At 71.6% G+C, this 110,261-nt stretch carries 91 protein-coding genes, 1 tRNA gene and 1 pseudogene; 67 read left to right on the plus strand and 26 right to left on the minus strand.

The annotated features are described in order from the left end of the window. Positions 1–106 precede the first annotated feature (106 nt). From ACZ6S4_RS12700 to ACZ6S4_RS12710, 3 genes are all read right to left on the minus strand, one after another. Positions 107–2,542, minus strand: a complete 2,436-nt coding sequence (locus tag ACZ6S4_RS12700; protein ID WP_465475080.1) for a bifunctional polysaccharide deacetylase/glycosyltransferase family 2 protein — start codon at positions 2,540–2,542, stop codon at positions 107–109. Then, a complete protein-coding gene (locus tag ACZ6S4_RS12705; RefSeq protein WP_465475081.1) occupies positions 2,539–3,549 on the minus strand; it encodes a hypothetical protein in 1,011 nt (336 codons plus the stop codon). Before ACZ6S4_RS12705 ends, ACZ6S4_RS12700 begins: the two co-directional genes overlap by 4 nt. Positions 3,550–4,127: 578 nt before the next feature. Then, positions 4,128–5,774 carry a dolichyl-phosphate-mannose--protein mannosyltransferase gene (locus ACZ6S4_RS12710; protein ID WP_465475082.1) on the minus strand — a complete coding sequence of 549 codons (1,647 nt, stop codon included), beginning with the start codon at positions 5,772–5,774 and terminating at the stop codon, positions 4,128–4,130. Positions 5,775–5,799: 25 nt separating this feature from the next. Between ACZ6S4_RS12710 and rsmI the strand changes: the two genes are divergently transcribed. Then, positions 5,800–6,645, plus strand: coding sequence for a 16S rRNA (cytidine(1402)-2'-O)-methyltransferase (gene rsmI / locus ACZ6S4_RS12715; RefSeq protein ID WP_465475083.1), 846 nt, complete (start codon positions 5,800–5,802; stop codon positions 6,643–6,645). Positions 6,646–6,653: 8 nt separating this feature from the next. Here rsmI and ACZ6S4_RS12720 read toward each other — a convergent pair whose 3' ends face one another. Beyond that, a complete protein-coding gene (locus ACZ6S4_RS12720) occupies positions 6,654–8,054 on the minus strand; it encodes a hypothetical protein (protein ID WP_465475084.1) in 1,401 nt (466 codons plus the stop codon). Positions 8,055–8,163: 109 nt separating this feature from the next. Between ACZ6S4_RS12720 and metG the strand changes: the two genes are divergently transcribed. Then, positions 8,164–9,960: a methionine--tRNA ligase gene (gene metG / locus ACZ6S4_RS12725; protein WP_465475085.1), complete on the plus strand. Its 1,797-nt coding sequence runs from the start codon at positions 8,164–8,166 to the stop codon at positions 9,958–9,960. A gap of 153 nt (positions 9,961–10,113) precedes the next feature. Further along, on the plus strand, positions 10,114–11,295 hold the full coding sequence (locus tag ACZ6S4_RS12730; RefSeq protein ID WP_465475086.1) for a PKD domain-containing protein: 1,182 nt from the start codon (positions 10,114–10,116) through the stop codon (positions 11,293–11,295). A gap of 43 nt (positions 11,296–11,338) precedes the next feature. On the opposite strand, the gene ACZ6S4_RS12735 is transcribed toward ACZ6S4_RS12730, so the two are convergent. After that, positions 11,339–12,373: a hypothetical protein gene (locus ACZ6S4_RS12735; RefSeq protein ID WP_465475087.1), complete on the minus strand. Its 1,035-nt coding sequence runs from the start codon at positions 12,371–12,373 to the stop codon at positions 11,339–11,341. 77 nt (positions 12,374–12,450) lie between these two features. Between ACZ6S4_RS12735 and ACZ6S4_RS12740 the strand changes: the two genes are divergently transcribed. Then, positions 12,451–13,362 (plus strand): TatD family hydrolase, encoded by a 912-nt coding sequence (locus ACZ6S4_RS12740; protein ID WP_465475088.1) that lies wholly within the window; start codon positions 12,451–12,453, stop codon positions 13,360–13,362. On the opposite strand, the gene ACZ6S4_RS12745 is transcribed toward ACZ6S4_RS12740, so the two are convergent. Continuing rightward, complete coding sequence (locus ACZ6S4_RS12745) at positions 13,363–13,782, minus strand: hypothetical protein (protein ID WP_451909793.1); 420 nt, start codon at positions 13,780–13,782, stop codon at positions 13,363–13,365. An 82-nt stretch (positions 13,783–13,864) separates the two neighbouring features. Between ACZ6S4_RS12745 and rsmA the strand changes: the two genes are divergently transcribed. The 5 genes from rsmA (at position 13,865) to ACZ6S4_RS12770 (ending at position 18,660) form a co-directional block, all read left to right on the plus strand. Next, complete coding sequence (gene rsmA, locus ACZ6S4_RS12750; RefSeq protein WP_465475089.1) at positions 13,865–14,764, plus strand: 16S rRNA (adenine(1518)-N(6)/adenine(1519)-N(6))-dimethyltransferase RsmA; 900 nt, start codon at positions 13,865–13,867, stop codon at positions 14,762–14,764. Continuing rightward, positions 14,761–15,336, plus strand: coding sequence for a Uma2 family endonuclease (locus ACZ6S4_RS12755; protein ID WP_465475090.1), 576 nt, complete (start codon positions 14,761–14,763; stop codon positions 15,334–15,336). The genes rsmA and ACZ6S4_RS12755 overlap by 4 nt, the downstream gene beginning before the upstream one ends. After that, the gene (locus tag ACZ6S4_RS12760; RefSeq protein WP_465475091.1) at positions 15,333–16,280 is read left to right on the plus strand and encodes a 4-(cytidine 5'-diphospho)-2-C-methyl-D-erythritol kinase; all 948 of its coding nucleotides are present in this window, start codon (positions 15,333–15,335) and stop codon (positions 16,278–16,280) included. Before ACZ6S4_RS12755 ends, ACZ6S4_RS12760 begins: the two co-directional genes overlap by 4 nt. A 7-nt stretch (positions 16,281–16,287) precedes the next feature. Beyond that, positions 16,288–18,090 (plus strand): ABC-F family ATP-binding cassette domain-containing protein, encoded by a 1,803-nt coding sequence (locus ACZ6S4_RS12765; RefSeq protein WP_465475092.1) that lies wholly within the window; start codon positions 16,288–16,290, stop codon positions 18,088–18,090. 102 nt (positions 18,091–18,192) lie between these two features. Then, complete coding sequence (locus ACZ6S4_RS12770) at positions 18,193–18,660, plus strand: DUF4383 domain-containing protein (RefSeq protein WP_465475388.1); 468 nt, start codon at positions 18,193–18,195, stop codon at positions 18,658–18,660. A 4-nt stretch (positions 18,661–18,664) separates the two neighbouring features. Here the strand turns inward: ACZ6S4_RS12770 and ACZ6S4_RS12775 are convergent, their stop codons facing one another. Beyond that, positions 18,665–19,264, minus strand: a complete 600-nt coding sequence (locus ACZ6S4_RS12775) for a TetR family transcriptional regulator (RefSeq protein ID WP_465475389.1) — start codon at positions 19,262–19,264, stop codon at positions 18,665–18,667. A gap of 199 nt (positions 19,265–19,463) precedes the next feature. Between ACZ6S4_RS12775 and ACZ6S4_RS12780 the strand changes: the two genes are divergently transcribed. The 17 genes and pseudogenes from ACZ6S4_RS12780 (at position 19,464) to ACZ6S4_RS12860 (ending at position 38,826) form a co-directional block, all read left to right on the plus strand. Next, positions 19,464–20,306: a helix-turn-helix domain-containing protein gene (locus ACZ6S4_RS12780; RefSeq protein WP_465475093.1), complete on the plus strand. Its 843-nt coding sequence runs from the start codon at positions 19,464–19,466 to the stop codon at positions 20,304–20,306. Between the two features lie 47 nt (positions 20,307–20,353). Next, positions 20,354–20,425: transfer RNA gene (locus ACZ6S4_RS12785), tRNA-Gln, on the plus strand. Between the two features lie 144 nt (positions 20,426–20,569). After that, positions 20,570–22,044 (plus strand): annotated as a pseudogene (gene glmU, locus ACZ6S4_RS12790) (bifunctional UDP-N-acetylglucosamine diphosphorylase/glucosamine-1-phosphate N-acetyltransferase GlmU); the annotation flags it as partial. A 33-nt stretch (positions 22,045–22,077) separates the two neighbouring features. Further along, positions 22,078–23,058 carry a ribose-phosphate diphosphokinase gene (locus tag ACZ6S4_RS12795; protein ID WP_360545503.1) on the plus strand — a complete coding sequence of 327 codons (981 nt, stop codon included), beginning with the start codon at positions 22,078–22,080 and terminating at the stop codon, positions 23,056–23,058. Between the two features lie 343 nt (positions 23,059–23,401). Then, positions 23,402–24,040: a 50S ribosomal protein L25/general stress protein Ctc gene (locus tag ACZ6S4_RS12800; protein ID WP_465475094.1), complete on the plus strand. Its 639-nt coding sequence runs from the start codon at positions 23,402–23,404 to the stop codon at positions 24,038–24,040. 75 nt (positions 24,041–24,115) lie between these two features. Beyond that, positions 24,116–24,703, plus strand: coding sequence for an aminoacyl-tRNA hydrolase (gene pth / locus ACZ6S4_RS12805; RefSeq protein WP_465475095.1), 588 nt, complete (start codon positions 24,116–24,118; stop codon positions 24,701–24,703). 539 nt (positions 24,704–25,242) lie between these two features. Then, positions 25,243–26,643 carry a sugar transferase gene (locus ACZ6S4_RS12810; protein ID WP_465475390.1) on the plus strand — a complete coding sequence of 467 codons (1,401 nt, stop codon included), beginning with the start codon at positions 25,243–25,245 and terminating at the stop codon, positions 26,641–26,643. A 19-nt stretch (positions 26,644–26,662) separates the two neighbouring features. Beyond that, positions 26,663–27,550 carry a 3'(2'),5'-bisphosphate nucleotidase CysQ gene (locus tag ACZ6S4_RS12815; protein ID WP_465475096.1) on the plus strand — a complete coding sequence of 296 codons (888 nt, stop codon included), beginning with the start codon at positions 26,663–26,665 and terminating at the stop codon, positions 27,548–27,550. 45 nt (positions 27,551–27,595) lie between these two features. Next, positions 27,596–28,507 (plus strand): sulfate adenylyltransferase subunit CysD, encoded by a 912-nt coding sequence (gene cysD / locus ACZ6S4_RS12820; protein ID WP_360545491.1) that lies wholly within the window; start codon positions 27,596–27,598, stop codon positions 28,505–28,507. After that, on the plus strand, positions 28,507–29,805 hold the full coding sequence (cysN, locus tag ACZ6S4_RS12825; RefSeq protein WP_465475097.1) for a sulfate adenylyltransferase subunit CysN: 1,299 nt from the start codon (positions 28,507–28,509) through the stop codon (positions 29,803–29,805). The genes cysD and cysN overlap by 1 nt, the downstream gene beginning before the upstream one ends. 125 nt (positions 29,806–29,930) lie before the next feature. Then, positions 29,931–30,935 carry a LacI family DNA-binding transcriptional regulator gene (locus ACZ6S4_RS12830; protein ID WP_465475098.1) on the plus strand — a complete coding sequence of 335 codons (1,005 nt, stop codon included), beginning with the start codon at positions 29,931–29,933 and terminating at the stop codon, positions 30,933–30,935. Between the two features lie 115 nt (positions 30,936–31,050). Then, positions 31,051–32,562: an arabinosylfuranosidase ArfA gene (gene arfA / locus ACZ6S4_RS12835; RefSeq protein ID WP_465475099.1), complete on the plus strand. Its 1,512-nt coding sequence runs from the start codon at positions 31,051–31,053 to the stop codon at positions 32,560–32,562. Next, positions 32,559–33,893: an ABC transporter substrate-binding protein gene (locus tag ACZ6S4_RS12840; protein ID WP_465475100.1), complete on the plus strand. Its 1,335-nt coding sequence runs from the start codon at positions 32,559–32,561 to the stop codon at positions 33,891–33,893. Before arfA ends, ACZ6S4_RS12840 begins: the two co-directional genes overlap by 4 nt. 5 nt (positions 33,894–33,898) lie before the next feature. Next, positions 33,899–34,837, plus strand: coding sequence for a carbohydrate ABC transporter permease (locus ACZ6S4_RS12845; protein WP_465475101.1), 939 nt, complete (start codon positions 33,899–33,901; stop codon positions 34,835–34,837). A 2-nt stretch (positions 34,838–34,839) separates the two neighbouring features. Continuing rightward, positions 34,840–35,667, plus strand: coding sequence for a carbohydrate ABC transporter permease (locus tag ACZ6S4_RS12850; RefSeq protein WP_465475102.1), 828 nt, complete (start codon positions 34,840–34,842; stop codon positions 35,665–35,667). Between the two features lie 4 nt (positions 35,668–35,671). After that, on the plus strand, positions 35,672–37,822 hold the full coding sequence (locus ACZ6S4_RS12855; RefSeq protein WP_465475103.1) for a family 43 glycosylhydrolase: 2,151 nt from the start codon (positions 35,672–35,674) through the stop codon (positions 37,820–37,822). Next, entirely contained in the window at positions 37,816–38,826 is a 1,011-nt protein-coding gene (locus ACZ6S4_RS12860; protein WP_465475104.1) for a glycoside hydrolase family 43 protein, read from the plus strand. Before ACZ6S4_RS12855 ends, ACZ6S4_RS12860 begins: the two co-directional genes overlap by 7 nt. 42 nt (positions 38,827–38,868) lie before the next feature. Here ACZ6S4_RS12860 and ACZ6S4_RS12865 read toward each other — a convergent pair whose 3' ends face one another. From ACZ6S4_RS12865 to galE, 3 genes are read right to left on the minus strand one after another with little or no spacing between them, the layout of a single operon-like run. After that, the gene (locus tag ACZ6S4_RS12865) at positions 38,869–39,066 is read right to left on the minus strand and encodes a hypothetical protein (RefSeq protein ID WP_465475105.1); all 198 of its coding nucleotides are present in this window, start codon (positions 39,064–39,066) and stop codon (positions 38,869–38,871) included. Between the two features lie 43 nt (positions 39,067–39,109). Further along, positions 39,110–40,255, minus strand: coding sequence for a galactokinase (galK, locus tag ACZ6S4_RS12870; protein ID WP_465475106.1), 1,146 nt, complete (start codon positions 40,253–40,255; stop codon positions 39,110–39,112). 13 nt (positions 40,256–40,268) lie between these two features. Then, entirely contained in the window at positions 40,269–41,246 is a 978-nt protein-coding gene (gene galE / locus ACZ6S4_RS12875; protein WP_465475107.1) for a UDP-glucose 4-epimerase GalE, read from the minus strand. A 152-nt stretch (positions 41,247–41,398) separates the two neighbouring features. Between galE and trpS the strand changes: the two genes are divergently transcribed. From trpS to ACZ6S4_RS12935, 12 genes are all read left to right on the plus strand, one after another. Next, the gene (gene trpS / locus ACZ6S4_RS12880; RefSeq protein WP_465475108.1) at positions 41,399–42,424 is read left to right on the plus strand and encodes a tryptophan--tRNA ligase; all 1,026 of its coding nucleotides are present in this window, start codon (positions 41,399–41,401) and stop codon (positions 42,422–42,424) included. Next, entirely contained in the window at positions 42,421–42,963 is a 543-nt protein-coding gene (locus tag ACZ6S4_RS12885; protein ID WP_465475391.1) for a 2'-5' RNA ligase family protein, read from the plus strand. The genes trpS and ACZ6S4_RS12885 overlap by 4 nt, the downstream gene beginning before the upstream one ends. A gap of 73 nt (positions 42,964–43,036) precedes the next feature. Further along, complete coding sequence (locus tag ACZ6S4_RS12890) at positions 43,037–43,957, plus strand: YihY/virulence factor BrkB family protein (protein ID WP_465475109.1); 921 nt, start codon at positions 43,037–43,039, stop codon at positions 43,955–43,957. Between the two features lie 7 nt (positions 43,958–43,964). Continuing rightward, on the plus strand, positions 43,965–44,354 hold the full coding sequence (locus ACZ6S4_RS12895; protein ID WP_465475110.1) for a hypothetical protein: 390 nt from the start codon (positions 43,965–43,967) through the stop codon (positions 44,352–44,354). 36 nt (positions 44,355–44,390) lie between these two features. Further along, positions 44,391–44,672, plus strand: a complete 282-nt coding sequence (locus tag ACZ6S4_RS12900; protein ID WP_465475111.1) for an SCO4848 family membrane protein — start codon at positions 44,391–44,393, stop codon at positions 44,670–44,672. 195 nt (positions 44,673–44,867) lie between these two features. After that, positions 44,868–45,962, plus strand: coding sequence for a BMP family lipoprotein (locus tag ACZ6S4_RS12905; RefSeq protein ID WP_465475112.1), 1,095 nt, complete (start codon positions 44,868–44,870; stop codon positions 45,960–45,962). 191 nt (positions 45,963–46,153) lie between these two features. Next, the gene (locus tag ACZ6S4_RS12910) at positions 46,154–47,695 is read left to right on the plus strand and encodes an ABC transporter ATP-binding protein (protein ID WP_465475113.1); all 1,542 of its coding nucleotides are present in this window, start codon (positions 46,154–46,156) and stop codon (positions 47,693–47,695) included. A gap of 131 nt (positions 47,696–47,826) precedes the next feature. Beyond that, positions 47,827–49,029: an ABC transporter permease gene (locus ACZ6S4_RS12915; RefSeq protein WP_465475392.1), complete on the plus strand. Its 1,203-nt coding sequence runs from the start codon at positions 47,827–47,829 to the stop codon at positions 49,027–49,029. 5 nt (positions 49,030–49,034) lie between these two features. Further along, entirely contained in the window at positions 49,035–50,303 is a 1,269-nt protein-coding gene (locus tag ACZ6S4_RS12920) for an ABC transporter permease (RefSeq protein ID WP_465475114.1), read from the plus strand. 57 nt (positions 50,304–50,360) lie between these two features. Next, complete coding sequence (locus tag ACZ6S4_RS12925; RefSeq protein WP_465475115.1) at positions 50,361–51,074, plus strand: cytidine deaminase; 714 nt, start codon at positions 50,361–50,363, stop codon at positions 51,072–51,074. Further along, a complete protein-coding gene (locus ACZ6S4_RS12930; RefSeq protein ID WP_465475116.1) occupies positions 51,071–52,348 on the plus strand; it encodes a thymidine phosphorylase in 1,278 nt (425 codons plus the stop codon). The genes ACZ6S4_RS12925 and ACZ6S4_RS12930 overlap by 4 nt, the downstream gene beginning before the upstream one ends. A 6-nt stretch (positions 52,349–52,354) precedes the next feature. After that, complete coding sequence (locus ACZ6S4_RS12935) at positions 52,355–53,032, plus strand: DUF4272 domain-containing protein (RefSeq protein ID WP_465475117.1); 678 nt, start codon at positions 52,355–52,357, stop codon at positions 53,030–53,032. Between the two features lie 6 nt (positions 53,033–53,038). Here ACZ6S4_RS12935 and ACZ6S4_RS12940 read toward each other — a convergent pair whose 3' ends face one another. Next, a complete protein-coding gene (locus ACZ6S4_RS12940; RefSeq protein WP_465475118.1) occupies positions 53,039–53,848 on the minus strand; it encodes a putative RNA methyltransferase in 810 nt (269 codons plus the stop codon). A gap of 26 nt (positions 53,849–53,874) precedes the next feature. Here ACZ6S4_RS12940 and ACZ6S4_RS12945 point away from each other — a divergent pair, with 26 nt between their 5' ends. From ACZ6S4_RS12945 to ACZ6S4_RS12965, 5 genes are all read left to right on the plus strand, one after another. Next, complete coding sequence (locus ACZ6S4_RS12945; RefSeq protein ID WP_465475119.1) at positions 53,875–54,942, plus strand: adenosine deaminase; 1,068 nt, start codon at positions 53,875–53,877, stop codon at positions 54,940–54,942. 447 nt (positions 54,943–55,389) lie between these two features. After that, entirely contained in the window at positions 55,390–59,064 is a 3,675-nt protein-coding gene (locus tag ACZ6S4_RS12950; protein WP_465475120.1) for a sensor histidine kinase, read from the plus strand. Further along, the gene (locus ACZ6S4_RS12955) at positions 59,061–59,465 is read left to right on the plus strand and encodes a roadblock/LC7 domain-containing protein (protein ID WP_014447580.1); all 405 of its coding nucleotides are present in this window, start codon (positions 59,061–59,063) and stop codon (positions 59,463–59,465) included. Before ACZ6S4_RS12950 ends, ACZ6S4_RS12955 begins: the two co-directional genes overlap by 4 nt. Positions 59,466–59,557: 92 nt before the next feature. Next, positions 59,558–59,932: a DUF742 domain-containing protein gene (locus ACZ6S4_RS12960; RefSeq protein ID WP_184998576.1), complete on the plus strand. Its 375-nt coding sequence runs from the start codon at positions 59,558–59,560 to the stop codon at positions 59,930–59,932. Between the two features lies 1 nt (position 59,933). Next, complete coding sequence (locus tag ACZ6S4_RS12965) at positions 59,934–60,521, plus strand: GTP-binding protein (RefSeq protein ID WP_184998575.1); 588 nt, start codon at positions 59,934–59,936, stop codon at positions 60,519–60,521. Between the two features lie 1,065 nt (positions 60,522–61,586). Here ACZ6S4_RS12965 and ACZ6S4_RS12970 read toward each other — a convergent pair. The 5 genes from ACZ6S4_RS12970 to deoC form a co-directional block, all read right to left on the minus strand. Then, positions 61,587–63,938: a transposase gene (locus ACZ6S4_RS12970; protein ID WP_465475121.1), complete on the minus strand. Its 2,352-nt coding sequence runs from the start codon at positions 63,936–63,938 to the stop codon at positions 61,587–61,589. Between the two features lie 24 nt (positions 63,939–63,962). Continuing rightward, entirely contained in the window at positions 63,963–64,883 is a 921-nt protein-coding gene (locus ACZ6S4_RS12975; protein WP_465475122.1) for a DNA primase, read from the minus strand. Between the two features lie 92 nt (positions 64,884–64,975). Beyond that, positions 64,976–65,770, minus strand: a complete 795-nt coding sequence (locus tag ACZ6S4_RS12980) for an aldehyde dehydrogenase family protein (RefSeq protein WP_451909958.1) — start codon at positions 65,768–65,770, stop codon at positions 64,976–64,978. A 301-nt stretch (positions 65,771–66,071) separates the two neighbouring features. Beyond that, positions 66,072–67,499 (minus strand): aldehyde dehydrogenase family protein, encoded by a 1,428-nt coding sequence (locus ACZ6S4_RS12985; protein ID WP_465475393.1) that lies wholly within the window; start codon positions 67,497–67,499, stop codon positions 66,072–66,074. An 11-nt stretch (positions 67,500–67,510) separates the two neighbouring features. Further along, complete coding sequence (gene deoC / locus ACZ6S4_RS12990; RefSeq protein WP_465475123.1) at positions 67,511–68,476, minus strand: deoxyribose-phosphate aldolase; 966 nt, start codon at positions 68,474–68,476, stop codon at positions 67,511–67,513. A gap of 94 nt (positions 68,477–68,570) precedes the next feature. Between deoC and upp the strand changes: the two genes are divergently transcribed. The 7 genes from upp to ACZ6S4_RS13025 all read left to right on the plus strand — a co-directional run bounded on the left by upp (position 68,571) and on the right by ACZ6S4_RS13025 (position 75,356). Next, complete coding sequence (gene upp, locus ACZ6S4_RS12995; protein ID WP_465475124.1) at positions 68,571–69,203, plus strand: uracil phosphoribosyltransferase; 633 nt, start codon at positions 68,571–68,573, stop codon at positions 69,201–69,203. A gap of 302 nt (positions 69,204–69,505) precedes the next feature. Beyond that, complete coding sequence (locus ACZ6S4_RS13000; RefSeq protein WP_465475125.1) at positions 69,506–70,612, plus strand: DegT/DnrJ/EryC1/StrS family aminotransferase; 1,107 nt, start codon at positions 69,506–69,508, stop codon at positions 70,610–70,612. Next, entirely contained in the window at positions 70,609–71,616 is a 1,008-nt protein-coding gene (locus ACZ6S4_RS13005) for a Gfo/Idh/MocA family protein (protein WP_465475126.1), read from the plus strand. The genes ACZ6S4_RS13000 and ACZ6S4_RS13005 overlap by 4 nt, the downstream gene beginning before the upstream one ends. After that, a complete protein-coding gene (locus ACZ6S4_RS13010; protein WP_465475127.1) occupies positions 71,616–72,812 on the plus strand; it encodes a glycosyltransferase family 4 protein in 1,197 nt (398 codons plus the stop codon). The genes ACZ6S4_RS13005 and ACZ6S4_RS13010 overlap by 1 nt, the downstream gene beginning before the upstream one ends. Before the next feature lie 32 nt (positions 72,813–72,844). After that, positions 72,845–73,396 carry a hypothetical protein gene (locus tag ACZ6S4_RS13015; RefSeq protein ID WP_465475128.1) on the plus strand — a complete coding sequence of 184 codons (552 nt, stop codon included), beginning with the start codon at positions 72,845–72,847 and terminating at the stop codon, positions 73,394–73,396. After that, the gene (locus tag ACZ6S4_RS13020; protein ID WP_465475129.1) at positions 73,393–74,769 is read left to right on the plus strand and encodes a glycosyltransferase; all 1,377 of its coding nucleotides are present in this window, start codon (positions 73,393–73,395) and stop codon (positions 74,767–74,769) included. The genes ACZ6S4_RS13015 and ACZ6S4_RS13020 overlap by 4 nt, the downstream gene beginning before the upstream one ends. After that, positions 74,766–75,356, plus strand: a complete 591-nt coding sequence (locus ACZ6S4_RS13025; RefSeq protein ID WP_465475130.1) for a hypothetical protein — start codon at positions 74,766–74,768, stop codon at positions 75,354–75,356. The genes ACZ6S4_RS13020 and ACZ6S4_RS13025 overlap by 4 nt, the downstream gene beginning before the upstream one ends. A 49-nt stretch (positions 75,357–75,405) precedes the next feature. Here ACZ6S4_RS13025 and wecB read toward each other — a convergent pair whose 3' ends face one another. The 3 genes from wecB to ACZ6S4_RS13040 all read right to left on the minus strand — a co-directional run bounded on the left by wecB (position 75,406) and on the right by ACZ6S4_RS13040 (position 78,087). Further along, positions 75,406–76,497, minus strand: coding sequence for a non-hydrolyzing UDP-N-acetylglucosamine 2-epimerase (gene wecB / locus ACZ6S4_RS13030; RefSeq protein WP_465475131.1), 1,092 nt, complete (start codon positions 76,495–76,497; stop codon positions 75,406–75,408). Positions 76,498–76,606: 109 nt separating this feature from the next. Then, on the minus strand, positions 76,607–77,431 hold the full coding sequence (locus ACZ6S4_RS13035; RefSeq protein WP_465475132.1) for a hypothetical protein: 825 nt from the start codon (positions 77,429–77,431) through the stop codon (positions 76,607–76,609). A gap of 14 nt (positions 77,432–77,445) precedes the next feature. Next, complete coding sequence (locus ACZ6S4_RS13040; protein ID WP_360545414.1) at positions 77,446–78,087, minus strand: class I SAM-dependent methyltransferase; 642 nt, start codon at positions 78,085–78,087, stop codon at positions 77,446–77,448. Between the two features lie 100 nt (positions 78,088–78,187). Here ACZ6S4_RS13040 and ACZ6S4_RS13045 point away from each other — a divergent pair, with 100 nt between their 5' ends. The 3 genes from ACZ6S4_RS13045 (at position 78,188) to ACZ6S4_RS13055 (ending at position 83,308) form a co-directional block, all read left to right on the plus strand. Further along, entirely contained in the window at positions 78,188–80,305 is a 2,118-nt protein-coding gene (locus ACZ6S4_RS13045) for a glycosyltransferase family 4 protein (RefSeq protein ID WP_465475133.1), read from the plus strand. Positions 80,306–80,422: 117 nt separating this feature from the next. Continuing rightward, positions 80,423–81,997, plus strand: coding sequence for a glycosyltransferase family 2 protein (locus ACZ6S4_RS13050; RefSeq protein ID WP_465475134.1), 1,575 nt, complete (start codon positions 80,423–80,425; stop codon positions 81,995–81,997). Between the two features lie 27 nt (positions 81,998–82,024). Then, on the plus strand, positions 82,025–83,308 hold the full coding sequence (locus ACZ6S4_RS13055; protein ID WP_465475135.1) for a nucleotide sugar dehydrogenase: 1,284 nt from the start codon (positions 82,025–82,027) through the stop codon (positions 83,306–83,308). A 48-nt stretch (positions 83,309–83,356) separates the two neighbouring features. On the opposite strand, the gene ACZ6S4_RS13060 is transcribed toward ACZ6S4_RS13055, so the two are convergent. Further along, positions 83,357–83,902, minus strand: a complete 546-nt coding sequence (locus ACZ6S4_RS13060; RefSeq protein WP_360817296.1) for an acyltransferase — start codon at positions 83,900–83,902, stop codon at positions 83,357–83,359. 121 nt (positions 83,903–84,023) lie between these two features. Between ACZ6S4_RS13060 and ACZ6S4_RS13065 the strand changes: the two genes are divergently transcribed. From ACZ6S4_RS13065 to ACZ6S4_RS13075, 3 genes are read left to right on the plus strand one after another with little or no spacing between them, the layout of a single operon-like run. After that, entirely contained in the window at positions 84,024–86,129 is a 2,106-nt protein-coding gene (locus ACZ6S4_RS13065; protein ID WP_465475136.1) for a bifunctional glycosyltransferase/CDP-glycerol:glycerophosphate glycerophosphotransferase, read from the plus strand. After that, entirely contained in the window at positions 86,122–89,553 is a 3,432-nt protein-coding gene (locus ACZ6S4_RS13070) for a bifunctional glycosyltransferase/CDP-glycerol:glycerophosphate glycerophosphotransferase (RefSeq protein ID WP_465475137.1), read from the plus strand. The genes ACZ6S4_RS13065 and ACZ6S4_RS13070 overlap by 8 nt, the downstream gene beginning before the upstream one ends. Next, the gene (locus ACZ6S4_RS13075; protein ID WP_465475138.1) at positions 89,550–90,230 is read left to right on the plus strand and encodes a GOLPH3/VPS74 family protein; all 681 of its coding nucleotides are present in this window, start codon (positions 89,550–89,552) and stop codon (positions 90,228–90,230) included. Before ACZ6S4_RS13070 ends, ACZ6S4_RS13075 begins: the two co-directional genes overlap by 4 nt. 36 nt (positions 90,231–90,266) lie before the next feature. On the opposite strand, the gene ACZ6S4_RS13080 is transcribed toward ACZ6S4_RS13075, so the two are convergent. Next, positions 90,267–91,916 (minus strand): phospho-sugar mutase, encoded by a 1,650-nt coding sequence (locus tag ACZ6S4_RS13080; RefSeq protein WP_465475139.1) that lies wholly within the window; start codon positions 91,914–91,916, stop codon positions 90,267–90,269. A gap of 27 nt (positions 91,917–91,943) precedes the next feature. Beyond that, entirely contained in the window at positions 91,944–93,896 is a 1,953-nt protein-coding gene (locus ACZ6S4_RS13085) for a serine/threonine-protein kinase (protein ID WP_465475140.1), read from the minus strand. Positions 93,897–94,124: 228 nt separating this feature from the next. Between ACZ6S4_RS13085 and ACZ6S4_RS13090 the strand changes: the two genes are divergently transcribed. Together ACZ6S4_RS13090 and ACZ6S4_RS13095 are read left to right on the plus strand one after the other, a co-directional pair. Then, positions 94,125–95,696: an acyl-CoA mutase large subunit family protein gene (locus ACZ6S4_RS13090; RefSeq protein WP_465475141.1), complete on the plus strand. Its 1,572-nt coding sequence runs from the start codon at positions 94,125–94,127 to the stop codon at positions 95,694–95,696. 190 nt (positions 95,697–95,886) lie between these two features. Beyond that, complete coding sequence (locus ACZ6S4_RS13095; protein ID WP_465475142.1) at positions 95,887–97,146, plus strand: amidohydrolase; 1,260 nt, start codon at positions 95,887–95,889, stop codon at positions 97,144–97,146. 141 nt (positions 97,147–97,287) lie between these two features. Here the strand turns inward: ACZ6S4_RS13095 and ACZ6S4_RS13100 are convergent, their stop codons facing one another. After that, positions 97,288–98,436: a DUF4349 domain-containing protein gene (locus ACZ6S4_RS13100; RefSeq protein ID WP_465475143.1), complete on the minus strand. Its 1,149-nt coding sequence runs from the start codon at positions 98,434–98,436 to the stop codon at positions 97,288–97,290. Between the two features lie 109 nt (positions 98,437–98,545). Between ACZ6S4_RS13100 and ACZ6S4_RS13105 the strand changes: the two genes are divergently transcribed. The 4 genes from ACZ6S4_RS13105 to ACZ6S4_RS13120 are packed head-to-tail and all read left to right on the plus strand — an operon-like array spanning position 98,546 to position 101,920. Beyond that, the gene (locus tag ACZ6S4_RS13105) at positions 98,546–99,181 is read left to right on the plus strand and encodes an MBL fold metallo-hydrolase (protein ID WP_465475144.1); all 636 of its coding nucleotides are present in this window, start codon (positions 98,546–98,548) and stop codon (positions 99,179–99,181) included. A 1-nt stretch (position 99,182) separates the two neighbouring features. Beyond that, positions 99,183–100,148: a hypothetical protein gene (locus ACZ6S4_RS13110; protein ID WP_465475145.1), complete on the plus strand. Its 966-nt coding sequence runs from the start codon at positions 99,183–99,185 to the stop codon at positions 100,146–100,148. A gap of 41 nt (positions 100,149–100,189) precedes the next feature. Next, positions 100,190–100,927, plus strand: a complete 738-nt coding sequence (locus ACZ6S4_RS13115) for an SCO6745 family protein (RefSeq protein ID WP_360814917.1) — start codon at positions 100,190–100,192, stop codon at positions 100,925–100,927. A 42-nt stretch (positions 100,928–100,969) separates the two neighbouring features. Continuing rightward, positions 100,970–101,920, plus strand: coding sequence for a GNAT family N-acetyltransferase (locus ACZ6S4_RS13120; RefSeq protein ID WP_465475146.1), 951 nt, complete (start codon positions 100,970–100,972; stop codon positions 101,918–101,920). Between the two features lie 3 nt (positions 101,921–101,923). On the opposite strand, the gene ACZ6S4_RS13125 is transcribed toward ACZ6S4_RS13120, so the two are convergent. Beyond that, positions 101,924–102,385 carry a gamma-glutamylcyclotransferase gene (locus ACZ6S4_RS13125; RefSeq protein WP_465475147.1) on the minus strand — a complete coding sequence of 154 codons (462 nt, stop codon included), beginning with the start codon at positions 102,383–102,385 and terminating at the stop codon, positions 101,924–101,926. A 107-nt stretch (positions 102,386–102,492) separates the two neighbouring features. Between ACZ6S4_RS13125 and ACZ6S4_RS13130 the strand changes: the two genes are divergently transcribed. Further along, the gene (locus ACZ6S4_RS13130; protein WP_465475148.1) at positions 102,493–103,893 is read left to right on the plus strand and encodes an NAD(P)H-quinone dehydrogenase; all 1,401 of its coding nucleotides are present in this window, start codon (positions 102,493–102,495) and stop codon (positions 103,891–103,893) included. Positions 103,894–104,280: 387 nt separating this feature from the next. On the opposite strand, the gene ACZ6S4_RS13135 is transcribed toward ACZ6S4_RS13130, so the two are convergent. Then, positions 104,281–105,060, minus strand: a complete 780-nt coding sequence (locus tag ACZ6S4_RS13135) for a DedA family protein (protein WP_465475149.1) — start codon at positions 105,058–105,060, stop codon at positions 104,281–104,283. Between the two features lie 430 nt (positions 105,061–105,490). Here ACZ6S4_RS13135 and ACZ6S4_RS13140 point away from each other — a divergent pair, with 430 nt between their 5' ends. From ACZ6S4_RS13140 to ACZ6S4_RS13150, 3 genes are read left to right on the plus strand one after another with little or no spacing between them, the layout of a single operon-like run. Continuing rightward, positions 105,491–107,089, plus strand: a complete 1,599-nt coding sequence (locus ACZ6S4_RS13140) for a circularly permuted type 2 ATP-grasp protein (protein WP_465475150.1) — start codon at positions 105,491–105,493, stop codon at positions 107,087–107,089. Beyond that, complete coding sequence (locus ACZ6S4_RS13145) at positions 107,083–108,024, plus strand: alpha-E domain-containing protein (protein ID WP_360545372.1); 942 nt, start codon at positions 107,083–107,085, stop codon at positions 108,022–108,024. Before ACZ6S4_RS13140 ends, ACZ6S4_RS13145 begins: the two co-directional genes overlap by 7 nt. Beyond that, complete coding sequence (locus ACZ6S4_RS13150; RefSeq protein ID WP_465475151.1) at positions 108,021–108,893, plus strand: transglutaminase family protein; 873 nt, start codon at positions 108,021–108,023, stop codon at positions 108,891–108,893. Before ACZ6S4_RS13145 ends, ACZ6S4_RS13150 begins: the two co-directional genes overlap by 4 nt. A 199-nt stretch (positions 108,894–109,092) precedes the next feature. Here the strand turns inward: ACZ6S4_RS13150 and ACZ6S4_RS13155 are convergent, their stop codons facing one another. Beyond that, a complete protein-coding gene (locus tag ACZ6S4_RS13155) occupies positions 109,093–109,536 on the minus strand; it encodes a DoxX family protein (RefSeq protein WP_465475152.1) in 444 nt (147 codons plus the stop codon). A gap of 56 nt (positions 109,537–109,592) precedes the next feature. On the opposite strand from ACZ6S4_RS13155, the gene ACZ6S4_RS13160 reads away from it, so the two are divergent. Next, positions 109,593–110,174, plus strand: coding sequence for a TetR/AcrR family transcriptional regulator (locus ACZ6S4_RS13160; RefSeq protein WP_465475153.1), 582 nt, complete (start codon positions 109,593–109,595; stop codon positions 110,172–110,174). Positions 110,175–110,261 lie beyond the last annotated feature (87 nt).

Raw genomic sequence — 110,261 nt, forward strand, 5'->3', positions numbered from 1 at the left:
CCTATTTATAACAGAGCACGGGCTGCCACACGCCCCCCCCCCCCCCCCCCCCCAACCCCCCCCCCCCCCCCCCCCCCCCCCCCCCCCCCCCCCCCGGGACCCTTTCTCATGCCCCGCGGGTAACCACAGGGCCGGAACCGCCGCCCGGGGGCGAGCCGGCTGACGGCAGGTCTTCGGGTTCCCAGGGCCCCGGTGCCTGACTCGGCACCGGCGGTCGCGCGGTGGCGCGGCCCGTCGCCGGGTGGGCCGGCTCGCTCACCCGGCCCAGCACCGGCGGCCAGGTGTCGACGGCCGGTGCGATGCCCTGGCTGGGCCCGGCGGGCGGGATCGAGGGGATCATCGGGGCCTCCGCGGCGAGGTCGCGCGCACCGGTGAGTCCGGCGCGGTGCAGCTTGTGCCAGCGCAGCCGGCCGCCGGTCATGGCGGTCACCGCGGACTGGATCAACACCAGGTACATCAGCTGCCGGTACGCGAACTGTTGCAGCGGCAGGCGCCACAGCGGACGCAGCGACTCGTTGTCGAAGCGGAACGCCACGGCCGCGGTGAACAGCTGCAGGGCCAGCATCAGCCCCCAGGCGGTCATCGTCGCGCCGAGCTCCCAGAACACCAGGCCGTACAGCAGCATGATGTCGATGACCGGCGCCAGCAGCGGCAGGGCCACCCCGAACAGGGCGAGGAACGGCAGGCCGACCCGGCCGAAGCGCCCCGAGTCGCCGGAGTCGGTCAGCGCCCGGCGGTGCTTCCACATCGCCTGCATGGTCCCGTAGCTCCACCGGTAACGCTGCCGGTAGAGCTGCTCCAGCGTCGCCGGCGCCTCGGTCCAGGCCTTGGCCCGCTCCTCGTAGACGACCCGCCAGCCGGCCCGGCACAGCGCCATCGTCACGTCGGTGTCCTCGGCCAGCGTCTCGTCGCTGATCCCGCCGACCTGGGCCAGCGCCGCGCGGCGGAACGCGCCGATCGCGCCGGGCACGGTCGGCATGCAGTTGAGCACCTCGTACAGGCGGCGGTCGAGGTTGAAGCCGATCACGTACTCGATGTGCTGCCAGGCCGCGACCAGCGTCTCGCGATTGCCGACCTTGACGTTGCCGGCCACCGCGCCGACCGCCGGGCTGGCGAACGGCTGCACCAGCATCCGGATCGAGTCCGGCTCAAAGATGGTGTCGCCGTCGACGGTGACGATGATGTCGTGCCGGGCCAGCGCGATCCCGGTGTTGAGGGCGTTGGCCTTGCCGCCGTTCGGCACCCGGATGACCCGCACGTTGGGCAGGCCGAGCCGTTCGACGATCGCGGCCGTGCCGTCGGTCGAACCGTCGTCGACGACCACCACCTCGATGTCCGGGTAATCACCGCCGGCCAGGGACCGGACGGCGGCCTCGATGCCCTCCTTCTCGTTGTAGGCGGGCACGATGACCGAGACCGGTTCGGTGACCGGCGGGCCCCAGGACCAGCCCGGCCTACGGCGCTGCCGGGCGTGCCGGGTGGCCAGGGCGAGCAGCAATGCCGTACGGCCGATGGTCAGCAGCCCGACCACCAGGAACAGTCCGGCCAGGGCCCACACCAGGCCGTCGGCCAGCCGTACGGTCCACAGCAGTCCCGTCCCGCGCAGCTTGTCCGTGCCGCTGGCCTCGGGATTCACCGGCAGCAGCGGCACCGCCGCGGCCGCGTCCTTGCGCTGGTCCGCGATGGACAGGTTCAGACCCTCGGTGACCGTGGTGAACCGGTAGCCGCGCGCCTTCATCATCGGGATGAAGACCCGCAGCGCCGCCAGCGTCTGGGACCGCTCGCCGCCCGCGTCGTGGAACAGGATGACCGCGGAGTCGTTGCCCTTGGGGGTCGCGTTGCGGACGATCTGCGCGATGCCGGGGCGCTGCCAGTCCTCGCTGTCCAGGTCGTTGACCACGACCAGATACCCCTGCTTGCCGGCCTCCTTGGCGATCCGCCAGTTCACCTCGTCGATGGCCTGCGGCTTCGAGGAGTACGGGAACCGCACGAGGTTGGTGTGCACGTTCGCCGCGCGGGCGATGGCAACCTGGGTCTGCGACAGCTCGAACGTGCGCCGCCACGGGGCCAGCCGCTGCATGTTCGGATGGGTGAACGTGTGCAGGCCCAGCTCGTTGCCGTCGGCGGTGATCTTCCGGGTCAGCTCGGGGTTGCGGGCCACCTCGGAACCGACCACGAAGAACGTGCCGTGCGCGTCGTTCTCCTTGAGCACCTGCAGGACCTTCGGCGTCCACTCCGGGTCGGGGCCGTCGTCGAAGGTCAGCGCGATGGTGCGTTCCGGCAGCCGGTTGGAGCTCTGCTGGCCGCCGGTGGTGTTGATGATGGGTCCACCGTTGCGGATGGCGGCGGGGACGCCGGCCTGGTCGCCGACCTCGGACTCGACGTGGTCGCCGGTGAACTCGGCGTTGATGTAGGCCTGCACCACCAGCACGCCGACGAAGATGCTGATCAGCAGCGTGCCGAGCAGGACCCGGGGGCGGGGCAGCAGCCGGCGGCGGGAGCGGCCGCGGTTGCGGTTGCGGCGGGCCGGTGGGCGGGTCACGGCGTGTCCTGGTCGCTGGGCTCCGGCTCCTCGGCGGGCTCGGCGTCGCGGGTGACGGCCACCTCGGCCCGGACCTCGGCCACGGGCGCGATCTTGACGGCGACCTTGACCGCGGGCGGGACCGGCGGGACGGGCTCCTGCTGGGCGGGCACCCTCGTTCCGGACTGCTCATCCGCTGAGCCGCCGCTGCCACCGCCTTGGCCACCGCTGCTGCCACTGCCGCTGCTGCCACTGCCGCTGCTGCCACTGCTCTGGCTGCCGTCGCTGCTGCCGTCGCTGCCGCTGCTGCCGCTGCTGCCGCTGCTGCCGCCGCTGCCGCTGCTGCCGCTGCCATTGCCGCTGCCGCTGCTGCCGCTGCTGCCGCCGCCCTGGCCGCCGCTGCCGCTGCCGGTCTGCGGGATGGCCGGCGGGGCCGGCGGCTTCGGGGGCACCGGCGCGACCGGCGGCGGAGGCGGCGGCGTCGGTTCGGTGGTGGTCGGCGTCGTCTCGGGCGTTGTCGGCTTGGTCGTCGTCGACTCGACCGGCTTGGGCGTGGTCGTGGTCGCCGTGGGCTTCTTCGTCGTCGTCCTGGGCGCCGGCGTCCGGGCCGGCCGGGAGCTCGCGGTGCCGCGCGGCGTGACCGCCCGCGCCTGCCGTGGCCCGCTGACCGGCAGTCCGCGCCGGGGCAGGACCTCCAGGATCGGCTGGGCGCTGGTCGCGGTGGCGACCGGTTCGGGCGTCGGGCTCGGCCGGGCCACGACGAGGTCCTCCTCGTCCTGGCCGTCCGCGAGGTCGGGCAGGGGCAGGACGGCGCTCGAGCTGACCGGTCCGCCGGCCAGGCTGACGGAGACGAGGCCCCCGTAGACCATGCAGAGGGCACCGAAGCCGTACGCGACCCGGCGCAGCAGGCGGCTGCGGCGGCCGGTCGAGTCCACGAACACCGGCGAGGGATGCGCGACGACGATCACCTCGGTGTCAGGCATGTCGACGTCGGCGATTGGCGGGTTTTGGGGCTCCTGCAATGTCACGCGGCGAGCTTAGGAACATCTACGGCGATCTTGACGGCAGTCACCGGTTCTGATGACCGCCGAACGTGGGACCGGAATCAGCCGAAACGGTGAGCCTTCACGTTTGACCTGCTGAAGATGGTGTGCGTGGCATTTCCGGAGGTCTCGCTGACCTGCGGGCAATGGTGCCGGGAGCAAAGGTTACGCCGTTTTCGCCGACGATTTCCTGTCGCATTCCCGACTGTCAACCGCGCCATTATCCGAATGGTTTTCACCAGTGGATAAGTGCCATTAAAACCAATATAGCGCTATGTCCCTTTTGTCTTGGGCGGACGCGACGTACGGGCCTGGTCACAGTCCGATGACGACCCGCGCCAAGTTTCCCGGCAACTGAGTAAGTCCACCCGTTGTGTCCGCCATCGGCTGTCGTTAAGCTTCTTCATGCGCGCCTCTATCGCCCGCTTCCCCCGTGGCAGGCGATCGGGGCGCGCGCCTTGTCTTTGGAGAAGCACCGTCTCTGGACAAGCACCGTCTCTGGAGAAGCACCCACGAGAAACGCCCGCCGCTGATCGCGACGGGCGTTCCGCGTTTCCGGCTTGCTAGATCCAGCGTCCGCCCAGCCACATCCGGGCCGACCAGTCGGCGTAGGGGATCAGCTGCCCCACGAAGATCGGATAGAAGTACGCGAAGCAGAGCGCGACCAGCAGCACATAGACGCCTGCCACCACCGTGCCGACCAGCTGTCTGTCCGTGCGTCCCGCGCCCGTGGCTGTCCCTTCCGGTGGCGTCATGATCGCGCCGAGCACGTAGACGACGGCCAGGATCAGGAACGGCAGCGCCGGCAGCACGTAGAAGGCGAACATGGTGCGTCCGTCGGCCACCGCGAAGTAGAACCACGGGAGCAGGCCGGCCACTACGCCCGTACCGATGGCGAAGGCCCGCCAGTCCCGCCGGGCGATGCCGAACCAGACCAGCGCGCCCAGCGCGGGCAGGAACGACCACCACAGGATCGGCGTGCCCAGCAGCAGGATCTCCGCGGCGCAGCTCGGCGCCCCGCAGCTGCCGTTGCCGTTCCAGTAGAACGCCACCGGGCGGCCCAGCAGCAGCCACTGCCACGGCCAGGACTGGTACACGTGCCGGTCGGTCAGTCCGCTGTGGAAGTTGTACGCCTCGGAGTGGTAGTGCAGCAGGTTCAGCAGCGGGCCCAGGATCGGCGGCTCGCTGAGCCCGTTCGCCTCGCGGTAGTGCCGGAAGTAGCCGGTGTCGGTGACGAACCAGCCGGTCCACGAGGCCAGGTAGAAGATGATCGTCAGCACGAAGCTCAGCACCAGGTAACCGAGGTCGCCGAGCAGGCCGCGCCGCACCGGGCGGCGTACGCCCGCCGAGCGCCGCGCCTGGGCCCGCCACACGATCACCAGCAGCCCGTAGAAGGGCGCGAAGAACAGCGCACTCCACTTGACGCCGCAGGCCAGCCCGAAGAGCACCCCGGCGGCGAGCAGCCACCACGGGAAGACGCGGGGCAGGCCACGGGCGGGCGCGGGGTCGTAGCCGTCCTCCAGGGCCCGTAGCCAGCGCCGGCGGTAGTGATCGCGGTCCAGCACCAGCGCCCCGAAGGTCGCCAGGATGAACAGCCCCAGGAAGATGTCGAGCAGCGACGTGCGCGACAGCACCAGCTGGAAGCCGTCGAGCGTCATCAGCAGGCCCGCGATGCCGGCCAGCACGATCGAGTGGAACAGCCGGTACGCGATCCGGATCAGGATCAGGATCATCAGGGTGCCGGCGATCGCCCCCGAGATCCGCCAGCCCAGCTCGTTGTTGCCGAACGCCTTCTCGCCGAGCGCGATCAGCCACTTGCCCAGCGGGGGGTGCACCACGTACGCGGGGCCGTTGGTCTTCTCGTCCCACTCCACGCCGTGCTGCAGCATGTCCCAGGCGTCGGTCGGGTAGTAGACCTCGTCGAAGATGTAGCCCTTCGGCCGGGTCAGCCCGACCAGCCGCAGGATCGCCGCGATCGCCACGATCACCCCGGTGACCAGCCACGAGTACGGGTTCCACCACCGGTCCAGGGTCGCCAGCCGGCGGCGTACCGCGTCGGGCACACCTCCGGCGCCCGTGGCCGCGGTGGCGTCCGGTGGCTGGTCCGCAGGGATGTCTGCGCTGATCTCTGTTTCAGCTGTCGCCGAAGTCACCCCGCGATCGTAGGCCGCGGGACAAGTCCACGGCGCTCGGCGCCCGCGCGTCTTCATGTGATGGACTTCCCGGGTGGCGGACATGGGTACGGGCCGAGTCGTGCTGGTCGGCGCGCCGCTGGGCAATGTCGGCGACGCGTCCACCAGGCTGCGCGAGGTGCTGGCGAGCGCGGACGTGGTCGCCGCGGAGGACACCCGCCGGCTGCTGCGCCTGGCCAGGGACCTGGACGTCACCGTGGCCGGGCGGATCGTGTCGTATTTCGAGGGCAACGAGGAGCGCCGTACCCCCGATCTGGTCACCGCCCTGCGCGACGGCGCGGTCGTCGCCGTCGTCACCGACGGCGGCATGCCCAGCGTCTCCGACCCGGGCTACCGCCTGGTCCGGGCCGCGCTCGACGCCGGTTTCCCGGTGACCGCCGCCCCAGGCCCCAGCGCCGTGACCACCGCCCTGGCGCTCTCCGGGCTGCCCAGCGACCGGTTCTGCTTCGAGGGTTTCCTGCCGCGCAGCGGCTCGGGCCGCCGGTCCCGGCTGCGCGAGCTCGCCGCCGAGCCGCGCACGCTGGTCTTCTTCGAGGCGCCGCACCGGATCTCGGCGGCGCTGACCGACCTGGCGGGCGCGTTCGGCGCCGAGCGGGAGGCGGCGGTCTGCCGCGAGCTCACCAAGACCTACGAGGAGATCCGCCGGGGCCCGCTGGGCGCGCTGGCGGCCTGGTCGGCCGAGGCCGAACCGCGCGGGGAGATCACCGTGGTGGTGGCGGGGGCGCCGGCCGGGCCGGCCGAGCGGCCGGCCGACGAGGATCTGCGCGCGGCGGTCGTCGAGCGCGAGGCCGCGGGCGAGTCACGGCGCGACGCGATCCAGGCCGTGGCCGACATGTACGGCCTGCGCAAGCGCGACGTGTACGCGCTCGTGCACACCGTCAACAAGTGACGTAACCGTCAATAAGTGACGTAGAGGAAACCGGCGAGCAGGACCAGCGGACCGGCCAAGCTGACCAGCAGAGCCCCGCGTCGCGCCCGGGCTGTCTCCAGCCGCCGGGCCCCGGTCAGCGCGGCGATGCCCAGGCCGCAGAGCAGCACCAGCACGAAGCTCAGCGCCCAGCGCAGGTGCACGAGCACGCCGGTGTCACCCACGTAGGCCTGCCGGCTGTCGCTGCTCACCATCCGGGCCGGCGCGCTCGTCCCGGGCGCCCGCTGGGCCGGCTCGATGCCGAACAGCGCCAGCCGATCCACCCGGTAGGTGCCGTTCGCGGCGGTGAACTGCCCGGTGCAGCGCTGGCTCACCCCCGAGCCGGTGCACCGGGTGACGGTCGCGGAACCCCGGTCGCCGTGCCCGACGGCCAGCCAGAACGGCTCGGCGCTGACCCAGGCGAAGAAGGCGGCGATCAGCCCGAGGGCGAGCAGCCCGAACAGGCCGGCGGCGGGACGGCGAGGCTCCGGCGCGCGGCGGCGGGCCCGCTGCCGGACCTCGGTGACCTTCTCGTGGGCCTCGGCCGGCGGTGCGGACAGCGCGCGGCGTTCCTCCTCGGCCTTCCAGAACGGGGACGTCTCGAGCAGCGCGGCGGTGCGCTCCTGGCGTACCCGGTCCTGCAGGGCCCGGTCGGCCCGGGCCGGATCGTGCCGGGTGCGGCCGAGCCGGGACAGCCCGGAGGGCGGCTGCCCGGGCACCGCGTTGCGGTCCAGGGCCACGGTGGGCCGGTTGCGGTCCGGCTCGGGCAGGACCATCACCTCGGGGGCTTCGGCCTGCGGCGGCTCCACCGGTACGGCGGCGAGCGCGTCGACGATCGTGGTCTCCCGCTCGGGCTCGGCGGGGCGGATCCGGTTGCGGGTGGCGTAGACGGTGCCCTCGCCGGCGGAGTTGAAGCGCTCGGCGTCCACCCGGTCGTGGTGCTGCTCGGTGGCCTTGTCACTCTCCGGGCGGGCGTCACCCGGCTTGGCCGGGGCGGCCTGCTTCTGTTCGAGCGGCTTCTGCGGGGCCGGCTGTTGCGGGGCCAGCGGGGGCTGGGCGTGGCGCGGTGCTGCCGGCTCGCGGGTCCCGGGCTCGGCTTTCGCCTGGCGGGGTGCTTCGCCGGTGAGGGCCGCGCGTACGTCTTCGGCGCCGGCCCGGTGGGCCTCGGCGGCCTCGCCGGTGTGCTGGGCCGCCTGCGGCGGGTCCAGAGTCGGCGTCGCGGACGACACCGCCGCGGGGGCAGTCGCCGGGGTGGCCCGCCGTCGCTGGGCGCGGGGACCGCCGGCCTCCTGCTCGTCAGCGCGCCACCAGGGGGAGGCGGGGTCCGCGTGCGACCACGGGCTGCCGTCGTCGCGGGATGTTTCCCCAGGCTGTGGCGCGTCACCCGTCATGGCTCCCATTGGACTACGGCTTCCGGCGGCGATCAGGGAGATGTAGGGCGTGTCGGGACAAAAAGGGCGGCCCGCAGGCCGGCAGCCGAGGTCACTACGCTTGGTACCCATGAGTCACGTTCTCGCCGCGGTCGCCTGGCCCTACGCCAACGGTCCGCGCCACATCGGTCATGTCTCCGGCTTCGGGGTGCCCTCCGACGTTTTCAGCCGGTACATGCGGATGTCCGGGCACGACGTGCTCATGGTCTCGGGGACCGACGAGCACGGCACGCCGATCCAGGTCCAGGCCGACGCGGACGGGGTGACGCCCCGTGAGCTCGCCGACCGCTACAACCGGGTGATCGTCGAGGACCTGCACGGCCTCGGCCTGTCGTACGACCTGTTCACCCGGACCACCACCGGCAACCACTACGCCGTCGTGCAGGAGCTGTTCACCGGCCTGCACGCCAACGGCTACATCGTCGCCAAGACCACGCTGGGCGCGATCTCGCCGTCCACCGGCCGCACCCTGCCGGACCGCTACATCGAGGGCACCTGCCCGATCTGCGGTTACGAGAGCGCCCGCGGCGACCAGTGCGACAACTGCGGCAACCAGCTCGACCCGGAGCAGCTGATCAACCCCCGTTCCCGGATCAACGGCGAGACGCCGCAGTTCGTCGAGACCGAGCACTTCTTCCTCGACCTGCCGGCGTTCGCGCAGTCGCTGGGCAAGTGGCTGGACGCGCGCGAGGGCTGGCGCCCCAACGTGCTGAAGTTCTCCCGCAACCTGCTCGACGACCTCCAGCCGCGGGCGATCACCCGGGACCTCGAGTGGGGCATCCCGATCCCGCTGGACGGCTGGCGGGACCGCCCGGACAAGCGCATCTACGTGTGGTTCGACGCGGTCATCGGCTACCTGTCGGCGTCGATCGAGTGGGCCCGCCGGTCCGGTGACCCGGAGGCGTGGCGGCAGTGGTGGTCCGCCGACGCGCAGGGCAAGGATGCGCTCGGCTACTACTTCATGGGCAAGGACAACATCGTCTTCCACTCGGTGATCTGGCCGTCGCTGCTGCTCGGCTACTCGGGTGCGGGCGACAAGGGCGGCCAGCCCGGCTCGCTGGGCACGCTCAACCTGCCCACCGAGGTCGTCTCCAGCGAATATCTGACCATGGAGGGCCGCAAGTTCTCCTCGTCGCGCAAGGTCGTCATCTACGTCCGCGACTTCCTGGAGCGCTACGACGCCGACGCCCTGCGCTACTTCATCGCGGCCGCCGGCCCGGAGTCCAACGACACCGACTTCACCTGGGCCGAGTTCGTCCGGCGCAACAACGACGAACTGGTCGCCGGCTGGGGCAACCTGGTCAACCGGTCGATCTCGATGGCGGCGAAGAACTTCGGCGCGATCCCGCCGCTCGCCGACCCGCAGGAGGAGGACCTCGCGCTGCTCGCTTCGGTGCGTGCGGGCTTCACCAGCGTCGGCGAGCTGATCGGCAAGCACCGGCAGAAGGCCGCGATCGGCGAGGCCATGCGGCTGGTCGCCGAGGCCAACAAGTACCTCTCCGACCAGGCGCCGTGGAAGCTCAAGGACGAGGCGTCCAAGCCGCGGATGGGTACCGTCCTGGCGACCGCGTTGCAGGCGATCAGCGACCTGAACACGCTGCTGACCCCGTTCCTGCCGCACTCCGCGCAGAAGGTGCACGAGCTGCTCGGCGGCACCGGGGTGCACGCGCCCATGCCGTCCATCGTGGAGGTCGACGACCTCGACGGCGGCCCGGGCTATCCGGTGCTCACCGGCGACTACACGGTCGGTGCCCGGTGGGAGTCGGTGCCGCTGGTGGCCGGCACGCCGCTGGCCGCGCCCAAGCCGGTCTTCCGCAAGCTGGACCCCTCGGTGGTCGAGGAGGAGCTCGAGCGCCTGGGTTCCTGACCCCTTATCGGATTGATCAGCCTTGTGGTCGTCGGGTACCTTCAGCGCGCACGGGGGATACGCAAGCGTTTCATCGGTACGGCGGCGTTCTGACGCTGCCGCCGTACCGATGACGCTTCTTCTTCGTGCGGTCTTTCCCCTCGAAGGAGCTTGATGAACTCACGACTTACGCGGCCGCTGCTGGCGTTCGCGATCAGCGGTGCCCTGGTGGCCGGCGGCAGCCTGGTCGGCGGGCCCGCCTCGGCCGAACCCGTTGCCCCGCAGCCGGGCTCGACGGACGCCGCGTCGGTGCAGGACGAGCCGACGCCGGACCCCACGGACCCGACCGCTCCGGCGCCGGACCCGACCGACACCGAGGAGCCCGCGCCGGACCCGACGGACACTGTCGAGCCAGTACCGGACCCGGCCGACACGGCCGCCCCGGTCGGCAAGTTCTCGCTCAACTCGCGGGCGCTGTGGATCGGCCAGTCGGTCAGCCTCACCCAGGGTGCGGTCACCGACGACACCACCCCGGCGGAGCAGGTCACCCGCACCGCGACCTGGGGTGACGGCACGTCGACCACGCTGGCGGCGGACACGGCGCAGTACACCCACAAGTACACCGCCAACGGCAAGTTCACGGTCACGGTGACCTACCAGGACGCCGCCGGCAACAGCAGCAAGGCCACCTCGACCGTCACCATCACGACGCCGGGCAAGTTCAAGTTCAGCAAGACCACCGTCTGGGCGCACGAGCCGTTCTCGGTCACCTTCTCCAACGTGCCGAACGGCACCACGAAGATCGTCTTCGACCAGGGCGACGGCTGGGTGGCGACGCTCAAGGGCAAGAACCAGAGCGCCTGGCTCTACTACTACACCCGCAAGAACGGCAGCTACATCAAGGGATCCGTCACGTCGCGGGCGACCTTCTACAACAAGTACGGCGCCTCCTCGGCCATCGTGGTCGGCAAGGTCACGGTCAAGCAGGACGGCTGGAAGCCCACCACCACCGTCAAGAAGCCGAAGAACAGCAACCGGATCAAGAGCTGGAAGTACGCCACCGGTACGGCCAAGGACAAGGGCTCCGGCGTGTACCGCGTCGCGGTGTTCGCCTCCCGCCTGACCGGCAGCAAGTTCTACTGCTACAGCTCGAACAACACGTGGAAGCTGGTCAAGACCGACGCGCAGGCCGAGAAGTACTGCGTGGCGCACTACGTGAAGGCCAAGAAGGGCAAGTGGAGCCTGCGGCTCAAGGGCGTCGCCAAGGGCACCCTGTGGGTCGACGCGTCGACCCAGGACGTGTCCAGCAACTGGGGCAAGTTCGCCACGGTCAAGGCGAAGATCACCCGCAGCTGATCACCTGTGCACGGTGGAACGGGGCCGGCTTCTGCCGGCCCCGTTACAGCTGGTACGGCAGCTCGGCGATGTGGTGATCGGCGAGCTCCCGCATCGGCGCCCACACCTCGTAGACGCCGCGCTCGTAACAGCGCGCACCCATCGCGGCCACCGCGTCGGCGTCGGGGCGCACCAGCCGCAGCCGGGCCCAGCTGTCGTCGCGCTGCAACACCCAGCACGGGACATCGCGCCACAGCGCCTTCTCGGCCCGGCGGCTCAGCGTCGTCACCGGATAGCGGGCCGCGCGGGTCAGCGCCCGGGCCCGGAAGTCATCCGGCGGGTCGGCGATGGCCTGGTACTCGTGATCGTTGATCCGCCCGATCAGCCGGGCCGAGCCCGCGTCGGTGCACGGCACGTACTCGCGGTCCGGGCTGACCCCGGGCAGGCCCTCCAGCAGGTGCCGCCAGCGCGGGCCGGCCAGCCGCAGCCAGCCGTGCTGCTCCGGCTGGTACGTGTAGAGCACCACCTCGTCGCCGGTGCCCGGGTAGGCCAGCAGCTGCGCGTTGGCCGGCAGCGGCAGGTCGGCGAAGTCCGCGGTGACGAACTCCGGGATCAGGTCGTCGGTGCTCGGCGTGAAACCGGTGCCCAGCACCATCGGGCCGATCCGCGAGTGGGCCGGCAGGGCGGACAGCCCCGGCTGGGCGGCGCCCATCGGGATCTCGTAGTCGCTCGGGTCGACCGCGCGCCAGCGCAGCGCGTACGCCACCTGCGCGTCGCCGGCCCCGTCCGTGCGCAGCAACGCCAGCTCGTCGGGCCGGCGCAGGTGGGCGATGTCGCAAGCGCGGTAGCAGAAGCCGTACGGCATCCAGCCGGCCAGGTGACCGGCGAACTGGGCGGCGGACAGCACCTTGGTCATCCGGGTGCCGCGGCGTACGGCGGCCGTGGCGCGGATCCGCTGCAGCACCACGTCGTCGCGGTGGCCGGCGGACTGGGCCATCGACTGCACCCGTTCCCAGGTCAGGTCGCGGCGCAGCGGAGCCGTCAGGGGCGGCTCGAGAGGGTCGGTACCGACGTCGGCGGCCTCACCGGTCACGGTCACCAGAGCAAACTAGGCCCGGCGGGTGTACTGAGGATGAACGCCGGGTTACCCGTGGTGCTGTGTGATCCTGGACAGCGATGAACAGTTCTCAGCCTTCCGAATCGCGCAAAGCCCGTGCCGCCCGGCGCGCGGGTGAGTTCCCGCCCGCACCCGAGCCGCTGGTGGTTCCGGTCTTCGACAGCCACACCCATCTCGACATCACCGTGCACGAGGCCGGCGTGCCCGGCGGCTCAGGACCGGGCGGCGCCGGCACCGACGACCCGGTGCAGGCCCTGATCGACGCCGCCGCCAAGTCCGGTGTGGACCGGCTGCTGCAGGTCGGCGTCGACGTGGCGTCCTCGGTGTGGAGCGCCGAGCTGGCCGAACGCAACCCGTCGGTGCTGGCCGCCGTCGCCCTGCACCCGAACGAGGCGCCACGGCTGGCCGACCTCGACGAGGCACTGCGCGAGATCGAGGCCCTCGCCGCCCAGCCCCGGGTCCGCGGCCTCGGCGAGACCGGCCTGGACACGTTCCGAACCGGCGACGACGGCCGGGCCGCCCAGGAGCTCAGCTTCCGGGCCCACATCGCGATCGCCAAGCGGTACGCCAAACCGCTGATCATCCACGACCGCGAGGCCCACGCCGACGTGCTGCGCGTGCTGGACGAGGAAGGCGCCCCGGAGGTCGTGGTGCTGCACTGCTTCTCCGGTGACGCCGACTTCGCCGCCGAGTGCGTGCGCCGCGGTTACCTGCTCAGCTTCGCCGGGACGGTCACCTTCGCCAGCGCCGGCCACCTGCGCGAGGCGGCGGTGCTCACCCCGCCCGAGCAGCTGCTGGTGGAGACGGATGCGCCGTACCTGACGCCGGTGCCGTACCGGGGGCGGCCCAACGCCTCGTACCTGATCCCGCTCACCATGCGGGCCCTGGCCGGGACCACCGGCACCGACCTGGACGCGCTCTGCGCGGCCGTCTCGGCCAACGGGGAGCGCGCCTTCGGGCCGTGGCGCTGATCAGGCCAGCGGATAGGCGGCGCAGTCGAGCTGCTCGCCGAGCCCGCCGAGCAACTTCGCGAACGCCGTGGGCGCCGCCGCCAGCGGCCCCCGGGAGACGAACCGGACCGCCCAGCGGTGCCCCGGCGCCACGTTGAAGATGCGGTAGAGCACCAGCGAGCCGCGCTCGTCCGGCTCGACGCTGGTGACGCCGCGATACCACCACTCACCCTGCTGGGCGATCGAACGGGCGGCGCGGTCGAGGGTCACCGTGATGGTGCTGCCCTCCAGCGTGACGGTGAACTCGTCACCGCGCGCGGGGGTCGCGGAGCCGGTCGCGGCCAGCGGCGAACGCCCACCGGGCCGGGCGTCGAGCAGCACACCGGCGACGTCGTCCGGGGCGGCTTCCACCACGCCGCGCAGCTCGAGCAGCTCCGTCATGACCTCGTTCTACCGTGTCGGGGCCGGTCACCGCTGCCCCGTGCCGTCCCGTCACTCCCCGGCGGCCGTAGGCTCTGACCTCATGGCTGACGCACTGCTCGGCCCGGCGGAGATCCGGGAGCTCGCCGCGCGCCTCGGCGTCGCGCCGACCAAGAAGCTCGGCCAGAACTTCGTGCACGACCCCAACACGGTCCGCCGGATCGTCGCCGCGGCCGCGCTGAACAGCGACGACGTGGTTCTGGAGGTGGGACCCGGGCTGGGCTCACTGACGCTGGGACTGCTCGGGACGGCCGCGCACGTGCACGCCGTCGAGCTGGACCCGGTGCTCGCCGCCGCGCTGCCGGAGACGGTGGCGGAACGGGCCGATGTCGCGAAACTGACCGTGCACCACGCCGACGCGTTGCGGATCCGCGCGGCGGAGCTGCTCCCGGCGCCGACGATGCTGGTGGCGAACCTGCCGTACAACGTGGCGGTGCCGGTCGTGCTGCACCTGCTCGCCGAGCTGCCGACGCTGCGCGGCGGCCTGGTGATGGTGCAGAAGGAGGTCGCGGACCGGCTGGTGGCCGGCCCCGGCTCGAAGGTGTACGGCGTCCCGTCGGTCAAACTCGCCTGGTACGCCGAGGCGCGCGCGGCCGGCAAGGTCCCGCCCGCGGTGTTCTGGCCGGTGCCGAACGTGGATTCCGGACTGGTCGCGTTCGCGGCCCGCACCCCGCCCGCCGGCGTCGACCGCCGGACGGTCTTCCAGGTGGTCGACGCGGCCTTCGCCCAGCGCCGCAAGACACTGCGCGCCGCGCTGGCCGGCTGGGCCGGTGGTGCCGCCGAGGCGGAGAAGGTCCTGGTCACCGCCGGGGTCAGCCCGCAGGCCCGCGGCGAGTCACTCTCGGTGCAACAGTTCGCCGCGATCGCGGCTGCCGCCACCGGCCCGGGGTACGGCGGTAAGCTCAGCGCGTCCGGCAGGCGGCACGAGGAGGTGGACTCATGACGGCGCAACCCGCAGGTCGCGTCATGTGGACCCTTGATCCGGTCAAGCAGCGGATGGCGGCCTTCACACTCGAGGACGTCTTGTCCCTGCCCGAAGACGCTCCCCGCGTCGAGCTCCGCGACGGAGTCATGATTGTGGTCCCCTCGCCATCAATCGGTCATCAGCAAATCGGCAACTTGCTGTGGATGTGGTTGCGACAGCACGCGCCCGACAACTTCGAGCCGGCGACCGCCGTAGGCGTGGCAGTCGGCCTGAGAGACAGCCTCGAACCGGATGTGTTGCTCCTGCGCCGTCCGCTCTCGCTCACGCATCACTTCCTGCTGCCGGACCAGACCGCTCTCGTGGTGGAGGTTGTCTCACCCGGCACGAGGCGCCGCGACCGGATGGAGAAACCCGTCATCTACGCCGCGGCCGGCATTCCGCACTACTGGCGCATCGAGCAGGACCCGGTGCACGTCTTCGCCTACGACCTGGTCAACGGCAGCTACGAGCTGGTCGCGGATTCCGCTGAGGAGTTGGTGCTGTCGGCGCCGTTCGAGATCCGGCTGCCGATCGCGGACATCACTCCGTGACGGAGGCGTGGGGGCCGGACGACGACAAGCCCCGCCGGTTCGCCGGCCCGGTGAAGGTCCGCGTGCCCTCGAAGATCAACTTGCATCTCGGGGTCGGCCCGCTGCGCGCCGACGGGTTCCACGAGCTGAACACGGTCTACCACGCGATCAGCCTGTTCGACGAGCTGACCGCGCGTCGTGGCGACACTCTCGCGCTGACCATGGAGGGCGAGGGCGCCGGTGAGCTCGCCCTCGACGACAGCAACCTGATCATGCGGGCCGCCCGGGCGCTGGCCGCCAAGGCGCGCGTACCCGCGCATGCCCGGCTGCACCTGCGCAAGTCGATCCCGCTCGCCGGCGGCCTGGCCGGCGGCAGCGCCGACGCGGCCGCCACGCTGCTCGCCTGCGACCTGCTCTGGGGGACCGGCTACAGCAAGGACGAGCTGGCCGAGATCGGCGCCGAGCTCGGCTCGGACGTGCCGTTCCTGCTGCACGGCGGCACGGCCCTGGGCACCGGGCACGGTGAGACCGTCAGCCCGATCCTGGCCCGGCCGACCACCTGGCACTGGGTGGTCGCCATCGCCGACGGCGGCCTGTCCACCCCCGAGGTCTACCGCGAGCTCGACCGGCTGCGCGACAGCCCGTGGCCTCCGGCGGCCCTGGAGAGCGCGGACGAGCTGATGGGCGCCCTGCGCCAGCGCAGACCCGAGGTGCTCGGCGCCGCACTCGCCAACGACCTCCAGCCGGCGGCGTTGTCGCTGCGCCCGGCCCTGGCCGACGTGCTCAAAGCCGGCTACGACGCGGGCGCGGTCGCCGGCATCGTGTCCGGCTCCGGACCCACCTGTGTGTTCCTGGCCACCGACGGCACGCACGCCGAACAGGTCGCGGCCCGCCTCAACGAGGCCGGGGTGTGCCGTACCGCCCTCACCGCGCGGGGACCGATGCCGGGGGCCCGGGTAACCTAGAGGCATCGTGGCCAACATCATCAATCTGGACCGGGTGAACAAGGGCTACGGAGCCGCCGGTCAGCTGCTTACCGACGTTTCCCTGGGGCTGGACGACGACGCCCGGGTGGGCATCGTCGGCCTCAACGGGGCCGGCAAGTCCACCCTGCTGCGCATGCTCGCCAAGCTCGAGGAGCCGGACTCCGGCCGGGTCACGCACCGCCGTGACCTGCGCGTCGCCGCACTTCCGCAGACGCTGACGCTCGCCCCCGAGGCGACCGTCCGCGATGTCGTGCTGGGCACCGCCTGGCTCAGCGAGGGCATGGGCGCCGAGCACGAGTGGGCCGGCGACGCCGGTGTCCGGGAGATCCTCACCGGCCTCGGCATGGGCCACCTCGGCCTGGAGAGCCCGGTCGGGCCGATGTCCGGTGGCGAACGCCGCCGGGTCGCGCTGGCCGCCCTGCTGGTGCGCGAGTCCGACCTGCTCATCCTCGACGAGCCCACCAACCACCTGGACGTGGCCGGCGTCGACTGGCTGGCCCGCTACCTGCTGGGCCGGCGCGGCTCGCTCGTCGTGGTCACCCACGACCGCTGGTTCCTCGACGCCGTCTGCACCGCGACCTGGGAGGTCGTCGACGAGCAGGTCTACGCGTACGAGGGTGGCTACGCGGCCTGGACCCTGTCCCGGGCCGAGCGCCTGCGCGTCGCCGCCGCGGTGGAGTCCCGCCGGCAGAACCTGCTCCGCAAGGAGATCGCCTGGCTGCGCCGCGGCCCGCCGGCCCGCACCTCGAAGCCGCAGTTCCGGATCGACGCCGCGAACGCGCTGATCGCCGACGTGCCGCCGGTCCGTGACCAGGTGAGCCTGCAGCGGCTGGCCACCACCCGGCTCGGCAAGCAGGTCTACGACCTGGAAGACGTCACCCTGCACGCCGGCCCCAAGCCGATCTTCCAGAACCTGACCTGGCAGGTCGGTCCGGGCGACCGGATCGCCATCCTGGGCGCCAACGGCGCCGGCAAGACCACCCTGCTGCGCCTGCTCGCCGGCATCACCAAGCCCGACGGCGGGCGGCTGGTCACCGGCTCGACGGTGAAGGCGGCCTTCCTCTCCCAGGAGCTCCGGGAGCTGCCCGGGCACCTGCGGCTGCTCGAAGCGGTCGAGGAGGTCGCCCGGCGCGTGCAGCTCGGCGACCGGGAGCTCTCCGCGGGCCAGCTCGCCGAGGTCTTCGGCTTCACCGACAAGCGGATCTGGACCCCGGTCAGCGACCTGTCCGGCGGCGAGCGGCGGCGCCTGCAACTGCTGCGCCTGCTGGCCACCGAGCCCAACGTGCTGCTGCTCGACGAGCCCACCAACGACCTCGACACCGACACGCTGGCATCGCTGGAGGACCTGCTCGACTCCTGGCCGGGCACGATGATCGTCGCCAGCCACGACCGCTACCTGGTCGAACGCGTGACTGACACGGCGTACGGGATGTTCGGCGACGGCCGGCTGGTGCACCTGCCCGGCGGCATCGACGAATACCTGGCCCGGGCCGGCAACCCCGCGGCCCCGCCCGGCGAGCTGCTGACCGCCGGGGGCAAGGCCCCGGCGGCCACGTCCGGCATGTCGGCGGCCGAGCTGCGCGCCGCCCGCAAGGACCTGTCCCGGCTCGAACGCCAGGTGGCCAAGCTCGACGAGCGCATTCTCAAGATCAACGAAAGCCTCGCCGCGAACGGCAGTGACTACGACAAGATCATGGAGCTGGACGCCCAGCTCAAAGCCGTGCAGGAGGAACGCGGCCAGGTCGAGGAAGCCTGGCTCGAGCTCGCCGAACGCGTGCCCGAGAGCTGACCTCCACCCCCGGGGCGACCATGATCCGGGGGTGCCCCTGCGCCGACTCCGGCGATGCGCGAGAATCTCCTACGACACCACCCGACGTTGGAGACGGACACCATGGGACACAATCCGGTCAACCACCCGCTGCGGCCGATCTACCGCGCTCTGGGCGCGCTGACCGGGGCCTACCTGGTGCTGTTCGGCGTTCTCGGCGCCATCGTCACCGCCGACGAGGGCCTGTTCGGCAACGGCGAGGACCGCGTGCTCGGCCAGGAGACCAACCTCTTCTGGTCGCTGATCTGCGTGCTGGTCGGCGCCATCGTGCTCATCGCCACCGTGATCGGCCGCAACTCCGACACCGTGATCGACAAGTACTTCGGCTGGGGCCTGCTGGTCGTCGGCAGCTACGAGCTCGGCGCGATCCGCACCGACGCCAACTTCCTGAACTTCAGCGTCTCCACGGTCGTCGTCACCTACCTGCTCGGCCTGGTGCTCATCATGGCGGCGTACTACAGCAAGGTCGCCCCGCCGGAGCAGGCCAGCCCGCCGCGCCAGGCCCGCGAACGCCAGTCGCAGTCCGCCTGACCGGTCACCGGGACCGCGTCGTCAGAGCCGGCTTCGCCTCCAGGTGGGAGAGCCCGTTCCAGGCCAGATTGACCAGATGGGCAGCCACCATCTCCTTCTTCGGCTTGCGGGCCTCCCGCCACCACTGACCCACCAGCGCCACCATGCCGACCAGCGCCTGCGAATACAGCTCGGCGAACTTCGGATCCAGCTCCCGCGCCTTGAACTCGGCCGCCAGAATGTGCTCCACCTGATGCGCCACATCGTTCATGACGCTGGAGAAGTTGCCGCCCGGCGACAACACGGGTGACTCCCGCACCAGCACCTGGAAACCGTGCGGCTCCTGGTCGATGTAATCCAGCAACGCCAGCGCCGCCTGCTCCAGCAACTCCCGGGCATCCCCGGCGGTCAACGCCCCCGTGATCCGGTCCAGCAGCGCCCGCACCTCCCGGTCCACGACCACGGCGTACAGGCCCTCCTTGCCGCCGAAGTGCTCGTAGACGACCGGCTTGGACACCTTCGCGCGGGCCGCGACCTCCTCGATCGACGTGGCGTCGAAACCGCGCTCGGCGAACAACTGGCGGCCGATCGCGATCAACTGCTCACGCCGCTGCGCGGCCGGCATGCGAACCCGGGCAGTGCCCTTGGCGGACGCGGCGGCGGCCCGAGGCGCCCGCCGGGCGTGCCGCTCGTGGCCTGGCTCGCTCTGGTCTGTCACCCGGCCATCCTGCCAGCTTGTCCGGGGTGTCCATTGTCCCGCGCGGCCGGCCGGCCATCGATGCGACGCACGCGACAACTAGTCGGACGACTAGTAAGATATCGACATGCGCACACCTCTTGAGGAAGACCCGCGCGCCGAGGCTCGACGCCTCCGGGTCGATCCGGGAATGTCCCTGTCCCAGTTGATGAAGCACTTCGGAGTCGGGAGCGCCACGCTGACCGACTGGCTCCGGGGCATCGAGCCGCCGGGCTGGACCCGTCGGCCGAACGCGAAGGACGACCTGCGGGCGCGAGCACTCGAACTGCGCGCGCAGGGCTGGTCGGTCAACGACCTCGCGAGCGAGATCGGGGTCGCGAAGTCGACAGCGCACGCGTGGGTGAAACACATCCCGCTGGATCGCGACAGCGAGCGTGCGCGCCGCAAGCAGGAGCACGCCGCGGTGATGGCGGCGGGCCGCTGGGACGCCAAGCGGGAGGAGCGGGATCAGCGGCAGGGTGACGTGCACGCCGAGGCGGCGCGCGCCGTGGGTGAGCTCTCGGACCGCGACCTGCTGATGATCGGCGCGGCGGTGTACTGGTGCGAGGGTGCGAAATCCAAGCCCTGGCGCCGGCTCGACCGGCTGACCTTCATCAACAGCGATCCCGGGCTGATCTCGCTGTTCCTGCGTTTCCTCGCCGTGTGCGGCCGGGACGCCGAGTCCGTGGACTACCGGGTGCACATCCATGAGACGGCTGACGCGGAGGCGGCCGTCACGTGGTGGGCCGAGGAGCTGAAGGTGCCGCGCCGGCTCTTCCAGCGTCCGACGATCAAGCGCCACACGCCGGCCACCAGGCGGGCCAATACCGGCAGCGATTACCACGGCTGCCTGGTCGTGTCGGTTCCCCGATCGCGTGAGCTGTACTGGCGGATGGAGGGAGTGATGGCCACGTTGACGCGGCTGACATAGTAGATTTCGGCAATCGGTCGCAGACGATAGTGTGGCGACCGAACCAATCGGCCGTGGTGAAATAGGCATCACCTTCGGTTTTGGTCCGAAAGTTCCGGGTTCGAACCCTGGCGGCCGAGCTTGTTTTATGGTAGGGGACTCAGGTCTTGAGTCCGTGCGGCTGAGTAAGCGCCGCTTGCACCGCCACTGCGATCAATGGAGTCCGCGTGAGCCAGGCCCGGAGCCGTACCGTTGTCGTTCTTGCCGCCGGCGAGGGCAAGCGGATGAAGTCCGCCACGCCGAAGATGTTGCATCCGCTGCTCGGGCGCACCCTGCTCGGCCACGTCCTGCACGCCGCCGACGCCGCGCGCGCCTCCCGCACCGTTGTGGTCGTCGGGCACAAGGCCGACCAGGTCCGCGCGCACCTCACCGAGATCGCCCCCGGTGCCACCCCGGTCCTGCAGGCCGAGCAGAACGGCACCGGGCACGCCGTCCGGATCGCCCTGGATGCCATTCCCGAGGCCACCGGCACCGTGGTCGTGCTCAACGCCGATGTGCCGTTGCTGCGGCCCGGCACCGTCGAGGCGCTGGTCGCCGCGCATGAGTCGACGAGCCGGGGCGCCACCGTGCTTGCCGCCGAGGTTCCCGATCCGACCGGGCTGGGCCGGATCGTGCGGGACGATGCCGGCAACCTGGAGCGCATCGTGGAGGAGCGGGACGCTTCCGCCGAGGTGCGGGCCGTGCGCGAGGTGAACGCCGGCATCTACGCGTTCGACGCCGCGTTGCTGCGGGAGGCGCTGGGCAAGCTCTCCACCGACAACGACCAGGGTGAGGAGTATCTGACCGACGTGTTCGGGCTGCTCGCCGCCGTCGGGCACGCCGTGGGGGTGCATGTGGCCGCCGACGCGCTGGAGACCCTGGGGTGCAACGACCGGGCCGAGCTGGCGCGGCTGCGGGGTCTGCTGCGGGACCGGATCAACACCGAGTGGATGCGGGCCGGGGTGTCGATCCTCGATCCGGCGACGACCTGGATCGACGTGACCGTGACCCTCGAGCCCGATGCCGTGGTGGATCAGAATTCGCAGTTGCAGGGTTCGACGACGGTGGCCACCGGCGCGGTGATCGGGCCGGACACGACGTTGATCGACACGGTGGTCGCGGCCGGTGCCACGGTGCTGCGGACGCATTCCATCGGCGCGCAGATCGGGCCGGATGCCACGGTGGGTCCGTTCTCGTTCCTGCGGCCGGGGACCCGGCTGGGCCGCAAGTCCAAGGTCGGCGGTTTCGTCGAGACGAAGAACGCCGAGCTGGGCGCGGGGGCCAAGGTGCCGCACCTGACGTACGTGGGTGACGCGACGATCGGCCCGAAGGCGAACATCGGGGCGGGCACGATCTTCGCCAACTACGACGGCGTCAACAAGCATCACACCACCGTGGGCGAGGCCGCTTTTGTCGGCAGTGACACCGTGCTGATCGCTCCCGTGGAGATCGGGCCGGGTGCTTATGTGGCCGCCGGCAGTGCGGTCGCCAAGGAGGTGCCGGCGGGCAATCTGGGGGTCACCCGGGCCCCGCAGCGCAACATCGAGGGGTGGGTCGCGCGCAAGCGGCCGGGCACCGTTTCGGCCGACGCTGCGGATCGGGCCGGGAAGCCGGAGACTGAGGACACCGGGGCGTAACCGGCGCAAGCTGGGGTGAGGCATCCCACGACCGGGCCGCGGTTCGTGGCACCGGTACGGCCGCGGGTAATACTTCAGGTGACAACCCCCTCGATTGCACGGGAGCGGACGAGCCGATGGGCAGCATCGTCGCGGAGAACCGTAAGAGTTTGATGCTTTTCTCCGGCCGGGGCTTCCCGGAGCTGGCGGAGGAGATCGGGCAGGTGCTCGGCGTCGCGCCGACCCGTTCCGACTCGTACGAGTTCGCCAACGGGGAGATCTTCGTCCGGTTCAAGGACTCGGTGCGCGGCTCGGACGCGTTCGTGGTGCAGTCGATGACCGAGGGCATCAACACCTGGGTCATGGAAACGCTGATCATGGTCGACGCGTTGAAGCGTGGCTCGGCCAAGCGGATCACGGTCGTGCTGCCGTTCTATCCGTATTCGCGGCAGGACAAGAAGCACCGCGGCCGGGAGCCGATCTCCGCGCGGCTGATCGCCGACCTGCTGAAGACCGCGGGGGCCAACCGGATCCTCACCGTCGACCTGCACACCGCGCAGATCCAGGGCTTCTTCGACGGCCCGGTGGATCACCTGTTCGCGATGGACATCCTCGCCGAGCACATCATCAAGAAGTTCGAGGGCCGGCCGATGACGGTCGTGGCGCCGGACTCGGGCCGGGTGCGGGTGGCGGAGCGGTGGACGGACCGGCTGGGCGGCTGCCCGCTGGCGTTCATCCACAAGACGCGGGACCCGTTGAAGCCGAACCAGGTCGTGGCCAACCGGGTGGTCGGTGAGGTCGAGGGCCGGGTGTGCCTGATCGTCGACGACATGATCGACACCGGTGGCACGATCACGAAGGCCGCGGACATCCTGTTCGACTCGGGGGCCGCCGATGTGATCGTGGCCTCGACGCACGCGTTGCTGTCGGATCCCGCGACCGAGCGGCTGAAAAACAGCCAGATCAGTGAGCTCGTGGTGACCAACACGCTGCCGTTGCCGGCCGAGAAGCAGCTCGACAAGATCACCGTGCTGTCGATCGCGCCGCTGCTGGCCCGGGCGATCCGCGAGGTCTTCGATGACGGCTCCGTCACCACTTTGTTCGGTGGGCTGAGCTGACCGCCGCTGAGGCGGCGAAGCTGACCGTGAAGGCCGGGCGTCCGGTTTGTGGCGGGAAGTGGCTTGATCGGCGATGCAAGTTGCATTCGTGCGGGTGAAATTTCCGCAGGGAGAGTGATCCGGCGGGACCCGCCGGTCTGCCCGTAGCAGTGGCAGGTAAGCTGGTGCGGTTGCCACGGCGAGGGTGCCACGCGGTCTGCTGCAGTTTGCAGAGTTCGCTTGAGGCACCGTGATCGACGCGGTGCTCCGGGCCTGTGCCCGCGCGCCCCTTCGCCGAGCGCCGATTGCCCGCAGCCCGCCGACTTCTCACGCCGCCCGTTCCAACGTTTTCAGGAGTATCCCCGTGTCCGAGGTAAAGATCAGCGCCGAGCCCCGTACCGAGTTCGGCAAGGGTGGTGCCCGCCGCACGCGCCGGGCCGGCCTGGTGCCCGCCGTGCTGTACGGACACGGCGAAGCCCCCGTCCACATCGCGCTTCCCGCCCGTGAGTTCGCCGCCGCGATCCGCCACGGCGGCCTCAACCAGGTCTTCACCATCGACGTCGTCGGTGGCACGGGCGCGACGCTGGCCCTGCCGAAGGCGATCCAGCGTGACCCGATCAAGGAGACGTACGAGCACGTCGACCTGATCATCGTCAAGCGTGGCGAGAAGGTCCAGGTCGACGTCCCGGTGACGCTGGTCGGCGAGGCCGCCCGCAACACGCTGGTCGTCAACGAGTCCAACACCCTGGCGGTCACCGCCGAGGCGATGCACCTGCCCAGCGGCTTCGAGGTCTCGATCGAGGGCCTGGAGGCCGGTTCGCAGGTCACCGCCGGCGACGTGACGCTGCCCGAGGGCACCGAGCTGGCCGTCGACGCCGACTTCGTGCTGGCCATGGTCACCGCGGCGCAGACCGCCGAGCAGCTCGAGGGTGACTCCGCCGACGCCGGTGAGGCCGCGGCCGCCGCCGAGTCCGAGGCGTCCTCCGAGGAAGCCGCTTCCTGACCCAGCACCACCCGAGAACCGCGATCTGCAGGGAAAGTGCCGACGGCACTTTCCCTGCTGTCGTAAGGAGACTTGATGACCGAGGACGCACCCTGGCTGGTGGTCGGCCTGGGCAATCCCGGCCGGGAGTACGCGGGCAACCGGCACAACGTCGGTTTCATGGTGGCCGACCTGCTGGCCTCGCGGGTGGGCGGCAAGTTCGGCCGGCACAAGCGCGCGGTGGCCGAGGTGGCGGAGGGCCGGCTGGGTTTCGGCGGCCCGAAGCTGATCCTGGCCAAGCCGCTGACCTTCATGAATCTGTCGGGTGCGCCGGTGGTGGCGCTGGCCCAGTTCTTCAAGGTGCCGGTGGACAACATCGTGGCCGTGCACGACGAGCTGGACGTGCCGTACGGGCAGGTGCGGGTGAAGCGCGGCGGCGGTGAGGGTGGTCACAACGGGCTGCGTTCCATGTCCAAGTCGCTGGGCAGCAAGGAGTACGCCCGGGTCCGGTTCGGCATCGGCCGGCCGCCGGGACGCCAGGATCCCGCGGACTACGTGCTGTCGGATTTCGCCGGTGCGGAGCGCAAGGAGCTGGAGTTCCTGGTCGATCGGGCGGCCGACGTGGTGGAGGCTGTGGTGCTCGAGGGTGTCGAGTGGGCGCAGAACAAATACCACGGAAGCTGAAGGGATGCTGCCAGAACGGACAGATCGATTAACCTGTTTTGTCCGTCTATCGGTCCCGTGACGCCTCCCCCGGTTAGCGCGTTGGTCACGTAGCGCACCCAAACGGTGCGCGGACACCACGCGGTACGGGGGAGGTTCGGGTGCGGCAGGAACTCTCCGAGAGCCACGAGGCGACATTGGGCGAGCCGACGGTGGTACTGCCGACGGTGCAGCGCCGTGACGTGGTCCCGTCGGAGCCGCCGGAGCACCACGGTCCGGCCAACCATCCGCCCGGCAACCACGGCCCCCGTCCGCACCGGCCGTCGCCGTACCGGGCCCGCAACAGCAAGATTCCGTCGCCGGCCCGATCGACCGGTGACGACGCCATCGAGGACCTGGTCGACAACGCGCCGCCGCTGGCCGGTGCCGGTGGCCGGGTTCCCGCCGGCCGGGCCCGCAACCGGGCCGTCGAGCGGCACTGGTCGGCCGAGCCGAACCGCTCGGCCGCGGCCCGCCCCGCGAACCGGCCGTTCGTGCGGGTCCGGGGGCGGCACGCGGCGATGTCGCGGCGCCAGCGCTGGGAACGGCAGTACGTACGCGCCCTGGTCCTGTGTGACCTGCTGGCCGGCATCGCCGCGGGCGCGGTGACCTTCGGGCTGCGCTTCGGTGACGAGGTGACCACCTACAACCGGTCTTACCTGTGGCTGTCGGCGTTGCTGCCGCTGGCCCTGCTGGCGGTGCTGGTGGTGAGCCGGGCGTACGAGCGCCGCTTCCTGTTCGTCGGCACGGACGAGTACCAGCGGGTGTTCCGGGGCGGGATTGGCCTGATCGCGGGTGTGGCCGTCGTGTCGTACGCGCTCGATCTTGATCTGGCCCGGTCCTACGTCCTGGCCGCGCTGCCCACCGCGATGGTCTCCGCCGTGGTCCTGCGCTTCGCCCTGCGCAAGCGGCTGCACATCGCCCGGTCGCGCGGCGAGCGGCTGCGCCGGGTGATCGTGGTCGGTCACGAGCTGTCGGTCATCGGCATCACCCGGCAGTTGCGCCGGGAGCGGTACCACGGGCTGGAGGTGGTCGGCGCGTGTCTGCCGCCGAACCACGACGGGGTCATCGACCTGCCCGTCTTCGGCACGTTCGACGACGTCGCGACCGCGGTCGATGCCGCCGACGCGGACACCGTGGTGGTGCTGAGCTGCCCGGAGCTGGACGGCGCCGCGCTGCGCCGGCTGGCCTGGCGCCTGGAGCGCGACGAGGTCGACCTGGTGGTGGCGAGCGCGCTCATCGACGTGGCCGGCGCGCGCACCACCATCCGGCCGTTCGACGGGCTGCCGATGCTGCACGTCGAGCACCCGCGGCTGCACGGCGGCGCGCGGGTCGTGAAGGACCTCGTGGACCGGGTCGGGGCCCTGGCCCTGCTCATTCTCTTCGGTCCGCTGCTGCTGGCCGTCGCACTCTGCGTCCGGGTGACCTCACGCGGCCCGGTACTCTTTCGTCAGGTACGGGTCGGGCGTGACGGGTCCGAGTTCCGCATCTTCAAGTTCCGCAGCATGTACGTCGACGCCGAGGCCCGGCTGGCCGAGCTCCGGCATCTCAACGAGCACGACGGTGTGCTCTTCAAAATGCGCGACGACCCGCGCGTGACCCCGGTCGGCCGGTGGTTGCGGAGGCTGTCCCTGGACGAGCTGCCGCAGCTGCTGAACGTGATCGCCGGGCAGATGTCGCTGGTCGGGCCGCGACCGCCGCTGCCGTCCGAGGTTGCCGTCTACGCCGACGACGTGCGCCGCCGTCTTGCCGTCAAGCCCGGCATGACGGGCCTATGGCAGGTTTCCGGACGATCGGACCTGTCGTGGGAGGAGACGGTACGGCTGGACCTTCGCTATGTGGAGAACTGGTCTCTCAGTTTGGACCTGGTGATCCTTTTGCGCACCATGACGGCCGTGGTCCGGTCGTCAGGGGCCTACTGAACGGACAGGGAGCGGTTGGATGAGCGAGCAGACAGGGACGTCGGCGCGCATTGCCGGTCAGCGGGAGTCCACCGGTGACGGTGGCACGCCGCCGGTCATCGACGCCGCGTTCGCGCGCTGGCTGGCCGACCGGGCCGGCCAGGTGCTGCTCCAGGTCCGCGAGGAAGTCGGGTACGCGGACGGCAAGCTGCTCAAGGCCGCCGGTGACAAGGCCGCGCACGACCTGCTGCGGGCCGAGCTCGCCCGGTGGCGCCCGGCGGATGCCGTGCTCTCGGAGGAGGACGACCACTCGCGCGTGGCGTGGGCGGACGACCGGCACGACGCCGTACGCCCGGACCGCCTGGACGCCTCCCGGGTCTGGATCATCGACCCGCTGGACGGCACCCGCGAGTTCTCCGAGGAGGGCCGCACCGACTGGGCTGTGCACGTGGCGCTCTGGACCGCCGACTGCTCCAGCCCCAACTGCCTGTCCGCCGGTGCCGTGGCGATGCCGGCCCGGCACCGTACGCTCGCCACCGACCAGCCGCCCGCGTACCCGCCGCTGCCGCTGGCCGCCGCGACCGGGGGACCGATCCGGATCGCCGCCAGCCGCACGCGCCCGCCGGCGTTCGTCACCGCCCTGGCCGAGGACATCGGCGCCGAGCTGGTCCCGATGGGATCGGCCGGGGTCAAGATCGCCGCGGTCATCAACGGGGACGCCGATGCCTACGTGCACGCCGGCGGCCAGTACGAGTGGGACAGTGCCGCCCCGGTGGCTGTGGCGTCGGCCACTGGACTGCATGCTTCCCGTATCGACGGAACTGCGCTGAAATACAACCAGGCCGATCCGAAGTTGCCGGATCTGGTGGTCTGTCGCAAGGACCTTGCGCCCCGTCTGCTCGCAGCGTTGCAGCGACACCTCCCATAAATCCCCCCGGATGAATTCGGCCGACACCGGAAAGGTCTGGAACCCATGAGCCAGACGAAGCCCTATCGCGTCTCGCATCTCGACGCTCTCGAGGCCGAGAGCATCTTCGTCATGCGTGAGGTCATGGCCGAGTTCGAGCGGCCCGTGCTGCTCTTCTCCGGCGGCAAGGACTCGATCGTGATGCTGCGCCTCGCGGAGAAGGCGTTCGCGCCCGCGCGCATCCCGTTCCCGGTCATGCACGTCGACACCGGTCACAACTTCCCCGAGGTGCTGGAGTACCGCGACACCCGGGTCGCCGAGCTGGGTCTCAACCTGGTGATCGCCAGTGTGCAGGAGGCCATCGACTCCGGCCTGGTGCGCGAGCTGCCGGACGGCACCCGCAACCGGATCCAGACCCCGGTGCTGCTGGCCGCGGTGGAGAAGTACCGCTTCGACGCGCTCTTCGGCGGCGCCCGCCGCGACGAGGAGAAGGCCCGGGCCAAGGAGCGGATGTTCAGCTTCCGCGACGAGTTCGGTCAGTGGGACCCGAAGAACCAGCGCCCCGAGCTGTGGTCGCTCTACAACGGCCGGCACCACCCCGGCGAGTCGATCCGGGTGTTCCCGCTGTCCAACTGGACCGAGCTGGACGTCTGGCACTACATCGCCAAGGAGCGCATCGCGCTGCCGAGCATCTACTACGCCCACGACCGTGAGGTCGTCGAGCGCGCGGGGATGTTCTACGCGGTCAACGAGTTCATCGTGCCCCGGGACGGCGAGACGGTCGAGACCCGCCGGGTGCGCTACCGCACCGTCGGCGACGCGTCGCAGACCGCCGCCGTGCTGTCCGAGGCCGACACGGTCGACAAGGTCATCGACGAGGTCGCGGCGACCCGGATCACCGAACGCGGTGCCACCCGGGGCGACGACAAGGTCAGCGAGGCCGCGATGGAAGACCGCAAGCGGGAAGGCTACTTCTGATGAGTCAGGCAGTTCTGGAGCCCGACGAGGCGACGGCCCGTCCGATGGACCTGCTGCGGTTCGCCACCGCGGGCAGCGTGGACGACGGCAAGTCGACGCTGATCGGCCGGCTGCTCTACGACACCAAGACCATCTTCGCCGACCAGCTGGAGGCGGTCGAGGCGGTCAGCGCCGCGCGCGGTGACGAATACACCAACCTGGCGCTGCTCACCGACGGCCTGCGCGCCGAGCGGGAGCAGGGCATCACCATCGACGTGGCGTACCGCTACTTCGCGACGCCGCGGCGCAAGTTCATCATCGCCGACACCCCCGGGCACATCCAGTACACCCGCAACATGGTCACCGGCGCCTCGACCGCCGACCTCGCGCTGATCCTGGTGGACGCGCGCAAGGGCCTGGTCGAGCAGTCCCGCCGGCACGCGTTCCTGACCAGCCTGCTGCGGGTGCCGCATCTGGTGCTCTGCGTCAACAAGATGGACCTGGTCGACTGGGACCGTGGCGTCTACGAGAAGATCGCCGACGAGTTCACCTCGTTCGCGGCCAAGCTCGACGCGCCCGACCTGACGGTCATCCCGATCTCGGCGCTGGAGGGCGACAACATCGCCTCGCGCTCCGAGAAGAGCCCCTGGTACGAGGGCCCGTCGCTGCTGCACCACCTGGAGCACGTGCACATCGCCTCGGACCGCAACCTGGTCGACGTGCGGTTCCCGGTGCAGTACGTGATCCGCCCGCAGTCCAAGGACATCACCGACTACCGCGGGTACGCCGGCCAGGTCGCCTCGGGCGTGCTCAAGCCCGGCGACGAGGTGATGGTGCTGCCGTCCGGCATGACCAGCACGATCGCCGCCATCGACACCGCGGACGGCCCGGTCGACGAGGCGTTCCCGCCGATGTCGGTGACGGTCCGGCTGACCGACGAGATCGACATCTCCCGGGGCGACATGATCTGCCGGCCGCACAACGCGCCGGCGGTCGCCCAGGACGTCGAGGCGATGATCTGCTGGATGGACGAGACGGCGCCGCTGCGGGTCGGTGCGAAATACACGATCAAGCACACCACCCGTACGGCTCGCGCGGTGGTCCGTGGCCTGCAGTACCGCCTCGACGTGAACACGTTGCACCGCGACGAGAACGCGCCGCAGCTGGGCCTGAACGAGATCGGCCGGGTCAAGCTGCGCACCACGGTGCCGCTGCTCGCCGACGAGTACCGCCGTAACCGCACCACCGGTGGCTTCATCCTGATCGACGAGTCGACCAACCGTACGGTGGGCGCCGGCATGATCATCGAGGCCCAGTAGGGGGCCGCCGCACGCCCCGGACCGCGCCGGGAAAGGGCGGGACGGGGCGGTTTGCATCGTTGTATAGTCCGGGCGCAGCCGGGCGATGAGAGTGGGCGAGGCCGGTGCCTCCTGGTCTGAAGGACGTGGCCGCACAAGCAGGCGTGTCGATCAAGACCGTCTCCAATGTGGTCAACGGTTACGTGCACGTCGCCCCGGAGACCCGCGCCCGGGTGCAGCAGGCCATCGACGCCCTGGGCTACAAGCCGAACATGGCGGCCCGGCAGTTGCGCAGCGGCCGGTCCGGGGTGATCGCGCTGGCCGTGCCGGAGCTGCAGTCGCCGTACTTCGCCGAACTGGCCGGCCGGATCGTGCACGCGGCGGAGCGCCGGTCCTGGACCGTGCTGATCGACCAGACGGACGGGCACGCCGAGCGTGAGCGCAACCTGGTCGCCGGGCTGCGCCGGCACGCGATCGACGGCCTGATCTTCAGCCCGCTGGCGCTGGCCGGTGAGGAACTGGCGCGCGGCGGCGACGAGACCCCGATGGTGCTGCTCGGTGAGCGGGTGTGGCATGGCCCGGCCGACCACGTCGCCATCGACAACACCGCCGCGGCGGCCGACGCGACGCGTCACCTGGCCGGGTCGGGGCGCCGGCGCATCGCGGCGATCGGCGCGCAGGACTTCCCGTCGGCGGTGACCGCCCAGCAGCGGCTCGCCGGCTACCGTGCGGCGCTGGAGCAGGCCGGGCTGCCCGCCGATCCGGCGCTGGTCGCCGAGGTGGAGAGCTTCCATCGCGCCGACGGCGCCGCCGCGATGGCCCGGCTGCTGGACGGCCCGCGACCGCCCGACGCGGTGTTCTGCTTCAACGACCTGCTCGCCCTCGGGGCCATCCGCACGCTGCTGGAGCGGGGTTGCTCGGTGCCCGGCGACGTGGCGGTGATCGGCTTCGACGACATCGAGGACGGCCGGTTCAGCACGCCGACCCTGAGCACCATCGCCCCGGACCTCGGCCGGATCGCCGAACTCGCCGTGGACCTGCTCGCCGAGCGCCTCGGCGAGGGTGCGGCCGCCGCGGGCCCGCCGCGCGAGCTCAGGGTGAGCCACCGGCTGGTCGCCCGGGAAAGCACCGTAGGGCGAGACTCCCGCTAAGCACCACAAATCGCATCGTCCCAGGTAACGAGCGTGTGTCGACCTCTTTACAACGTTGGTTCCAACGTTGTAAACAGTGTGAGGCGGCACACAGACCTGCGGACAGGAGCACTACGTGGACAAGGCTCGGCTGACCCTCGACCCCGCCTTCGCCATCGGTGCGGTGGACCGGCGGCTCTTCGGCTCGTTCGTCGAGCACATGGGTCGCTGCGTCTACACCGGCATCTTCGAGCCCGGCCACCCCGCGGCGGACGCTGACGGCCTGCGCACCGATGTGCTCGAGCTGGTCCGCGAGCTCGGCGTCACGCTGGTGCGCTACCCGGGCGGCAACTTCGTCTCGAACTACCGCTGGGAGGACGGGGTCGGCCCGGTCGGCGACCGGCCGCGGCGCCTCGACCTGGCCTGGCGGTCGCTGGAGAGCAACGCGTTCGGGCTCAACGAGTTCATGCGCTGGGCCGAGCTGGCCGGGGTCGAGCCGATGATGGCGGTCAACCTGGGCACCCGCGGCATCGTCGAGGCCGCCGAGCTGGTCGAGTACTGCAACCTCCCGGACGGCACCGCGGCCGCCGACCTGCGCCGCAAGCACGGCGTGGCCCGCCCGCACGACATCCGGCTCTGGTGCCTGGGCAACGAGATGGACGGGCCCTGGCAGATCGGCCACCTGACCGCGCTGGAGTACGGCCGGCTCGCCGCCCGGGCCGGGCATGCCATGAAGCGGGTCGACCCCACCATCCAGCTCGTGGCCGCCGGCAGCTCCAAGGCGGACATGCCGACCTTCGCCGCGTGGGAAGCCACCGTGCTGGAGCAGACCTACGACCACGTCGACTATTTGTCCCTGCACAGCTACTACGACCCGGAGAGCCAGGACGAGGCGAGCTTCCGGGCCGCCGCCGTCAACCTCGACGGCTTCATCGACGACATCGTCGCCACGGCCGACCACGTACGGGCCAAGCTGCGCCGGCAGAAGCGGATCAACCTGGCGCTGGACGAGTGGAACGTCTGGTACCAGTCCCGCTTCACCGAGCCGGAGGACCGGCCGATCGAGGACACCCCGGCGCTCATCGAGGACGACTACACCGTCACCGACGCGATGGTCGTGGGCAACCTGTTGATCAGCATGCTGCGCCACGCCGACCGGGTCACCGTCGGCGCGCAGGCCCAGCTGGTCAACATCATCGCGCCGATCCGGACCACGCCCGGCGGTCCCGCCTGGCGGCAGACCATCTACCACCCGTTCGCCCACACTGCCCGGCTCGCCCACGGCACCGTGCTGCGGGCGGGCGTGCAGTCACCGACCATGTCCACCGGCCGCTACGGCGAGGTGCCGGTGGTGGACGCGGTCGCCACCCTCGACGAGCGCACCGGCCGGCTCGCCGTCTTCGCCGTCAACCGCGGCACCGAAGCTGTCCCGCTGGAGATCGACCTGCGGGCTTTTCCCGGACTGCGCTCCGGACAGTGGATCCGGCTCGCCGAGGACGACCCGTCCATCGGCAACACCGCCGCTGCTCCTGATCGCGTCCGTCCCCGTACCGAAGAAATGCCTGCCCTCGACGGTGGCCGCGCCACCGTCCTGCTTCCCCCTGTCTCCTGGCACGCCCTGAGCTTCACCCCCGAGGAGAAACCGTGAAACCACATCTCACCCGCCGCGGCCTGCTCGGGCTCGGCGTAGGCGCCGGTGGCGCCGTCCTGCTCGGCGCCTGCGGTGACGACGGCCCCAATCCCGTCGTCGGCGGTGGTGGCGAGAACGCCCAGCCCGCGGCCACCAACTACACCGGTCCCAACGTCGCGCTGACCTTCTGGAACGGCTTCACCGGCGGCGACGGCCCGGTGATGAAGTCGCTGGTGGACAAGTTCAACAGCGCGAACCCCAACATCAAGGTCACGATGAACGTGTACGAGTGGGCCGACTACTACCAGAAGGTCCCCGCCGCCGTGTCCACCGGCAACGGCCCGGACCTGGGCATCATGCACGTCGACCAGGTGGCCACCAACGCCGCCCGGGGCGTCATCCTGGCGCTGGACGACCTGGCCAAGTCGCTCCAGCTCAACGAGAGCGACTTCTCGCCGCCGGTGTGGCAGGCCGCGGTCTACAACGGCAAGCGCTACGCCATCCCGCTGGACGTGCACCCGCTCGGCATGTTCTGGAACAAGAAGGTCCTGCAGGCCGCCGGGCTGGACCCGGAGAAGCCGCCGACCAACAACGAGGAGTACATGGCGGCCCTGGACAAGCTCAAGTCCAAGGGCGTCCAGGGGCACTGGGCCACCCCGTTCCCGTTCACCGGCACGCTCCAGTTCGAGGCGCTGACCTGGCAGTTCGGCGGCCAGCTGTTCGACGAGAAGGCGACCAAGCCGCTGTTCGCCGAGCAGCCCGGCGTGCAGGCGCTGACCTGGCTCACCGACCTGGTCAAGAACGGCTACAGCCCGAAGAACGTGGCCCAGGATGCCGACCTGATCGCCCTGCAGAACGGCAAGGCCGCGTTCAACTGGAACGGCATCTGGACGATCAACACGCTGCGCGGGGTCAAGGGCATGGAGTGGGGCGTCTCGGCGCTGCCGCAGATCGGCACCCAGCCCGCCGCGTGGGCCGGCTCGCACCAGTTCGTGCAGTTCAAGCAGCGCACCCAGGACGCCAACAAGCTGCAGGCCGGCAAGGTCTTCATCAACTTCATCAGCCAGCAGTCGCTGGAGTGGGCCAAGGGCGGCCAGGTGCCGGCCCGCAAGGAGATCCGCGACAGCCCCGACTTCGCGGCGCTCAAGGAGCAGGCGGCAATCGGCACGCAGATCGACAACCTGCACTTCCCGCCGTCGGTGCCGGGCATCCCGGACGCCCTGGCCACCGTGGACACCGCGGTCAACGAGGCGATCCTGCTGCGCAAGGAGCCCGGCAAGGCGCTGGCCGACGCGGCCGCCAAGGCCAACCAGATCCTCGAGCAGAACCGCAAGAAGTACGGCGGCTGACCACCATGGTGGACGTGCTGGAGACGGCCACCACCTCGACCTCGGCGCCCGCGACCCGGGCGCCGAGGCGGGGGTCGGGCGTCACCCCATACCTGTACCTGCTGCCCTACGCGCTGCTGTTCACGACCTTCACGCTCGTGCCGGCCGGCTACGGGCTCTGGATCAGCCTGCACGAGTGGGACTACCTGCTGCCCGGCAAGCCCTTCGTCGGGCTGGACAACTACCAGGCGCTGTTCGACAGTGCGTCGCCGGTGTTCGACTTCTTCTGGCAGAGCATGCAGGCCACCGCGATCTTCACGGTGTTCAGCGTGCCGCTGCTGGTCACCGTGCCCCTGGCGATCGCACTGCTGCTGAACCGCTCGTTCAAGGGCCGCACCTTCTTCCGGGCGGTGTACTTCGCGCCGTACGTGCTGGGTGTGGCGGTCATCGGCGTGCTGTGGCGCTTCCTGCTCGACCCGAACCTGGGCGCGATCAACGCCATGCTGGGCGCGATCGGGCTGCCCGACGACACCGCCTGGACCACGGGTCTGCCGTGGGCGTGGATCTCGCTGGTCGGCGTCACCGTCTGGTGGACGCTGGGGTTCAACGCTGTCATCTACCTGGCCGGGTTGCAGGACATCCCGCGGGAGCTCTACGACGCGGCCAAGGTGGACGGGGCCGGCCGGTGGGCCGAGTTCCGCCACGTGACCCTGCCCGGGCTGCGGCCGGTGCTGCTGTTCATCGTGATCAACACGATCCTGGCCTCCAGCAACATGTTCGGCCAGGCGTACCTGATCACCCAGGGTGCGCCGGGTGTCGAGACCCGTACGGCGATCATGTACATCGCCGAGGAGGGCCTGCGCAACTACCGGATGGGCAGCGCGGCCGCGATGAGCTACCTGCTCACCCTCGGCCTGCTGCTGGTCAGCATGATTACTTTCCGCCTGTTCCGGGAGAAGGACTAGCCATGGGCAGATTCCGCGGTATCGCCTGGTACTCCCTGCTGGGCCTGCTCAGCCTGGTCTTCATCGCCCCGATCGTGTGGATGCTGACCACCTCGTTCAAGAGCGCCGACGAGGCCACCCGGGTGCCGCCCTCGATCCTGCCGGCGGACCCGACGACCAGCGCCTACGACACGTTGTTCACCGGCGACTCGCAGACGCCCGTGCTGCGCTGGTTTCTCAACAGCCTGATCGCCGCGAGCGGGCAGGCTCTGCTGGTGCTCATCGTCGCCTCGATGGCCGCCTATGCGCTGGCCCGGATGGAGTTCCGCGGCAAGAAGATCGTCTTCGCCCTGATCATCGGGACGCTCTTCGTGCCGATCTTCACGCTGATCATCCCCAACTTCCTGATCATCGACCGGCTCGGCTGGCTGGACACCCTCATGGCGCTGATCGTGCCCGGTGCCGCCAGCGCCTTCGGCGTCTTCTTCCTGCGGCAGTTCTTCCTCGGGTTGCCCCGGGAACTGGAGGAGGCCGCGCTGCTGGAGGGGGCCAACTCGTGGCAGATCTTCACCAAGGTGATCCTGCCGCTGTCCAAGCCGGCCCTGGCCACCCTGGCCGTGATCAGCTTCCTGACCAACTGGAACGACTTCATCTGGCCGGTCTACACGCTGTTCAGCCCGGAGAACTTCACGCTGCCGCCCGGCCTGGGCACGCTGCAGGGCGCCTACAACATCAACTACCCGGTGATCATGGCGGGCGCCGCGCTGGCCAGCATCCCGGCGCTGATCCTGTTCATGGTCAGCCAGCGCTACATCATCGAGGGTGTCTCCCGGTCCGGCCTGAAGGGCTGATCTCATGCGACGGTGCACGGCCGCGCTTGCCGCGGCGATTCTGCTGCTCACTCCCGCTGCGGCGCAGGCCGCGCCGCAGCGGCAGACCTACACCAACCCGGTCTCCGCGGCCTTCGCGGACACGTTCGCCGACCCGATGGTCGTGCGGGGCGACGACGGTTTCTGGTACGCGTACGGCACCACCGACCCGCTGCGCGAGGGCGAGAAGGTCTTCCACCGGATCCCGACCGCGCGCTCGACCGACCTGGTGTCGTGGACGTACGTGGGCGACGCGTTCGCCGAGGGCCAGCGCCCGGCGTTCGCCGCTGACAACGCCGCCTTCTGGGCTCCCGACGTCCGCCGCATCGGCGGTAAGTGGGTCATGTACGTCACCGTCACCGAGACCACGGGCGGCCCGGGACGGTCGGCGATCGGAGCGGCCACCGCACCGACCCCGACCGGTCCCTGGACCTTCTCCGACGAGCCCGTGGTCGCACCCCGGCCCAGCGGGGACGGCGGCTGGCTGTGGACCTTCGACCCGGCCCGGCTCACCACCCCGGACGGCCGCAGCTACCTCTACTACGGCAGCTACTTCGGCGGCATCTGGGTCAGCGAGCTGTCCGCGGACGGCCTGCACATCACCGGTACGGCGACCCGGGTCGCGATCGACAACAAGTTCGAGGGCGCGTACGTCGTCCGCCGCGACGGCTGGTACTACCTGTTCGCCTCCTCGGCCAACTGCTGCGCCGGCCCGACCACGGGCTACTCGGTGTCGGTGGGACGCTCCCGTGACCCGCGCGGACCGTTCACCGACCGCGACGGCCTGCGGCTGGACGTGTCCCGGGCCGGCGGCACCCCGGTCGTCGCCCCCAACGGCAACAAGTGGGTCGGCACCGGCCACAACGGGCTGATCACCGACCTGGCCGGCCAGGACTGGCTCGCCTACCACGCGATCGACCGGGCCGACCCGTACCTGGACGAGCCGTTCGGGATCAACGAGCGGCCGATGCTGCTGGACCGCCTGGACTGGATCGGCGGCTGGCCGACCGTGCGGGCCGGCCGGTGGGCCTCCGACAAGCCGGTCGCCGCGCCCGTCACCAAGACGCCGGTGCAGGACACCTTCGACACCCTGTCCCCTCGGCAGTGGCGGGTGGCCGACGGCAAGTGGGCGGCAGTGAACGGCCGGCTCCGCGGATCCGGCACGCTGCTCGCCCGCTCGCCGCAGCGGGGAGACCTGCGCGCGGAGGCCGACGTCCGTGGCCCCGCCGGCCTGATGATCGGATCCACCGCGGTCCGTATCTCGGGCAACGCCCTGGTCGTCGGCTCGCGCCGGACCGCGCTGCCGGCCGGCTTCGACGCGACGGCCTGGCACCACCTGGCCGTGGACGTCCGCGACGGCCGGATCACCGCCACGCTCGACGACACCACCGTGGCGACCGGGCGGGACGGCGGCCGGACCGTCGTCGGCGTCACGGCCACCAGCACCGCCGAACTGGACAACGTCAGCGTGGGCCCGCTGGCCGAACCGGTCCGCCGGGCGGCCGCAGTGCCCGAGCCCGGGCGCGTGCTGGCCGGGTACTCCGACGAGTTCACCGGCTCGGCGCTGAGCCCGGCCTGGACCTTCGTGCGCCCCGACCCGGCGGCGACCGTCGGCGGCGGCGCGCTGCGCTGGCCGGTGCAGAACGCCGACCTCACCGGCACCTCGAACAACGCCGGCGTGCTGCTGCGCGACGCACCGGACGGCAGCTGGATCGCCGAGACGAAGCTGACCCTGGACCTGGGCGAGGACTCGGTGCGCAACTACCAGCAGGCCGGGCTCATCGCGTACGCCGGGGACGACGAGTTCGCGCGGCTGTCCGCCGTGGCGATCTGGAACACCCGGCAGGTCGAGTTCGGTCACGAGATCCCGTACGCGGGCACCACCTCGTACGGCGGCACCATCGCCGGCACCCCCGGCCTGACCACCACCTGGCTGCGGCTGGCCCACCACGTCGACGAGGTCAACGGGGAGCACGAGTACCGGGCCGGGGTGAGCCGGGACGGCCGCACCTGGACCTGGGGCGGCGTGTGGACCCTGCCCGCGGACTCGAACCCGCGGATCGGGCTGATCGCCCACGGCGGGGCCCAGCCGGCCGTCACCGCGTCCTTCGACTACCTGCGGTTCCGCCGGTGGTGAGACGCCTGATCGGCATGCTGTCCGTATGTGCGCTCGCCGCCGGTTGCGGCGGCGGGGAGGAGCCGGCCACGCCGGCGGGAACGGAGTCCAAAGTGGCCACCTTCACCAACCCGGTGTACCAGGAGAACTTCCCGGACCCGGGCGCGATCCTGGCCGACGGCACCTGGTACGCCTACGGCACCAACAACACCAGCCAGAACGTGCCGGTCATGACCTCGCCGGACCTGGTCACCTGGACCCCGGCCGGGGACGCGCTGCCCGAGGTGGGCAAGTGGGCCGAGCGGGGCAACACGTGGGCGCCCGAGGTCATCGCCGCGGACGGCGGTTACCTGCTCTACTACACGGCCCGGTCCACGGCGGCGAACCTGCAGTGCATCGGCGTCGCCCGGGCCGAGTCCCCGCAGGGCCCGTTCGTCGACGACGCGGCCAAGCCGCTGATCTGCCAGGCCGACGAGGGTGGCTCGATCGACGCCAGCCCGTACGCCGACGCCGACGGCGCTCTCTGGCTGCACTGGAAGAACGACGGCAACCACATCGGCGAGCCGACCCACCTCTACGGCAGCCGGCTCAGCCCGGACGGCCGTTCGCTGGTGGGTGAGCCGGTCCGGCTGCTGACCAACGACGCCGGCTGGGAGGACCACGTCATCGAGGCGCCGCAGCTGGTCCGCCACGACGGCAAGCTGTTCCTGTTCTACTCGGCGAACGCCTTCGACAAGGACGTCTACGCCGTGGGCTACGCCGAGTGCGACAGCCCGCTCGGGCCGTGCCGAAAGGCGGCGGAGAACCCGATCCTGCGCTCGACACCGGCCGCGGCCGGCCCTGGGCACAGTTTCCTGGTCACCACGCCGGCCGGGGAGACCTGGCTGCTCTACCACGCGTGGCCGCCGGAGGCGATCGGCAGCGTCGCCCCGGGTCGCCAGCTCTGGCTGGACCGGGTCGACTGGGTGGACGGCCGGCCGGTCGTGCGCGGCCCGAACGTCGAGCCGCAGGCACTGCCCCGCTGAAACAGCACCGGGCGGGCTCTCGGGCCCGCCCGGTGACCGGCGTCAGTGCTTCGCGTCGTCGCCCTGGGTGGCGTTGTCGATGCCGTCGGAGATGGCTTCGGTGAGGTCGTCGGACGGCACCGCGACCCGCTCGGCGTCGGCCCGGTCGGCCGGGTCCCGATCGGGCTCGGGCTGCGGCGCGGTGGCGTCACCGGCGAAGCCGAACTCGTTCGGCTGGTTCGATTCGGATTGCGCGGTCATGACCGGATCCATACCCGCTGCGCGACCGCTGACACCCCGCGGGTCAGGGCAGGCGGGCAGCCCCGGGGCCGGGAACGGCCGACCAGGTGGTCGGTGCGGTGAAGTCGTGCTCCGCGTACGCGCGCTCCACCGCGGCCGTGGTCTCGTCCGCCCGGTCCGCGTCGATCAGGGCCAGCACGCAGCCGCCGAAGCCGCCGCCGGTCATCCGGGCCCCGTACGCGCCCGCCGCCAGCGCCGCCTCGACCGCGACGTCGACCTGCGCCACCGTGATCTCGAAGTCGTCGCGCATCGAGGCGTGCGACGCCGTCATCAGCGGGCCGATCTCGCGGATCCGGCCGGACCGCAGCAGTCCCACCGTGTCGAGGACCCGCTGGTTCTCGGTGACGATGTGGCGGACCCGGCGGCGCGTCACGTCGTCGTCGAGCTGGGCCAGCGCCGCGTCGAGGCCGTCCGGGGTCACGTCGCGCAGGGCCGGTACGCCCAGGATGCGGGCGGCCTCCTCGCAGGACTTGCGGCGGGCGCCGTACTCGCCGTCGACGTGCTGGTGCGGCGCGTTGCTGTTGACGATCAGGATGGCCAGGCCGTCGGCCGCCAGGTCGAACGGGATCTGCTCGACCGCCAGCGACCGGCAGTCCAGGAACAGCGCCCGGCCCTCGGTGCAGCGGATGGAGGCCGACTGGTCCATGATCCCGGTCGGTGCGCCGACGTAGACGTTCTCCGCGCGCTGGGCCAGCGCCGGCCGCTCGGCCACCGGCAGCTCCAGCCCACCCAGCTCGACCAGGGCGGTCAGCGTGGCCGACTCCAGGGCGGCGGACGACGAGACGCCGGCGCCCACGGGCACGTCCGAGGCGAACGCGATCCGGGCCGGCGGCACGTCGAAGCCGGCCTCCTGCAGCGCCCACACGATGCCGGCCACGTAACCGGCCCAGCCCTCGACGCCGCCGGGCTGCGTGGCACCGAACGAGACGGAGCCTTCCGCGAAGGTCGAGCACACCGTCCAGTCCGGGCCGTCGGCCGGGGACGCCGCCGCGACCACGTGCTGCGGCAGGGCGAAGGGGAGCACGAAGCCGTCGTTGTAGTCGGTGTGCTCGCCGATGAGGTTGACCCGGCCGGGCGCGGCCCACAGTCCGGTGGGCTCGGCGCCGTAGGCGTCGCGGAAGGCCTGCGCCGCGGAGGATGCAACAGTCATGTCCATGATCAGATCACGCGACGTGGCTGCGGTAGAACGCCCAGGCGTCGCCGATCATGTCGGTCAGCGTGTCCTTCTCCGGCACCCAGCCGAGCTCGTCGCGGGCCCGCTGCGAGGAGGCGACCAGGCTGGCCGGGTCACCGTCGCGGCGCGGTGCCACCTCGACCGGCAGCTCGGTGCCGGTGACCTCACGGGCCACCTCGGCGACCTGGCGGTTGGAGAAGCCGTTGCCGTTGCCCAGGTTGTAGATCTTGTGCTCGCCCGGGGTGGCCGCGTCGAGCGCGAGCAGGTGGGCCCGGGCCAGGTCCTCCACGTGGATGTAGTCGCGCACGCAGGTGCCGTCAGCGGTCGGGTAGTCGTCGCCGAAGAGCTGGAGCTTCTCCCGCTTGCCCGCGGCCACCTGCAGGGCGATCGGGATGAGGTGGGTCTCCGGGTCGTGCCGCTCGCCGATGGCGGTGCCGTCCGGGCGGATCAGCGCGCCGGCCACGTTGAAGTAGCGCAGCGAGACCGCGGCCAGCCGGTGCGCGAACGTCTCGGAGGTCAGCGCGAAGTCGAAGGCCAGCTTGGTGGAGCCGTACGTGCTGGTCGGGGCCTTGACCGCGGACTCGGTGATGGGCAGCTCGGTGGGGTTGCCGTAGACCGCGGCGGTGGAGGAGAAGACGACACGCGGCACCCCGGCGCTGCGTACGGCGTCCAGCAGCGCCAGCGAGCGGACCAGGTTGTGGTCCCAGTACAGCTCGGGCTTGACCATCGACTCGCCGGCGGCGATCAGGCCGGCGAAGTGCACCACCGCGTCGAAGCCGGCCTGCGGGGTCAGCACGCTGCCGGCCTCCGCGATGTCGGCCTGCACGAAGGTGGCGTCGGGCGCGACCGCCTCCCGGAAGCCGGTGCTGAGGTTGTCCAGAACAGTTACCTCGTGACCGGCGTCGAGCAGTAGCCGGCTGGTGACGCTGCCGATATATCCGGCCCCTCCCGTGACGAGCAGTTTCACGTCGTGACCTTTCGTAGCGGATGCTGGACGGACGCGCTGTCTTCAGAATAGCTTTCCACCATGAACGCTCATAAGTCAACACGTTCAAACATCAGACAATCCGGTGCCGGGCGTTTGACGGAAAGCCCGGCGAAGCTGACACAATGGCGCTCATGTCCGACGCCGACCACCGTCCCCGGGTGCTCTCCGGCATCCAGCCGACCGCCGATTCCTTCCACCTCGGCAACTACCTCGGCGCGGTCCGTAACTGGGTGGCCATGCAGGAGACCGCCGACGCCTTCTACTGCGTCGTGGACCTGCACGCGATCACCATGGGGCACGACCCGGTGGCCCTGCGCAACCGCACCCGTCTGTCGGTCGCGCAGCTGCTCGCCCTGGGTCTGGACCCGGAACGCTGCACCCTCTTCGTGCAGTCGCACGTCCCCGAGCACGCCCAGCTCGCCTGGGTGCTGAGCTGCATCACCGGCTTCGGCGAGGCCGGCCGGATGGTCCAGTTCAAGGACAAGTCGGCCAAGCAGGGCTCGGACACCACCAGCGTCGGGCTGTTCACCTACCCGATCCTGCAGGCCGCCGACATCCTGCTCTACCAGGCCGACGCCGTGCCGGTGGGCGAGGACCAGCGCCAGCACCTGGAGCTCACCCGCGACCTGGCCCAGCGGTTCAACACCCGGTTCGGCCCGACCTTCACCGTGCCGGCGGCGTACATCGTCCGCGACACCGCCAAGATCACCGACCTGCAGGACCCGACCTCGAAGATGTCGAAGTCCGCGTCGTCGCCCAACGGCATCCTCGAGCTGCTGGAAGAGCCCGCCCGGTCGGCCAAGAAGATCAAGTCGGCGGTCACCGACACCGGCCGCGAGATCCTCTACGACGAGGAGAACAAGCCCGGCATCAGCAACCTGCTGACCATGTACGCGGCGCTGACCCAGCGGACCATAGACGAACTGCTCGAGGAGTACGACGGCCGCGGCTACGGCGACCTCAAGAAGGACCTCGCCGAGGTCTTCGTCGAGTTCGTCAAGCCGGTCCAGGAGCGCACCCGCACCTACCTGGAGGACCCGGGTTACCTCGACAAGGTCCTCGCGGTCGGCGCCGACAAGGCCCGGGCGGTCTCCGCGGTCACCCTGGCCAACGCCTACCAGCACCTCGGCTTCCTCAGCCCGGCGCGCGAGGTCTGACCCGCGTGGCCGAGGGCACGACGCGCATCGGCGTCGCGATCGACATCCCCGAGCCGTGGGGCTCGGAGCTGACCCACCGCCGGGGCGCGGCGGGCGATCCGCAGGCGGCGTACACACCGGCGCACGTCACCCTGCTCGGCCCGACCGAGATCCGCACCGACGCGTTGCCCGACGTCGAGAAGCATCTCGAGGCGGTCGCCTCGGCCCAGCAGCCGTTCACCATCCACCTGCGCGGCACCGGCACGTTCCGGCCGGTCACCGAGGTGGTCTTCGTGACCCTCGCGGTCGGCATCAGCGAGTGCGAGCTGCTGGCCGCCGCGATCACCGCGTCCGAGGCGATCAACCGGGACACCCGGTTCCCGTACCACCCGCACGTGACGGTGGCCCAGGACGTGCCGAGCGACGCGCTGGACGCGGTCTTCGAGGATCTGGCCGGCTTCTCGGCGCGCTTCGACGTCGGCGGTTTCACGCTCTTCACCCACGGTGGCGAGGGCCCCTGGCAGCGCCGGCGCGACTACCCGCTCGGCGGCCTGCGTTAACCAGCCCGGCCCGCCGGAGGACCCGCCCGGGCCTGCGCGGACAGACCCCGCCACATTGGGTACGGTCGGCGGCGTGAACGCCATCGACCGGGCGTACGCCGCGGTCGAGTCCCGGATCATGGCCCTGCGGCACCGCTCCCGGTACTTCGACCACCTTTGTCGCGCGTTGCTGCGCTACGACGAGGTGCTGGGCGGCCGGCTCGCCGCGGCGATCGCCTACTACGGATTCTTCGCGGTCTTCGCCCTGGCGCTGATCGGTTACTCGATCTTCGGCTTCCTGGTCAACAGCAACACCGGGCTGTTCCAGATCGTCCAGGACTTCCTCGGCGAGAACCTGCCGTTCCTGGACGTCGAGGCGATCGTGGCCAGCGGCCGGACCGTCGGCATCGTCGGCATCGTCGGCCTGGTGTTCACCGGCATCGGCTGGGTGGAGGCGATCCGTTCCTCGCAGCGGCTGATCTGGCGGCTCAACGAGCAGCCCGGCTACATCGGCGTCCGCCAGGTCGTCGACCTGCTCGTGATGATCGGGATCCTGCTGCTGCTCGGCATCTCCGTGTTCGCCGTCTACGGTCTGGAGTCGCTGCTGGAGTGGCTGGCCGGCGGGCACGTGTCGTTCCTGCGCGCGGTGGTCAGCCTCGTCCTCACGCTGGGCATCAACATGCTGCTGGCGGCCGCCCTGCTGGCCGCCGTGCCGCGGCTGCGGATGACCGCGCGCCGGATGGCCCCGCCGGTGCTGCAGGTCGGCATCGGCATCACCCTGCTCAACACGGTGGGCCGCTCGCTGCTCGGCCTGGTCGAGCGCAATCCCGCGTACGGCCTGGTCGCCAGCGCGGTGGGCGTGCTGGTCTACCTGTACGTCTTCAACCAGTTGCTGCTGTTCGGCGCGGCCTGGGCGGCGACCAGCCCGCACGGTCGCGTGGTGGACCTGTCAGCTGACGATAAAACTGCTCCGGTGGGGCAAAATACCTGGATTCGGCACGACCGCCCGGAATGATGAGCGGGTGGGGACCCTCGTGACACTGCACCTGCCGCCTGACTCGCCGGTGGCGAACCTGCCCTGGATCATCACCATCGGCGCGCTGGACGACGAAGAGGAATGGGAACCGCTGGTCTGCGGGCCGTACGAGCGGCCGCACGCCCTGGCGCTGGCCCAGGCCGTGGTGGCCGACGAGGACCTGATGGCGGTGGTCGAACCGCTGCTGCCGCTGGCCGACGCCGACGCGATCCGCGCCGAGATCGAGCTGGCCCGCTCCGGCCAGGACATCGACACCACCGCGACCGACCTGGACGGCGAGGGGCCGCTGCGCACGACGCCGGGCCGGCCCCCGTCCGAGGCCGAGGTACGCGCCGGCTTCGCCCGCATCGCCGCGAAGCTCACCTCGGGCGGCTGACCGGGAGGGGTCCGGCCGGGCGGGCATACTCGTGTCGTGGTGCTCTCGCGACGGTGGTCGGCGTTCCTGGTCCTGGTCGGTGTCTGGACGTGGCTCATCTGGCCCCGGTTCGGCCTGGCGATCTACCGCGACGACCGGTCGTTCGCCGGCGGCAGCCCGACGTCGTTCCTCTGGGTGCACGCGCTGCTGATCACCGCGTCGCTGGTGATCGGCACGACGGTCGGCGTGCTGGGGGTCCGGGCCTGGCGCGCGGCGGCCCCGGCGCCGCGACGCGCCGAAGAAAACGCGGCCGTGGGTCCGGTGTCGCCGAAAGATTAACGGCGGGTTACTCAGGCAACCGGGCATTTCCCGCCCCAGCCTTGCTAAAGCGGCGTTCAGGAGCCCGGCCGGTCGCGGCCAGATAACGGTGCGCCAACAGTCCGGTCCGATTTCCTGACGCCGCCGTGGCCTGCGGCTACGCTCCCGACCTGAGACGCACCGCGAAGTGCCGGTGCGCTGTGGAAGGAGGGCGTCTTGCGCCCAGTACGTGGGAAGCGAATCGTTGCGATTCTCGCGGCGGGTGGGCTCTCGCTCGCCGCCGCTGCCTGTGGCGACGCCCCGGACGACACCCCGAGTGGGGGCGCCAGCAGCGCCGCCGCGGCATATAAGGCGTGCATGGTCACCGACACCGGTGGCATCGACGACCGCTCGTTCAACGCCTCGGCGTGGGCCGGCCTGCAGGCCGCCAAGGAGGCGCAGAACAGCGTCGACCCGAAGTACGTGGCATCGACGGCCGAGGCCGACTACGAGCCCAACCTGCGGCAGTTCGTCACGCAGAAGTGCAACTTCATCCTCTCGGTCGGCGGCCTGATGGGCGGCGCCACCGAGAAGGTGGCCAAGGAGAACCCGACCCAGCAGTTCGGCATCGTGGACAGCAGCATCGCGGGCGCGACCAACGTCTTCCCGATGCAGTTCGCCACCGAGCAGGCGGCCTTCCTGGCCGGCTACGTCGCGGCGGGTTACTCCAAGACCGGCAAGGTGGCCACCTACGGCGGCCTGAAGATCCCGCCGGTCACCGTCTTCATGGACGGCTTCGCCGACGGCGTGGCGTACTACAACAAGCAGAAGAGCAAGAGCGTCCAGGTCCTCGGCTGGGACAAGGCGAAGCAGAACGGCACCTTCGCCGAGAACTTCGGTGACCAGAACAAGGGCAAGACCATCACCAACTCGCAGGTCTCGCAGGGCGCCGACGTCATCATGCCGGTGGCCGGCGGCACGGGCCTGGGCACCGCGGACGTCGCCAAGGCGTCCGGCGGCAAGGTGTCGGTCATCTGGGTCGACCAGGACGGCTGCAAGAGCGCCGAGCAGTACTGCGACGTCTTCCTGACCACGGTGGTCAAGAACATCACCGACGCGGTCGAGACGGCTGTCGCGGACGGCGCCTCGGGCAAGCCGCTCGCGGCGGCCCCGGGCTACCTGGGCACGCTGGAGAACAACGGTGTCTCCATCGCGCCGTACAACCAGTTCGACAGCAAGGTCGACGCCGGGCTCAAGTCCGAGGTCGAGAAGCTCAAGGCGGACATCATCGCGGGTACGGTCAAGGTCGAGTCGGCCAACGCCCCCAAGTGATCCGTTTCCCGGGCCACCGGGTCACGAGCTAGCAATCCGGCCGCCGCGCGGTCGTGGGGTCCACCCCCGCGGCCTGCGCGGCGGCTCTGCTCGGGCTGCTAACGTCCCCCCGTTGATCACCAGCCTCTCGTCTGCAGGAGATTCCGCTGAGACTCGAACTGCGCGGCATCACCAAGCGCTTCGGCGACCTGGTGGCCAACGACCACATCGACCTGACCGTCGAACCGGGTGAGGTGCACGCCCTGCTCGGCGAGAACGGCGCGGGCAAGTCCACCCTGATGAACCAGCTCTACGGGCTGCTCCAGCCCGACGAGGGCGAGGTGCTCGTCGACGGCGTGGCGCGGACCTTCCGCAGCCCCCGCGACGCCATCGCGGCCGGCATCGGCATGGTGCACCAGCACTTCATGCTCGTACCGGTCTTCACCGTGGCGGAGAACATCGCCCTCGGCGCGGAGAAGGCGCGGGCCGGTTTCCTGGACCGGCGCCGGGCCCGGCGCGAGGTGCTGGAGGTCTCCGAGCGCTACGGCCTGCCGGTCGACCCGGACGCGCTGGTGGAGAACCTGCCGGTCGGCGCCCAGCAGCGGGTCGAGATCGTCAAGGCGCTGACCCGCGACGTCGACCTGCTGATCCTCGACGAGCCGACCGCGGTGCTGACCCCGCAGGAGACCGGCGAGCTGCTCGAGGTCATGCGCAGCCTCGCCGCCGCCGGCAAGTCCATCGTCTTCATCACCCACAAGCTCAAAGAGGTCAAGCAGATCGCCGACCGGATCACGGTGATCCGCCGTGGCCGCACCGTAGGGACCGCCTCCCCGGACACCCCCGAGGACGAGCTGGCCGCCCTGATGGTCGGCCGCGCGGTCAACCTGGAGGTCACCAAGGCCCCCGCCGAGCCGGGCCGGGAGGTCCTCAAGATCTCCGGCCTGATCGTCGACGACGACCGCGGCGTACGCGCGGTGGACGGCGTCGACCTGGTCGTGCGGGCCGGCGAGGTGCTCGGCGTCGCGGGTGTGCAGGGCAACGGCCAGACCGAGCTGGTGGAGGCCGTGATGGGCCTGCGCGAGCCGCGGGCCGGGACCATCCAGGTCGACAACGAGGACCTGACCGGCATGACCACCAAGCAGATCCTGCGCTCCGGCGTCGGCTACGTGCCCGAGGACCGCAGTCTCGACGGCGTGGTCAAGGAGTTCACCGTCGCCGAGAACCTGGTGCTCGACCAGTACGACCGGGCGCCGTACGGCAACGCCTTCCGGCTCAACCCGGCGGCGGTCGCCGCGGCGGCCCGCGAGCGGGTGGAGCAGTTCGACATCCGTACGTCCTCACCGGACGCGGCGGTCAGCACCCTCTCCGGCGGCAACCAGCAGAAGGTCGTGGTGGCCCGGGAGCTGTCCCGGCCGCTGCGGCTGTTCATCGCCTCGCAGCCGACCCGCGGCGTGGACGTCGGCTCGATCGAGTTCATCCACGGCCGTGTCGTGCACGAGCGGGACGTCGGCACCGCGGTGCTGGTGGTCTCCAGCGAGCTGGACGAGGTCGCGGCGCTGGCCGACCGGATCGCGGTCATGTACAGGGGGCGGATCCTGGCGATCGTCTCGCCGGACACGCCTCGCGAGGAGATCGGCCTGCTGATGGCCGGCATCACGGACCCCTCGGCCGCGGCGCCGGCCGAGCCGGTGACCGAGCCGGGCACCGGGCCGGCGGCGGACGGCGACGGGGCCGCAGAGAAGGGGACCAAGTGACCACCGACGAACCGGTCGGCGCACCGCGGAAGCCGGCCGACGAGCCGGCCGCGGACCCGGCTGTCGCCACGGGCGTGCAGGACAAGCCGGCCGCCGCCCCGGACAAGAAGCCGGGCGACGACGACTCCTTCCTGAGTCACTTCCTGCACAACCTGTGGGCGGCCAACACGGTCACCGTGACCGTGCTCTCGGTCATCATGGCCATGGTCATCGGCGCGATCCTGATCATCGTGTCCGACCCGGCGGTGCTGGACACGTTCTCGTACCTCACCGCCCGGCCCGGCGACGCGCTCAACGCCAGCTGGACCGTGGTCAGCAACGCGTACGCGGATCTGTTCAAGGGCGCGATCGTCGACCCGGCCGCGATCACCGCCTGGAGCAACGGCACCGGCACCTGGCGCCAGGTCGTCTTCCCGATCTCCGAGACGCTGACGTACGCGGCCCCGCTGGTCTTCACCGGCCTGTCGGTGGCGCTGGCGTTCCGCGGCGGCCTGTTCAACATCGGTGGCCAGGGCCAGGCGGTCGTCGGCACGATCTGCGCCGCGCTGGCCGGCTTCCTGCTGCCGCTGCCGCCGGTGATCCACCTGATCGCCGCGCTCGTCGCCGGGCTGCTCGGCGGCGCGCTCTGGGGCTTCGTGCCGGGCATCCTCAAGGCCCGCACCGGCGCCCACGAGGTCATCGTCACGATCATGCTGAACTACACCGCCAACCTGTTCCTGAGCTGGCTGATCCTGCAGAAGGGCATCCAGCAGAGCGGGCGCAGCGACGCGATCAGCGAGCCGGTCGACTCCTCGGCGCAGCTGCCGGCCGTCGGCGGCGAGGTCCGGGTGAACCTGGGCATCGTGCTGGCCGTGCTGGCCACCGCGGCGGTCGCCTGGCTGCTCAACCGGTCGGCGTTCGGTTTCGAGCTGCGCGCGGTCGGTGCCAACCCGGCCGCCGCCCGGACCGCGGGCATCAGCGTCGCGCGCACGTACACCCTGCTCATGGTCACCGCCGGTGGCCTGGCCGGGCTCGGCGGCGCGACCCAGGTGCTGGGCACCGCGCACGCGCTGACCACCCAGGTGGCCGGCAACATCGGCTTCGACGGCCTGCTGGTCGCCCTGCTCGGCCGGAACCGGCCGTGGGGCACCCTGGCCGCCGCGGTGCTGTTCGGCGCGCTGCGGGCCGGCGGCAACCGGATGCAGTCGTTCTCGAGCATCTCCCTGGAGCTGGTGACCGTGCTCCAGGCCCTGATCGTCATCTTCATCGCCGCCCCGGCCCTCGTGAAGGCGATCTTCCACCTGCGGGCCGCCCGCTCCGCGCGGCTCGGCGCATCGATGGCGAAGGGCTGGTGACCCCGGTGTCGACGGCGACAGTGGAGGACCTGACACAGACCGCGGCCCCGGCCCGGTTCTGGGACCGGCAGCGGCGGCTCGGGGTCGGCGTGGTGCTGATCGGCCTGATCGCGACGGCCATCTTCGGGCCGCTCGCCCCCTCGAAGACCGCCCGCTTCACCTTGAGCGAGGACGCCGCGGGCGCGGCGCTGTCCATCAACGGCCAGCTCGGCACCATCCTGTTCGGCCTGGTCTCGGTGGCCGCGGGTGCGGTGCTGCTGGCCGGGCTGGCCCGCCGGTACCAGACCTCCGTGCTGAGCCTGGGCATCCTCGGCTTCGTGCTGTCGTTCCTGTGCTGGCAGGTGGCGGGCAAGTTCCTGCCGCTGGTCGACACGGCGAGCGGCACGCTGGAGCTCGCGGTCCCGCTGGTGCTCGGCGCCCTGGCCGGCGTGCTCGGCGAACGCTCCGGCGTGGTCAACGTGGCCATCGAGGGCCAGTTCCTGATGGGCGCGTTCGGCGCGGCCCTGGTCGGCACGATGGCGACCAGCGTCTGGGCCGGCCTGTTCAGCGCGGCGGTCGGCGGCGTGCTCATCGCGGCGATCCTGGCCGTGCTGGCGATCCGCTACCTGGTGGACCAGGTCGTGGTCGGCATCGTGCTCAACCTGCTGGCGCTGGGCATGACCGGCTTCCTCTACGAGCGACTCATGCAGACCGACGCGCAGTCGTACAACCAGCCGCCGCGGATGCCCGAGTGGCGCATCCCCGGCCTGGCCGACATCCCGGTCGTCGGCCCGGTCCTGTTCGACACGAACCTGCTGGTCTGGCTGGCCCTGATCCTGGTCTTCGCGATCCACTTCGGGCTCACCCGGACCCGCTGGGGCCTGCGGACCCGGGCGGTGGGCGAGCACCCGACGGCGGCCGACACGGTCGGCATCCGGGTACGCGGCCTGCGCTACCTCAACGTGCTGCTGGGCGGCCTGATCGCGGGTGCCGGTGGCGCCTACTTCACTCTGGTGGCGACGGGCAGCTTCAACAAGAACATGACGGCGGGCGCCGGCTTCATCGCGCTGGCGGCGCTGATCTTCGGTCGCTGGACGCCGTTCGGGGCGCTCGGGGCGGCGCTGTTCTTCGGCTTCGCGCAGAAGCTGGCGACCTATCTCAGCGTCGCGGGCAGCTCGGTGCCGAGCCAGTTCCTCAACATGCTGCCGTACCTGGCGACCATCATCGCGGTGGCCGGACTGGTCGGCCGGGTCCGCGCGCCGGCCGCCGACGGGCAGCCCTACATCAAGAGCTGACCGGCCGTTCAGGGGAGCCGCGACCGGCCGGAACGGTGGTGGGGCAGAATCGGCGGCATGGAGATCGACTGGGGCTCGCTGCGGGCCGCCGCCATCGAGGCCATGCGCCGCGCCTACGCCCCGTACTCCGACTTCCCGGTCGGGGTGGCCGGGCTCGTCGACGACGGCCGGGTCGTGGTCGGCTGCAACGTGGAGAACGCGTCGTACGGCGTCGGCCTCTGCGCCGAGTGCGGCCTGGTCAGCTCGCTGCACGCCACCGGCGGGGGCCGGCTGGTCGCCGTCTCGTGCGTGGACGCCAACGGCCTGCCGCTGATGCCGTGCGGCCGCTGCCGCCAGCTGCTGTACGAGCACGGCGGGGCGGACTGCCTGGTGGAGGCGCTGCCCCGGCCGCTGCGGATGGCGGAGCTGCTGCCGAACGCGTTCGGGCCCGACGACATCGAGAAGGTCACCGGGCCGTCGGCGGTGCCGGCCGTGCCCGCCCAGCTCGCCAAGTGGCGCGGCCGCGGGACGGTGTTCGTGCACCCGGACCTCTCCGGCGGCGAGCAGGTGTGGACCGGCTACTGGGAGCGGTCGGCCGGCAGCCCCGGTGAGGCCGAGGCGGAGAAGGGTGTCCTCGAGGAGGGGCCGAACTTCGCGACCGCCGGTGCGGCGGTGACCTGGGGGCTCACCCGTACCCCCAGGGTCGTGGTCGTCGACGCCGAGGGCGGCCTGTCCTGGGCCGGCGAGGGCGAACCGCCGGAAGGCATCGGAACCAAGTGGGAGCAATCATGAGCGAGTTCGCCGCGGTCGACGTCATCCGGACCAAGCGGGACGGCGGGGTGCTCTCCGACGCCGCGATCGACTGGGTCGTGGACGCGTACACCCGGGGTGCCGTCGCCGACGAGCAGATGTCCGCGCTCGCCATGGCCATCCTGCTGCGCGGGATGACCCCTGCGGAGATCGCCCGCTGGACCGCGGCGATGATCGCCAGCGGCGAGCGCCTGGACCTGTCGGCCGTCTCCCGGCCGACCGTGGACAAGCACTCCACCGGCGGCGTCGGCGACAAGATCACGTTGCCGCTGACCCCGCTGGTCGCCGCCTGCGGCGCGGCCGTGCCGCAGCTCTCCGGGCGCGGCCTCGGGCACACCGGCGGCACCCTCGACAAGCTCGAGTCGATCCCGGGCTGGCGGGCGGCCCTGAGCAACGACGAGTTCGTCCGTCAGCTCCGGGACGTCGGTGCGGTCATCTGCGCGGCCGGCGACGGGCTCGCCCCCGCCGACCGCAAGCTGTACGCCCTGCGCGACGTCACCGGCACGGTCGAGGCCATCCCGCTGATCGCCAGCTCGATCATGAGCAAGAAGATCGCCGAGGGCACCGGCGCGCTGGTGCTCGACGTCAAGGTCGGCACCGGCGCGTTCATGAAGGACGTCGACACGGCCCGCGAGCTGGCCCGGACCATGGTCGAGCTGGGCACCGCGCACGGCGTCCGGACGGTCGCCCTGCTCACCGACATGAACACCCCGCTGGGCCTGGCCGTCGGCAACGCGATCGAGGTCCAGGAGTCGCTGGAGGTGCTGGCCGGTGGCGGTCCGGCCGACGTGGTGGAGCTGACCCTGGCCCTGGCCCGGGAGATGCTGGCCGCGGCCGGCCTGGACACCGACCCGGCCGAGGTGCTCAAGTCCGGCGCGGCGATGGACTCGTGGCGGGCGATGATCCGGGCCCAGGGCGGCGACCCGGACGCGGCGCTGCCCACCGCCCGCGAGACCGAGGTGCTGCGCGCCGGCACCGACGGTGTGGTCGCGGGCATCGACGCGCTGGACGTGGGCCTGGCGGCCTGGCGGCTCGGCGCGGGACGGGCCCGCAAGGAGGACCCGGTGAGCTTCGGCGCCGGGATCATGCTCAAGGTGCGCCCAGGAGACACCGTACGGGCCGGCGACGTGCTGCTCGAACTGCGTACCGATGACGCCGGCCGGATCCCGGCGGCGCTGGCCACCGCCGAGGGCGCGGTCCGGATCGCGCCGGGCGCGCCCGCCCCCGCACCGCTGCTGATCGACCGCATAGCCTGATCGGTCATGAAGGCCGCCCCCGATCCCCGAGCGGTGCGCGACGCCAGCCTGGACGAGCTGCACCGGCTCGGACTGCCGCTGCCGCCACCGGCGTTCCCGCTGGTCTGGGAGCCGGGGGACGGCGTGCAGCTGCGCGCGACGGCCGAGATCGAGGCCCGGGCGGCGGTCCTGCACGTGGTGGTGGCCCGCTGCTTCGGCATGCCCACCGAGGCGGCGATGACCTGGTTGCTCAGCTCGCACCTGGTGGATTTCGTCACACCGCCGGAGTGGCAGTTCGTGGCCGGCGGCAAGGGTGACCACCGGTCCTTCGTGCTGCACCACGACGCGGTGTTCGCGCTGGCCTGGCTGTTGGGGCTAAGCCGGCACCTGGACCCGACCGAACCGCCCGAGGACAGGCTGATGCAGCAGATGCCGGACCTGCCCGGCGGGGAGCTGTTCGACCGGTGGCGGTCGCGGTCGCTGGTGGCGCCGCGGGACGCGATCGAGGCGGCGGTGCTGCTCGACCTCTACTACTGCCTGGACTGGGCGTTCCAGGAATCGGAGAAGGCCGGCGTGCCGGTGCCGGGGGAGATGGACAGCAACGCCATCGGGCAGCGCAGGTGGGCGCTCGAGTGGGGGGTGGTGTTCGTGGGGCCGTACCACGAGGAGCCGCCGGAGTGGGAAGAGGTCGACCTCTCCGTGTAACCGCGGCTACACCGGGCGGTAGACGGTCAGGGTCACCGCCGCGGTGACGGTCTGCTCCGCGGCCCTGATCTTGTCCAGGGGGACATGGCGGGCGCTCGGGGTCATCCCGATCAGGGTCCGGGTCTCCATGGCCGTCAGGCTGAGCCGGCGGCGATGGGTCGTCGTGCTCTCCGCGCGGAAGCTCGGGCCCAGTGTCTCCGCCACCCGATCGGCCTTGGCCGGGTCGACCCGGATCAGGCCGTGGGCGGTCACCAGCTCCCGCAGGTGTTCCGGGGCCGGGGTGACGACGAGGAGCATGCCGTCGCGGCGCAGGACCCGGTGGAACTCCGGGCCGTTGCGCGGGGCGAAGACGTTCAGCAGGACCGATACCGAGGCGTCGGCCAGTGGGAGGGGACGCCAGAGGTCGGCCAGGGCGGCGCCGGCCCGGGGATGGGCGCGGGCGGCGCGGCGCAGGGCGGGTTTCGACACGTCGAGGCCGAGACCCGGGACAGCCGGCAGGGCGTCGAGGACTTGCGCCAGGTAGTCACCGGTGCCCGTACCCGCGTCGAGGACCAGGCCGTCGTCTGCCCGTACCGTCTCGGCCAGCGCCTCCGCGATGAAGGTGTAATGGCCTTCGGCCAGGAAGGCCGCCCGGTCCGCGATCATCTCGGCCGAGTCGCCCGGATGGGGCGACCGGCCCGCCGTCAGGTTCACGTAGCCCTGCCGCGCGATGTCGAAGCTGTGCCCCTGGCGGCACCGCAGGGCCTGGTCGCCGGTCCGGGCCAGCCCTTCGCCGCACACCGGGCAGCGCAGGTACGGCAATGCTCCGTCGATCATCCGCTGCTTCCCTCTAGCATCTGTTGATGGTCGCCATCACCCACGCCGACATCGTCAACGCCCCGAAGGCCCTGCTGCACGACCACCTCGACGGTGGGCTGCGGCCCGCCACGATCGTGGAGCTCGCCGCCGAGATCGGGCACGACCTGCCCGAGACCGACCCGGCCCGGCTGGGGGACTGGTTCGTCGCCGCGGCCGACTCCGGGTCGCTGGAACGCTACCTGGAGACCTTCGCGCACACCGTCGCGGTGATGCAGACCGAGGCGGGCCTGCACCGGGTGGCCAAGGAGTGCGCGCTGGACCTGGCCGCCGACGGCGTCGTCTACGCCGAGATCCGGTACGCCCCGGAGCAGCATCTGGAGCGCGGGCTGAGCCTGGACGCGGTCGTCGACGCGGTGCACGCCGGATTCCGCGAGGGTTGCGCCGAGGCGGCCGCACTGGGTCACCACATCCGGATCGGCACGCTGCTGACCGCGATGCGGCACGCCGCCCGGTCCCAGGAGATTGCCGAGCTGGCGGTGCGGTACCGCGACACCGGAGTGGTCGGCTTCGACATCGCCGGCGCGGAGGCGGGCTTCCCGCCCACCCGGCACCTGGACGCGTTCGAGTATCTGCAGCGGGAGAACTTCCACTTCACCATCCACGCCGGCGAGGCCTTCGGGCTGCCGTCCATCTGGCAGGCGATCCAGTGGTGCGGCGCCGACCGGCTGGGCCACGGCGTGCGGATCGTGGACGACATCACCGGGACGAGCCTGGGGCGGCTGTCGTCGTACGTGCGGGACAAGCGGATCCCGCTGGAGCTGTGCCCGTCGTCCAACGTGCAGACCGGCGCGGCGCCGTCGATCGCCGAGCACCCCATCGGGCTGCTGCACGACCTGCGCTTCCGGGTCACGGTCAACACCGACAACCGGCTGATGAGCGGTACGTCGATGTCGCGCGAGATGGCGCTGCTGGCCGAGGCCTTCGGGTGGGGCTGGAGTGAGCTGCAGTGGTTCACGATCAACGCGATGAAGTCGGCGTTCATCCCGTACGACGAGCGGCTGGCGATCATCAACGATGTGATCAAGCCGGCGTACGCGAAGTTGCTGGCCTAAAGTCCCCTTTTAAGCGGCATTGGCGACACGTCCGTACTTTCGTCTCGCGAAACTGGCGATTCGGTCAGCCGCCTCATCCTTTCGGACAGAGTGCTGTCTCAAACACTGCACAATCCGGCATCTTGCCTTGCCGTCGGCTCCTGTGCGAGCAATCGTCTGTGCTGCCGCGATCGAAGCTGGATCGGGTCTGATCGGTGTGTGCGGGAACCCCGTGGCGCCGCTCGGAGCGAGTGACTCAAAGAGAAGCGCCCTTATACGAGCAGTGATGACTGACCGGCGATGTCCAACTCTTCGGACGCAACATCGCATCACACAAACGGTCCGGGTCAGGCTGCTCTTTCTCTTTGACACTCGTCGTGATGGAATCTCGGGGGCCCGACCCGGTGAGTCGGCCGTGTGCGGTGCCCGGTGATCCGATGGCCGGGTCCGAATCAGGAGGACGGTGACGTGAGCAAGCGCCCCAAGACGGCGAACGCTGTCATGTCGCGTCTCGGCCGGCCGGCCGGCCGGCTGCGGGATCTGCCGATCTGGTCGAAGCTCGGGCTCATCATGCTCGTGCCCACGCTGGCGACGGTCGTCGTCGGCACCAGCGGCCTGATCGACCACATCAACGAGGCCAGTGACGCCGAGCGCGCCCGCACCCTGTCGGTGCTGTCGCAGGCCGCCGGTGGTCTTGTCGATCACCTGCAGAACGAACGCGCCTACGGCGTGATGATCGCGACCACCAGGAAGACCACGCCCGAGCGGACCGCCGCGGACGCCGCCTACAAGGCCGAGCACCCGAAGGTGGACGCCGCCAAGCTGCCGTACTCGCAGCAGAAGGCCGCCCTCGACGACGTGCCCGAGCAGGTCAACATCCTGCTCAAGCGGCTCGACAGCAACCTGCTCGAGCTGCCCTCGATCCGCAGCCGCACCGCCAACGGCGACTTCAACACCCAGGAACTCAGGGAGAACTACGACCCCCTGATCAACGACCTGTTGAACGTCCGCGACGCGTCCGCGCAGCTCGCCCAGGACACCAACCTCAGCGACAAGTTGCGGGTCGTCGCCGCCGTCGCCCGCGGCAAGGACTACATCGCCCAGCAGCGCGCCGTCGGCCTCGAGGTCCTCGGCGCCGAGGACTTCACGCCCAGCCTGCGGCGCAAGTTCCTGCTGACCGACACCGGTTATGCGATCTCCGACGCCACCATGCGGCAGGTCGCGACCGACGAGGACAAGGCACTCTTCGACCGGGTCGTCAGCGGCCCGGCCAAGCGCAACGCCACCAACCTCACCATCCCGCTGCAGGGACTGGCCCCGAACAACTCCAAGTCCATCCCGTTCAACCGCCCCCAGTGGGAAGCGGCGATGCAGGGCTACAACGACCTGTTCCGCAACGTCGAGAACCGCCTCGACAGCCAGGTCGTGGAGCAGGCCACCGAGATCCGTGACGACGTGCAGACGCAGGTCTTCGTGGAGACCAGCATCCTGCTCGGCCTGCTGCTGCTGGCCATCATCTTCGCCTGGCTGGTCGCCCGCTCGATGGCCCGGTCGCTGCGCGAGCTGCGCCAGGGTGCTCTCAACGTCGCCCAGTTCGGCCTGCCCCAGGCGGTCGAGCGGCTGCGTGACCCCGCGCTGACCGGCTCGCTGACCCCGGCCCAGGTGGCCGACCAGGTCGCCGAGCCGCTGCCGGTCCGCAGCCGGGACGAGTTCGGCCAGGTGACCGAGGCGTTCAACGCGGTCCACCTGGAAGCCGTCCGCACCGCGGCCGAGCAGGCCGCCCTGCGGTCCTCCGTCTCGACGATGTTCGTCAACCTGGCCCGCCGCTCGCAGATCCTGGTCGACCGGCTGATCGGTCACCTCGACCGCCTCGAGCGCGGCGAGGAGGACCCGGACCGGCTGGCCGAGCTCTTCCAGCTCGACCACCTCGCCACCCGGATGCGCCGCAACGACGAGAACCTCCTGGTCCTCGCCGGTGCCGACTCGACCCGTGTGCAGCGCGAGCCGGCGGCCCTGATCGACGTGCTCCGCGCCGCGCAGTCCGAGGTCGAGCACTACACCCGCATCGAGTTCGGCATGATCGACCGCGACATCGAGGTGTCCGCGCACGCGGTCAACGACATGGTCCACCTGGTCGCCGAGCTCTTCGACAACGCGACCGCGTTCTCCCCGCCGAACTCGCACGTCATCGTCGAGGCCCGGCGCCTGGGCGACGGTGCGGTGCTCTCGGTCGAGGACCGTGGCATCGGCATCAGCCGCGAGCAGCTGCGCGACCTCAACGAGCGGCTCGCCCAGCCGCCGATGGTGGACGTGGCCGTCTCCCGGATGATGGGCCTGGTCGTGGTCGCCCGCCTGGCCAACCGGCACGGCGTCAAGGTCGAGCTGCGCCCGGCCGACACCGAGCGCGGCACGGTCGCCGACGTGGGCCTGCCGGCCAGCGTCATGGTCTCCGCCTCGGCGGCGAACCGGCTACAGCCCGGCGCCAACCCGTACGACCAGCCGGCGCGCAACGCGTACACCGAGCCGCCGCTGGCCCTCGAGAGCAGCTCCAACGGTCGCGGTGGCTACCCCACCGGGCGTCCGTTCGACCCGAACCCGCCGATGCCCGCCGGCGGCATGCTCGGCGCCGGTGGCAACGGCAACCGTTCGGTCCCGGCCTGGTCGGACCTGACCGGCGCCCCCTCGAACGGCTTCGAGCCCGCCGGGAACGGCAACGGCTTCGGCGGTCCGAGCAACGGCTTCGGTGGCCCCAGCAACGGCTTCGGCGGCGCCAACGGCGCGAATGGGGCCAACGGCTTCCACGGCCCGCGCAGCAACGAGCCGATCCCGCCGCGGCCGCAGTCGCCGGCCGGCCCGCAGGGCTTCAGCGGTCCCGACGGGCTGCCGCAGCGTCGCAACGGTGACGCCTACCGGCCCGAGGACACGGGCTCGTACGGCCACACCATCCCGCGTCAGCTGCCGGCCAACCCGGAGTCGCAGAGCCGCAACACGTTCGTGCCGCCGGTCTCCGCGCCCCCGGTCCCGCCGGTGTCCGCGCCGCCGGTGCCGTCCGCCCCGCCGTACGGTGGTGGCCGGCCGGTGTCCGCGCCGCCCGTGTCGTCGGCCCCGCCGGCTTCCGCACCGCCGTACCAGGGTCAGCAGCCCGGCCAGAACAGGCCCAGCTCGGCGCTGCCCGCGCCGCAGTCGGCCGCCGCTCCGGCCCCGCCCGCCTGGCCGCCGGTCAGCGCGGAGCGCGAGTCCGGCAGCAGCAGCGCCCCGCACGTCCCGGAGAGCCTCGCGGCCGCCCTGGACATGACGGCGGAGCTGCCCCGCTACCGTTCCGACCGCGGTGCCTCGAGCTCGCAGCCCCAGGTTGCCCGCCCGACCAACCCGCAGAACGGCACGCCGCAGTCCGAGGCCGAACGGTCCGCCGCGGCCGCCGCAGCCGCCCACGAAGCAGCGACCGCGCAGGCAGCCGCCGCTCAGGCGACCGCCGCCGCGCAGATCGCCGCCGCCCAGGCCGCGGCGCGTCAGCGACAGTCCGGGGAGACGTCGGCGCAGTATGCCGACGAGACCATGGAACTGCCTATCTTCCGTGAGCTCGAGTCGGCCTGGTTCACCACGGCCCGGCCCACCGAGCCCGCGAAGCCGGCGCCCGCCGCCACCCCGGCGCCGTCGAACGACGACAACGCCGACTCGGTGGTCACCACCCAGCGCTTCTCCACCGGGGAACCGGCGCGCTCGGTCGGGGTGCCCCAGCAGGCCTCCCCGGAGTCCCGCAACGGCGACCGCGAGCCGGCCCCGGTCGGCGCGGTCGCGGCGAACGGCAACGGCAACAGCTCACTGAACGGCGCTGCCTCGAGTCCGTGGCAGACCGCCGCGGACGACGGCTGGCAGGCCGCCCGCAAGGCGGCCGAGATGCCGGTCGACACCACGACGACGGCAGGTCTGCCGCGCCGTACGCCGATGGCACAGCTCGTGCCGGGTGGCGTCGACCGGGCCGAGACCTCCGTACAACGCCGCACACCCGAGGCGGTTCGCGGGCTCCTGTCCGCTTACCATCGCGGGGTGCAGCGGGGTCGCACGAAGGAAAATTCGACCAACCCGGAGGAGACTCCGGGAGGGCAGCAGTCCTCGCAGGCTGGCAAGGAGCATGAAGCATGACAAGTACGCAGGATCTGGGTTGGCTGCTCGCCAACTTTGCCGACCGCGTTCCCGGGGTGGCGCACGCGATCGCGGTCTCCGCCGACGGTCTGCTTCTCGCGGCCTCCAGGGACCTTCCGCGTGACCGTGCCGACCAGCTGGCGGCTATCGCCTCCGGCCTGGTCAGCCTCACTCAGGGCGCCGCGAGGTGCTTCGAGGGTGGTGCGGTGCTGCAGACGGTCGTCGAGATGGACAACGGGTTCCTCTTCCTGATGTCGATCTCCGACGGTTCGTCGTTCGCCGTGCTCGCAGCCCGCAGCTGCGACGTCGGTCAGGTGGGCTACGAGATGGCGCTCCTGGTCGACCGGGTCGGCGAGGCGCTCACGCCCGCGCCGCGGTCCGCGGCCGGAGTTCTCGGCTGAACGGATGGTCCGCCGGCTCCGTCCGGCATCTGTCCAAAAGCTTGACGACAAGAGACACTTCTATGGGCCAAGGGATGGGGTGAGCGGTGACGATGCCCGAACGCGATGAGCCGACCGGAGCACTGGTCAGACCGTACGCCGTGACCCGTGGCCGGACCCGGCCGAAGCTGGAAATCGCGCTGGAAGCGCTCGTCGAGACCACCGTGCGTGGCCGTTCCACCGGAGCGGGCAGGGGCGGGAGCGAACACCAGTACATCGCGGCGATGTGCGACGGCGGCAGAGTGCAGTCGCTGGCCGAGATCGCCGCACGCATGCAACTGCCGCTCGGGGTGGCTCGAGTGATCGTCGCGGACATGGCCACCGATGGCCTGGTCGCGGTGTACGAGCCGACATCGCTTGATGATGAGTCCGATGCGGTGGGTACGGAACTGCTGGAAAGGGTGCTGAGTGGACTTCGCAGGCTCTGACATGTCGCGCCGGCCGGCCGCCGGGCGTGTGACATCGGCGAAGATTGTCATCGCCGGTGGTTTCGGCGTCGGTAAGACGACGCTGGTGGGGTCGGTCTCTGAGATCACCCCGCTGACCACCGAGGCGATCATGACCTCCGCCGGTGTTGGTGTCGACGACAACCGGCAGGTGCCGGGTAAGACGACGACCACGGTGGCAATGGACTTCGGCCGGATCAGCATCGACCGGGATCTGATCCTCTACCTGTTCGGCACGCCTGGCCAGACGCGGTTCTGGTTCATGTGGGACGAACTGGTCAGGGGAGCCATCGGTGCGGTGGTCATGGTGGACACGCGTCGGCTCGCCGACTGCTTCGCCGCCATCGACTTCTTCGAGCATCGACGGTTGCCGTACCTGGTCGCCATAAACTGCTTCGACGGTATGCAGTACCACAACGCCCAGGACGTTCGCGACGCGCTCGCGATCTCCAGCGACGTACCCGTGGTGAGCTGCGACGCCCGTAACCGTGAGTCGACGAAGAACGTACTCATCTCGCTGGTCGAGTATGTGCTGACTATGCGTCGCTCGCGTGCGGTAGCGCCGGCCTGACAGGCTGCTGAAGGTCCCGCTCTGCTCGACAGAGCGGGACTTTTGCATGCCCGAAGCAGTTTTGGGGATGGCTGGCGGGCTTCCCGGCTCTCGCCTGTAATGAGTTTGTGGCTCGTTGCCGGGTCTGGCGTGCCTGCCTGATGGCCGATCGTTGTGGCGGGACGTTCGGCGCGCCTGGCCGGTGCGTCGGGGGCGGGGTGCTGACCCTTGCGCGTAGCGGCGGGCTGGCGCTTGGCCACCGCGACCTGTAGCGCGGCTGCTGGGTCTTTCATCATGATTGCTTCGGCTCCATCAAGGCTGAGCCAAACGCCGGCCGCCGCCGGGCCCGCCCGATCTTTCCATTTCGCCTGGCTTTACCAGCCCGCCCGGCCCCGCCTTGCCCCCGTCCGGCCCCGTCCGGCCCCGCCTTGCCCGCCCGACCCGGCCCCGCCTTGCCCGCCGGCCCGGTCCCGCCCGGTCCCGCCCGGCTCCGTTCGGCCCCGCCTTGCCCGCCCGGCCCGGTCCCGCCCGGTCCCGCCCGGCCCCGTTCGGCCCCGTTCGGCCCCGTTCGGCCTCGCCCGGCCTCGCCCGGCCTTCCCGGCCCGTCCTGCCTTCCCGGCCCGTCCGGCCCGCCCGGCCCGCCCGGCCTTCTAAGCCCGCCCGGTCCCGGCCCGGCCTTCCAGGCCCGGCCTTACCAAGTCCCCCGGCGCCCTGCCCGGGCCCAGTCGGCTTACCCGGCCAGCTTTGTGCCCCAGGCCAGTCCGGAACCCTGCCAGGCCAGCCCGGCGGCCCTCAGGGGCGCGGAGACGGGCCGCACGAGGCTTGGTGGGCCGAGCGGTGCGACGTTGCCAAACCCACGCAGCCCCGCCGGCCCCAGGCCGCAGGTCCGGCGGCTCGCGGGTCCCGAGCTGCGCGCAGCGCAGGGCCCCGCCGAGCCTCCCGATACGTACCCGGCCCTTGGTCGTGACGCTCCAGGGCACCCGAACGGCGGAACCGCAGCCAGCTCTCTCCCGGACACAAAGCGCCCCCACAGCAAAACGGCCACACCCCCGCATGAGGGCGTGGCCGTTCCGTCAAAGCATGCGGTCAGCTGCTGCGATACCCAGCGTTCCGGTAGTCCTCCTGCTGAGCACCGCCATCCCGGCTGAAGTCCCAGCCACCGGCCGCTTCACGACCCGGCCGCCCACCGATCGCGTACCCGCCGATCTCCTGGCCGCGCCGCCACCCCCGGAAGTACCCCGTGGTGTGCGCCGCGATGCTTGCCGCGTCCCGGACGATGCGCAGCGGGCGCTCCTCACGCAGCGGCGATCCCGGAACCAGGTTGGCCTGCGGAACCCGCTTCGGCAGGCCGGCCGACGTCTCGGCCGCCACCGACGGCGTCGCTGCCTTCTCGGCCGCGCGCCAGCCTGTGTCGGACGGGTTCGTCCAGTCCAGGTTCGTCGAGGCTACCTCGTCGTGGCCCGTGAACCACGCCGACCGGGCCGCCGCGAAGATCAGCAGGTCGCCGTCGCCTTCGGCGGGGACCGGGGGTGACGTGCTGCGGTCCAGGGCGGTCAGGGTGGTGCGGCGGGCTGCTGCTCGGCCGTTGCGGCCGCTGCGGTCGTCGACCAGGCGCAGCGGTGGCGGCTCGGTGATCGCCGTCACGTCGGCCGGGGTGTTGGTCAGGCCGTTGAGCACCGACTCCACCAGGCGCAATGACGGCGGCTCCTGCGGCATGTCCTGCCACGGTGGGCGGACCCGGCCGTCCGACGGCGGGCTGCTCACCGCGGCCGGCGGCGGTGTGGCCGCTGCCTCGTCGCTGTTGTTCAGCAGCGGCCAGTTCGCGCGGGAACCGGGCTCCGGGGTCTCCTGCGTCGAGCGCTGGGCCGGCATCGGCAGCGAGTAGTCCGTTGCGCCGTTCGTGGCCGGCTGTCCGTTGCGGGTGTTGGCCCGGGGCGGGATGACCGTGCGCTGGCGTTCGGCGCGGGCACTGCTCATGGCCGCGTTGGTCAAAGTCGGGCGGAACGGCTGGCCGCTGTCCGCCGGCGGCACCGACGACGGGCGCGAGCCCGGGACGATCGGCGTCATGCCCGGCGGGGGCGGCGGGACCGAGACGGGCCGGCTGGCCGGGCCCGGATCGGGGGTACGGCTGGGCAGCCCCGACGCGGCAGCCGGAGCAACCGGCGGCGGGGTGACCGGACGCGGCGCGAGCGGCGGCGGCATGACCGGCTCGGGCGCGACAGGCGGGCTGGTCAGCGGGCGCGGCATCGCGGGAGCGTGGCTCGCCGCGGCCGGCTCGGGACGGTTGCGGCGGCCCAGCCGGGTGCCGGTCTCCGCCGGACGCAGGCGGGTGCCCGTGTCGGCAGCGGCGGCGGGGCGGGGCATCCGAGTGCCGGTGTCCACCGGGCGGGGCAGGCGGGTGCCCGTGTCCGTCGGGCGGGGCATGCGGGTGCCGGTCTCGCGGGGGCGCTGGTTCGCGGCGGGCTCGGCGGCCCGGCGGGAACCGGCCTGGCGGCGGCCGGGGCTGCCGCTCAGCGACTGCGGGGTCACGCGGGCGACGAGCGTGCCGACCATGGCCTCGCAGGCGGAGTCGCAGGACCGGACAGCGCCGATCGCGTGCCGCACGGTGTCGGCTGCGGCCGACGACAGAGACTTGTTGATCCCGCCTCGGCGGGGGGATTCGCTGATCGCCACGACGAGCGCGGTGACAGCGGCGACGACCTGGTCGTCGGTGCCGGCGCCGGCGCGGGTCAGCTCCGCTGCCACGTCTTCGGCGACCTGGTCACTGTCGTGACCTCGGCCGGTGAGGCGGCCGGGCTCCGGGAGCGCGTCCAGCACGGCGAGGGCCAGGGGATGGGCCGGATCCGGGTACGCCCGCAGCGCCGCCGGATACAGCTCGCGCAGCACCTCGCGCAGCGACGTGGCAGCGGCGTGCCGGCCGTTGAGCATCGCGACGTGGGCAGCGAGCACCGGCTTGTAGCTGACCAGCTCACGCGGCGCCGGGATGGTGGCTGCCGTGAGGGCTCCGGCCTGCAGTGCGCGGGCGAGGCCCACGGCGCGACGGGCCGCCGGTGAGGCCGACATCTCCTCGGGGGAGTCGTCGTCGGCGAACCGTTCGGCGAAGTCGTCGGCTGAGTCGTCGTCGGCGACGGCGAGGGGACGGCCGGCTGCGGTCAGCAGCGACGTGACCATGTGGTCGTCGCTGTCGGCGGCGACCGCGGCGTCCGCGAAGCCACTCGTCCGTTCCACGAGCAGCGTGCCGAGCTGGGCATAGCCCCCCGGGTCGTCGCTGATCTCGTGGACGCCGAGCAGCCTTCCCGTGTCGTCCACCACGGCGATGGTCAGTTGCGAGCCGGCCGAGGCCGTCCGCACCGTCTCATCAGCCGACGCCAGACCGCAGTACACGCGCACGAGCGCCACGGCGTCGTCCTCCTCCCCGGGAGTGCTGTATTCGGCCAAGGACTGATGGTCCCTGTTGAGGGGTCAGTCGCGCCAGTCCACAGCGGCAGAGATCTTGCCGATAATCGAGCGCCAACCCAGACTCGCCTGTTGCGCCCCGATTTTACGCAGCTTGCGCCGTCCGAAGAAACCGCCCATTCCGCCACTCTCGGCCGACCGGAGAGACTCGTCCAGGTCGTCGAGCGGCGATCCCGGCGCCAGGGCCAGGATCACGGGCTTGAGGCGCAGAGCGTGGCCCAGGTCTCGGGCCACCTCGCCGGCGGCGATCAGCAGCGGCAGATCCCACGTGTCGTGACCACCTCGCAGGTTCTCCACCACGAGGTCCAGCTCGTAGCGGTCGTCCTGCGCCGGGTCGATGTCGCTCGACTGTACCCGTTCCACGACGGTCGGCCAGGTGTCGAGCTGGGCCATGTCGTGCGGTGCACCCGAACGAATGAAGGAGACCAGCGACTCCGGGGTCTTGAAGGTGAGCAGCTTGCCCCGGTGGCTCAGGAAGATCGGGACCTCTTCGTCCTCCTCCTCGGCCTCAGCCGCCTCTTCCGGCTCGTCGGCGAAGTCGGCCGGGTCGGGCTCGGCCACGACCTCGCCGTCCTCGGTGGTGACCGTGCCGTCGGATTTGCGCTCCGACTTCGTGCCCGCGTCGCCCTCGGCGACCAGCGCGGCGAACTCGTCGTCGACGATGACGCCGTCCTCCTCGGCAGCGCGGGCCGCAGCCGCACGCTCCCGGGCGTCGAACGGGTCGTCCTCGTCGGTCTCGATCTCGGTCGGCGTGAGCTCCGAGGCGAGCCGGTACGCCCGCAGCGTCAGCCCCACGCCGCCCGGCATGGCGATCTCGACGGGCGAGATTCGTACCTCGTCCCACAGCTCACGGCCGGAGAGCCCGTCCTTGACGACGGCCTTCTCTTCCTTGACCGTCGAGCCCTCTTCGGGCGACTGGCTGGTCACGGTGACCTCCGGGTTGGTTCAAGCGAGCTGTTCGGACGGGTGAGTCTGGGCACACACCTTAGTGTGCGCTCCTGAAAGGAGACCGACCGAGGTCAGAAACCCTTCGGATGCCAGACCGTCTTGGTCTCCAGCAGCGCCGTCATCGGCCGCAGTCCCGGATCGGCGGTGAAGTCGGGCGTGTCGGCCGGCGGGCGGACGACCCGCTTGAGGTTGCCGGCCGCGGACCGCTCCAGCTCGGTGGCGAGCTCGGGGTCGGCCACGCCGGTGAGGTCGAGCGCGTTGACGTCGTCGTGCGAGGCGAGCCACGGCGCGGTCTCGGCGGCGTGCCCGGTGAGAATGTTCACCACCCCGCCCGGGACGTCGGAGGTGGCCAGCACCTCGGCGAGAGTGACGGCGACCTGCGGCGCGGCGGCGAGCACCACGACCGTGTTCCCGGTGACGATCGCCGGCGCGATGACGCTGACCAGCCCGAGGAACGAGGCCGGGGCGACCACGCCGACAACGCCGGTGGGCTCCGGCGCGGAGATGTTGAAGTACGGCCCGGCGACCGGGTTGGCGCTGCCGTGCACCTGGGCGATCTTGTCGGACCAGCCCGCGTACCAGACCCAGCGGTCGACGGCCGCGTCCAGCTCACCGGCCGCGACGCCCAGCGCGATGAACTCGTCACGCCGCGCCTCGACCATCTCGGCGATCCGGTAGAGCACCTGGCCGCGGTTGTAGGCCGTGGCGCCGGCCCACTTCGGCTGCGCCTTGCGGGCGGCCACGACGGCGTCGCGGGCGTCCTTGCGGGAGGCGAGGGCCACGTTGTCGCCGTCCACGAGATAGGTCCGTCCTGATTCGCTCCGCGGGAAGGCCCCGCCGATGTACAGCTTGTAGGTCTTGCGCACCGCGAGCCGACCGCCCCGAGCGCCGGACGCATCTCGGCCGCCCGCGGCAGTGGAGGTGCGGCCACTGTCGGCAGGCGAGGCGGCGCCACCGCCGGTGGCCGGGGCGCCGACCGGATCGCCTTCGGCGGAGGAAGAAGCTGAGCTGCCCTCGGCCGGAGTGACAGTAAGATCACCCTGGGCGCGTGCGGCGGCCCGGCCGCTCTTGACCGGGGAGGCCTGGCGGTCGCGCTTGGCGCCGGCTGCAGCCTTGGCACTGCCTGCGGCCTTGGCGCCGGCGGCGGCCTTGGCGGGGGACGGGGACTTAGGCAAGGTACGCCTCCAGGCCGTGCCGGCCGCCCTCGCGGCCGTAACCGGACTCCTTGTAGCCGCCGAACGGCGACGTCGGGTCGAACTTGTTGAACGTGTTGGCCCAGACCACCCCGGCGCGGAGTTTGTCGGCCATCGCCAGGATCAGTGAGCCCTTCTCGGTCCAGATGCCGGCCGACAGACCGTACGGCGTGTTGTTGGCCTTTTCGACGGCCTCGTCCGGGGTGCGGAAGGTCAGCACCGACAGCACCGGCCCGAAGATCTCCTCCCGGGCGATCCGGTGTGCCTGGGTGACGCCCGTGAAGATCGTCGGGGCGAACCAGAAGCCCTGGGCCGGCAGCTCGCACGGCGGTGACCACCGCTCGGCCCCTTCGGCGGCGCCGACGTCGGAGAGCTCGCGGATACGGGCCAGCTGCGCGGCCGAGTTGATCGCGCCGACGTCTGTGTTCTTGTCCAGCGGGTCACCGACCCGCAGCGTGGCCATCCGGCGTTTGAGGGCGGTGAGCACCTCGTCGTACGCGGACTCCTGGACCAGTAGCCGCGACCCGGCGCAGCAGACGTGCCCCTGGTTGAAGAAGATGCCGTTGACGATGCCTTCGACCGCCTGGTCGATGGGCGCGTCGTCGAAGACGATGTTGGCCGCCTTGCCGCCCAGTTCGAGGGTCAGGCGCTTGCTCGTGCCGGCGACCGACCGGGCGATCTGCCGGCCGACCTCGGTGGAGCCGGTGAAGGCGACCTTGTCGACGCCGGGGTGCTCGACCAGGGTGCGGCCGGTCTCGCCGGCGCCGGTGATGATGTTGACGACGCCCGGCGGCAGGCCGGCCTGCTGGCAGATGTCGGCGAAGAAGAGCGCGGACAGCGGGGTGGTCTCGGCCGGCTTGAGCACCACCGTGTTACCCGCGGCCAGGGCGGGCGCGATCTTCCAGGCCAGCATCAGCAGCGGGAAGTTCCACGGGATGACCTGCGCGGCGACGCCCAGCGGCCGGGGGTCGGCGCCGAAGCCCGCGTACTTGAGCTTGTCGGCCCAGCCCGCGTAGTAGAAGAAGTGCGCGGCGACCAGCGGCACGTCGACGTCGCGGGATTCGCGGATCGGCTTGCCGTTGTCCAGGGACTCCAGCACGGCCAGCTCGCGGGAGCGTTCCTGGATGATGCGGGCGATCCGGAAGAGGTACTTGGCGCGTTCGGCGCCGGGCAGGGCCGACCAGGGGCTGAAGACCCGGCGGGCGGCGGCGACGGCCCGGTCGACGTCCTCGGCACCGGCCGAGGCGACCTCGGCGAGGACCTCCTCGGAGGCCGGGTTGACGGTCTTGAAGACCCCGCCGGAGGACGAGGCGGGGACGAACTCGCCGTCGATGAACAGGCCGTAGGACGGCGCGATGTCGACCACCGAGCGGGACTCGGGGGCCGGGGCGTATTCGAACAGAGACATGACCCTCAGTCCAGCGTGAAGTAGTCCGGGCCGGCGTAGTGGCCGGTCGTGAGCTTGGTCCGCTGCATCAGCAGGTCGTTGAGCAGCGAGGAGGCGCCGAAGCGGAACCAGTCCGGGTCGAGCCAGTCGTCGCCGACCGTCTCGTTGATCAGCACCAGGTACTTGATGGCGTCCTTGGTGGTGCGGATGCCGCCGGCGGGCTTGACGCCGACCTGGCGCCCGGTCTGGGCCCGGAAGTCCCGGACCGCCTCGAGCATGACCAGCGTCACCGGCAGCGTCGCGGCCACGGGCACCTTGCCGGTGGAGGTCTTGATGAAGTCGGCGCCGGCCAGCATCGCCAGCCAGGAGGCGCGGCGCACGTTGTCGTACGTCCCCAGCTCACCGGTCTCGAGGATCACCTTGAGGTGGGCGGACCCGCAGGCTTCCTTGACCGCGACGATCTCCTCGTACACGAAGTCGTAGCGACCGGACAGGAACGCGCCCCGGCTGATCACCATGTCGATCTCGTCGGCGCCGCCGGCGACGGCGTCGCGGGTGTCGGCCAGCTTGACGTCCAGGGGCGCCTGCCCGGACGGGAACGCCGTGGCCACGCTGGCCAGGTGCACGCCGGAGCCGGCCAGCACCTCGGCCGCGACCGGGACCATCGCCGGGTAGACGCAGATGGCGGCCACGCTGGGGCAGGTGGGGTCCGAGGGGTCGGGGCGCAGCGCCTTGGCCGACAGGGCCCGGACCTTGCCGGGGGTGTCGGCGCCCTCGAGGGTGGTCAGGTCGACCATCCGGATGGCCAGGTCGATCGCCGCCGCCTTGGCCGTGGTCTTCACCGACCGGGTGCCGAGGGCCGCCGCCCGCGCCTCGACGCCGACCTTGTCCACCCCGGGCAGTCCGTGCAGGAAAGATCGGAGGTTGAAGGCGGAACCGGACACAGTGCCACCCGGAAGCGTCTCCGCCGCACTGCCAGAAGAACCGGACATGTGAGGCAGCCTCGACGTCGCTGTCGCAGTCATGAGAGGGATTCTACGCGGCCCACCGACAGTTGATCTTGAGGAACCCCGGTAGGTTGATCGCGTGGACGTACTCGTCGTTGATCATCCGTTGGCCCAGTCCCGTCTCACCGTCATGCGTGACGCGCAGAGCGACTCCGGAGCCTTCCGCGCGGCCCTGCACGAGCTGACCACCATGGTCGTGTACGAGGCCGCCCGCACCTTCGCCGTCGAGCAGTTCCCGGTCAGCACCCCGGTGGCGCCGACCCAGGGCACCCGGCTGGCCAACCCGCCGCTGATCGTGCCGGTGCTGCGGGCCGGCCTGGGCATGGCCGACGCCGCCCTGGCGCTGCTGCCCGAGTCGTCGATGGGCTTCGTGGGCCTGGCCCGCGACGAGGCCACCTACGAGCCCCGCGCGTACATGGAGTCGCTGCCCGGTGACCTCGCCGGGCTGCCCGTGCTGGTGCTCGACCCGATGCTGGCCACCGGCGGTTCCCTGGTGCACTGCTGCCAGCTGCTGGTCGACCGGGGCTGCACCGACGTCATCGTCTGCTGCGTGCTCGCCGCGCCGGAGGGCATCGAGCGGCTGCGAGGTTCGGGCCTGCCGCTGCGGCTGGTCACCGCGTCGATCGACGAGGGCCTCAACGAGAAGATGTACATCGTCCCCGGCCTCGGTGACGCGGGCGACCGCCAGTTCGGCGGGATGCCGCGGTTCTGAAGGGATGAAATCCTGGTGAACGTCGCCGGTAGCGCGGCGTGGGGGACGGATCACAGCCCGAGACATACGGTGCCGATTTCCGGATCGAACTGCGAAACAGCTCACGGAAAGTGACAAGCGGCGGACGTTTCTGGTAGCCCTATGGCACGTCAGTGATGGTTGCGGCCGATGCGTACGGTAGGCGATCTCACGTCTCGGTAAGGTACTGTTCCGGCCGCCAAGCGCCGTGCCGGTGCCGTCGAGCCACGTCACATGCTCACTCCCGGCGTTGCATCAGCCACGTGTACACAGGAGGACCGCCCATGCCTGGGCTGCAGGACGCCATTCCGCCCGCTCGTCCGGTCATCGGTGAGGCCGAGATCGAGGCCGCCGTTCGTGTCCTGCGCAGCGGCATGGTCGTGCAGGGCCCCGAGGTCGCCGCCTTCGAAGCCGAGTTCGGTGAGCTCGTCGGCGGCCGGCACTGCGTGGCCGTCAACTCCGGCACGTCGGCGCTGCAGCTCTCGCTGATGGCGCTGGGTTTCGGCCCGGGCGACGAGATCATCGTCCCGTCGTTCTCGTTCGCCGCCAGCGCGAACGCGGTCCGCCTGGTCGGCGCCACCCCGGTGTTCGCCGACATCGAGGCCGGCAGCTTCTGCCTGGACCCGGACGCGGTCGCCGCCGCGATCACCCCGCGCACCGTCGCGATCATGCCCGTCCACCTGTACGGCCACCCGGCCGCGATGGACCGCATCATGCAGATCGCCGAGCAGCACAGCCTCGCCGTGGTGGAGGACGCCGCCCAGGCGCACGCCGCGGCCCTCGACGGCAAGCCCGTCGGCAGCTTCGGGGCGGCCGGGTGCTTCAGCTTCTACCCGACCAAGAACATGCACTCGCTCGAGGGCGGCATGATCAGCACCGGGGACGCCCAGCTCGCCCGTACCCTGCGCCTGCTGCGCAACCAGGGCATGGAGGCGCGCTACCAGAACGAGATCGTCGGCGCCAACATGCGGATGACCGACGTGGCCGCCGCGATCGGCCGCGTCCAGCTCGGACAGCTCGAGGCCTGGACGGAGAAGCGCCGCGCCAACGCCGCGTACTTCGACGCCAACCTCACCGGTGTGACGGTGCCGCCGGTGGCCGCGGGCGCCCGCCACGTCTACCACCAGTACACGGTCCGGGTGCAGGGCGACCGGGACGCGTTCCAGGCCGGGCTCAAGGAGCTGGGCATCGGCAACGCCGTCTACTACCCGACCCCGATCCACGAGCTGCGCCCGTACCTGAACGAGGACGGCCAGGCCGGCGACTGGAAGCTGCCGGAGACCGACCGCGCGGCCCGCGAGGTCGTGTCGCTGCCGGTGTTCCCGAGCCTGACCCAGGAGCAGCTCGACCGCATCGTCGAGGGCGTCAACACCGTGGCGGCGAAGGCATGAGCGCGCCGACCGGACTCCGCGCGGGCCTGATCGGCCTCGGCGCGATGGGGCGCAACCACGCCCGTGTGCTCAACCTGCTGGACGGCGTGCAGCTCGTCGGCGTGCTGGACCCGGCGCCGAACGCGGTGGCGCCGCACGGCGTGCCGGTCGTGACCGACCTGGAGCAGCTGCTCGCGCTCCAGCTCGACTACGCGGTCATCGCCTGCCCGACCGCTCTGCACGAGGAGATCGGGCTGCGGCTGGCCGAGGCCGGCGTGCACGCCCTGATCGAGAAGCCGCTGGCCCCGTCGGTCGAGGCGGCCGGCAAGCTGGTCGAGGCGTTCGAGAGCCGGGGCCTGGTCGGTGCGGTCGGTCACATCGAGCGGTACAACCCGTCGCTGCAGAGCCTGCGCACCCGGCTCGAGGCCGGCGAGCTCGGCGACATCTACCAGATTGTCACCCGGCGCCAGGGCCCGTTCCCGGGCCGGATCGCCGACGTCGGCGTGGTCATGGACCTCGCCACCCACGACATCGACCTCACCGCCTGGGTGACCGGGCACGAGTATCTCGACGTCTCCGCGCGCACCGTGTCGCGCAGCGGCCGCCCGCACGAGGACATGGTCTCCGCCGTGGCCTCGCTCGGCGACGGCCTGATGGCCAACCACCTGGTGAACTGGCTCAGCCCGTTCAAGGAGCGGTCCACCGTCATCACCGGCGCCAAGGGCAGCTTCGTCGCCGACACCCTGACCGCCGACCTCACCTTCTACGCCAACGGCGCGGTGGACACCGAGTGGGAGGCCCTGCGGGCGTTCCGCGGGGTGGCCGAGGGCGACATGGTCCGGTACGCGATCCCGAAGCGGGAGCCGCTGCTCGTCGAGCACGAGCGCTTCCGCGACGCCGTGGAGGGCAAGGACAGCGACATCGTCACGCTGCGCCAGGGCATGCGTACGGTCGAGGTCGCGGAGGCTGTGCTCCGCTCGGCCACCAGCGGCACGACGGTCGTGATCCCCGCGAAGCGGGCGTGATGTCCGGCCCCGTCGCCGTCGTCACGCCCTGGTATCCCAGCTCCCAGCTGCCCTTCCGGGGCGCGTTCGTCCAGGCCATGACCGAGGCGACCGCACCCGGCACCACGTCGTTCACCGTGTACCACTGCGACAGCTGGGTGGCTCGGCTCTCGGCGGGGCAGGACGCCGAGATCACCGCGGCGTTCCGCGCGTTGATGCCGGCGGCGGGTGCCCCCGGCAAGACGGTCGGCGGGGCCGATCTGGTCACTGTGCCGGTGCCCATGCCGCGCGCGCTGCCGTTCGCGGAGCAGGCCCAGCGCGCCGCCGACGCGCTCAAGGTCGCGCTCGGCGGCCGGCCGCTCGACGCCGACGTCGTGCACGCGCACGTCGGCCTGCTCGGCGGCCTGCCGGCCCTGCGCAACATGCGGCCCGGCAGCCGGCTGTTCGTCACCGAGCACGCCACGTTCCTGGACCGGATGCTCGCCGAGCCGGACGGCCACGCCGGTTACGCCGAGGTGCTGGCGGCCTGCGAGGCCTTCTTCGTGGTCGGCGACGAGCTGCGCGAGCAGCTCGCGACGGCCTTCCCCGAGCACGCGGACAAGCTGCGGCCGATCGCCAACCCGATCGACTTCGCCACCCCGCGCGCCGAGCCGGTGAAAACGCTGCACCGCTGGCTGTTCGTCGGCGGCCTGATCGAGCGCAAGGGCGTCACCTGGTTGCTCGAGGCGTTCGCCGTCTGCCGCCGGCAGGAGCCGGCTCTCACCCTCACCCTGGTGGGTGAAGGTGAGTTGCGCGGCCGGCTGGCGGAGCGGGCCGAGGAGCTGGGTGTGGCCGAGGCGGTGACCTTCGCCGGCGCACTGTCGCCGGTGGAGGCCCTGAGTCTCATGCGGGAGCACGACGTGCTCGTGCACCCGAGCCGCTACGAGACCTTCGGCGTCGTCGTGATCGAGGCGGCCGCGGCCGGTATGCCGGTGATCGTCACCCGCTGCGGTGGCCCCGAGCAGACGCTGGCCGGCATCGAGTCCGATGCCGGGCAACTGATCGAGGTCGAAGAGGACAGCGCGGCCATCGTGGCCGGGTACGAGCAGCTGCGTGACCGGTTCCCCGACGGCATGGACCTGGACCGGGCGCGCCGCGTCCTGGCTGACCGCTTCGGTTACCAGGCGGTGGCCCGTCAGCACCACGAGGCCTGGTTCGCCCCGCAGTCCCGGCCCTGAGCCTGATCCGACCGACGGCATTCTGGAGCATCATGCGAGTTCTTTTCCTTGCCCTGGGTGCCAACCGGCGGCTGGCCGTGACCGAGGAGACCCGCACGCTGGCGGCGACGGGTGCACGTCCCGTCGTCCTGGTCGACAAGGCGGAGGCCTGGGCCGGCGACGAGTTCGCGGCCGGCGTGGAGCTGGTCGAGCTGGCCCGGCTGGGCCGCGGGCACTGGCCGCTCGCCGCCGAGCGCCTCGTCCTGGACCGGGCGCCGAAGTCCCTGCTGCGGCGCGTCGGGGGCCGTCGCGGCAAGCGGCTGGTGTCGGCGTACGACCGGCGCATCGGCCGCCCGCTGCACCGGCGGGTTTTCCTGCCCCTGTACGGTCGGCTGTGGCGAGACGCCGGAGACCGCCCCCTGGCCGAGTTCAGCCGCCGGTGGGGACGGTTCGACACGCTCGTGGTGACGGACCCGCAGTCGTTCCCGGTCGCCCAGCGCCTCGCCGCGGCCGGTCGCCACCGGCCGCGTATCGCCTTCCGTATCGACCAGGTGACCAGCCCAGGGCATCAAGGGGAAACTGTGGACCATGAGGACAAGGTATGACCGCTAGCGAACGGCGTCCTCGCCTGCTCTATCTCGCCTTCTACTTCCCCCCGTCGCGGGCCAGCGGTGTCTACCGGGCCCGGGCGACGGCGAACCACTTCGCACGGGCCGGCTGGGACGTCACGGTCTTCGCCGCGCCGCTGGGATTCCTGTACGACGTGATCGGCTCCACCGACGAGAAGCTGCTGGACACAGTCGACCCGCGGATCACTGTGGAGCGGCCCGAGCTGGACACCTTCCGGTGGGAGCACGAGCTGCAGAACATGAGCTGGTTCCGCGGCACGATGCCCACGGTGTCCAAGAAGTTCTTCGAGTGGCGCGAGGCCAAGCAGTTCCCCGAGCAGTACGTCTCCTGGGCCCGTTCGTCGGTCACCAAAGCCCTCAAGCTGCACCGGCGGGAGAAGTTCGACGCGGTCCTGGCCACCGGCAACCCGTTCTCCGCCTTCGCCGCGGGCTGGGCGATCGGCAAGCTGGCCAAGATCCCGTACGTGATCGACTACCGCGACTCCTGGACCCTCGACCTGTTCAAGGACGAGCCCGCGTACCCGCCGGAGCATCCGACGTGGAAGTGGGAGCGCCGGGTGATCGGCAAGTCCGCGGCGACGGTCTTCGTGAACAACGCCCTGCGTGACTGGCACGCTGAGCGCTATCCGCAGGCGGCCGACCGGATGATGGTCGTGCCGAACGGCTGGGACCCGGACCTGCTGGAGCTGCCCTCGGCCGAGTCGGTGGAGACGACCGCTCCGCAGCGCCCGCTGAAGTTCGGCTATCTCGGCACGGTCACCACCCATCAGCCGGTGGAGGAGATGGCGGAGGCCTTCCGGATCGCCCGTACGCATCCGGATCTGGCCGGGTCCGAGCTCAACATCTTCGGCCACCTGGGCTTCTTCAAGCACAGCCACTCGAGTTTCCTGCCCCGGCTGGGCCTGGACGCCGCGGGTCAGATCGATCCGGCCACGGATGCCGGTCTGCGGCTGCGCGGGCCGGTGTCCAAGACCGAGGTGTCCTCGGTCTACGCCGACAGCGACGTGCTGGTGTTCCTGGCCGCCGGTGGACGGTACGTCACCTCGGGCAAGATCTTCGAGTACATGGCCACCGGCCGGCCGATCGTCTCGGTGCACGCGCCGGACATCGCGGCCCGTGAGGTGCTCGAGGGTTATCCGTTGTGGTTCCACGCCGACAGCCTCGACCCCGAGAAGCTGGCGCAGTCCTTCATCGAGGCCGGCCAGGCGGCTCGGGAGGCCGGCCCGGAGGTGCGCGAGGCCGCCCGCCGGCACGCCGACACCTTCCAGCGGGACACGCTGCTGGAGCCGCTGGAGACCCGGATGCGCGCCTTCGTCCGACCGTCGACCGTTCAGGAGTTGTCGTCGTGAGCACGCCAGCCGACCCGGTGACCCGGCCCCGCGTCGTCGTCCTCGCCCTCAGCTACAAGCTGACCACCCGGGTCCGGTCGTACGTGCAGGACCTGGTGGACGCCGGGGTGGACATCGACCTGCTCGTGGCCGAGAACAGCAGCACGGAGGAGGCCGCCCTCGATCCGCGGGTGCGCGTCCACCGGGTGTTCGACGTCGAGGCGACCGACGTACCGATTCGGCGGATCGAGCGGGGGGTCCTGTTCACTCTGCCGGCCAAGGCGTTCGGCAAGGCGCGGTCGCTGACCGTGGGCCGGCCGGCGCTGAAGAAGGTGGACGCCGGTCTGGCGCTCACCCGGCGGGCCCAGTCGCGGGTGTCCAAGGGCATCCACAAGAAGATGTTCTGGCCGACGTTCAAGGTCATGCGCCCGTTGATCCTGTCCCGCAAGGGGCAGCGCCGGCTCGCCGAGCTGGATCTGGCCCGGGTCGACCGGATCGTGGCCGCCGACCAGCCGGCGGTGCCGCTGGCCTGGCGGCTGTCGCGGCGTTACCCGGGGGTCCGCACGACGACGGCCCTCGACCGCAAGCCGTACGTGGGCGACAAGTAGCCGAGACGCAAAAAAGGGCCCCCCGAGCGGGGGGCCCTTTTTTCGTGGGTCAGCGAGCGGCGAAACGCTCGGCCAGCACCTCGACGACCCGCTTGGCCGCGGCACCGTCGCCGTACGGGGTGCCCCGCTCGGCCCGCGGGGCGGGGCGGGTGGCCAGCGCGGTCCAGGTGTCGCCGAGCTCGGCCGGGTCCGTCACGAGGTGGTTCCAGCCGTCCTCCAGCGTCTCGACCCATTCGGTCTCGGTGCGCAGGGTGGTGCACGGCCGGCCCAGGAGGTAGGCCTCCTTCTGCAGGCCGCCCGAGTCGGTGACCACGCCCGCGGAGCCGAGCACCGCGGCCACCATCGACGCGTACGGCAGCGGCGTGCCGACGTGCACCGCGCCCTGCTGCAGCTTCAGGCCCTGCGCCTCGGCCCGGGCCACGAGCCGCGGGTGGGCCAGCAGCGCCACCGGTACGGGCAGCTCGGCCATTGCGCCCAGCAGCTGCGCCAGCCGCCGCGGGTCGTCGGTGTTCTCCGCGCGGTGCAGGGTGGCCAGCAGGTACGGCTGGGCGGGGTCGATGCCGTCGGGCAGCGCCGGGGCGGGGTGCTTGCCGGCCAGCACGTCGTCGCGGACGCGGTAGCAGACGTCGACCATCACGTCGCCGACCAGCTCGGCGCGGTCACCCAGGCCCTCCGCCCGCAGGTGGCGGACCGCTTCCTCGGTGGGGGCGAGCAGCAGGTCGGCCGCGTGGTCGGTGAGCACCCGGTTGTGCTCCTCCGGCATCCGGCGGTTGAACGAGCGCAGCCCGGCTTCCAGGTGCGCCACCGGGATGTGCATCTTGACCGCGGCGACGGCGCCGGCCAGCGTCGAGTTGGTGTCGCCGTAGACCAGCACCCAGTCCGGCTTCTCCCGCTCCAGCACCGGGTCCATGGCGCTGAGCACCGCGCCGGTCTGCACGCCGTGGCTGCCCGAGCCGACCCCCAGGTGCACATCCGGGTCGGGGATGCCGAGCCCGGTGAAGAACACGTCCGACAGGTTGACGTCGTAGTGCTGTCCGGTGTGGACGATCACGTGCTGGTGGTCGGTGCCGGCGAAGGCCTGCGCGATGGGCGCCAGCTTCACCAGCTGTGGACGGGCGCCGACAATGCTCAAAACCTTCATCGCAGTCTTCTCCGTGGGGTTCAGGAAACCGGCTGGTCGAGTTCGACGGCCACACGTCTGGCTGGTCATGCGGTGGGCACGCGAGGCCACCCTACATGGGCCGCCGGGGTCAGGCTTCCGGGCCGGGACGACCGCCGGGGACGCCCCGCTTGCGCCAGATGCGGACCAGTCCGACCGGCACGCTGACAATGCCCCGGGTGGGCCGGCGCGCGCCCTGCACGACCGTGGTGCCGACCCGGAACGGGGTCGAGGCGCGCAGGTCGGCGATGTCGTTGCGGGCCCGGGCGAGCCGGCTCTCGGCCTTGGCGATCGTGGCGTCGCGGGCCGCGACCTCCTTCTCCAGCTGCCGGATGCGCTGGTCCTGCGCCTTGATCCGGTCGGCCGCGTCGGCGAGCTTGCTGCGCAACGGCCGGCTGAGCAGGTCCTGGAACACGTACTCACCGGTGAGCCGCAGCAGGGCGCGCAGGTCGGGGCTCTCCCCGTCGAGCACGACCGGCGTGTCCGTCAGGTGCGTGCGCAGCGGCGCGAGGCGGTCGACCCGCGCGGCCACGACGGCACAGTGCGCCCCGTGTCGCGAGACCTTGTCCAGCGGTACGACCTGGAGCACCTGGCAGCCCGCGGCGACCAGCTCGTCGAGCAGCCGGTGGTAGGGCAGGTCGGGCACCGGCCAGCCGAGCAGGAGCAGCGCGCGGCCGCCGACGGGGAGCTCCCGCAGCGCCGGGGCGACCGTCTCGACGTCGACGTGGGCCTCGGGCTTGGGACCCAGGAAGGCGGTCACCACGGTGCCGGCGTCCATCTTCTCGCCGTCGGGCACGTACGCCCGGTACGTCTCGGCCGGGGCCCGCAGCAGCTCGCGGAGTGCCTCGCCGTTCTCGCTCACCTCCACCACGGTCGTCACATCGCCGACGAGGGGAAGCAGTTCGTGAATGAGCATGTTGATGCCGATCCTCAGCCGATGCGGGTGAAGGTGTAGAGCCCGATGGGGCTACGCCGGAAGCGGTACGGCTCCCAGCCGTCGAAACGCATGCCGCAGGCGTCCAGCAACGGCAGGTACTTGTCCCGCCCGCGGACCACCTGGTAGTTGCCGTACACGTGGTCGCCGTCCTGGCCCCAGTCGCCGATGACGAGCTTGCCGCCGAGCCGGACCAGCGAGGCCAGGTTGCGGGTGGAACGGGCCCATTCCGCGTCGTCCAGGATATGGAAGAGCACGTCGACGGTGAAGACGACGTCGTACAGCCACGGCGTGCGCCAGCCGGAGAGGGTGGTCTGGTGGTATCGCGGGCCGCCGCCCAGCTCCCGGCAGTGCGCGATGGCCGCCTCGCTGCCGTCGATGCCGTCGACCTGGTGGCCGAACTTGGCCAGCTCCCGGCTGAAGTAGCCCTTGCCGCAGCCGGCGTCGAGCAGGTAGAGCGGGGCCACGGGGTTGTTCTGCAGACCGACGCGGTCCATGAGCATGGTGAGTCGCCGCAGGTAGAACATATAGTTGGTCGCCTCGTCGAACGAGATGTCGCCGCCGGAGCGCAGATCGGTCTCCTGCTGGTGGCGCTCGTTCCAGTACTTCGAGGCTTCCGCGTCGGTGAGAAGCGTCATGACATGATCCACCTTCGCAGCGGGAGCAGGTGACGCGAACCTGCGCAGAGTAGTACCTCGGTGCGGGCCGCGGTCATCAACTTCGGAGAAAAGAGGCTGGATGTCGCGCCGGACCGTGGTCTACCTCGCGCTCGGCACCCGGCGGATCAACGCAGCGCTACGGCTGAGCGCCCAGGCGGCTGCCGGTGGTGCCGCGGTGACGCTGGTCGTGCTGGACGGACCGGCTTGGTCGGCTGTCGAGTCACCGCCCGGAGTGGAGCTGCGGCGGTTGCCGGACCGGCGCGCTGTCGCGGCGTTGCTCGCGGGCAGCGCCCTGCCGGCGGGTGCGGCCGTGGTGGCCGGTGACGTGCCGGCGCTGATCGCGGCCTGGAGCGTGGGACGCCGGCGGCGGGACGTCACGGTCACCGTCGAGCCGGACGCCGAACGCGGCCGCCGGTCGCAGCCGGCCGACCTCGCCGTCGTGACCCCGTGGTATCCGGGCCCGAACGACGACTTCGCGGGCGCCTTCGTCCGGGCCACCACCGACGCGGTGCGTTCCGGTGTGGGCACGGTCTCGACGCTGCACAGTGAGGGCTGGTTCTATCCGCGCGCGGAGGCGTCGCCGGACGCGGTCGACGCGGTCACCGACCGGCTGGCCGCGCGGGCCGGGTTGGCCGTCGTCCGGGACACGCCGCAGGGCGAGCTGTGCCGGGTGGCGGTGCCGAGCCTGACCACCGGCGGCTACCCGCAGTGGATCGACGCCCACGTGCGCGCCGTACGGGCCGCGCTGCCGACCGGCCGGATCGAGGCGCCGGTGGTGCACGCCCACACCGGTCTCTATGGAGGCGCCGTGGCGGCCGCGCTGGCCCGGCCGGAGGCCCGCGTCGTGGTCACCGAGCACGCCACCTTCCTCCCTCGGGTGCTGGGCAAGGCCGGCGTGCGCAGCCGGTACGCCGGCATGCTCAACCGGGCCGACGTGGTGCTGTGCGTGGGTGGCAGCCTCCGTGACTACCTGTGCGCCGAATTCCCCCAGCACGCCGCCAAGTTCCAGGTCGTGCCCAACCCGATCGACTTCGCCGGCTTCGCGGTCCGCCCCGAGCCCGTGGCCGAGCTGAAGAGGTGGCTCTACGTCGGGCGGCTGATCGAGCACAAGGGCGTACGGGTCCTGCTGGAGGCCTTTGCGATCGCCGCGGCCGCGGATCCGTCCCGGACGCTGACCATGGTGGGCTCCGGCCCGCTGGCCGAGGAGCTCGGCCGGCGCGCGGCCGAGCTGGGGCTGGCCGGCCGGGTCCGGCTGCTGGCCCCGGTGCAGCCGGATCAGGTCGCCGCGCTCATGCACGACCACGATCTGCTCGTGCACCTGAGCAGCAAGGAGACGTTCGGTATGACCGTCGTCGAGGCGGTCGCCACCGGACTGCCGGTGCTGGTGGCCGCCAGCGACGGACCGCGGGAGACCATGGCGGGCCTGTCCGGCGTGGCCGGCCGGCTGGTCGAGGTGGACTGCCCGCCGGAGCGGGTCGCCGAGGCGTTCGACGAGCTGGTCAAGGAGCTGCCGCAGCTCGATCTCGCGGCCGCGCGAGAGGCCCTGCGGGAGCGGTACGGCACCACGGCCGTCGCCGCCCAGCTGCAACGGTGGTACCGCGAGCCGATCGCCGGAGTGGCCGAGCCGGCCTTCACGCCCGGCGACCGGATCGTCGTGCTCGTCACCGACGCCACCGCCGCCGCGCGGACGCGGGCGGCGCTGCCGCGTGCGGTCGCCGCCGGGGCGCAGGTCGACGTGCTGACCACGGTGGACGGCATCTCGGGCGGAGCCGGGGTCACCGTGCACCGCTTACGGGCCGGCGCCGGTCTCGAGCGCATCCGGCATGCCGAGGATGTCGTTGTCCGGAAGGCACCGGGAAAAGTTGTCGACGGTCTGCTGAACGTTGCCCGCCGACGGCCGGAACCGGGCTGGGAGGTGCTCCTGCGCCGGGCCCGCCGGCTGCATCGTCGTGGTGCGCGCAAAGCGGAGGCCGTCCTCATCGGTCCCCGGTGGGCGCGCAAGCGTTCCGACGCGCTCTGGTCGGAGCTGCGCGGCGAGCTGCTGCCGGGTCTGGACCTGGCCCGGACGCGCTACGTGGTGGCGGCCGGGCCGGTCGCCCGGGAGCTGGCCGGCCGCCTCGTCGCGGGTCACCCCGGCGTGGTCGTCACGGGGTCCCTCGATCAGGTGCCCGGCAGCGGTACGGGGCCGGGAAAGTAACCGATCGGCATAATGCAGGAAACGCCTGCTTAGCGAAGAGGTTCTAGCGGTACGGGCGAGCGGGGGTGTCATAGACTCCCGTCGTCTTTCAGACTTGAGGTGCCGGGGAGGCGCGTAGTGGGTGGGCCCGACGTCAGTGTTGTGGTGGCCGTGTACAACACGATGCCGTACCTGACGGAGTGTCTGCGCTCGCTGGTCGACCAGAGCATCGGGATCGACCGGCTGGAGATCCTCACCGTCGACGACGGGTCCACCGACGGCAGCGGCGCCGAGCTGGACCGCTGGGCGGCGGAGTATCCGGGCACCTTCAAGGTGCTGCACCAGGAGAATTCCGGCGGTCCGGCGGGCCCGAGCAACCGCGGCCTTGACCTGGCGACCGGCCGGTACGTCTTCTTCCTCGGCGCCGACGACTACCTCGGCACCGAGGCGCTGCAACGGCTGGTCACCGCGGCCGACGAGTTGGAGGCCGACATCGTGCTGGGCCGCCTGGTCGGCGCCGGCGGCCGCGTGGTCAACCAGGCCGTCTTCGCACCGGGCAACCGCGACGACATCACGCTGGTCAACTCGGCGCTGCCCTGGGCGCTGTCCAACACCAAGCTGTTCCGCCGCTCCCTGCTGGAGGAGCACCACATCCGCTATCCGGAGGAGCTGCGGTCCGGCAGTGACCAGCCGTTCACCATCCGCGCGGTGATGGCGGCCCGGCGGATCGCCGTCCGCGCCGACTACGAGTTCTACTACGCGGTGCGGCGCACGGACTCCAGCAACATCACGTACCGCACCTCGCTGTCCGGCTTCGTGCAGGACGCCGCGCTGATCATGGACACGGTCGCCGACGTCATCACCGACCCGGAGGCGCGCGACGCGGTGCTGCGCCGGCACTTCACCTGGGAGCTCGGCAAGCTGCTGGGCAAGCGTTTCCTCGAGGCGGACCAGGAGGAACGGATCCGCGTGCAGGAGGGTGTCCGCAAGCTGGCGGACACGTACCTGACCGAGGAGATCCGGGCCGCCCTGGACGTGCGGCACCGGATCCCGCTCAGCATCGCCCAGTACGGCACGGTCCAGGACCTGCTGACCGTCGCGAAACACTTCGCCGAGCACGGCCTGTCGCCGGTGGTCGCCGAGGGTGAGCGCTACTACCTCAACTTCCCCGGCTTCCGGGACCCGGCGCTCGGCTTCCCCGACGAGTGGTTCGACGCGACCTCGCACGTCCGCCAGCTGGTCCACCAGACCGGCCCGGCCGACGTGCGCTGGGGCCGGACCCCGGACGGCCGGCGCGCCCTGCTGGTCGGCTGGCACACGTCCCTGCCCAACCTGAACAGCGGCGACGGCCCGGCCCCGCAGGTGACCGCCGGTGACCGCCCGGCCACCCTCACCGAGTCCGCCAACGACGACGACGGCGGCACCCGGGTCCTGGGCTATCTGACGATCGACGACATCATCGCCGGGCAGACCAAGCGGCGGCAGCGCCGGCGCGTGCGCTTCAGCTGGACCACCCGCGGCGAGTCGTACAGTCTTCCGGTGACCGCGTTCGACCTCTCGCGGGCGACGCGTATCCTCCATCGGCGTGGCCTACGTTTTCACCTCGTCGGCGCCGAGCTCGACGAGAAGGCCAGGCTGCACGTCGTGAGCACCACCGTCACCCCCCGCCGGATCGCCGGCCGTCTCGCGCGCCGGCTTCGCCCCAAGCGCTGACCCGCGCCAAGGAGGATGTACCCCAGCATGAAGATCTGTGTCGTCGCCCTGGGCAAGATCGGGCTGCCGCTCGCCGTCCAGTTCGCGTCCAAGGGGCACACCGTGATCGGGGCGGACGTCTCCGAGCCGACGGTGCGCACCGTCAACGACGGCCTGGTGCCCTTCCCGGGTGAGGCCGACCTCGATGTCAAGCTCAAGCAGGCGGTCAACGCCGGTCTGCTGACGGCCACCACCGACACCGCGGCCGCCGTGGCCGAGGCCGAGGCCGTGGTCGTCGTGGTGCCGCTGTTCGTCGACGGCGAGGGCGTGCCGGACTTCGGCTGGATGGAGTCCGCCACCCGCGACATCGCCCGTGGCCTGCGCCCGGGCACCCTGGTCAGCTACGAGACCACCCTGCCGGTCGGCACCACCCGCACCCGCTGGGCGCCGCTGCTGGAGGAGGGCTCCGGCCTGGTCGCCGGGCGCGACTTCCACCTGGTCTTCAGCCCCGAGCGGGTGCTCACCGGCCGGGTCTTCGCCGACCTGCGCAAGTACCCGAAGCTGGTCGGCGGCGTGGACGCCGCGTCGGCGCAGCGCGGTGTCGAGTTCTACGAGGCCGTGCTCGACTTCGACGACCGGCCCGACCTGGACCGCCCGAACGGCGTCTGGGACCTCGGTTCGGCCGAGGCGGCCGAGCTGGCGAAGCTGGCCGAGACCACCTACCGCGACGTCAACATCGGGCTGGCCAACCAGTTCGCCCGGTACGCCGACACCATCGACGTCGACGTCAACCTGGTCATCGACGCCTGCAACACCCAGCCGTACAGCCACATCCACCGGCCGGGGATCGCGGTCGGCGGGCACTGCATCCCGGTCTACCCGCGGCTCTACCTGTGGAACGACCCGTCGGCCACGGTGGTCCGCTCGGCCCGCGAGGCCAACGCGGCGATGCCGGCGTACGCGGTCGACCTGCTCGCCGCCGCGGTCGGTGACCTCGACGGGCTGGGCGTGCTGGTGCTCGGGGCCGCCTACCGGGGCGGGGTCAAGGAGACGGCGTTCTCCGGCGTCTTCCCGGCCGTGGAGGAGCTGCGCCGCCGCGGCGCGAAGCCGTACGTGTCCGACCCGATGTACTCCACCGCCGAGCTGACCGCCCTGGGCCTGCCGCCGTGGAACGGCGAGGAGCTGGGCGCGGCGGTCGTGCAGGCCGACCACGCCGAGTACCGCAGCCTCACCGCCGCGGACCTGCCCGGCGTCAAGGTGATCGTCGACGGCCGGCGCACCACCGACCCGGAGCGCCTCGAGGGCATCCGCCGGATCGTCATCGGCGGCTGACGTGTGGTCCCGGGGCGGCTCCGGCCGCCCCGGGCAACGTCCGGCCGTTCAGCCCCGCTCGATCTCGCGGCTGACGATCTCGCCGCTCTCGTCGACCCAGCCCTTGGGCCGGGCCGGGTTGCCCGCCACCAGCTGGTAGGGCTGGACGTCCTTGGTCACGACCGAGCCGGCCGCGATCATCGCGTACTCGCCGACCTCGATGCCGCAGATCAGCGTCGCGTTGGCGCCGATCGAGGCGCCCCGGCGGACCAGCGTCGGGGTGATCTTCCAGTCCGGGTTCTGCGCCCGCGGCCGCAGGTCGTTGGTGAAGACCGCGCAGGGGCCGACGAAGACCTCGTCCTCGATCGTGACGCCCTGGTAGACCGAGACGTTGTTCTGAATCTTGACGCGGCTGCCCACGACGGCGTTGGCGTCGAGGTAGACGTTGCGCCCGATCACGCAGTCGTCGCCGACCACGGCGGACGAGCGGACGTGTGCGAGGTGCCAGACCTTGGTGCCGGCGCCGAGCGTGGCACCCTCCTCCACGTCCGCGGAGGGGTGCACGAACGGCGGCCGGGCGCCGGCGGCGTCGGTGTCATTGTGGGTGTGATCCATCAGAGCAGTGTGAGCCCTGAGGAGCGCGCAGCCGAAATCGGGGAAACAATTCCGGAATCTCGCCGGTGCTAATCTGGGCGTTCTCCTCTCCAGACCTCGTACGGACGGCCCGCGCACCGCTATGACCATGATCAGCGTCGTCGTTCCCGCGTGGAGCGTTCAGGGATATCTCGCCGAGGCGCTGTCCTCGGTCCTCGATCAGCAGACGGTGGCCGCCGAGGTGATCGGCGTCGATGACGCGTCGCCGGATCACAGCGGCGAGGTCCTCGACGAGCGGGCCGCCCGCGACTCCCGGTTGACTGTGGTGCACCTCACGACCAACGGCGGCCCCGGCCCGGCTCGCAACGCCGGCCTGGAGCGGGCCACCGGCGAGTACGTCTGGTTCGTCGACGGTGACGACCGGATCGTGCCCGGCGCGCTCGCCGCGGTGGAGGCCCGGCTGCGCGAGGAGAAGCCGGACGTGCTGGTCGTCGGGGCCGCGCGGGAACGGTGGAACAGGTCGGTGTCCGGCTGGCGTACGCCGGAGTCCGCGACCACCGGGGCCGAGGCGCTGACCCGGGCGGCACCTCCGCTCGGCGCGCTGATCGTGCGCCGGCAGTTCCTGCTCGACTCCGGCATCCGCTTCCGGCCGGGCTGGTACGAGGACGTGGCTTTCGCGTACGCGGTGCTGGCCGAGGCGGGCACCGTCACGACCTTCGAGCCGGCCTGTTACATCCGCCGGCTGGACCGCGACGGCTCGATCCGTACCACCCGCTCGCCCCGGCACGCCGACGCGGTCGCGCAGTACGACGACGCGCTGAGCCGTCCCGTGGTCGCCGCCGCCTCTGGAAAGCTGCGCCGGCGCGCGCTGGACCGGGCCGTCACCGAGCTGCTCACGATCGTCGAGGACGACACCCGGATGCCCCGCGCGGCCCGCCGGGCGATGTTCACCGCGGTGTCCGAGCTGCTGCGCAAGCACGAGGCCGGGGCCGCAGCCCGTCCCGGGGGTGCCGTGGGCCTGCGGCTCAAGCTGCTCGCCGCTGACTCCTTCACCGCCTACCGGGCGTTGCGCGGCGCGGCCGGCGTGGCGCGCTCGGTCCGCCGGTTGCCCCGCACGGCCAAGGCTCGCCTGCGCAAGCCCGCCCTGCGCTGGTACTACAAGTGGCAGCTGCGCCGCCCGATCGACGAGAGCCTGGCCGTGTACGCCGCGTACTGGTATCGCGGTTATGCCTGCAACCCGGCCGCCATCTACGAGAAGGCCAAGGAGCTGGCCCCCGGCGTCCGTGGCGTCTGGGTGGTCAAGCGGGGCCACCGGCCGCTGCCCGAGGGCGTCGACCACGTCATCGCCGGCAGCCGGGCGTACTACCGCACCATCGCCCGCGCCAAGTATCTGATCAACAACGCCACCTTCCCGCCGGAGGTGGTGAAGCGGCCGGGTGCGGTCCACGTGCAGACGCACCACGGCACGCCGCTCAAGACCATGGGCCTCGACCAGCCGAAGTTCCCGGCCTCCACGGTCAGCTTCAACGCCGAGCGGATGCGCCGCAACATCGCCAAGTGGGACTTCAGCATCACCGCCAACCGGCACACCACCCTGCTCTGGGACCGGCAGTTCCCGATCCGGGGCGAGACGCTGGAGACCGGCTATCCGCGCAACGACCGGCTGGCCCTGGCCACCGGGTCCGACGTCGCGGCGGCCCGCGCCGAGCTCGGCCTCGCGCCCGGCGAGCGGGTGGTGTTGTACACCCCGACGCACCGCGAGTGGCACGCGACCTTCACCCCGGTGCTCGACGTCGACGCGCTGGCCGAGGCGCTGGGCCCGGACACCCGGGTGCTGCTGCGCGGCCACTACTTCTACGGCCTGGCCGGTTTCCCGGCCCTGCACCCGCGGGTCACCGACGTGTCCGCGTTCCCCACGGTGGAGACGCTCTACCTGGCCGCCGACGCGCTGATCACCGACTTCTCCTCGGTGATGTTCGACTATGCCGTGCTGGACCGGCCGCTGATCGTCTTCGCGCCGGACTGGGAGATCTACCGGGCGGTGCGCGGCGTCACCTTCGACCTGGAGGCCGAGCACCCGGGCACGTTCACCCGGACGTTCGACGAGCTGGTGGCCGCGTTCCGCACCGGCCAGGTGAACAGTCCCGAGGCCACCGCGGCCCGGGCCCGCTTCCGGGCGCGGTTCTGCGCCCTGGAGGACGGCCACGCCGCCGAGCGCGTGGTCCGGCGGGTGTTCGCCGATGTCTGAGCCGATGTCCGGGCACAGCCCCGGCCTGGTCAGCGTGATCGTGCCGATCTACAACGTGGAGCCCTTCCTGCGCGACTGCCTCGACTCGCTGCGCGCGCAGACCTACACCGACCTCCAGGTGCTGATGGTCGACGACGGCAGCACCGACGGGTCCGCGGCCGTCGCGGCGGAGTTCGCGGCGGCGGATCCCCGGTTCGAGCTGATCCGGCAGGCCAACGCCGGGCTCAGCGCCGCCCGCAACGTGGCCGTGCCGGCCGCGCGGGGCGAATACCTGGCCTTCGTCGACAGTGACGACGTGCTGGCCGCGCACGCGTACGAGCTGCTGGTGCAGGCGCTGGCCGGCGGCGCGGACTTCGCCAGCGGCGCCGTCCGGCGGTATTCCTCACGGGGTGCGTACCGCGGGGCGCCGCACAACGAGGCGATCGCCACCACCGACCTCAACACCCACGTCACCCGCCGGCCGGAGCTGCTGCGCGACCGCACGATCTGGAACAAGCTGTACCGCCGCTCCTTCTACGACGCGCACGGCTTCGAGTTCCCGGTCGGCCGGCTCTTCGAGGACGTGCCGGTCACCGTGCCGGCGCACGCCCTGGCCACCAGCGTCGCGGTCGTCAACGAGCCGATCTACTTCTGGCGGGTCCGCGAGGGCGCGGTCCGCTCGATCACCCAGTCCAACAACGACCTGCGCAACCTCGTCGACCGCTTCTTCTCGGTCGAGCTCACCCGCAAGCTGCTCACGGACGCCGGCCAGGACGAGCTCCGCCGGGTGTACGAGGAGCAGGCGATCTGGGACAAGCTCAGCAGCTACCTGCGGTTCCTGCCGGCGGCCTCGCCGGAGTTCCGTGAGACGTTCATGCAGCTGGCCACGGGCTATCTCGCCGAGCTCGACCCGGGTGCCGTCGACCGGCAGCCGGCCAAGGTCCGCCGGCACTGGCAGCTGATCCGTGACCGCCGCCTCGACGATCTGGTCGAGCTGATCGACCGCGGCTTCCGCAAGCCCAAGGCGGCATCGCAGCGCCCGCTGGAGTCCGCGGTCCGCAGCCTGGTGTGGCGCGACGGCCGGCTCGAGCTGACCGGCTACGCCTACGTGCCCGGCGGCCCACCGCGCCGGTTCGGCTCGATGCGGCTGCTGTGGCTCTCCAGCGACGGCGGCCGGCGCCGTCTCCCGCTGCGGGCGCGTGCCCATCGTGATCCCGAGGCCCGCCCGGCCGAGCAGGCCGCCGGTTTCACCGTCTCGATCGATCCGGCCGTGATGCGCAACGGCAAGGTCTGGCGCAGCGGCAGCTGGACGGTCGCGGTCGCCGCCGCCCGCGGCATCACGGTCCGGCGCGCGGGGCTGCGGGTGCCCGAGGGCTGGAGTGATCCGCTGCCCCGCAAGCAGCTGGAGCCCGGTGTCTGGGTCGCCCCGATCGAGACCAAGGGCCGGCTGCGGCTGCGGATCAGCAAGTCGGACGGCTGGCTCACCGCGAGCCACCGCGACGGCGACGACCTGGTGCTGCGGGGCATGCTGCGCAGCCGCCCGGCGGGCCCGGTCCGGATCGAGCTGAGCCGGGTCCGCGGCATCGTCACGCACCGGGTGCCGGCCGAGGTGAGCCCGGTCCCGGACGGCTTCGCTTTCACCGCACGCCTCCCGCTGGCCGGCATCGGCCTCGACGTCACCGACGACAACCACGCCGCCGGCCTGTACGCCCAGCGCTTCCAGATCGACATCGTGGTCCGGGACAAGCCGGTCCAGCTCGTCGCCGACGACGGCTACGAGCCGCTGCGGACAGTGCGGGGCACCGACGAGGTCTACACCGCCGTCTCGGCCGCCGGGCACGTCTCCCTGCGCACCCGCCCGGCCGGCCCGGTGGTGACGTCCGCCGACTGGCGTGCCGACGGCGCCCTGGTGCTCAGCGGCGACAGCCCGGACGTCGAAGGGGAGCTGCTGCTGCGGCTGCGCGGCCGCCGCAAGGACCTCAGCCTGCCGCTGCGGGCGGTGGACGGGCGCTGGCAGGTGGTCGTCGACCCGGCCGCGATGCCCGGCCTCGCCGGACCGTTGCCGCTGGTGGCGGGCATGTGGGACCTGTCGTTCCGGTCCGCCGGGGTGCACCACCTGACCATCGCCGGCCTCGGCTTCACCGGCGCGGTCACCGCGGGCCTGCCGACCTCGGCGACCGCCGCCGACGGCGTACGCACCGTGCTGCGCTCGGCCGGCGAGGAGCGCACCGTCCTGGTCGTCGAGACCCCCGAGCCCGACCCGGCCGAGCAGGACCGTCTGCGCGCCGCGTACGCCTCGCTCGGTGCCCGGCCCGCCCTGCGGGACGCGGTGCTCTTCGACGCCGCACCGGGCCGGCGCTTCGCCGACGACCCGGCCGCTCTGCTGGCCGAGCTGACCCGCAGGCCGCAGGCGCCGGTCGCCCGCTGGACGGTCGAGCGCGGCCAGCCGGTGCCGCCCGGCGCCGAGCCGGTCACCCACGGCAGCGAGGCCTGGTACGCCGCCCTGACCACCAGCCGCTGGATCGTCACCAACGACGACCTGCCGCGCTGGTTCCGGCCGGCCGACGGTCAGGTGGTGCTCCGGCTCGCCGGCGGCTGGCCGATCGCCCGCTCCGGTGCCACGGCGGTCGCCCACCCGCTCGGCCAGGAGCTGATCGACCAGCTCGACTCCGACGCGGCGAGCTGGACAGCCCTCGCGTCGCCGGGCTCCTCGGCCACCCCCGTGGTGCGCCGGGAGCTGCGTTTCGGCGGCCCGGTCCTGGAGTGGGGGCGCCCGGCCGACGACCTGCTCACCACCATGGACGCCGAGACCGCCCGGGCCGCGGTGCTCGCGCGCCTGGCCCTGCCCGCCGACACCCGCCTGATCCTGTACGCACCCACCCGGCGCCCGATGGACTGGCGCAAGCGGGGCTGGAGCGACCCCGGCAAGTTGCTGGATCTGCCCGCCGTCGTGGCCGCCCTGCCGCCCGGTCACACGCTGCTCGTCCGCCGGCATCCGGCGCTGGGTGACGACGTGCTGGGCCTGGTGCCCGGCGTGCTCGACGTGTCGGGATATCCGCAGGTGGGCGAGCTGCTGCTGGCCGCCGACGCGCTGATCACCGACTACTCGACCCTGCTGGCCGACTTCGCGGTCACCGGCCGCCCGATGCTGCTCTACGTGCCCGACCTGGCGGAGTTCGAGGCCTCTCCGGGGCTGAATGTGGACCTCCGCACCGTGGCTCCCGGACCGCTGCTGAACACCTCCGCCGAGGTGGCCGCGGCGCTGGGCGCGCTCGACACCGTCGCCGCCGAACACGCGGGGGCAGCCAAGGCGTTCGCGGAGATCTACGCGACCGCGCGGGACGGCCGGGCGGCCGAGCGGCTGGTCGACTGGTTGCTCGCGGGCCGAGGAAAGGGGAGTGGCGGTGGAGACGACGTGACTGAGGCCACTATCGTTTTGCCATGACCTCCATCGCGCTCGCTGAGGAACTCCTCCTCCTCGCGTACGACGACCAGACCGGCAAGGCGACCGGTTCCCGCATCGGGCTCGACCTCGGTATGTCCGCGGCCGTGCTGGTGGACCTCGCGCTGGCCGGCCGGATCGCCTACGTGAACGGCAACCTCGTCGTCAACGACCCGACCCCGATCGGCGACCCGATTGCCGACCTGGTGCTCGCCAAAGCCGCCGCGGACGACCCGCACACCCCCGCGCAGTGGGTGCAGCGGCTGCGTCACAACCTCCGTAACCGGGTCCTGCAGGACCTGATCGAGCGGGGCGTGGTGCGTGACGTGGACGAGACCCAGATGGGTCACATCCACGTGCACCGCTATCCGACTGCGGACCCCGCGTTCGAGGCGGAGATCCGCAAGCGGCTGGCCGAGGCACTGATCACCGACGCGCCGCCGGACGAGCGGACCGCGGCCCTGGCCACCCTGCTCGTGGCGACCCGGATGGAGCCCGCGCTCCGGCTGCCGCCGGAGGAGGCTGCCCGGGCCCACCAGCGGCTGGAGCAGATCGCCAGCGGCGCGGGCTTCTCCGGCACCGTGAACCTCGAGGACTCGATCGTGCGCCCGAGCGTCGCCCTGGTGGTGGCCACCCTGAGCCGGGCGATCATCACGGCGCTGGGCGCCCCGAAGGTCTGACGAGCGGTACCGGGGCCGCCAGCGGCCCCGGTCAACTCAGGCCAGGCCGAGCGCGGTGGAGATCTCCGGGCGCAGCCCGCTGTCCATCGCCGCCACGGCGCGCGCCCGCGCCGCGGTCAGGTCACCGTCGGTCACCGGCTCGACCACTTCCAGGTACGCCTTGAGCTTCGGCTCGGTGCCGGACGGCCGGATGACCACCCGGGCCCGCGCCGTCCGCAGGGTCAGCACGTCGGCGTCCGGCAGCCGGTCCTCGACCTCGGTCACCGCGTCGCCGAGCAGGCTCTTCGGCGGGTCCTGCCGGATCCGGGCCATGGTGCTGGTGATCAGGCCGAGGTCCTCGACCCGCATCGAGACCTGCCCGGTGCGGTGCACGCCGAACTCCGCGTCCAGCTCGTCGAGGCGGTCGGCCAGGGAACGCCCCTCGGCCTTGAGCGTGGCGGCCAGATCGGCCACGGTCACCGCCGCGGTGATGCCGTCCTTGTCGCGGACCAGCCCCGGCGCGACGCAGTAGCCCAGCGCCTCCTCGTAGCCGTAGGCGAGCTCCTCGGCGCCGCGGACGATCCACTTGAAGCCGGTCAGAGTCTCCGCGTACGGCACGCCCCGGGCTGTGCACAGGGCTCGCAGCAGCGTCGAGGAGACGATCGTGGTGGCGTACGTGCCGGCCACGCCGCGCCGGATCAGGTGGTCGGCGAGCAGCACGCCCAGCTCGTCCCCGCTCAGCGGCCGCCAGCTGCCCGGCTCGGTGCCCGGGATCGCGATGGCACACCGGTCGGCGTCCGGGTCGTTGGCGATGGCCAGGTCGGCGCCGGTCCGGCCGGCCAGGGCCAGCAGCAGGTCCATCGCGCCCGGCTCCTCCGGGTTGGGGAACGCGACGGTCGGGAACGCCGGGTCCGGCTGGGCCTGCTCGGCGACCACGGCCGGGGCGGCGAAACCGGCCGCGGCGAACGTCGCGGCGAGCACCTTGCCGCCGACCCCGTGCAGCGGCGTGTACGCCACCTTCAGGTCACGGGGACCGGCGGCGACGACAGCGGCCGCGCTGTCCACGTACCCCTGGACGATTGTCTCGTCGAGGACCGTGCCGGGCTCGCCCAGCGGGACCTCGGCCACGTGCCCGACCGCCTGGATGGCGGCCTCGATGCCCGCGTCGGCGGGCGGGACGATCTGCGCGCCGGCCCCGGCCGGACCGCCCAGCCGAGCACCCAGGTAGACCTTGTAGCCGTTGTCCTGGGGCGGGTTGTGACTGGCGGTGACCATGACCCCGGCCACAGCGTCCAGCTGCCGCACCGCGTACGCCAGCACCGGCGTCGGCAGCGGGCGGGGGAGCAGCAGGGCCGCGCGCCCGGCCGCCGTGGCCACCCGGGCGGTCTGCTCGGCGAAGTCGCGGGAGCCGTACCGGGCGTCGTACCCGATGACCAGCGGTCCCTGCCCGCCCTGCGCGCCCAGCCAGCCGATCAGGCCGGCCGCGGCGCGGGTGACCACCGCGAGGTTCATCCCGTTCGGCCCGGCCCGCAGCCGGCCGCGCAGCCCGGCCGTGCCGAAGGTCAGCGGACCGGCGAACCGGTCGGCGAGCTCGTCGGCGCTCTCCGGGAGCCGCGCGAGCAGCTCCCGGATCTCGTCACGCGCGGCCGGGTCGGGATCGTCGGCCAGCCAGGTCTCGGCCAGCCTGCGGAGATCGTCAGTTGCCATGCTCAGTGGATAGCACGGCCCGGCGGGTCAGCTCGACTTGAGGGTGAAGGTCTTGGCCATCTCGTCGAAGTACTGCTTGCTTTCGGCGAACTTCGCCTCGGTGGTGGTGAGGTAGAAGGAGTACATGCGGCCGTCGGTCGTGGTCTGCCGCCAGATCCCGTGCCGCATGGTGTCGCCCTCGCCGCAGGTGTACTCGAACTGGGCGGCGGGCAGCCCGGAGATCTCGACGTCGGTCGTGCCCAGGTGCTTGAACGGCTTCGGGCAGGCCTTGGACTTCTTCAGCGTGCCCGGCGCGGTCGTGTCGGCGAACTTGCGGGGCGCGATCGACCCCTTCTCGACCAGCACCCGGACCTTCGTCGACTTGTCCTCGGGGTTGATGTAGTCGACCCAGTTGCCGGTCGCGGCGCGCTCCCAGGCCTTGGGCACCTTGACCGTGACGGCCTTGTCACCCCGGTAGTCCTGGGTCGCGAACGAGGCCGGCACCACCTGGTTGGCCGTCGGCGGCTGATCGGGCGGGGTGCCGGGGTCGTCGCCGCCGGTCAGAGAGAACACCAGCACCAGCAGCACGACCACGGCCAGGGCGCCACCACCGGCGGCGAGCTGGGTGTTGCGCGGCCAGCCCTTGACCGTCGTGACGGCCTTGTCGGTGGTGCGGCGCACGGTGGCGACCGTGTTGTCGATCATCGCGCGGCGCTTGGCCGCCGGGCTGGTCACCACCGTGCCGGGCAGCGGGTCGCGGGCCGCGCGGGCACCGTCCCATTGCCGGCGCGGCGGCAGCACGCTGGTCTCGTCGCTCTCCGAAGCCCCGGACGGCGGGATCACGCTGGTCCGGTCGTTGTCCATCGGCGGCGGAGGCGGGTAGGCCCCGGTCGGGGCGCTGGCCGCGGCGGCCTCGGCGGCGCGGCGCCGGCCGCCACCGCTGCCCTGCTTGAGCTTGGCCAGGCGACCGGTCAGCGACTCGCCGGGCGCGAGCATGGCCCGGCCGCCGATCTGGCCCGAGGGCTTCGGCTGGGCGGGCGGGATCGGCTGGGTCTCGGCCGCCGGCGGACGCTGCGACGGGACCACCGAGTACGGGTCCGTCATCATGTGCGGCGGGGCCTTGCTGGCCAGCGGCCCGGCGAGCTGCTGGCGCAGCATCGTCCGGGCGGTCGGCACGTCGAAGCGGCGGGCCGGGTCCTTCTCCAGCAGGCCCATCAGCACCGGCGTCAGCGAGCCGGCGCGTACGGCCGGGGTCGGCGGGTCCTCCACGACGGCGTGCATCGTCTCGATCGGGTCGCCCTTGTCGAACGGCGGCCGGCCCTCGATCGCGGTGTAGAGCGTGACACCCAGGGAGAAAAGGTCGCTGGGCGGGCCGAAGTCGCTGCCCATGGCCCGCTCGGGCGAGATGAAGTGCGGCGAGCCGAGCACCATGCCGGGCGTGGTGAGCTGCACGTCGGTGGGCATCCGGGCGACGCCGAAGTCGGTGAGCACGCAGCGGCCGTCGGTGCAGATCAGCACGTTGGCCGGCTTCACGTCGCGGTGCAGCACGCCGTGCGCGTGCGCCACCTCGAGCGCGCCGAGCAGGGCGATGCCGATCTTGGCCACCACCCGCGGGTTGACCGGTCCGTCCTCGATCACCATGTCGGCGAGGCTGCGCGCCTCCAGCAGCTCCATGACGATCCACGGCCGGCCGTTCTCGTGCACCACGTCGTAGACCTGCACGACCGCCGGGTGCTGCAGGGCGGCCGCGGCGCGGGCCTCGCGCATCGTGCGTTCGTACATCGAGTCGCGGTCACTGGGCGCCAGGCCGGGCGGGAGGATGACCTCCTTGATGGCTACGTCACGGCGCAGCAGCGTGTCCGCTGCCCGCCAGACCGTGCCCATGCCACCGTGCCCGACCGCGGCACGAAGCGTGTACCGCCCGCCGATGAGCGTGCCCGGGGCTGCGCGTCCGCTGGTCGGAGCAGAGTTGCCACCGCTCCAGGTCGGAATCTGAGTCACGTGAGATGCCACCGAAGGGGGTGTAGGGGCTGTCGGCCAACTCCGCTATCTTGCCGGTTCCCACCCCATTTCGGAAAGTCGCTGGAAGGGTGTTCTGTGGAACTCGACCGTGGGTAGCCAGCCTGTCGCGTACGGTGGAACTTTTCGGACGCTGAGTGCAAAATCCCTCACCCCGTCGCACCGGGCTGAAGCCCCTCCCGCGCTTAACGCTGCTTTAGGATCGCCCTTGTGAACGCAGAATCCGGGTTCGAGATCAAACCGGTCTACCACCGCGGCGATGTGGCCCCGGACGTCGACGAGCGGCTCGGTGAGCCCGGTGCCTACCCGTACACCCGGGGCGTCTACCCGACCATGTACACCCAGCGCCCGTGGACCATGCGCCAGTACGCCGGCTTCGGCACCGCCGTGGAGTCCAACGCCCGCTACCACCAACTGCTGGCCGCCGGCACGATGGGCCTGTCGGTCGCCTTCGACCTGCCCACCCAGATGGGCTACGACTCCGACGACCCGATCGCGCACGGCGAGGTCGGCAAGGTCGGCGTGGCCATCGACTCGATCGACGACATGCGGCAGCTGTTCGCCGGGATCCCGCTCGACAAGGTCTCCACGTCGATGACGATCAACGCGCCCGGCTCGCTGCTGCTGCTGCTCTACCAACTGGTGGCCGAGGAGCAGGGGGTGCCGGGGGCGGCGCTGACCGGCACGATCCAGAACGACATCCTGAAGGAGTACATCGCCCGGGGGACGTACATCTTCCCGCCCAAACCGTCGCTGCGGCTGGTCGCCGACACGTTCGCCTACTGCCGGGCCGAGATCCCCAAGTGGAACACCATCTCCATCTCGGGTTACCACATGGCCGAGGCCGGCGCGACGCCCGCGCAGGAGATCGCATTCACGCTGGCCAACGGCATCGAGTACGTGCGCGCGGCGATCGCGGCCGGGCTGGCCGTCGATGACTTCGCGCCCCGGCTGTCGTTCTTCTTCGTCGCCCGCACCACGCTGCTGGAGGAGATCGCCAAGTTCCGCGCCGCCCGGCGGATGTGGGCCCGGATCATGCGCGACGAGTTCGGGGCGAAGAATCCCAGATCGCTGATGCTGCGGTTCCACACCCAGACCGCCGGCGTGCAGCTCACCGCCCAGCAGCCCGAGGTCAACCTGGTCCGGGTGGCGATCCAGGCGCTCGGCGCGGTGGCCGGTGGGACCCAGTCGCTGCACACCAACGCGTACGACGAGGCCATCGCGCTGCCCACCCAGAAGTCGGCCCGGCTGGCCCTGCGCACCCAGCAGGTCCTCGCGTACGAGAGCGGCCTGGTGGACACCGTCGACCCGTTCGCCGGCTCGTATGTCATCGAGGCCATGACCGACGAGGTGGAGGCGGCGGCGACCGCGCTGATCGAGCGGGTGTTCAGCTTCGGGTCCTCGGTGGACGCCATCGAGCAGGGCTTCCAGAAGCAGGAGATCGAGAGCTCGGCGTACCGGATCTCCCAGCAGATCGACAACGGCGAGCGGGTGGTCGTCGGGGTCAACCGCTTCGCGAGCGACGAGGAGGAGAAGTACGAGCCGCTGCGCGTCGACCCGGCCATCGAGGCCGACCAGGCCGCCCGGCTCAAGAAGCTGCGCGCCGAACGGGACTCCGTGGCGGTCGAGGCGGCGCTGGCCGACCTGCGCAAGGCGGCCGAGGGCACCGAGAACGTGCTGCCGCCGATGCGGGAGGCCTTGCGGCTGCGTGCCACCGTGGGCGAGGTCTGCACCACGCTGCGCGGGGTGTGGGGCGTGTACCGACCCGTGGAACACTTTTAACAGCGTCACCTCCGGTAATTGTCATCCGTTGGAGGAGAAGGCGCCCGCACAGCGCTCTTATCAGGGCATTGGTAACACAGCGCGAGACGATCAATACGGGAATGACGTTGCACAGCGTCACCGGAACAGGTCTAAGCTTTCGCGCGTTGCGGAAACCGGTTCAAATGACGAGAGCGATAGAGAATCCGACGTGACGAGTGCATTGACCGTGCCCGACAGCTCACCCCAGGCCCCTTTCCCGGGGCCCCCGCCCGGCGCCGACCCGCTGCCCGGCCAGCTGGACCGCTGGCTGGCCGCCCGGGGCGCCGAGCTCGTGGCCATCCGGCGGCACATCCACGCGCACCCGGAGCCGTCGAACGCCGAGTTCGAGACCGCCGCCCTGATCGCGCGCGAGCTCGCCGTCGCCGGCCTCACCCCGCAGCTGCTGCCCAAGGGCAACGGCCTGATCTGCGACATCGGCGAGGGCGACCGGGTGATCGCCTTCCGCGCGGACCTGGACGCCCTGCCGCTGCAGGACACCAAGGACGTGCCGTACCGCTCGACGGTCGCCAAGGTCGCCCACGCCTGCGGTCACGACGTGCACACCACCGTCCTGCTCGGACTCGGACTGGCCCTGGCCCAGCTCAACGAGCAGGGCGAGCTGCCCGGCCGGGTGCGGCTGATCTTCCAGCCCGCGGAGGAGTACGTGCCCTCCGGCGCCCCCGAGGTGATCGCCTCCGGCGCGCTCAAGGACGTCGTGGGGATCTTCGCGCTGCACTGCTACCCCCAGCTGCCGGCCGGCCTGGTCGGGGTCCGCTCCGGCCCGTTCACGGCGGCCGCCGACACCGTCGAGGTGCGCCTCACCGGCCCCGGCGGGCACACTGCCCGGCCGCACCTGACCGCTGACCTGGTGCACGCGCTGGGCCGGGTCATCGTCGACGTGCCCGCCCTGCTGGACCGGCGCGTCGACCCCCGCGCGGGCGTCTCCATGGTGTGGGGCGCGGTGCAGGCGGGCGAGGCGTTCAACGCGATCCCCGGCGAGGGCTACGTCCGCGGCACGGTCCGCATCCTCAACCGCGATGCCTGGCGCGAAGCCCCCGAGCTGATCACCAAGCTGATCCGCGACGTGGTCGCCCCGACCGGCGCCGAGGTCGAGGTCAAATACAACCGGGGCGTGCCGCCGGTGATCAACGACCGGATGGCGGCCGCGGTGATCGCGGGCGCGGCCGGCGCGGCGCTGGGCGCCGACCGCGTGGTCGAGGCCGAGATCAGCATGGGCGGCGAAGACTTCGCCTTCTACCTGGACAACATCCCGGGCGCGATGATCCGGCTCGGCACGGGCACGCCGGGCTCCGAGGTGAAATACGACCTGCACACCTCGAACTTCGACGTCGACGAGAAGTGCATCGGCTACGGGGTGCGAGTGATGGTCCACACCGCGTTGGCGGCATTGTCGACGGGGGCTTTTTAAGAGCTTGGATCAAGAGCTTTTTTGCCACGGTGGGTGAGCGGTGCTGACCGTCGCTCCCGCGGCGGACCGGGCGAGGGTGGCCAATCGCCTAGCGGCTCATGGACGGCCACCCTCACCCTGCCAGGTGCGTGCTTCCCGGACTTACTCCCCGGACTTCTCCTCACCCTTGGGTGGGGCGTCCTTGCTGGTGGAGGACGGCGGCTGGGGCTGGGCGGACTGGGGCTGGGCGGACTGGGTCCGGGCGGGCCGGGCCGGCTGCGTTTGGGCCGGCTGCGTTTGGGCCGGCTGCGTTTGGGCCGGCTGCGTTTGGGCCGGCTGGGTGCGGGGCGGGTAGGTCGGGGCCGGGGCGGCCATTGCGTAGGCCGGCATGGCCTGTGGGGTGAGCGGGGTGCGGGCCGGGCGGCGGGCGCGGTTGCGGCGGTAGAGCCAGATGACTCCCCAGGCCGGCAGGGCCAGGACGATCAGCCAGGGCAGCAGCCAGCCCAGCACGGTCAGGACGACCCCCAGCGACGCCAGCAGACCCTTCCAGCCGTTCTGCAGGCCGGCCAGGAAGCCGGGTGCGCCCTCATCCTCCTCGACTGCCACGGCGTCGGGGTCGAGCAGCACCACCGTGATCGTCGACAGCGCGGTCAGGTCGGCCAGGCGGCGCTTCTTGGCCTGCAGGGAGGCCAGGTCCGCCTCGCGGGTCGCCACCTCCCGTTCCAGCATCACCAGGTCGTTGAGCGACTTGGCCTGGGCCAGCAGTTTGCGGCCGCTGTCCACCCGGGCCTGCTGGGTGGCGATCCGGGCGTCCAGGTCGATCGTCTGCTCGGTGACGTCCTCGGTGTTGATGCCGCGCTGCTCCTCGTCGCCCAGCCCGGCCAGCTGATCCACCACGGGGTTGAACTTCTCGGCCGGTACGCGCAGCTCGAGGGTGGCGTCCTGCGAGCCGGAGCCGCTGTTGCGTTTGTCGCCGCTGATGAAGCCGCCGGCCCCGGTCGCGATGCCGGCGGCGCGGGCTGCGGCGATGTTCACGTCCTCGACGCGGACCGTGATGGCGCCGGTGTAGACGATCGAGCGCTGGTCCACGCGCAGGTCGGGCGCCTCGGCTGCCTGATCCTTACCGCGCTCGGCGGTGTCCGCCTCACCCTGGGCGGGAGCCTCGGCCGGTGCCGGCTCGCCGAGCTGAGGGGCGCTGCCCGCCGACGAGGCGTTGTTGTCCGCGCTGTCGCCGCTGCAACCGGCGAGAGCCAGGGTCACGGCCAGTCCGGCAGCGCTGAGCGCCGCGGTGATCCTTCGTCGAGCACGCATGGATACTCCGTTCCCCGTTGAGGTCTGCCCCCTGGGACGTGCGGCGCGCGGGAGCCGGTTCCGGCAGACTGCGACATGAGCGGTCACGATTCGGCACCGGAGGGCTCACGTGCGCGTCACGAAGTTCACGCATTCCTGTCTACGTCTCGAGGGAGGCGACGCCGTCCTGGTCGTCGACCCGGGGGCGTTCAGCGAACGGTCGGCGCTGACCGGCGCCGACGCCGTCCTGATCACCCACGAGCACTTCGACCATCTCGACGTCGACGGGCTCGCCGACGCCGTGGCCCAGCGGCCCGACCTGCGTGTTTACGCCCACCCGGACGTACTGCCCAAGCTGACCGCCTTCGCCGACGTGGTCACCCCGGTCGAGGCGGGCACCGAGTTCAGCGCGGCGGGCTTCACCGTCCGGGCGTACGGCGGACAGCACGCCGTGATCCACCCCGAGATTCCCCGGATCGCGAATCTGGGCTTCCTGATCGCCGACGACTCCGGCTCGGTCTACACCCCGGGCGACTCGTTCACCGCGCCCGACGAGCACGTCGACACGCTGTTCGTGCCGCTCAACGCGCCCTGGCTCAAGCTCAGCGAGGCGATCGAGTTCGTCCGCGCGGTCAAGCCGGGCCGGGCGTTCGCGCTGCACGACTCCCTGCTCACCGAGACCGGCGCGCAGGTCTCGGATGGCCACCTCGAACGCCTCGGCGGCACCCGGTACGCCCGCGTCGCGCCCGGCACGACGCTGGACTGACGTGCCGACCAGCACCGAGGACGTGATCCGGGCGCTCTACGAGGCGCCGCCGGAGGGATTCGTCGCGGGCCGGGCCGCCGCGATCGACGAGGCGAAACGGGCCGGCGACAAGGAGACCGCCAAGCGGCTGGCCGCGCTGCGCAAGCCGACCGTGGCGGCCTGGCTGGTCAACCTGCTCGCCCTGCGCCGCCCGGAACTGATCGACGAGTTGGTGGAGCTGTCCACCGCGCTGCGCTCGGCCCAGCGCAGCCTGCAGGGTGAGCAGTTGCGCGAGCTCTCCACGCAACGCCGGCAGGTGGTGTCCGCCCTGGTCAACGCCGCGCAGAAGCTCGCCCTGGAGGACGACCCGGGGCTGCGTACGGTGAAGTTGCCGATGGCCGAGGTCGAGGCGACGCTGACCGCCGCCCTGGCCGAGCCGGACATCGCCGAGCAGGTACGCAGTGGACGGTTGGTCAAGGCGGCCACGTACGCCGGCTTCGGTGAGGTGCCGCGCCCGCGGTTGCGCCTGGTCACCGCCGACGAGCCGGACGAGCCGGAAGAGGACGGCGACGAGGACGAGGAGGCGCCGCCGAACCCGTTCGCCGTCGCCGCCGAGCCCGAGCGGACCGCCCGGCCCACGGCGCTGGAGGAGCGCAAACGCCGCGCGGCCGAGAAAGCCCGGCAGGAACGGGCGGAACGGCGCCGCGAACTCAAACGCCGGCTGACCACCGCCCGGGCCGCGGAGGCCAAGACCCGGACCCGCCTGGAACGCGCCGAGGCGGCCGAGCAGGAGGCCGCCCACGCCGTCGACGAGATCGAGGAACAGCTCGCTGAGCTGGAACGACAGCGGATCGTGGCGCAGGCCGAGGTGTCCCGGCGCAAGCTGGCGCGGCGCTCGGCGGAGCGCGACGCGTCGGCCGCGCGGCGTGAGGTCGGGGACGTCGAGGCGGCCCTGGAGGATCTCGACGCGGATGAACCGGATCAGTAGGCCATTTTCACGAACCGGTCAGGGGGAGCAGAATCGCTCAGGTGACCCCCGAACAGGCAGCCGCCAACGCCAAGCCGGGACTCGCCAACCTCGTCGGGGCGTTCGCCGAGTCCCCGCAGACACTGCGCCGTGCGCGGTTGATGGGGTTGTCCGGGTGGGCGTACCACGTGTCGGCCCGGGCCGGCGCGCTCGGCGACGTACGCCCGGAGACGGTCGCCGCGGCGATCGGCTTCATCGCCCCCGAGGCGGTGACCGACGGCTGGGAGGCCGCGGCCAAGACGACGCCGCCGGTGGAGGTGGCCACCTGGCACCTGCACGAGCTGTGCCGGTGGGGTGTGGACGAGCTCGGTGGCTTCCCCCGGCTGACCAGGCTGCTGGAGCTGGCCAAGCGGGTCGTGGAGGCGGTGGACGCCGCGGGCCTGACGCTGTTCGCGGCGTGGCGCGCGATGCCCGTGCCGGACGCCTCGGCGGGCGCCCAGGCCGCGGTGATGCTGCACCTGCTGCAGGAGCACCGGCTGGGCGTGCACGTGGTGGCGGTCCGGGCCAGCGGGCTCACCCCGCTGGAGGCGATCATCGCGGGCCCGGACGGTGAGACGGACGCGGTGGCGTTCGGCTGGCAGCCGCCGTACCCGTCGCCGGGGCCGATCGTGCGGCGGCTCATGTGGGCCGAGTCGGTGGCCGACTCGCTGGCCGGGCAGGCGTACGCGCGCCTCGACCGGGCCGAGCGGATCGAGCTGATCGGCCTGCTGACCTCGCTGTCGCACCGGCTGAGCCGGTGAAAAACGCTTGGTGCCGCCGCGCCGCTGTGCTCAGATTCTCCGGTGACGGAACTGCCCGAGGGCTGGCGCACCCGCCGGCCGACCCTGGACGACGTGCCGGAGCTCCTCCGGTTAACCCACGCGAGCGACATCGCCGCGGTCGGTGAGCCCGACTACACCGCCGAGGAGGTGCGGGCGGCGCTGACCATGCCGCACACCGACCCGGCCCGGGACTGCTGGGTGGCGCTGGACGCCGCCGGTGAGATCGTGGGCTGGGCGTATCCGGACAACCCCTCGGGTGGCGCGCGCGAGTTCATCGAGGTCTACGTGTGGCCCGAGCGCGGGGTGCCTGCCCTGCGCCCGCTCCTCGCCCTGCTGCTCGACCGGGTCACCGAGCGGGGCCGGGAGTTCGGGCACGACCCGTACGCGGTCCGGGCGGGCGCGGTCCCGACCGAGCAGCCGTGGATCTCGGCGCTCACCGACGCGGGTTTTGTCTTCGTCAAGCAGCACGCGCGGATGACCATGTCGCTGGCCGGCCCGGTCACCGTCCCGCCGCCCGCGCCCGGTGTCACCGTCCGGCCGCTGCGCCACGACGACGAGGCCGAGCTGCGCCGGTTCCACGCCACCATCGAGGAGGCGTTCCGCGACAGCGACCACGACGCCACCGGCTTCGACACCTGGCGGCAGCAGGTGGCCGGCGAGGCGAGCGTCGCCTGGGACGAGTGGTTCGTCGGTGAGGTCGACGGTCAGTGGGCCGGGGTGCTCCAGTCCTCCGACTCCGGCGTCGAGGACAACGGCGGATGGGTGCGGTCGCTGGCGGTGCTGCGGCCGTACCGTCGGCGGGGTGTGGGTGCGGCTCTGTTGCACCGGGCTTTCGCGGCCTATGCGGCCAAGGGACGCACGACGGCCGGCCTGGGGGTCGACCTGGCCAACCCGACCGAAGCCGCGCGGCTCTACCGCGCGGTCGGGATGCGGCCGCTCTACGAGGCCAACATCTACCAGCGGACGGTCTAGGGCCTACAGCTCCGGCGAGGCGGTGCGGGTGGGCCGCCGGCGCAGCTCGGCCACGTAGTCGTCCGGCGCGCCGGCCTTCTCGGCCGCGTTGGCGATCTCGGAGAGATACCAGGCCGTCGGCATGCCGCCCTCGTAGCCGTCGAAGACGTAGACCCAGGCGCTGAACTCGCCCTCGAGCGTGGAGACACGCACGGTGAGCTTCTGGTACGCACCCGCGGTCACCCCCTCGACCTCGTCGAGCTGGGCGGCGTCCCACGGGTGCACGTCGTAGAGCGAGACGAAGACCCGGTCGCCCGGGGACTCCACGATCGTGGTGACCGCGCCCTCCCAGCCCATGTCGCCCTCGCCGGCGAAGGTCAGGCGCCAGCCTTCCACCCACCCGACGCCGACCATGGGCGAGTGCGGGCAGTAGGCCCGCATCCGGGCAGGATCGAGGTTGGAACCGTACGCGGCGTAGTGACCCACGGCGATGACGATAGCCCGGACGGCCGGTGGTGGAGAATACGAGGTGTGCGTGTCGGCACATCTGCGGCACGAAAGCGACAAAACACTGCAATGGAGGTCGGACTATCGTGAGCCGGATCGTGATCATCGGCGGTGGGCCGGGCGGGTACGAGGCGGCGCTGGTCGCCGCACAACTCGACGCGGAAGTCACCCTCGTCGAGGCCGACGGGGCCGGCGGCGCTTGCGTGCTCTCCGACTGTGTGCCGTCGAAGACCTTCATCGCCAGCTCGGAGGTGGTGACGGGCTACCGGCACAACGAGCGCTTCGGCATCCGCTCGGCCGGCCTGGAGGGAGTCACGGTCGACGCCAAGGCGGTCAACGACCGGGTGAAGCGGCTCGCGCTGGCCCAGTCCGGCGACATCCAGGCCAAGCTGATCAAGGCCGGCGTGGACGTGGTGACCGGCCGGGCCCGGATGGGCGAGGACACGCTGGGTCACACCCACCAGGTGCTGATCACCCCGGCCGGCGGCACGGAATACGCGGTCGACGCCACGACGGTGCTGATCGCGACCGGCGCCACCCCGCGGGTGCTGCCCACCGCGGTGCCCGACGGCGAGCGCATCCTCGACTGGCGCCAGGTCTACGACCTCGACGAGCTGCCCAGCCACCTGGTGGTGATCGGCTCGGGTGTCACCGGGGCCGAGTTCGCCAGCGCCTACCTGGCCATGGGCGTGCAGGTCACGCTGGTCTCCAGCCGCGAGCGGGTGATGCCGCACGAAGACGCCGACGCCGCCATGGCCATCGAACGGGTCTTCCGCGAGCGCGGCATGACCATCCTCAACCAGTCCCGCGCCGACACGGTGGTCAACACCGGCGACGGTGTGCTGGTGACGCTCTCCGACGGCCGTACGGTCGAGGGCTCGCACGCCCTGATGGCCGTCGGCGCCGTGCCCAACACCGCCGAACTGGGCCTGCGCGAGTACGGCGTGGACGTGGCCAACGGCGGTTACGTGACCGTCGACCGGGTGTCGCGCACCAACGTCCCCGGCATCTATGCCGCCGGCGACTGCACCGGCGTGCTGCCCCTGGCCAGCGTGGCCGCGATGCAGGGCCGGATCGCGGTCTGGCACGCCATGGGCGAGGCCGTGGCGCCGCTGCGCCTGCGGACGGTCTCGGCCAACGTCTTCACCGACCCGGAGCTGGCCACGGTCGGCGTCTCGCAGAACGACGTCGACGCCGGCAAGGTGCCCGCCCGCCAGGTCATGCTCCCGCTGACCGGTAACGCCCGGGCCAAGATGGCCGGCCTCAAGGACGGCTTCGTGAAACTCTTCTGCCGCCCGGCAACCGGCCAGATCGTCGGCGGCGTGGTGGTGGCGCCCAAGGCCAGCGAGCTGATCCTGCCGATCACGATGGCGATCGAGAACAACCTGACGGTGGACCAGCTGGCCCACACGATCACGATCTACCCGTCGCTGTCCGGGTCGATCGCCGAGGCGGCCCGTCAGTTGATGCTGCACGAGCTGCAGTAGGCGCTGCGGCCGGGGCGTTGCGGCCGCCGGTCAGGGCGGGTCGGGGCCTGCGGCGGGCTTGGGCGGGTCGGGGCCTGCGGCCGGGCTTGGGCGGGCCGGGCTTGGGCGGGTCGGGACCTGCGCCGGGCTTGGGCGGGCCGGGCTGGGGTGGGCCGGTCAGGGCTTGGCGGACGGGCTTGGCGGGCCGGTCCGGGCTTGGCGGGCCGGTCTGGGCTTGGCGGGCCGGTCTGGGCTTGGCGGGCCGGTCTGGGCTTGGCGGGCCGGTCTGGGCTTGGCGGGCCGGTCTGGGCTTGGCGGGCCGGTCTGGGCTTGGCGGGCCGGTCCGGGCGGCCCGGCTTGGGCGAGCCGGGCTTGGTTGGCCGCGGGCTGGGGCGGCCGGGGATGCGGTCAGTGCCGCAGGTGGACCGGGCGGTCCGGCGGCGACGCTTCCTCCGTGCTCGCCCGCTCGTCGTCCGGGGTCGGCGCCGGGGCGTCGTCGTCGGCTGCCGCGTCCTCGCTGATCTCCTCGCTGATCTCCTCGGCGTTGTCCTTGCGCCCGCCGAAGAGGGCCAGGATCCACCCCGCCGTGCCGAAGATCAGCGCGGCGCAGGCGGCGATCGCGAACAGCCGCCAGGCCGACTGGGTCACCGCGGTGCCGCCCACGTGCCCGACCAGGCCGCCGTAGGTGGCCCAGCACAGCGCCGCCCCGCCGTCGTAGATCACGAAGAGCTTGATCGGATAGCCGCTGCGGCCGGCGTGGTAACCCGCCGCCATCCGGCCGCCGGGGACGAACCGGCAGAGCAGCAGCACCAGCGGGCCGGGCTTGCGCAGGCCCCGGGTGAAGCGCTCGGCGGCCCGGCGGGTCTTCGACTCCGTTTTCTCCGCGTGCTCGTGGCGGGGTGCGAAGCGTTGTCGCAGGGCGCTCAGCCGCCCGCTGAGCCAGTGGCCGCCGACGTGACCGGCGGTGCGGCCCAGCACGAACGCGATCGTGTCACCGGTGAACATGCCCAGGGCGCCCACCGCGATGACCAACGGGAGGCTCAGGTTGCCGTACACGGTGAGGGCGCCGGACGTGATCATGATGGCCTGGATCGGCACCACCGGGACCATCGCATCGACGGCGAGGAATCCGAAAAGCGCAAGGTACGCCCATGCCGGTGTTGCCATCACGGTCAACAAATCGGTCATCGGTCGGCCACCTCGCGGCTCCAGGGCTCACGGCATTCTCCGTGGGCGCCCCTGAGAATGAGCTGAGTACAGGATGCTCCCTGATCAGGCCCGGCTAAGGGTGATGCCCGCCACGCTACGTGCTCGGCGTTGCCGGTGTGGTCCGTGACGCGAGGCATTTCTGCCAATCTCTGGCGATCTAGGTACGGATAGCCGCTTCTGGTGCGGGCCGGGCACGCGTAGCCTTGGTGCAGTCCCCGATACGCCGGGTCCCCCGTTCTCGGTGTCTCGGGCGAGCGGCGCCGGCCCGGCTGCACGCCGGGCTCGCTGCGCCAGGGCCGTCGGTAGGTCCCGTACCGGCGGCCCGCCCTTCATGTGGTGGCCGGGCCGCAGGTGAAGTGGCCGTGACCACTGTTACCCGCGCGCAACGAGTCGCCCGTAGGGTCAGGCCATGGCGGATCTTTTCGAGGAGTACCGCCTCGGCCCCGGCTGGGACGAGATGTTCGGCGAGCTCGGCATGCCTCGCGAGACCTACGAGGCCCTGCACGCCACGCTGCAGCCGCTGTCGAGCGCTGAGCTGGGCGTTCGTGCCGAGGTGCTGGCCCGGGCCTTCCTGGACCAGGGCATCACGTTCGCGCTCAAGGGCGTTGAACGTCCCTTTCCCCTCGACATCGTCCCGCGGATCATCGCGGCCGCCGAGTGGCGCTCGGTCGAGCTGGGCGTCGCGCAGCGGATCCGCGCGCTGGAGGCGTTCCTCGCCGACGTGTACGGCGCCGGCCAGGTGCTCGCCGACGGCGTGGTGCCGCGGCGGATCATCGCCACCAGTGCGCACTTCCTGCGGGCGGCGGCCGGGATCAACCCGCCCAACGGCGTACGGATCCACGTCGCCGGGGTCGACCTGATCCGCGACGAGCAGGGCGCCTTCCGGGTGCTGGAGGACAACGTACGGATCCCGTCCGGGGTCAGTTACGTGATGGAGAACCGCCGGGCGATGGCCCAGGTGCTGCCCGAGGTCTTCGCCGCCACCCGGATCCTGCCGGTGGAGTCGTACCCGAGCATGCTGCTGCGGGCCCTGCGCGCCGCCGCCCCGGTCGGCGTCACCGATCCCACGGTGGTGGTGCTGAGCCCGGGCGTCTACAACTCCGCCTACTTCGAGCACGCCCTGATCGCCCGGGAGATGGGCGTCGAGCTCGTCGAGGGCCGCGACCTGGTGTGCGTCGGCAACGACGTGGCCATGCGGACCACCGCGGGCGAGCAGCGCGTCGACGTCATCTACAGGCGGATCGACGACGACTTCCTCGACCCGGTGCATTTCCGGGCCGACTCGGTGATCGGCGTGGCCGGCCTGATCAACGCGGCCCGGGCCGGGCGGGTCACCATCGCCAACGCGGTCGGCAACGGCGTCGCCGACGACAAGCTGCTCTACACGTACGTGCCCGACCTGATCCGCTACTACCTGGACGAGGAGCCGTTGCTGCCCAACGTGGACACGTACCGGCTGGACGAGCCCGGGGTGCTGGAGGAGGTGCTGCCGCGCGTCGGTGAGCTGGTCCTCAAGCCGGTCGACGGGGCCGGCGGCGCGGGCATCGTGATCGGCTCGCAGGCCTCGGCGGCGGAGCTGGCCGAGGTCACCGCGAAGATCGTCGCCGATCCGCGGGGCTGGATCGCCCAGCGCGAGGTGAAGCTGTCGATGGTGCCCACGCTGATCGGCAACCGGCTGCGCGGCCGGCACGTCGACCTGCGGCCGTTCGCGGTCAACGACGGCGAGAAGATCTGGGTGCTGCCCGGCGGCCTGACCCGGGTGGCGCTGCCCGAGGGCGCCCTGGTCGTGAACTCCAGCCAGGGTGGGGGCTCGAAGGACACCTGGGTGCTCGCGGACGCCGACGACATGTCGCCGTTCGAGGTGCCGCACCTGTCGGCCGAACCGGCGCCGCTGCCCTCGGCGTCCAGCCCCGAGCCCGGCCCGGGGGCCGGCGCCGCCGACTCCCAGCAGCAGCAGCAGCAGCAGCAACAGCAGCAGCAACAGCAGCAGGGAGAGTCGCGATGCTGAGCCGGATCGCCGAGTCGCTCTACTGGATCGGCCGCTACGTCGAGCGCGCCGAGGACACCGCCCGGATCCTGGACGTGCACCTGCAGCGCATCCTGGCCGACCCGTGGACCAGCGAGGACCAGGCCTGCCGGTCGTTGCTCGCGGTGATGGGCATGCCGATGGAGGACGAGCCGTTCACCGCGGCCCGCGTGGTCGGCCTGCTCGGCCTGGACGAGCGCAGCCCCAGCTCGGTGGTCGGCGCGCTGGCGGCGGCCCGGGAGAACGCCCGCGGCGCCCGCGAGACGGTCTCCTCGGAGATGTGGGAATGCCTCAACTCGACCTGGCACGGCCTGCCCAACGCGCGCCGCCGGGTGGAGCAGCAGGGGGTGCACTCGTTCTTCCGCTGGGTGCGGGAACGCTGCGCGGTGATGACCGGGCTGACCGACGCCACCATGAGCCGCGACGAGGGCTGGCTGTTCCTGGTGCTGGGCCGCAGCGTGGAACGGGTGGACATGACCGCGCGGCTGCTGCGCACGCACGAGCGCGCCGGCGGGAGCATTCCGTCCTGGCTGACGCTGCTGCGGTCCAGCGGGGCCTGGGAGACGTTTCTGCGGACGTACCGGGGATCGCTGGACGACCGCCACGCGGCGGAATTCTTGCTGCTGGACCGGCTTTTCCCGCGCTCGGTCTTCGCCGCCCTCTCCACCGCCGAGGGCTGCCTGGCCGACCTGGAGCCGGACCCTGGCCGGGCCGGCGTGGCGACGGACGCGCAGCGGATCGTCGGCCGGGCCCGCACCAACCTGGAGTTCCGCGGCGCGGACGAGCTGATCGACGACCTCGGGCCGGTGCTGGCCAGCCTGGAGAAGACGTGTTCGCAGGTCAACGAGGCCGTCTCGCGGCGCTACTTCCGGCAGACAACGGCGGTCAACTGGGTCCGGGGAGCGGTGGTGGCATGAGCGTTCCTTTGGTGGACAGCTGGCGGCTGAAAGTCCAGCACCGCAGCGGGTTCGACTACGCCGGGCCGGTGTCGTCGTCCTACAACGAGGCCCGGATGTGGCCACGCAACGAGACCCACCAGGCGGTGCTGGACGCCCGGGTCGAGGTGTGGCCGCCGGCGCGCACGTACCGCTACGAGGACTACTGGGGCACGGTGGTCACGGCCTTCGACGTGCACGCCAAGCACGAGGCGCTCACCGTCACGGCGACGTCCACGGTGGAGACACTGCCGCCCGGCGACCTGATCGAGCAGGGCGAAGGCGCGGCGTGGGACGAGCTGGCGGTGCCGGAGAACGTCGACCGCTGGTACGAACTGCTGCTGGGCACCAAGCGCACCGGCCTGAACGACGAGCTGACCGGGATCGCGGCCGACATCCGCGCCGCGCACGCGACCCCGCATGCTGCCGCGCTGGCCGTCTGCGAGTTTGTGCGCGGTGAGGTCTCCTATCAGCCCGGTGCCACGGGCGTGCAGAGCGACGCGTTGCACGCGTGGGAGCAGCGCAAAGGCGTCTGCCAGGACATCAGCCACCTGACCGTGGGGCTGCTGCGCGAAATGGGGCTGCCGGCCCGCTACGTCTCGGGTTACCTGCACCCGAAGCCGTCGGCGGCGATCGGGGACAGTGTGGTCGGTCAGAGTCACGCCTGGGTGGAGTGGTGGGTTGGCCGGTGGACGGCCTTCGACCCGACCAACGGGGTGCCGGTGGGGGAGCGCCACGTCGTGGTCGGCCGGGGGCGGGAGTACGGCGATGTGCCGCCGCTCAAGGGCGTGTATGCGGGGCCGGCCAGTACGGGGCAGGCCGTCGAGGTGACGATCACCCGGCTCCGCTGACCCGGCGCGGCGCGGCCCGGCCCGGCGTGCCCGGCCTGGCCCCCGGCCTGGGCCTGGCCCCCGGCCTGGGCCCGGCCCCGGCCCGGCCCGGCGCGGCCCGGCCTGGCGCGGCCCGGCCTGGCGCGGCCCGGCCTGGCGCGGCCCGGCCTGGCGCGGCCCGGCGCGGCCTGGCCCGGCGCGGCTCGGCCTGGCCTGGCGCTCAGGCCAGCGCCACGGTGAGCGCTGCCGCTACGAAGATCGCTTGCAGAGCGGTGCGCAGCGGCAGCGGGGTGGCGGGCTTACCGGCCAGGTCGACGTGGTGCCGGGCCGCGTACACGTTGGCTGGGAACATCACCACCATCAGCAGTGCCAGGCATCCGGCCGCCAGGCGATAGGTCGCCGGCAGCAGCAGCCCGGCAGCGCCGGCCAGCTCCAGAACTCCGGTGACCGTGACCAGCAGCTCCGGCCTGGGCAGGCGCGGCGGGACCATGGCGACCAGGCTCGCGCGCCGGCCGAGACCGAAGTGGACCAGGCCGGTCAGCACGAACATCAGGGCCAGTCCCACCCGCAGCGCGGGAAGCCAGCCGTCGAGAGCGTCCACGCCGAGCACGCCGAGCAGGCGGGCCAGCAGCGTGCCGGCGAACAGAGTGAACAGGGGTGCCATCGCATGTCCTCCGAACTTGTCACTGCCAAGATGCCTCGAACGCTCGCATCTTGTCAATGGAAAGTTATGCTGGTGACATGAGCTACCACCACGGTGACCTGCGGCGTGCGCTGCTGGCCGCCGCTGCTGAATCGATCGCCGAGGAAGGCCCGGCGGCGCTGAGCCTGCGTGACCTCGCCCGGCGGGCCGGCGTCTCGCACGCCGCGCCGGCTCATCACTTCGGCGACAAGCGAGGGCTGCTCACGGCGCTGGCGGCGGAGGGCTTCGACCTGCTTGCCGCGGCGCTGCGGGAGACCCGGGCGGCGACGGGCAGCTTCCTCGAACTCGGCGTCACCTACGTGCGGTTCGCGACGACGCACCGGGCGCACTTCGAGGTGATGTGGCGCCCGGATCTCTACCATGCGGACGACCCGGCGCTGCTGGCCGCACGGGACGGGTCGAGCGCCGCGCTCTACTCAGGGGTCGCTGACCTGCCGGACGGTCAGGCCGGCGCGGACGTGCGAGAGACCGGGCTGGCCGCGTGGTCGCTGGCGCACGGCTTTGCGACGCTGTGGCTCAGCGGCGCCCTGCCGGACATGCCGGAACTCCCCGACGAAGCGGCCCGGGCCGTGCTCCACCACCTGACCCCCGCCGGCTGAGCCGATGGAGAGGTCGCGTGACCGTGGTGGCTGAGCCGATGGAGAGGTCGCGTGACCGTGGTGGCTGAGCCGATGGAGAGGTCGGGT

It is taken from the genome of Actinoplanes sp. NPDC051405 (assembly GCF_055586185.1).

Excerpts from the sequence above, each read along its gene's own strand:
- ACZ6S4_RS12945 (WP_465475119.1), top strand. The coding sequence starts at position 53,875 with ATGGTCGCCATCACCCACGCCGACATCGTCAACGCCCCGAAGGCCCTG.
- ACZ6S4_RS12775 (WP_465475389.1), bottom strand. The coding sequence starts at position 19,264 with ATGCCGGCCGCGCAGCGGCGTGAGCAGTTGATCGCGATCGGCCGCCAG.
- ACZ6S4_RS13065 (WP_465475136.1), top strand. The coding sequence starts at position 84,024 with ATGACCATGATCAGCGTCGTCGTTCCCGCGTGGAGCGTTCAGGGATAT.
- ACZ6S4_RS13155 (WP_465475152.1), bottom strand. The coding sequence starts at position 109,536 with ATGGCACCCCTGTTCACTCTGTTCGCCGGCACGCTGCTGGCCCGCCTG.
- cysD (WP_360545491.1), top strand. The coding sequence starts at position 27,596 with ATGAGCCAGACGAAGCCCTATCGCGTCTCGCATCTCGACGCTCTCGAG.
- ACZ6S4_RS12780 (WP_465475093.1), top strand. The coding sequence starts at position 19,464 with ATGCGCACACCTCTTGAGGAAGACCCGCGCGCCGAGGCTCGACGCCTC.
- ACZ6S4_RS13055 (WP_465475135.1), top strand. The coding sequence starts at position 82,025 with ATGAAGATCTGTGTCGTCGCCCTGGGCAAGATCGGGCTGCCGCTCGCC.
- ACZ6S4_RS12810 (WP_465475390.1), top strand. The coding sequence starts at position 25,243 with ATGTCGCGGCGCCAGCGCTGGGAACGGCAGTACGTACGCGCCCTGGTC.
- wecB (WP_465475131.1), bottom strand. The coding sequence starts at position 76,497 with ATGAAGGTTTTGAGCATTGTCGGCGCCCGTCCACAGCTGGTGAAGCTG.
- ACZ6S4_RS12770 (WP_465475388.1), top strand. The coding sequence starts at position 18,193 with ATGGGACACAATCCGGTCAACCACCCGCTGCGGCCGATCTACCGCGCT.
- ACZ6S4_RS13060 (WP_360817296.1), bottom strand. The coding sequence starts at position 83,902 with ATGGATCACACCCACAATGACACCGACGCCGCCGGCGCCCGGCCGCCG.
- ACZ6S4_RS13015 (WP_465475128.1), top strand. The coding sequence starts at position 72,845 with ATGCGAGTTCTTTTCCTTGCCCTGGGTGCCAACCGGCGGCTGGCCGTG.
- ACZ6S4_RS12845 (WP_465475101.1), top strand. The coding sequence starts at position 33,899 with ATGGTGGACGTGCTGGAGACGGCCACCACCTCGACCTCGGCGCCCGCG.
- ACZ6S4_RS12720 (WP_465475084.1), bottom strand. The coding sequence starts at position 8,054 with ATGACGGGTGACGCGCCACAGCCTGGGGAAACATCCCGCGACGACGGC.
- ACZ6S4_RS13150 (WP_465475151.1), top strand. The coding sequence starts at position 108,021 with ATGAGCGTTCCTTTGGTGGACAGCTGGCGGCTGAAAGTCCAGCACCGC.
- ACZ6S4_RS13080 (WP_465475139.1), bottom strand. The coding sequence starts at position 91,916 with ATGGCAACTGACGATCTCCGCAGGCTGGCCGAGACCTGGCTGGCCGAC.
- metG (WP_465475085.1), top strand. The coding sequence starts at position 8,164 with ATGAGTCACGTTCTCGCCGCGGTCGCCTGGCCCTACGCCAACGGTCCG.
- ACZ6S4_RS13005 (WP_465475126.1), top strand. The coding sequence starts at position 70,609 with ATGAGCGCGCCGACCGGACTCCGCGCGGGCCTGATCGGCCTCGGCGCG.
- cysN (WP_465475097.1), top strand. The coding sequence starts at position 28,507 with ATGAGTCAGGCAGTTCTGGAGCCCGACGAGGCGACGGCCCGTCCGATG.
- deoC (WP_465475123.1), bottom strand. The coding sequence starts at position 68,476 with ATGTCCGGTTCTTCTGGCAGTGCGGCGGAGACGCTTCCGGGTGGCACT.
- ACZ6S4_RS13040 (WP_360545414.1), bottom strand. The coding sequence starts at position 78,087 with ATGACGCTTCTCACCGACGCGGAAGCCTCGAAGTACTGGAACGAGCGC.
- ACZ6S4_RS13070 (WP_465475137.1), top strand. The coding sequence starts at position 86,122 with ATGTCTGAGCCGATGTCCGGGCACAGCCCCGGCCTGGTCAGCGTGATC.
- galK (WP_465475106.1), bottom strand. The coding sequence starts at position 40,255 with ATGACTGTTGCATCCTCCGCGGCGCAGGCCTTCCGCGACGCCTACGGC.
- ACZ6S4_RS13135 (WP_465475149.1), bottom strand. The coding sequence starts at position 105,060 with ATGACCGATTTGTTGACCGTGATGGCAACACCGGCATGGGCGTACCTT.
- ACZ6S4_RS12965 (WP_184998575.1), top strand. The coding sequence starts at position 59,934 with ATGTCGCGCCGGCCGGCCGCCGGGCGTGTGACATCGGCGAAGATTGTC.
- ACZ6S4_RS13000 (WP_465475125.1), top strand. The coding sequence starts at position 69,506 with ATGCCTGGGCTGCAGGACGCCATTCCGCCCGCTCGTCCGGTCATCGGT.
- ACZ6S4_RS13010 (WP_465475127.1), top strand. The coding sequence starts at position 71,616 with ATGTCCGGCCCCGTCGCCGTCGTCACGCCCTGGTATCCCAGCTCCCAG.
- ACZ6S4_RS13145 (WP_360545372.1), top strand. The coding sequence starts at position 107,083 with ATGCTGAGCCGGATCGCCGAGTCGCTCTACTGGATCGGCCGCTACGTC.
- ACZ6S4_RS12955 (WP_014447580.1), top strand. The coding sequence starts at position 59,061 with ATGACAAGTACGCAGGATCTGGGTTGGCTGCTCGCCAACTTTGCCGAC.
- ACZ6S4_RS13035 (WP_465475132.1), bottom strand. The coding sequence starts at position 77,431 with ATGCTCATTCACGAACTGCTTCCCCTCGTCGGCGATGTGACGACCGTG.
- ACZ6S4_RS13100 (WP_465475143.1), bottom strand. The coding sequence starts at position 98,436 with ATGCGTGCTCGACGAAGGATCACCGCGGCGCTCAGCGCTGCCGGACTG.
- ACZ6S4_RS12710 (WP_465475082.1), bottom strand. The coding sequence starts at position 5,774 with ATGAAGACGCGCGGGCGCCGAGCGCCGTGGACTTGTCCCGCGGCCTAC.
- ACZ6S4_RS12865 (WP_465475105.1), bottom strand. The coding sequence starts at position 39,066 with ATGACCGCGCAATCCGAATCGAACCAGCCGAACGAGTTCGGCTTCGCC.
- ACZ6S4_RS12745 (WP_451909793.1), bottom strand. The coding sequence starts at position 13,782 with ATGACGGAGCTGCTCGAGCTGCGCGGCGTGGTGGAAGCCGCCCCGGAC.
- ACZ6S4_RS12795 (WP_360545503.1), top strand. The coding sequence starts at position 22,078 with ATGGGCAGCATCGTCGCGGAGAACCGTAAGAGTTTGATGCTTTTCTCC.
- ACZ6S4_RS13075 (WP_465475138.1), top strand. The coding sequence starts at position 89,550 with ATGACCTCCATCGCGCTCGCTGAGGAACTCCTCCTCCTCGCGTACGAC.
- ACZ6S4_RS12940 (WP_465475118.1), bottom strand. The coding sequence starts at position 53,848 with ATGATCGACGGAGCATTGCCGTACCTGCGCTGCCCGGTGTGCGGCGAA.
- ACZ6S4_RS12740 (WP_465475088.1), top strand. The coding sequence starts at position 12,451 with ATGAACAGTTCTCAGCCTTCCGAATCGCGCAAAGCCCGTGCCGCCCGG.
- ACZ6S4_RS12850 (WP_465475102.1), top strand. The coding sequence starts at position 34,840 with ATGGGCAGATTCCGCGGTATCGCCTGGTACTCCCTGCTGGGCCTGCTC.
- ACZ6S4_RS13160 (WP_465475153.1), top strand. The coding sequence starts at position 109,593 with ATGGAAAGTTATGCTGGTGACATGAGCTACCACCACGGTGACCTGCGG.
- ACZ6S4_RS12755 (WP_465475090.1), top strand. The coding sequence starts at position 14,761 with ATGACGGCGCAACCCGCAGGTCGCGTCATGTGGACCCTTGATCCGGTC.
- ACZ6S4_RS13140 (WP_465475150.1), top strand. The coding sequence starts at position 105,491 with ATGGCGGATCTTTTCGAGGAGTACCGCCTCGGCCCCGGCTGGGACGAG.
- ACZ6S4_RS12925 (WP_465475115.1), top strand. The coding sequence starts at position 50,361 with ATGGAGATCGACTGGGGCTCGCTGCGGGCCGCCGCCATCGAGGCCATG.
- trpS (WP_465475108.1), top strand. The coding sequence starts at position 41,399 with ATGTCCGACGCCGACCACCGTCCCCGGGTGCTCTCCGGCATCCAGCCG.
- ACZ6S4_RS12930 (WP_465475116.1), top strand. The coding sequence starts at position 51,071 with ATGAGCGAGTTCGCCGCGGTCGACGTCATCCGGACCAAGCGGGACGGC.
- pth (WP_465475095.1), top strand. The coding sequence starts at position 24,116 with ATGACCGAGGACGCACCCTGGCTGGTGGTCGGCCTGGGCAATCCCGGC.
- ACZ6S4_RS13020 (WP_465475129.1), top strand. The coding sequence starts at position 73,393 with ATGACCGCTAGCGAACGGCGTCCTCGCCTGCTCTATCTCGCCTTCTAC.
- ACZ6S4_RS12730 (WP_465475086.1), top strand. The coding sequence starts at position 10,114 with ATGAACTCACGACTTACGCGGCCGCTGCTGGCGTTCGCGATCAGCGGT.
- ACZ6S4_RS12935 (WP_465475117.1), top strand. The coding sequence starts at position 52,355 with ATGAAGGCCGCCCCCGATCCCCGAGCGGTGCGCGACGCCAGCCTGGAC.
- rsmI (WP_465475083.1), top strand. The coding sequence starts at position 5,800 with ATGGGTACGGGCCGAGTCGTGCTGGTCGGCGCGCCGCTGGGCAATGTC.
- rsmA (WP_465475089.1), top strand. The coding sequence starts at position 13,865 with ATGGCTGACGCACTGCTCGGCCCGGCGGAGATCCGGGAGCTCGCCGCG.
- ACZ6S4_RS13045 (WP_465475133.1), top strand. The coding sequence starts at position 78,188 with ATGTCGCGCCGGACCGTGGTCTACCTCGCGCTCGGCACCCGGCGGATC.
- ACZ6S4_RS12960 (WP_184998576.1), top strand. The coding sequence starts at position 59,558 with ATGCCCGAACGCGATGAGCCGACCGGAGCACTGGTCAGACCGTACGCC.
- ACZ6S4_RS12815 (WP_465475096.1), top strand. The coding sequence starts at position 26,663 with ATGAGCGAGCAGACAGGGACGTCGGCGCGCATTGCCGGTCAGCGGGAG.
- ACZ6S4_RS12855 (WP_465475103.1), top strand. The coding sequence starts at position 35,672 with ATGCGACGGTGCACGGCCGCGCTTGCCGCGGCGATTCTGCTGCTCACT.